A 109,299-nucleotide genomic window follows, 5' to 3' on the forward strand; every position below is an offset into this window, starting at 1 on the left:
CCCGAAGCGCAAGCAGTGGACAGCGTGACCGGCAGGCCGCGTGTACCGAACTTGTCGGCGAGCCGCTCGGAGATCGTGCCGAAAAGGACGGCCTGGTGCAGATCGGGGTCAGCGCGCTCGCGCAGCACGGCGTTGAAGCGCTCATAGGCGTTGCCTTCGGCCTCGATCGCGCGTGCCATGTCGGCATAACCGAATCGGGTCGACCATTCGGCTTCGATCGGTGGTGCCGCCAGGAAGAGCGGCCCGCCGAATTCGCCGGACAAGCCTGCTTCGGCGAGTGCTTCCTCGGTCGCTTCACGCGCCATGGCGAAGGAAATCTCGGTCGCGTTGATCAGCGGCACGTTGACGAATTCGACGGTTCCCGCGATTTTCGTCGACAATCCGTCGGTCGGGAAGCGCGAGATCGGGTGGATGCCCGACACGCCGCCTGAAAGCTTCTGCCAATTGTCGGCCTTGCCGCGTCCGAGCGAGGATACGATGCCAATGCCGGTGACGGCAACGATCGGCCGGCCCTTGTGATCGCGATAGGATGTCATGCCTTGCCTCCGACGCGGGAGAGACGAGCGACGCCTTCGCCGCGCACATAGCCGACCGTTGTGACGAGCGCGGTGTCGACCGGCTTGTCGAGCGCTTTGTCGTCGGCCTCGAACGGCGCGATCGCGACATCTGCCTTCAAAGCGAGCGCTGCAAGGCCGAGGCCAATTGGGAACTGGGCTTCCAGCGCGTGGCCAACGACGTTGGCGTATCGCCGCAGGATCGCATCGGGGAAGCTGTTGCGCCAGACCGACGCTTCGCGCTCGGTGATGCCGACGAGGCCGCTTGCGCCCGAAACGATGAGATCAGGTGTCGCCGCGCCGTCGATCATGCTTTGCAATCGGCGTTCGAGCCCCTCGTCGTCGCGCGAGCCACGGTCCCCTTCGACGGCCTCGATTTCCGCATAGATCGTTGCGCCGCGGGCAGTTGCCCGGTCCAGCGATTCCAGCACAAGGAAGCAGGCTGCCGAACCGAGCACGATACCGCCGCCGGCTTGATTAGAGCGCGCGACGAGCGGCTGCCAGTCGCCCTGCGCCAGCGCCTGGATGCCTTCGAACACGAAGTGCATGTCGGGACGTTCTGCTACATGTCCGCCGCCGACGAGCGCGTGGGTGGATTGGCCCGCCCGGATCCGCGCGAATGCCGTTTCGACGGCCGAAATACCGGCAGCCTCCTCGCCCATGAAGGTGCGGGACGAGCCCGTGACCTTGTGGACGATCGAGATATTTCCGGCCATCAGGTTCGACAGCTGCGCCAGAAACAGCGTCGGGCGCAGTTCCGTCATCAGCTTTTCGTTGAGAAGCCGTTCGCGATCGTTGTGGTTTGCCGCCTCGTCGATGATCAGCGTGTCGACGGTCAGATCACGCTCGCCGCCGCCGGCCGCGACGATCATGTCCATCGACGCAGTCGCTTCCGCGTCGTCCTTCAGCCCGGCATCTTCGAGCGCCAGGCCTGCAGTGAAGACGCCGAGGCGCTGCCAGTCGTCCATCTGGCGCTGGTCGCCGCGCTTCGGAATCTGCGCCGACCAGTCGATTTCAGGCAGCGGGTGCACGGAATAGGGCGCATAGCGCGCACTGTCGACGACCGGCTCCGGCGATGTGGTACCGGCGAGCAGTGCTTCATGCGCGGAGCGGCCGACACCAAGGCTTGTGACGATGCCGATGCCTGTGATCACGACCCGTTGCGGCGTAGTGTTCATGTGGCGTCTCCAGAGACTGTGCGTGCGGCACGATCCACGGTGATGGCGTCCATCAAGCCGATATCGAGCGCGCGCTTCTTCACCTCGGCAGCAAGCACTGTATTATCGGCGGGCAGGATGCGCAGCTTCAGCTCGCAATCGGCAATGCGCTTTCCCTCGCGTTCGATCGTGCCCTTCATCACGGCAAAGCCAGAGCCTTCGTGCACCAGCGTTGCTGCGACCGACAGCGGCGTGTTCGGCTCGACGAAGGTGCGGAGCTTCGCCTTGTCCACGGATACGAGGAACGGCATCGATTCAAAACTGGTCTTGGCCAGGATGAGATAGCCGGACGCCTGCGCCATCGTCTCGATCAGGAGCACGCCCGGCACGAGGGGCAGGCCTGGAAAATGGCCCTCGAAGACGGGGCTCCTTTCGGGCGTAGTGGAGCGGGCAGCGAGCTTGCCGCCTTCGAGATCGACCATTTCGACGCGATCGATCATCTGGAAATATTCAAGAAGCATCCCGGCTCCGCCCATTCGAGGCGCTAGAGCGTTTCCAGGCAAAGTGGATACCGGTTCACCGCCTGGAAGCGCGTCAAATCAAAAACTTGGAGTCATTGAGCGATTCGAAGAAAAGCGAAATCGCCCCAGGGTTCAGCTTGCGGCCTTGGCGGCGCGCAGCTCGTCGATCTTGGCGCAGAGGTTCTTCAGCACGAAGTATTCTTCGGTGGAAACCTGGCCGTCATTTACTTCCTGGGTCCACTTTTCAAGCGGGATCTTGATGCCGAATTCCTTGTCGATCGCAAAGACGATGTCGAGGAAGTCGAGGCTGTCGATGCCCAGATCGTCGATCGTGTGGCTTTCGGGCGTGATCTTGTCGCGGTCGATTTCGCTGGTTTCCGCGATGATGTCGGCGACTTTGTCGAAGGTGGCGGACACGAAGAATTCCTCATCTGATGCCGTTTTGCGGAGGAGCTATAGGCAAAAGCCGACGGATTGCCAATGGCCGCCGGGGCCTTTCGCGGACAGCGACAGGATCGCCGTGCTGCATGTTTACGTGCACATGCGAACTGGCGTATCGCTTGCTTCAAGCGACGATGAAGACGTGTCAGCCGGAAGGACAGCTCCCATGACGATCAAGACTTGGCCTGAAGCCGCCCGCCGCCTGATCGGCGTGGCCGCCGGTCGCGAACCTGCCGACACGGTGATCCGCAACGGCCGGTGGGTGAATGTCCATTCCGGCGAAATCATAGAGGCGACGGATATCGCGATCGCCGAGGGACGATTCGCCTATTGCGGTCCTGATGCCTCGGCGATGATCGGGCCCGACACGCGGGTGATCGATGCCAACGGGCGCTATCTCGTGCCGGGGCTTTGCGATGCGCACATGCACGTGGAATCGGGCATGCTGACGGTCGGTGAATTCGTGCGGGCCGTTCTGCCGCACGGCACGACCTCGATGTTCATCGATCCGCACGAGATCGCCAACGTTCTCGGTCTTGCCGGCGTGAAGCTGATGCATGACGAGGCGGTGCTCCAGCCGATCAACGTCTATGTCCAGATGCCGTCCTGCGCGCCGTCGGCGCCTGGGCTCGAAACCACGGGCTTCGAGATCACACCGGATGACGTGGCGCAAGCGATGGCCTGGCCGCAGATCATCGGGCTTGGCGAGATGATGAATTTTCCGGGCGTTGCCAATGCCGACCCGAAGATGCTGGGCGAGATCGCCGCAACGCAGAATGCCGGCAAGACGGTCGGCGGCCACTATGCCTCGCCCGATCTCGGTTCCGCCTTCCACGCTTATGTGGCCGGCGGCCCGGCCGACGATCACGAGGGGACGCGGGAAGAGGACGCGATCGCACGTGTTCGGCAGGGCATGCGCGCGATGCTTCGGCTCGGATCGGCCTGGTACGACGTGAAGAGCCAGATCACGGCCGTGACCGAAAAGGGCCTCGATGCCTCCAATTTCATCCTGTGCACCGACGACAGCCATTCCGGAACGCTGGTCAATGAAGGGCACATGAACCGGGTCGTTCGTCATGCCATCGAATGCGGTGCATCGCCGATGCTGGCGATCCAGATGGCGACGATCAACACCGCGCGCCATTTCGGTCTGGAGCGTGAACTCGGCTCGATCACGCCTGGCCGACGCGCCGACCTGATCCTCACCTCCGACCTTGAGACGCTGCCTGTGGAGCTGGTGCTGGCCCGCGGTGTCGTTGCGGCGGAACAAGGTGTCTGCACGGTCGAGCGCGTGGCGTTCGACTATCCGAAGACCGCACGCGATACGGTCAAGCTCGGCCGGGCGCTTGTGTCGGTCGATTTCGACATCCATGCGCCGAAGGGCGCGGATATCGTCACCGCCAATGTCATCGGCATGGTCGAGAACCAGGCGCCGACGCGGGCGCTTCAGGTGGAACTGCCGGTGCGCGATTGTCTCGTGCGCGGTGACCGCGACCGGGATGTCTGCCAGATCGCGCTTGTGGAGCGGCACCGGGCGACCGGCGGCGTCGTCAACGGCTTCGTTTCCGGTTTCGGCTACAAGGGCGCCTGCGCTGTCGCATCCACCGTCGCCCATGACAGCCACCACATGATCGTCGTCGGCACGTCGAAGGAGAACATGGCGGAAGCGGCCAACCGGCTGGCGGCAGTCGGCGGCGGCATCTGCGTCTTCAAGGACGGCAAGGAGATCGCGCTCGTCGAACTGCCGATCGCCGGCCTGATGTCGGACGAGCCGGCAGAGATCGTGGCCGAGAAAGCGCAGCGCATGGTCGATGCCATGGCCGAATGCGGCTGCACGCTGAACAATGCCTATATGCAGCATTCGCTGCTGGCGCTTGTCGTCATCCCCGAACTGCGCATTTCCGATCTGGGTCTGGTTGACGTGCGCAAGTTCGAGTTCGTGGAACTGTTCGCCTGAGCTTGTTCTTCATCACAGATGCATAAGCGGGGTTGCGATCCGCCGGTCTAAATCCATTTAGATGGTCGGATTTCAATGGATCGAAGACATGCCTGAAGCAGAAATCGGCCTCATCGGCCTTGGCGTGATGGGCAGCAATCTCGCGCTCAACATTGCTGAAAACGCCAGCACCATCGCAGTCGCCAACCGCACGACCGAAAAAGTCGATGCCTTCCATGCCGAAGCCGGAGCGCTCAAGGACCGGATCGTTCCTTGCCGCTCGCTGGAAGCTCTTGTCGGCGCAATCCGTGCGCCGCGGCCAATCATCATCATGACGAAGGCAGGGGCGGCGGTCGACGAGCAGATCGCGGCGCTGCGGCCTTTGCTTCAAGCCGGTGACATCATCATCGATGCCGGCAACGCCAACTTCCACGATACGGTGCGCCGGTCGAAGGAACTGGAAGATTCCGGCCTCACCTTCATCGGCATGGGCGTGTCCGGCGGTGAGGAGGGGGCCCGTCACGGTCCCTCGATCATGGTTGGTGGCACGGCAGAGGCCTATCAGCGCGTAGAGCCCATGCTGAAGGCGATCGCTGCCCGTTTCGAAGGCGAGCCTTGCGTCGCCCATCTCGGAGCCGACGGCGCCGGCCATTTCGTCAAGACGATCCACAATGGCATCGAATATGCCGACATGCAGATGATCGCCGAGATCTACGGCATCATGCGCGACGGTCTCGGCATGGCCCCGGCCGAGATGGCCGACATCTTCGCGCGATGGAACGAGGGACCGCTCAATTCCTACCTGATCGACGTGACGGCGAAGACACTCGCGGCCAAGGACGCGGAGACAGGCGGCGCGCTCGTCGATCAGATTCTCGACAGTGCGGGCCAGAAGGGCACGGGACGCTGGGCGGCGATCGAGGCGCAGATGATCGGCGTTGCCGCGACCACGATCGAATCAGCGGTGGCTGCGCGCATCCTGTCCGCCATGAAGGCGGAACGCGAAGCGGCCGAACAGGTCTTCGGTCCAATCGAGCTGCTCGATGCGTCGATCGACCGGGCGGGCATCATCGACCAGCTTGAGCAGGCTTTGCTTGCCGCGAAGATCGCGGCCTATGCGCAAGGCTTCGCGGTGATGGCTGGCGCATCCGCCGATCACGGCTGGGACCTGCCGCTCGCAACCATCGCTCGGATCTGGCGTGCGGGCTGCATCATCCGCTCGCAATTCCTCGACGAGATCGCAGCCACCTTCGAGGCCGAGAGCGGGACAGCCAACCTTCTCGTCACGCCGAGGTTCTCGGCGATGATGAGGGACTCTTCCGTCGGCCTGCGCAAGATCGTCGCTCTGTCGGCGACCTCCGGCATACCGACGCCGGCGCTTTCGGCAGCGCTCGCCTATTACGATACCTATCGGCAGGCGCGCGGCACCGCCAATCTCATCCAGGCGCAGCGCGATTTCTTCGGTGCGCATGGCTTCGAACGGCTCGACGGTTCTGGCCCGCACCACGGGCAATGGAACGCCTGACGGGCAGGCAGATCACACATACAGACTTCACTGAACGGAGCCTTTCAAGGGCTCCGTTTTCGTTTGCGGCAACACGGCGCGAAGAATTTTTTGATCGGATGATAAAAAAATTGACGCCTTAAATTTTTCCGCTCATTCTCACCGCAATAAGAAGACGCCGGATCGGCAGACCCACAAAAAATCGGCACGCATCGGGGTGGGACCGGGCGGATGACCGAGGGCGCGACCGGCTGAACCCGAGGTGGAACAATGACGATTTCCGTGCCAGCCGCACGGGACGTGAAGCCTGGCCGGCTCGCGCCCGAGGAGTACTCGACGAATTTCTCCGACCTGCATCCGCCGCTCGATCGCCACGAGGCGTTCGTAGAGGCCGATCGTTGCTATTTCTGCTACGATGCGCCGTGCATGAACGCGTGTCCGACCTCGATCGACATTCCGCTGTTCATCCGCCAGATCGCCGCCGACAATCCTACGGGCGCGGCCAAGACCATCCTCAAATCCAACATCATGGGTGGCATGTGCGCCCGCGTCTGTCCGACTGAGACGCTGTGCGAAGAGGTCTGCGTGCGCGAAGTGGCGGAAGGCAAGCCGGTCAAGATCGGTCAGTTGCAGCGCTACGCGACGGACCATCTGATGGAGACCGCATCAACGCATCCCTTCACGCGCGCCGAGCCGACCGGCAAGCGCGTTGCGGTCGTCGGCGCCGGTCCGGCCGGTCTGTCCTGCGCTCACCGTCTTGCCGCGCTCGGCCATGAAGTGACGGTTTTCGATGCCCGCGAAAAGGCCGGCGGCCTCAACGAATACGGGATCGCTGCCTATAAGTCGGTTGACGGCTTCGCTCAGGCGGAACTGGACTTTATCCTTGGCCTCGGCGGCATCGAGATCAAGGCTTCGACGGCGCTTGGCCGCGACATCGCTCTTTCGGATCTGACGGCCGATTTCGATGCCGTCTTCCTCGGAATGGGCTTGCCGGGCGTGAACGATCTGGGCCTCGAAGGCGAGGATGCCGAAGGCTGCATCGATGCGGTCGACTACATCGCAAAGCTCCGCCAAACCGACGATCTTGCCTCGCTGCCGGTCGGCCGCCGCGTCGTCGTCATCGGCGGCGGCATGACGGCGATCGACGTCGCGACGCAGGTCAAGCTGCTCGGCGCGGAAGACGTGACGATCTGCTACCGCCGCGGCCAGGAGGCAATGAATGCGTCCGAGTACGAGCAGGAAGTCGCCAAGACCGCCGGTGTTACGATCCGTCACTGGCTGAAGCCGAAGTCGCTCCTGCGCGGCGAGGGCGGCGCGATCGTCGGCATCGAACTGGAATACACCGCGCAGCCGAACGGTCAGCTCATCGGTACCGGCGAGACGATGATCCTGCCGGCCGACCAGGTCTTCAAAGCAATCGGCCAGACCTTCGATGCCGGTCCGCTCGCCGGCACCGACATCCGGCTCGAAAAGGGCCGCATCCTAACCGACGAGAAGCGGCGTACATCGCTTGCCAAGGTCTGGGCCGGTGGCGACTGCATCTTCGGCGGCGAGGACCTGACGGTCGTCTCCGTCGAAGACGGCAAGATCGCCGCCATGGACATCCACGCCGCCTTGATGGGCGGCAGCTGATGCCTGCCGGTCGCGACGGCCGGAGGCCAGGTTCAGCGGATCAGCGCTGTGAACGACTCCGGGCTCATCCCGCACTGACGAATGATGGCGGCGAGCGTGCCTCGCTTCAGCGACGTCGACCCATGGACCGGAACCGTCACAATTCGCACTGGCGGTCCTTCATGCCGCAGGATGTGGTGGCTGCCCGAAACGCGGATCACGACGAAGCCGGCGCGCTCAAGCGCTCTGACGACATCGCGCCCGCTCAACGCGGGGATGCGGTCGGCCATCATTCAGGCAGCGACAGTCAAGTGCTCAACTTCGGTTGGAACGTCTGCGGGGATGGGCCAGCCTTCCTCGCGGTACACGGCAAGCATGGCCTCGATGGCTTCACGGGCGTTGGCCAAAGCCTCTTCGCGCGTTTCGCCCTCCGTCACCACCTCGGGAAGCGCCGGCACAAGCACCGTGAAACCGCCTTCCGGCTGAGGGTTCAGATTGATCGTGAAACTCCGTCCCTGCTCGGTCACAGAAATCTCCTCGGCTCGCATGCGGTGCGACGCCAGCCTAGCAAAGAACATCGTCCTGCTCAAATGAGAGGGAGTGCCCATCATGGCTGATCTTTCCACCAATTTTCTCGGCATCAAGTCGCCCAATCCGTTCTGGCTGGCTTCGGCGCCGCCGACCGACAAGGCCTACAATGTCGAGCGCGCCTTCGAAGCCGGGTGGGGCGGGGTCGTCTGGAAGACGCTCGGCTCGGAAGGGCCTCCGGTCGTCAACGTCAACGGGCCGCGCTATGGCGCGATCTGGGGTCCGGACCGGCGCCTGCTCGGTCTGAACAATATCGAGCTCATCACCGACCGCGACCTTGAGACGAACCTGCGCGAGATCGCCGAGGTCAAGCGGCGCTGGCCGGACCGCGCGATGATCGCCTCGATCATGGTTCCCTGCGAGGAAGCCGAGTGGAAGGCGATCCTGCCGCGTGTCGAAGATACGGGCGCCGACGGGATCGAGCTCAATTTTGGTTGCCCGCACGGCATGAGCGAGCGCGGCATGGGTGCGGCCGTCGGCCAGGTGCCGGAATACATCCAGATGGTCGCCGAGTGGTGCAAGATGTATTCGCGCCTGCCGGTCATCGTGAAGCTGACGCCGAACATCACGGATATCCGCTATCCGGCCCGTGCGGCAAAGCGCGGTGGTGCGGATGCAGTCTCGCTGATCAACACGATCTCGTCGATCACGTCGGTCAATCTCGACACCTTCTCGCCGGAACCATCGATCGACGGCAAGGGATCGCATGGCGGCTATTGCGGCCCGGCGGTAAAGCCGATCGCGCTCAACATGGTGGCGGAAATCGCGCGGGATGGCGAAACGCGCGGGCTGCCCATCTCGGGCATCGGTGGCGTCACCACCTGGCGCGATGCGGCCGAATTCATCGCGCTCGGCTGCGGCACCGTGCAGGTCTGCACGGCGGCCATGACCTACGGCTTCAAGATCGTGCAGGAAATGATCGACGGGCTTTCCGACTGGATGGACGAGAAGGGCTACCGCACGATCTCGGACTTCCAGGGCATGGCAGTGCCGAACGTCACCGACTGGCAGTATCTCAACCTCAACTATGTGACCAAGGCGCGCATCGACCAGGATCTCTGCATCAAGTGTGGCCGCTGCCACATCGCCTGCGAGGACACGTCGCACCAGGCGATCACTTCGATGGTCGATGGCGTTCGCCATTTCGAGGTGATGGACGACGAGTGCGTCGGCTGCAATCTCTGCGTCAATGTCTGCCCGGTGGAAGACTGCATTACGATGGAGCAACTCGTTGCCGGCGCCGACCCGCGGACCGGTCGTCCGATCGACCCGAATTACGCCAACTGGACGCAGCACCCGAACAACCCGATGGCCGTCAAGGAAGCTGCCGAGTAAGCGGACGCGTCGTTCTCCTTCAAAAAGACTTTCGAGCCCCGGTGTGACCGCCGGGGCTCTTTTCATTTTGCCACACGCACAGCTGCTAACGATCTGGCATCGCTTCACGAAGCCGGGTAGGGATCAGCCATGCGCACAGATGTCCAGCAGGCCTCGATCTCCGACAGTCCGGTTCGGCCGGCCACCACCAGCTACGCCATTGGGCAGGAGAAGCTGTTTGGACATCTCGCAATGGTCGGCTTCGCGCTGATCGTCGCGATATCGTTCTCGCTCGGCTCGCGGGCGGCGCCGCACATCGGGCCGGTGGCTCTCAATGCCATCCGGTTCGCCATCGGCGTCGCCATCATGGCGGTGGCGGCGGCACTCCTTCTGCGGGGAACGCCGCACCGGCTCTTGTCCGTGCCGCGGGCGCCATGGCGCTACCTGGTGCTGGGCGCCCTGATGGCGATCTATTTCGTCACCATGTTCATCTCGCTCGGCCTGACGAGCCCCGTTTCGAGCGGCGCCGTCTTCACGCTCATCCCCTTCATGAGCGCCGGCTTCGGCTTCCTGCTGCTCGGCCAGAAGGCAAGTCCAGTCGTGCTCATCAGCCTGCTGGTCGCCGGCGCCGGTGCCGTCTGGGTCATCTTTGGCGGAAGCCTCGACGCGCTGCTCGGTTTCCAGATCGGCACGGGAGAGGCGATCTTCTTCATCGGCTGCGTCGCACACGCGATCTACGCGCCGCTCGTCAAGAAGTTCAATCGGGGCGAGCCCATCGTCTACTTCACGTTCTGGACGCTCTTTGGCACGGCGCTCTGCATTATCATCTACGGCGCCGGCGAGATCGCGCGCACCGACTGGGCGAATTTGCCGGGCATCGTGTGGCTGACGGTCGTCTATCTCGCGATCTTCGCGACGGGGGTGAGTTTCTTCCTTCTGCAATACGCGTCGATGCGTCTGCCCGTCTCGAAGGTGTTCGGCTATTCCTACCTGATTCCAAGCATCATCATCGTGCTGGAAGGCTTGTCCGGGGCAGGGTGGACGACTTTGAGCGTGCTTGCCGGCGCACTCGTGACCGTGCTTGGCCTCGTGGTGCTCGTTGTCGCGGCCGATTAGACTTTTTCGTCGTCGAAGAAGATGAGATCGACGCCTGCATCGGCAAAATTGGCCAGATCTGCAGCCGTTGCCTGTCCCTGCGGAGACTGCAGTCCCTCGTTGATCGCCGAGAGCGAATCGAACGACAGCATCGCGATCAGGTAGTAGGGCGCTTGCCCTTCGGGCGTCGCGATCGACGAGGTGCTGATCTCGTAATTCGTCAGCCCTGGAATGGTCTTCGCGAGCGGAATATGCGTGTCCCGATAATACGCATCGAATTTCTCGGTATTTGCAGGCTGCTTGTAGAGCGCGATGAGCTTGGCCATGGTCGGATCCTCCCTGGGGTGCGCACGCACTCTTGCAGCGGTCGGCAGCCAGAACAATGGCGACCTTGGTGCGGGTCCCGTCTTCAGGCTCTCGGGCGAATGCCGTTCAGGAGAATCGTCAGCACCGCCTGCGCGGTTTGCTCATGGTGGCCCGGCTGGTCGACCTGATGGCCGAGCACGGCGCGGATCTGGACGTCGAAGTCCGCGTAGTGTTGCGTCATTGCCCAGATGCTGAAAATCAGATGATAGGGATCCACGGGCGCAAGCCGACCTTCGCTGGTCCAGCGGGAAAGAACGGCGGCCTTTTCGCGCACCAGCTTCTTCAAATGGGTTTCAAGAAAATGCCCGATGCGCGGTGCGCCGTGCAGGATCTCGTTGGCGAAGAGCCGTGACGCCTCGGGCTTGCGGGCCGACATTTCGAGCTTCAGCGTTATGTAGCGGCGCAGTTCTTCGATCGGATCGCCATCGGGATCGATCGCCTCGAAGGGATCAAGCCACTCCTCGAGCGTCTTTTCCAGCACGGTGACGTAGATGTCGTCCTTGCGCGGAAAATAATAGAGGAGGTTCGGCTTCGACATGCCGGCCTTTTCCGCGATCTGGTCGATCGTCGATCCGCGAAAGCCGTAGGTGGAGAAAATGTCGAGCGCCGCATCGATGATCAGGCCGCGGTTGATCGCCTGGATGCGCGTGCGCTTTTCAGCCGGCTGCTGGTCTTCCGACAGCCGCGACTTGCGCGATTTCGGCTTCGCACGAACGTCCATTGCCACTCCCCCGAGCCGTCCGAAAGGCTGTCGACCAGCGCCGATCTCTGGCCGGATATCACGCCCCGGGCGCATGCCGAGACACGCGTCTGTGGCTCAAGCGGCGGCTTGCAGAAATCGGGCTTGACCGGCCTATGCTGCTCTTCTAGCGTACATTTTGACCAATCAGTCAAGTTTTTGAAGGTCTTCGCAAAGAAAGACCTCCGCTTGCGCGGGACGGGCGGATTGGCCAGGGGATCAACATTTCAAGGCATGGCGGCAGGCGCACAGCCGCGTCCATGCGGGAGGCATGCCGCTCATGGCCAGCGCACCTGTGAGAACCAACAATCTTGAAGCCTTCTGGATGCCGTTTACGGCGAATCGGCAGTTCAAGCAGGCGCCGCGCATGTTCGTGTCGGCCGACCGGATGCATTACACCACATCCGATGGCCGCCAGGTGCTCGATGGTACGGCTGGTCTCTGGTGCTGCAATGCCGGTCACAACCGCCCGAAGATCGTGGAGGCCATCCGCCAGCAGGCGGGTGAGCTCGATTATGCGCCCGCGTTTCAGATGGGCCACCCAAAGGCGTTCGAGCTTGCCTCGCGCCTGACTCAGATCACGCCGGAAGGCTTCGACCACGTCTTCTTCACCAATTCGGGCTCGGAGTCGGTCGATACCGCGCTGAAGATCGCGATTGCCTATCAACGCGCCAAGGGCCAAGGCTCACGCTTCCGCCTGATCGGGCGCGAGCGCGGCTATCACGGCGTCAATTTCGGCGGCATTTCCGTCGGCGGCATCGTTACCAATCGCAAGATGTTCGGAACGCTGCTCACGGGCGTCGATCACATGCGCCACACGCATGATCTCGACCGCAACGCTTATACGGTCGGCGAGCCGGAGCATGGCGCGGAACTGGCCGACGACCTGCTGCGGATCGCGACCCTGCATGATCCCTCGACCATCGCTGCCGTCATCGTCGAGCCGGTGGCCGGTTCCACCGGCGTGCTTGTCCCGCCGAAGGGATACCTGAAAAAGCTGCGAGAAATCTGCGACCAGCACGGCATTCTTCTGATCTTCGATGAAGTCATCACCGGGTACGGCCGGCTCGGCACACCGTTCGCCGCCGACTATTTCGGCGTGACGCCAGACATCATGGTGACGGCGAAGGGGCTGACCAACGGGGTCATTCCGATGGGCGCGGTGTTCGTGAAGAAGGACATCTACGATGCCTTCATGACCGGGCCGGAGCACCTGATCGAATTCTTCCACGGCTATACCTATTCGGGCAATCCGATCGCGTCTGCCGCGGCACTCGGCACGCTCGACACCTATCAGGAAGAGGGGCTGCTCACGCGGGCTGCCGAACTCGCACCCTATTGGGCCGATGCGCTCCATTCGCTGAAAGGCCTGCCGCATGTCATCGACCTACGCTCGATCGGCCTGATCGGGGCCATCGAGCTGGAGCCGATCGCCGGGCTGCCGACGAAGCGCGCCTTCTCGGCGTTCCTCAAGGCCTATGATGCGGGCCTGCTCATCCGCACGACCGGTGACATTATCGCGCTGTCACCGCCGCTCATCATCGAGAAGAGCCAGATCGACTTCATCTTCGACACGCTGAAGGACATTCTGACGTCGCTGGACTGACGGCGCCCGCCGATATCGATCCGCTTTATCTTGCATACTGAAAGGACTGGCCATGGCACTTGCTGGAAACATGCGCGTCGACGGCGATCGCCTGTGGGACAGCCTGATGGACATGGCCAAGATCGGCCCTGGCCTGCGCGGCGGCAACAACCGCCAGACCCTGACCGACGAGGATGGCGAGGGACGGCACCTCTTCAAGCGCTGGTGCGACGAGGCAGGCCTCACCATGGGCGTGGACGAGATGGGCAACATGTTCCATCGCCGCGAAGGCACCGATCCGGACGCGCTTCCGGTCTATGTGGGCAGCCACCTCGACACGCAGCCGACCGGCGGCAAATATGATGGCGTGCTGGGCGTTCTCGGCGGGCTCGAAGTCATCCGCACGCTCAACGACCTCGACATCAAGACCAGGCATCCGATCGTCGTCACCAACTGGACGAACGAGGAGGGCACGCGCTTCGCCCCCGCGATGCTCGCCTCCGGTGTCTTTGCCGGAATCCACGAGCTTGACTGGGCACTCTCGCGCACAGACGCCAAGGGCTTGAAATTCGGCGACGAACTGGAGCGCATCGGCTGGAAGGGTGAAGAGCCGATCGGTCAGCGCAAGATGAAGGCGTTCTTCGAACTGCACATCGAGCAGGGCCCGATCCTCGAAAAGGAAGGCAAGGACATCGGCGTCGTCACCCATGGCCAGGGCCTCTGGTGGCTGCAGATCACGCTGTCGGGGAAAGACGCTCATACCGGCTCTACGCCGATGCCGATGCGGCGGAATGCCGGCCTCGGCATGGCGCGCATCACGGAGCTCGTGCACACCATCGCCATGGATCACCAGCCGAACGCCGTCGGTGCGATCGGTCACTGCGAGGTGTTTCCGAATTCCCGCAACGTCATCCCTGGAAAGGTCGTCTTCACCGTCGATTTCCGCTCGCCGGATCAGGCGACGCTCGATGCGATGAAGGCACGACTGGAGGCAGAGGCGCCGAAAATTGCGGCAGAGCTTGGCCTTGGCATCGACATCGAAGCGGTCGGCCATTTCGATCCCGTCACCTTCGACGCCGGTTGCGTTTCTGCCATCCGCGGCGCTGCTGAACGTCTCGGCTACAGCCACCGCGACATCGTATCGGGCGCCGGTCACGACGCCTGCTGGATCAACCGCGTTGCGCCAACCGCGATGGTCATGTGCCCCTGCGTCGACGGCCTCAGCCACAACGAAGACGAAGAGATTACAAAAGAATGGGCGAAAGCCGGCGCCGACGTGCTTTTCCATGCGGTCGTGGAGACTGCGGAGATCGTGGAGTAACGCGATGCACGGCCCCTCACCCGACCTGCGCTACGCTTCGGCCACCCTCTCCACCGAGGGGAGAGGCGGGGCTTCGCTTCCTGGGCGCCGTGAGGGTGCGACGATAACGGCCAGGCGACTTCGCTCCGATGAGACCGAGGCGGAATATCGGCGTTGGGGTGAGTTACGGAACCGGCAGCTGAACGGCCACAAATTCGTGCGGCAAATGCCAATCGGCCCGTATTTTGCAGACTTCGTTTGTCGCGCAAAACGACTTGTCGTCGAACTGGACGGTTTTCAACACGCTGGCTCCGCACACGACGTTCTGCGCACGAACTGGCTCAATGCTCAAGGATATTCTGTTCTGCGGTTCTGGAACCATGAGGTCCTCCAAGAACGACGAGCTATTCTTGAGACCATATTATCGGTGTTGGAGCGGCAAATCGTGGTGGCAAGTTCGGAGCTTCGTTTTTCACCGGCGGCTCAGCGCGCTGCCTCCTCTCCCCTTGGGGAGAGGTCGACGCGCAGCGGCGGGTGAGGGGGCGGCGCCGCAGATACGAAGAGATGTGAAGGGGAATAATCATGTCCACCAAAGTCATCAAGAACGGCACGGTCGTCACGGCCGATCTCACCTATGAAGCCGATGTGCTGATCGAGAACGGGGTGATTACGAAGATCGGGGCCAACCTTTCGGGGGACGAGGTGCTGGACGCGACGGGGTGCTATGTCATGCCGGGCGGCATCGACCCACACACGCATCTCGAAATGCCCTTCATGGGCACCTATTCGTCCGATGATTTCGAGACCGGCACCCGGGCGGCTCTGTCGGGCGGCACGACGATGGTCGTCGATTTCTGCCTGCCGGCGCCGGGGCAGTCGCTGCTCGAGGCGCTGCAGGCCTGGGACAACAAATCGACCAAGGCGATGTGCGACTACTCGTTCCACATGGCGGTCACCTGGTGGGGCGAGCAGGTCTTCAACGAGATGGAGACGGTCGTTCGCGAGAAGGGCATCAACACCTTCAAGCATTTCATGGCCTACAAGGGCGCTCTCATGGTCAATGACGATGAGATGTACGCCTCGTTCCAGCGCTGCGCCGAGCTCGGCGCACTGCCGCTCGTTCATGCCGAGAACGGCGATGTCGTCGCTTCGCTTCAGCAGAAATTGCTGGCGGAAGGCAATAACGGGCCGGAAGCCCATGCCTATTCCCGCCCGCCGCAGGTGGAAGGCGAGGCAGCCAACCGGGCGATCATGATCGCCGACATGGCCGGCGTTCCGCTCTACATCGTGCACGTCTCCTGCGAAGAGGCGCATGAGGCGATCCGTCGTGCGCGCCAGCTCGGCAAGCGTGTCTATGGCGAGCCGCTCGTCCAGCATCTCGTCCTGGATGAGACCGAGTATCAGCACCCGGATTGGGATCATGCGGCGCGGCGCGTCATGTCGCCGCCGTTTCGGTCCAAACAGCATCAGGACAGCCTGTGGGCTGGTCTTGCCGCCGGGTCTCTGCAGGTGGTCGCGACGGACCATTGCGCGTTCACGACCGAGCAGAAGCGTTATGGGGTCGGCGATTTCACCAAGATCCCGAATGGCACGGGAGGGCTTGAAGACCGGTTGCCGGTGCTTTGGACCAAGGGTGTCGCGACAGGCCGGTTGACGATGAACGAATTCGTGGCCGTCACCTCCACCAACATCGCCAAGATCATGAACATGTACCCCAAGAAGGGCGCGATCCTCGTCGGTGCTGATGCCGATATCCTCGTGCTCGACCCCAAGGCGAAGAAGACGATCGCTGCCGACACCCAGGCCTCTGCGATCGACTACAACGTGTTCGAGGGTGTCGAAGTCACCGGCCTGCCACGCTTCGTGCTGACGCGCGGCCATGTCGCGGTGCGCGACGGCAATTTCGAAGGACGCATGGGTCACGGGCGGTTCGTGGCACGCAAGCCCGACCAACCGGTCAACCGCGCGCTTTCCACCTGGAAGGAACTGACCGCTCCACGCAAGGTCGAACGCACCGGCATTCCGGCGAGCGGGGTCTGATGAACGTGGCAATGCCCGGACAGACGACAGTGAAGAGCGATCCAGTGCCGGCGAACTTCGGCAAGCCGGTCATCGAAGCGCGCGACCTCGATCTCACCTTCCAAACCGGCGACGGGCCAGTCCATGCCCTGTCGAAGATCAACCTCACGGTCCGACAAGGTGAGTTCGTGTCCTTCATCGGGCCGTCCGGCTGTGGCAAAACCACGCTTCTGCGCGTCATCGCCGATCTGGAACAGCCGACCGGCGGCGCCATCTCGGTCAATGGTCTCAGCCCGGAAGCGGCACGCAAGGCGCGGGCCTACGGCTACGTCTTCCAGGCACCGGCACTCTACCCGTGGCGCACGATCGGCAAGAACATCGCGCTGCCGCTCGAGGTCATGGGCTTCAGTGCGGCCGAGCGGCAGACGCGCATCCGCGACAATCTCGCGCTGGTCGATCTCGCCGGCTTCGAAAACAAGTTTCCCTGGCAGCTGTCCGGCGGCATGCAGCAACGTGCGTCGATCGCGCGTGCGCTGTCCTTTGATCCAGACATGCTGCTGATGGACGAGCCGTTCGGCGCATTGGACGAGATCGTGCGCGATCATCTGAACGAACAACTGCTGAAGCTCTGGGCGAAGACGCAAAAGACCGTTGTCTTCGTCACGCACTCGATCCCCGAGGCCGTGTTCCTCTCGACGAAAATCGTGGTGATGAGCCCAAGGCCGGGCCGGATCCACGAAGTGATCGATTGCGACCTTGGTACCGATCGTCCGCTGGAGATCCGCGAAACGCCGGAGTTCCTCGCCATTGCTGCCCGCGTCCGCGATGGGCTGAGGGCAGGGCACAGCTATGATTGAGCGTTGCGTGCAATGACGGCTGCTACCGCCCCCCGCCGCCGATTGACCGAAGGCCGCGCTGTGCCGGTGGCGACGATGGTGCTTGCCATCCTCGTCATCTGGTATGCCTGCACCATCTGGCTCAATGCCCGGTGGCAGCTGCAGGTGTTCGACCGGGCAGGGCAGGCCGATTGGACGCTCTGGCAGTTCGTCGCCGGTACATTCGCGCAGGATCGGCCGGTCTTGCCGGCGCCGCACCAGGTTCTGGTCGAACTGTGGAATTCGGTGGCGATGCAGGATGTCACCTCGCGCCGCAGCCTCGTCTACCATGCCTGGATCACGTTGTCGGCGACGCTTCTCGGCTTCGTCATGGGGACATTGCTCGGGATCGCGCTGGCCGTTCTGATCGTGCACAACCGCGCAGTCGACCGATCATTGATGCCGTGGCTGATCGCATCGCAGACAATCCCGATCCTTGCGATCGCGCCGATGATCGTCGTCGTGCTCGCATCGATCGGTCTGACCGGTCTCGTGCCGAAATCGCTGATCTCTACCTATCTTTCGTTTTTCCCGGTCGTCGTCGGCATGGTGAAAGGCTTTCGCAGCCCCGATGCGCTGCAGCTCGATCTCATGCGCACATACCATTCCTCGCGTGGCCAGGTGTTCGGCAAGCTGCGCTGGCCAAGCGCCATGCCCTACCTCTTCACCTCGATGAAGGTTGGTGTCGCGGCAAGTCTCGTCGGCGCGATCGTTGGCGAATTGCCGACCGGTGCAGCCGGTGGTCTCGGATCGCGCCTGCTTGCCGGCAGCTACTATGGCCAGACCACGCAGATCTGGGCGGCACTCTTCATGGCAGCAGCACTTTCCGCGACGCTGATCTTCGTGATCGGCATCGTCGAGCGCATCGTGCTGAGGCGCATGGGAGTGCGGCCATGAACGCAGGCTGGATCATATTTGCGCTTGTCGTGTGGCTGGGCTGCTGGGCGGCCAACGAATATCTCGTGCGGGTCGAAACGCGACAGGCCGGGGCACGCCGCGCGATCAATCTCGTCGTGCCAATCCTCTTCGGGGTCTCGCTGCTTGCATTGTGGGAAGGCCTGGTACGGGGGTTCAACGTGCCGCCGGTTCTCCTGCCACCGCCAAGCGCGATCTGGGCGCAGATCACCAGCTCCGTGCCGACGCTGTGGGCTGATTTCCGCCAGACCTTCCTGAAATCGGTTCTCATCGGCTACGCCATCGGCTGCGCCGCAGGCCTGGTGGTTGCCATCGCGATCGATCGTTCACCCTTCCTGAAGCGCGGTTTGTTGCCGATCGGCAGCTTCGTCTCGGCGCTACCGCTCGTCGGCATCGCGCCGATCATGGTCATGTGGTTCGGCTTCGACTGGCAGTCGAAGGCAGCCGTCGTGGTGGTCATGACGTTCTTCCCGATGCTGGTGAACACCGTCGCCGGACTGGCCGCCGCGAACGCGATGGAACGCGACCTGATGCACACTTATGCGGCGAGCTACTGGCAGGGGCTTTTCAAGTTGCGTCTGCCGGCCGCCTGGCCGTTCATCTTCAACGCGCTGAAGATCAACTCGACGCTGGCGCTGATTGGCGCGATCGTGGCGGAATTCTTCGGCACGCCGATCGTCGGCATGGGCTTCCGCATATCGTCCGCCATCGGGCGCCTGCAGGTGGATATGGTTTGGGCCGAGATCGCGGTTGCCGCGCTTGCCGGCTCGCTTTTTTACGGGTTGATCGCGCTCATCGAGAGGCGCGTCACCTTCTGGCATCCGTCGGTCCGTGGTGGGCGGACGGGACAATAAGGGGAATGGCACAATGAAGAAACTTCTCGCCTCCACGCTACTCGCCGGCCTGATGATGACGGGCGCCCATGCCCAGGATCTCGAGCCGCTGACCTTCCAGCTGAAATGGGTCAATCAGGGCCAGTTCGCCGGCTATCTGGTTGCCAAGGATCTTGGCTATTACGAAGAGGAAGGCCTCGACGTGACGATCAACCCGGGTGGCCCGGATATCGCGCCCGAGCAGGTGATCGCCGGCGGTGGGGCCGACGTGATCACGACCTGGATGGCGGCTGCTCTCGCTGCGCGCGAGCGCGGCGTGGCACTGGTGAACATCGCCCAGCCATTCCAGGGCTCGGCACTGCAGCTGGTCTGCTCCGAGGAAAGTGGTGTCGAAACCACCGAAGACTTCCCGGGCAAGACGCTCGGTGTCTGGTTCTTCGGCAACGAGTATCCGTTCTATGCCTGGATGGCGAAGCTCGGCTATTCCACGGAAGGTGGCGACGAGGGCGTCGAAGTGCTGCGGCAGGCTTTCTCCGCAGACCCGCTGCTGCAGGGCCAGGCCGATTGCATCTCCACCATGCGCTACAACGAGTACAAGCAGATCCTCGATGCCGGCATTCCGGAAGACAGCCTGACCGTCTTCAACTTCCTCGATGAAGGCGTCGGCATGCTGGAAGACGGCATCTATGTGCTGGAGGAAGATCTCGCCGACGAAGCCTTCGTCGACAAGATGGTGCGCTTCGTCCGCGCTTCCATGCGCGGCTGGGAACATGCCAAGGAAAACCCGCAGGAGGCCGCCGAGATCGTTCTGGAGAACGACATGTCCGGCGCGCTCACGCTTGAAAGCCAGGTCTACCAGGTCGAAGAAGCGGCTGCGCTCGTGGGCGACAGTGCAGCACTGGACGAGGCTGCCTATGAGCAGACGGTTCAGACGCTGCTGAACGCGGTTTCGCCAGACAATCCGGCCATCACAGCAGAACCGGAAGGCGCGTTCTCGACCGTCGTCACCGACCAGCTCTAAAAGACGAGCGCCTGCATATGGGCGCTTGACATCGGTTTGATTTCTGTGCAGCCGGCGGAACCAAGTCCCACCGGCTGCATTTTTCCATCGAAACGATCCCATGAGAGGACGGACCGATGGAACATATTGCAGCGATTATGGTGCTTATCGGATGTGGTCACGGCGACATCGAATGCCGCGAACTTTCAGCGCCGACCGTCGGTTATGAAACCGTGCAGATGTGCGAACAGGATATGGAGCCGGTGCTGCGCAGTATCAGCAACGATCATCCCGTGGTCTACGGTCAGTGTGCAGTCGTCGATCCTGCCGATTTCGAACAGGACGCGATCGTAGCCTGGGACTTCAACACCAGCGGCGAGCTTCTGGTCGATGTGGTAGCAGGCGATTCGCTCTATGCGTCGAGTGACGTTGCACTGACGAAAACATCGCGTCAGTAAGCACGGAACCATTTGGCGACTTTCGCGTTTCGAGTGCGATGCTAGGCGACGGAGGGGAGTGTGGGCTCCCGGTCTTGCAATCGGTCAACCGCGGAAATCTCCGCTCCAGTTTCGGTTATTGGGAACATAAATCATGAAAAAAACACTCGCAGTCGCCCTTCTCGCCCTCCCGCTCGCAGCATGCACGCAGACGCAGCAGGGCGCTGTGGTGGGTGGCGTTGGCGGCGCAGCAATCGGTGCAGCAGTCGGTGGTACTGACGGCGCTCTGATCGGTGGTGCAGCTGGCGCAGTCGGCGGCGCATTGATCGGCCGCGCATCTGAAAACAACAACCAGTGCATCTACGAAGATCGCTACGGCCGCCGCTATACAGCTGCTTGCTGATATCGATTTCAGATCACGTTCAAGCGCGCCGCAGAAATGCGGCGCGTTTTTTTAATGCGCTCAGTTGAGGAAATAGGCGCAGCCCGGTGTCTCAGCGGGACAGTGCGCTTGCTACCAGCCGGCTCTCCTGGAAGTTCTCCAAAAAACGCTCGTCGAAATCCGCATATTCGATCGATCGCGCAGGATCGGGAAATCCTACGATACCGTTGTTCATAGACAACAGGCCTTCGCGCTGAAGCTTGCGCAGATTCTTGTTGGTGTGAACGAGCGACAAGCCCATCGTGTCGGAGATCTGCTCCTGCGTCATCATCAGCTTGAAACCGTCCTTGTCGGCCTCGCCGATGGCACGCAGGCGGCACCAGAGCTCCAGCATGAAATGCAAAATGCGCTGGCTGGCTGGTCGGGCACCAAGCGAGACATTGTGTTCGCTGAGAATGTTGAAGTTGCGGACCGACATCCAATCCAGACCTGAGGCGAGAACAGGGTATTTCTGATAGACTTCGAGCAGGCGGATCGGTTCGATCACGGCCGTTTCCAGTTCGGTCAGCGCAGCGACCGAATAGGACGCGCGCCTCTGGAAATTGATGTGGAGGCCGATGAAGTCTCCGGGCAGCGCAACACCGATAATCTGGCGGCGCCCTGCCTTGGTGATCTTGTACTTGATGGCCCAGCCGCGGCGTACCAGGAAGCAGACGCGGAAATCGTCTCCATCCACCACCAGATCCTCGCCGCGTTGATATGCCACGCGGTTGATCTGGAGCTGTTCGAAGAAGTCGACTTCCTCTTCGTTCAAGAGAACGGTGTTGGCAAGCCGATGGACAGCCGCGCTCATGGCGGCTGAAGTCGCACTCTTGATGGTCGTCGCCATTCTAAACCGCTATTGCCCAAACCCGGCGGCACACCCCGTGCCCCTACCAAGCACACTGATAGCATGTGCCTGGCTTTCGATCACACTTCTTTTGTCGCGGAAAGTCCCGAGCTTCGTGTTGCCGCTTCGCGCATGTGTGCAACTGCGAAATTCGTGTTCCTCAAGACCAGATGCCCAATTGCGCCGGCAATTGCTATGTCATAAGTAAAAGACCGGGGAAGGGGCGGCACGTTACATCGGTGACGATTTCCAGTTAATAGGTTCTTCATAAATGAATTTGCCCCCGGAAGGTGGCGGTCCCTTGTCCAATTTGTCTGCTCTCATACTGGAAGACGCGTTTCTCATCGCGTATGAGGCGGAGCAGGCATTGCTGGAATTGGGTGCCAACAGCGTCGTGATATTCCAAGATCTGGTCGAGGCGGTCGAAGCCATCAACCGGTCTGACCGTTTTGATCTGGCCGTTTTGGACCTGTCGTTGTCGGATGGAAATTCAATCGAATTCGCCAAGACGATCAAGGCGCGCGGCATTCCGTTCGTCTTCACCTCGGGCTACGCCAAGCCGGAAGAGGTCGCGACCGAGTTTCCGGACGTGCCTTATCTCGAGAAGCCCTATCATTTCGACAGGCTCAAGCAGGTCATCCAGGATCTTCTGAAAAATCGGTAGGGGAGTGGCAGCCGGACCGTCTGATCCGGCTGAACTTTTTACATGTTCGAACGGCTCGAACCGGTCATGATCTGACGCGTGACAGCGTCAGGACCGAATTCGTCTTCGGCTTCGACGCTCATCAACTCGGCAAGGCGCGTGCGTGCACGGCTAACGCGGCTCTTGATCGTGCCAATCGCGCAATTGCAGATTTCCGCCGCTTCTTCGTAGGAGAAGCCCGAACCACCCACGAGGATGATCGCTTCCTTCTGGTCGGCCGGCAGCAGCTCAAGTGCCTTGCGAAAGTCCTGCAGATCGAGGTGACCCATCTGCTCGGGATGCCCGGCCATGCGGGCGGCATGGATGCCGTCGGCGTCGGAAACTTCACGGCCTTTCTTGCGCATCTGCGTGTAGAACTCATTGCGCAGAATGGTGAAGAGCCAGGCCTTGAGATTGGTGCCGCGCTCGAAGCTCGATTGCTTTGCCCACGCCTTCATCAGCGTTTCCTGCACGAGGTCATCCGCTCTGTCGGCCGAGCCGATCAGCGACATTGCAAACGCGCGCAGGTTGGGGACAACGGCCAGAAGATCCTTTCGGAACGCCGACAGGTCGGCGGGATCAGGCTCACCCATTCGAGCGGTCCTTCTCTGCGCGCTCCAGGCTGGCGAGCAGGTCCATGAACTTATCGGGGACAGGTTCTTGCGCGACTTCGTCGTACATCGACTTCAGGCGCTTACCGATTTGTGATGACGAGAGATCATCCAGCGGCCGCTGCGACGCTGCGCCACCGGATCCCTCACTCTTCGTAGAATTCATATGCAATGGTATCCTTTCCGACCCCTACTCGCAGCCCTGCAACGCAGCTTGTTGAAAATTGTTCCGACCTATAGGGAACTTTTTTTGACATTCGATTGTTTATCACCCGGCGACGCACATTCGACTTTCCACAGCGCGCCCATTCGAGGGAGTTCCATATGTCTTTAGCTGCCGAGCTTGCTCCGCACCTTCCATTCCTGCGGCGCTTTGCACGCTCGCTTACCGGTTCCCAGAGCAGCGGCGACGCCTATGTCACTGCAGTGCTCGAGGCGCTTATTGCCGATGTCGATCTGTTTCCCCGCGGCAATGACGCCAAGATCGGCCTCTATAAAACTTTTGCGACCATCTGGAAGTCCATCGAGGTCAATGTCACCCCGCATTCCGGTCTCGGTGGCATGGAAAAGAGCGATCATAACCTTCAGATGATCGCGCCGCTGCCGCGCCAGGCATTTCTTCTCGTCGCGGTCGAAGGTTTCTCGAAGTCGGAAGGCGCCGAAATTCTCTCCATGTCCGAAGACGATTTTTCCGAGCTGCTCGTCCAGGCCTCGCGTGACATTGCACAGCAGGTTGCCACCGATGTCATGATCATCGAAGACGAGCCGCTGATCGCGATGGATATCGAAAACCTTGTCATCGACCTTGGCCATTCGGTCACTGGCATTGCGCGCACCCACGCGGAAGCCAATGCACTCTTCGCGAAGAAGAAGCCGGGCATCATTCTGTCGGATATCCAGCTGGCCGACGGCAGCTCCGGCATCGATGCCGTGAACGACATTCTCAAAGAAACCGACGTTCCGGTGATCTTCATCACGGCCTATCCCGAGCAGCTTCTGACGGGCAAGCGACCGGAGCCGGCATTCCTTGTCACCAAGCCGTTCCAGCCCGACATGGTTCGCGCACTTATCAGCCAGGCGCTGTTCTTCAATCGTCAGTCGGACAAAAAGTCCGCGGCCTGACACGTTTCGGACAGGTCCTGGATTGCCAAAGCCCGATGCGGTCGCCGATCGCATCGGGCTTTTTCTATTCCCGCATCAAGACCTGCAGCAAAACGAAAACGCCGCCCGTGATGACGGGCGGCGTTCACACTGGCCTGAGCCCAATGACTGCTAGTGGCGCGAGCGCCACTCATCGACCTGACGCTCAGCTTCGTCGCGTGCGACGCCGTAGCGCTGCTGAATGAGGCCTGCGAGTTCCGTGCGGCTGCCCTTGGCGCGATCAAGATCGTCGTCCGTGAGCTTGCCCCACTGCTGCTGGGCCTTGCCGCGAAACTCGTTCCACTTACCTTCGATGATGTCCCAGTTCATTAGGCATCTCCTTGTTTATTGGTCGGAAGCTCGTCGTCGGCTTCCTCATCTTGAAAACGTCTCAGACGAGAGGGTGTTCCGACAATCGGCCGCTCCGACCAAAGAAAAAGCCCGGTGGAAACCGGGCTTTCTGCTGAGCTGATCGTCGGTGAACCCGCGATCAATGTACCTGCGGGTTGGACGTCGTCGAAGCCGTCGTTGTCGGAGCGGACGACTGGTTCGTCGTCGATGCGGCGTTGTTGCCATTCCCGCTAGAAGCCGTCGACGTCGATGCCTTGTCGGCGGCCGGCGTCTTGCGGGCTCGGGTCTGGCGCGCCTTGCGTACCGTTTCCGAAGCGCCAGCGGCTGCCGTCTTCGATGACGCTGAGGCCGAACGCTTGCGCGTTGCCGGCTCATCCGACGCAGCTTTGCGCGTCGACTTGCGTGTGGTGCCAGCTGCGGAAGTTGTTGCAACTGGCGCGCTGCGCGGCGCGCGCTTTACAGGTGCACGACGTGCAGGGATCGGGGCATCATCATCGCTGTCGTCGGAAAGGGCAGCGAGAACCGGGTCCTGGTTGCGGCGAGCAGCAAACATGGAAGCTGCCGCAGCGCCGATCGCCAGCGCGAACAGGCCCGTTGCAGTCGGGTTACGCTTGACCCACTCGACACCTTCCTGCGTGGTGTCGGCAGAATAGCGGGCTGCACGACGTGCTGCGAGTTCTGCATCATGTGCCGAACGTGTTACGGCGCGGCTCGCGCTCTCGGCGGTCTCTCGGGCGTAGTGCACGGCGTCGTCAGCTGCTTCGACAGCGACATCGGCGGCATCGTGGATGTAGCCACGGGCCGTATCGGACGCCTTGGATGCATAGCCGCGGATCCGCTGCGTGCCCTTGTCCACGTCACGACGCGACAGAAGGCGCGTGCGCTCGCTGGACTGGGTTGCGAGGCCAAGCAGGCCGAGCGCCACCAAAGCTGTCGAAAGCGGATTGTTGCGTGCCTTCTGCACGGCCCAATCCAGCATCTCGGTGGCAGAAGGATCTTCCTGGCCCGTCACACGGGCAGCCAATGCCTTCGGCGAGAATTCGCGGGCAGTGGTGTCGATCCGGTCTTTCATACGCTCACGCAGGCCGTCGATTTCTTCTTCGATACGCTCACTTGATTTTGTCATTGAAGGTCTCCTTGAATTGGGTCGCATTCTCGCTCGTAGCGCGAATGGTTCTCACAGGTTTCAGATTTTGCGGCTTAAGCCGGGCGGCCCCGATCCATAGGGCGATGATACCAAACAGAAGGACCGCAGCACCGATTGCGAGTGCTGCGCCGGCCGGGCCGAAGTAAATCGCGAGCCACGCAACCAACGCCTGAGCCAGCAGGAAGGTTGCGACAGCACACAGCAGCAGTCCGCAAAAAATCATCGTCAGGCCACTTTGCGCCTGCGACAGCTTTTCCGAAAACTCCGCCTTTGCGAGTTCGATCTCTTTGCGGAAGAGATCAATCGTATCTTCGAACAGAGCCCTCAGGTTCTGGATCAGCGACGGCGGTTGGATCGGTCGTTGTGGATCGGTCATCGTTCTCTCAATGCTCGGCAATAAAGTTGCCGGGTACGCAACGCGTCATGTGCCTCAGGCGGTCGATTTCGTCGTGCGCCTGCGGGTGGGCGTGCCTGCGCGCTTTGCGCTGGCGGTCTGGCGTGGCGCGCGCGATTGCGACGGGCGTGGGCTCGCCGGACGCGGCGCCGCAATGTTGCGCTGCTGGCGGTGCTGCGCGGCGGACTGCAGGGTGTTGGCGACAAGGAAGCCTGCGATTGCCAGCGCGCCGTAAGCGACCAATGGCTTTTCGCGCACGAAGTCTTCGACGCGCTGCGTGGCGGAGCGCATGTCGAGATCGTCCACGTTGGTCGTCATCTCTTCGGCCTTGGTGGCGACATCGTCGACCATGCCGGCAACGGTTGCATAGCCTTCGTCGCGCAGCTCGTCGCCGCCGCGGCGAAGCGCGCGCACGATCGTCATGCAGAAATTCTTGAATGCATTGCGCTGTTCGTCGACGACGGCTTCAGCCTGTGCGCGTCCAGTCTCGTAAGCCTTGCCGGCAAAGCGGCCGACCTGATCTTCCACGGTCTCGAATACTTCGTTTGCCGTGCGCTCAATACTTGCTTTCGTGGGCATCGTCCGCCTCCGTTTCGTTGCCCCCTCAACGCGACGGAAGATGACTTGTTCCACATTTGCTTATGTAAGGTTGCGTCGCGGCAATATCAGGGCACCAGCACCGTCTTGCCACGCGCGCCGCGCTGCATGATCTCGCTCAAAACGGCGGCTGCATCGTTGAGCGAGCGCTTGTCGCCGATATGCGGTTTGACGCGGCCATCCGCATGCCAGGCGAAAAGCTCGCGCATGTTGTCCAGATGGAGCGCGCGTTCCCTGGCGATGAAGTTGCCCCAGAAAACGCCGACGACGGCGAATTCCTTCACCAGTGCGAGGTTGACGGGAAAGCTCGGAATGCGCCCCGCTGCGAAGCCGACGACAAGCAGTCGGCCGCGCCGCGCCATCAACCGCGTGGCCGTGTCGAAGGCATCGCCTCCAACGGGATCGAAGACGACATCGACACCTCGGCCGTCGGTCTCCTGCTTCACCGCGTCCTTCAGACCATCATAGCCGAGCACGACGTCGGCGCCGTTGGCTTCAGCCAGCGCACGCTTATCCTCGCTCGATGCGACCGCGATGACATGTGCGCCCATCGCCTTGCCAATCTGGATCGCGGCAATGCCGGTGGAGCCTGCAGCACCCAGCACCAGCAACGTTTCGCCCGATTGAAGTGACGCACGTTGCTTCAGCGCATGATGCGACGTGCCATAGGCGCAGAGCAGGGCACAGGCGTCATTGAACGACACGTGCTCGGGGAGCGCGATCAGATTGGCGGGATCGGTCACGATCTCGCTCGCATAGCCGCCGGTGGCGAGCAGTGCCGCGACGCGATCGCCGATCGCAAAGCCGTCGACATTGTCGCCCAAGGCCGTGATCGTGCCGGCGACTTCCATGCCGGGGGTGAACGGCGTTAGTGGCTTCATCTGGTAGAGGCCCTGCACCAGCAACCCGTCTGGGTAGTTCACGCCGATCGCTTCCGCTTTGACCTGCACTTCGTCCGCGGCCAACGCCTTCAGCTTAACTGTCTCCAGTCGCAACTGATCGAGCGGGCCGAAGGCGTGGCAGACGATGGCGCTGGTCATTTGGCGGATCCTTCGCGGTAAGGGGCGAGTTCGTTGCGCGCCACCTGGCGGCGGTGGACAGCATCTGGTCCATCGGCAAGACGCAGCGTGCGCAGATGCGTCCACATGCGCGCAAGTGGCGTGTCCTGCGACACGCCCTGACCGCCAAACATCTGCACCGCTTGATCGACGACCTTGAGCGCGACATTCGGCGCTACGACCTTGATCTGGCTGATCCAGGGCGCTGCAGCTTTTGCATCCTTCTGGTCCATGGCAAAGGCGGCGCGCAGGCAGAGAAGCCGCGCCATCTCGATCTCCATGCGGCATTCGGCGATGATGTCGTGGTTGGCGCCGAGATCGGACAGGCGTTTGCCGAAGGCTTCGCGCTCGACGGCGCGTCGGCACATGAGTTCGAGCGCACGCTCCGCCTGGCCGATGGCACGCATGCAATGGTGGATGCGGCCAGGCCCCAGCCGGCCTTGCGCGATCTCGAAGCCGCGTCCTTCGTCCACGAGTAGGTCCTCGACCGGTACGCGCACATCGCTGAAACGCAGATGCAGATGCCCGTGTGGTGCGTCGTCATCGCCATAGACTTCCATGGCCCGCAGCTTCTCTATGCCGGGCGTTTTCGCGTCGATCACCAGCATGGAATGGCGGCGGTGGCGCGGTGCGTCTTCGCCACCGGTCCGCACCATCACGATGTAAACGGCGCAGCGCGGATCGCCGGCGCCCGACGCCCACCATTTCTCGCCGTTCAGCACATAGTGGTCGCCATCGCGTTCGCAGCGCATGGCGATGTTGGTGGCGTCTGAGGACGCGACGTCCGGCTCCGTCATCAGATAGGCCGAGCGGATGTCACCGGCAAGCAGCGGCTTCAGCCAGCGCTCCTTGTGTATATCCGAGCCGTAGCGTTCGAGCACTTCCATGTTCCCGGTGTCAGGCGCAGCGCAGTTGAAGATCTCTGCCGCCAGGTGCGACTTGCCCATTTCCTCGGCCAGATAGGCATATTCGACCGTCGTCAGGCCGAAGCCGCGCTCGCTGTCGGTCAGCCAAAAATTCCAGAGGCCGCGCTCGCGCGCCTTCGCCTTCAATGAGGAGAGGATTTCGCTCTGGCGCAGCGTGTGCGTCCAGCGATCACCGTTGCCGACTTCCGCCAGAAATTCCTCGTCGAGCGGGGCGATCTCCTCTTCGATCATCTGCTTCACCGCAGCGTGGATCGGGATGAGCCGTTCCGTCATTCCAAGGTCCATGGCGCCCATCTCATCCTTCCTCCTCGGTTGTCCTTCGCTGTCTCCATCGACTAAGGATCGATGAGGACAAGGCGGAGGATGCATATGGCCTATCTGGAGGACCTCTTTACGGTCAAGGACAAGACGGCGCTCGTGACGGGTGGTGCAACCGGCATCGGACGCATGGTTGCGACGGCGCTCGTCCAGGGCGGCGCGCATGTCTACATCGCTTCGCGCAAGGGCGCGGACTGCGAAGCGGTCGCGGAAGAGCTCAATGGCCTCGGCGCGCCCGGACGGGCGGAAGGCTTTGCCGGCGATGTCGGCAGCGAGGAGGGCGTGAAGGCGCTTGCGGCGGAACTGGCGCAGCGCACCGACCGTCTGAATATCCTCGTCAACAATGCCGGTATTTCCTGGGGCGAGCCGCTCGAGACCTTTCCTCATGCCGCCTGGCAGAAAGTGATGAACGTCAATGTCGCGGGTCTTTTCACGCTGACGCGTGACCTCCTGCCGCTGCTCGACAAGGCTGCCAGCGATGCGGACCCGGCACGTGTCATCAATCTCGGCTCGGTCATGGGAACGGTGCCGCTCGCCGATGGCGCCTATTCCTATTCGGCGTCGAAGGCAGCGGTGCATCACCTCACGCGCATTCTCGCCAATGAATTCGCGGCACGTCGCATCACCGTCAACGCCTTCGCGCCTGGGCCTTTCCAGAGCAAGATGACGGCATTTGCCACCGGCACGGATGAGAAGGCCGACATCGTCGGTCGGGGCGTTCCGCTGGGGCGCATCGGTTCGCCGGACGATATCGCAGGCGCCACGCTCTATCTCTGCTCGAAGGCGGGCGCGTATATCTCGGGCGCAATCCTGCCGCTCGATGGCGGCATGTCCGCGCATGACAGCAACCGACTGTTCAAGGACTTCCAGTGATGGCGGCGGCGACGGATATCGTGGACATGCCGGACATCGATGCGCTGGAAGCGGTCCTCGCCGGCGAGATCGCGGGCTTCGACCGCATCAGCGAAATGCGCAAGTTCAACACTGGCCAGTCGAACCCGACCTATCTGATCGTCACCGCGGACCGCCGCTTCGTGCTGCGCGCCAAGCCGCCCGGGCAGCTCTTGAAATCCGCGCATCAGGTCGATCGCGAGTTCCGCGTCATGCGCGCGCTTGGCGGCACGGCTGTGCCGGTTCCAAGGGTCCACTACCTCTCGCCGGAGGACTCCGTCATCGGCCGGATGTTCTTCGTCATGGAGCATCTGGATGGCCGTATCCTGTGGGATCCGGCGCTGCCCGAACTATCCGCGCACGAACGTCAGGCAATCTATGACGCGATGGTCGAGGCGCTGGCCGCGCTGCACGATGTCGACATCGACGCTGCCGGTCTTTCCGATTTCGGGCGGCCCGGCAATTATTTCGAGCGCCAGCTGAAGCGCTGGAGCGAGCAGTACCGCGCAAGCGTCATCGATCCCATTACCAACATGGACGCGCTGATCGATTGGTTGTCCGAAAACCTGCCGAAGGATGATGGGCAGGTGTCGCTGGTGCATGGCGACTTCCGCATGGACAACATGATCTTTGCCAGGGACAGCGCGACGATCCTCGGCGTTCTCGACTGGGAGCTGTCGACACTCGGCCACCCCTACGCCGATCTCTCCTACCAGTGCATGCAGTTGCGGCTGCCGCATGACAGCACGTTCAAGGGGCTGGGTGGGCTGGATCGCGCCGCACTCGGCATCCCGAGCGAAGAGGAGTACGTTACGACCTATTGCCGGCTGCGCGGCATCGATCGCATCGACAATTGGCGCTTCTATCTGGCCTTCGCCTTCTTTCGCCTCGGCGCGATCCTGCAGGGCGTGCTGAGGCGCGCTGTCGACGGCAATGCGTCCAATCCGGAACGCGCGCGCGAAATGGGCCGCGCGATCCCGCTGATCGCTTCTGAGGCGATCGACGTGATCCGCAATGGGTGAGCGGTGCGGACCGTTCGCAGGCGCTGTCGTCCTCATCACCGGGGCGGCCGGCGGGTTCGGGCAGGCGATGGCGAAGCGCTTTGGCGATGCGGGAGCGCGTCTCGTTCTTGCCGATCGCGACGAGGCGCTGCTTGCCGAAAGCGCAGCCGGGCTGGATTGCGAAACGGTGCTGCTTAGCGGCGACATCATTCACGAAGAGACATCGGCATGTCTTGTCGCTGCGGCGCTCGACCGGTTCGGCGCCATCGATGTCGCCATCAACAATGCCGGGATCGCGACGGCCTTCAAGCCGCTGCATGAGGTGACGGCAGCGGAAGCAGAGCAGTTGATCGCCGTCAATCTTATGGGCGTCATCCATGGCATGCGGCATCAACTCCCGCCGATGCGCCTGCGCTTTGCCGAGACGGGCCGGCCCTCCGCCATCGTCAACATCGCTTCCATTGCCGGCGTCATCGGCGCCAATGGGCTCGCGGTCTACGCGGCGGCGAAGCACGGCGTCGTCGGACTGACGAAATCGGCGGCGCTCGAGAATGCCCGCCATGGCGTGCGGGTCAACGCGATCTGCCCGACATTTTCCCCAACCGCGATGGTGACCGAGACGATCACGAAAGGCGGCCCGGACGTGGATCTTCTGGCAAAAGGCATCCCGATGCGGCGGCTGGCGAGCGTCGAGGACGTGGTCGAAGCCGTGCTCTATGCGGCGTCACCTGCATCGAGCTTCATCACCGGCCAGACATTCAATGTCGACGGCGGCATCACCGCTGGCTAGGTTTTGTCGATGACCCATTCGAAGAGCGATCCGACCGTCAGGCTGCGCATCGTGCTCGGCCCCGACATCGCGTTCGGGCCCGGCAAGGCGGACCTGCTCGATGGGATCCGCGAGACTGGTTCGATCGCAGCGGCGGGCCGGCGCATGGGTATGAGCTACAAGCGCGCCTGGACGCTGATTGAAACGCTCAATCGAAACTTCTCCAAGCCACTGGTCGAAACATCCAAGGGCGGCTCAGAGCGCGGCGGCGCCGTGCTGACTGAAGCCGGGGAGGCGGCGCTTGCGCTCTACCGACAGATGGAGGCGCGGCTGGTCGCCGAGAGCGTCGCAGAGGTCAAGCAACTGAAGGCGATGCTCTCCGATATGTCCGAACGGAAATAACGGTTGCGCGGCCGCTTTATCTCTGGTTCCCTGCCGATATGTTCGTGAAAACCTATCGGGCAACTTTTCCCATGCTGACATCGCCTGCCATGCTCCGCCGTTTCACCGTCGGCGCGCTCGCGTATGCTGCGGTGATAGGCGCACAGTCCGCGCGCGCGGCGGAAGCGACACTTGCTGTTGCCGCGAATTTTGCCGAGGTGGCCGAGGTTCTCGTCGATGCGTTTGAAGCAGAAACCGATCACACGTTGAGGATCTCCGCAGGGTCGACCGGGCAGCTTTATGCGCAGATCATCAACGGTGCGCCGTTCGACGTGTTTCTTTCCGCAGACCAGCGCACCGTCGCGCAGCTGGAAGCCGAAGGGGGTGCGGCCGAGGGAACGCGTTTCACCTATGCGATCGGCAAGCTGACGCTGTGGAGCACTGACGGCGCGCTGATCGGAGATGACGGCGCGGCATTCCTTCAAGCCAACGCCTTCCGTGCACTCGCGATCGCAAATCCCGATGTCGCGCCCTATGGGCTGGCAGCGCGTCAGACGCTGGAAGCGCTCGGTCTTTGGGAGACGCTCGAGCCCAAGATCGTGCGCGGCGAAAACATCGGTCAGACCCACGCGATGGTTTCGACCGGTAATGCGGAAGCCGGCTTCGTCGCGCTGTCCTACGTGCTCAGCCCTTCCAATAAGCAGCCCGGCAGCCGCTGGGACGTGCCCCAGGAGTTTTATGAGCCGATCCGCCAGGATGCGGTCGTCACCGCGCGCGGCGCGGACAATGAGGCTGCGACTGCGTTTATCGCATATCTTGCCAGCGCGCCGGCAAAGGCCATTATCGAAGACTATGGCTACGCACAGAATAGGGCCTGATGCTGTCTTCAATCCCGCTTCCCGATCCCGGCCCGCTCATTCTCACGATGCAGCTTGCTGCCGTCACGACGCTCGTGCTGCTCGTGCTCGGCACACCGCTCGCGTGGTGGCTGGCGCATACACGCGCGCGCCTGAAGCCGGTGGTGGAGGCACTGACGGCACTGCCGCTGGTGCTGCCGCCCACCGTCATCGGATTCTATCTGCTGGTTCTAATGAGCCCGCGCGCGCCGCTCGGCGCGTTCTGGGTGAGCCTGACCGACACAACGTTGACCTTCTCTTTCATCGGTCTCGTGATCGCATCCGTTTTCTATTCGCTGCCCTTCATGGTGCAGCCGCTGCAGGCTGCATTCGAAGCGGTTGGAAAGGCGCCGCTCGAAGCGGCTGCAACCTTGCGGGCGGGGCCGCTCGACCGCTTCTTCTTCGTTGCCGCACCGCTGGCCGCGCGCGGGTTCCTCACGGCGATCGTGCTGACGTTCGCGCATACGGTCGGCGAGTTCGGCGTGGTGCTCATGGTCGGCGGCAACATTCCTGGCGAGACGCGCGTCATCTCGATTGCGATCTACGAGCATGTGGAAACGCTGCGCTATGCGGAGGCGCATGTCCTCTCGGCCATCATGCTGGTCTTTTCCTTCGTCGTGCTGATAACGGTCTATACGCTCAACCGCCGCTTTCCGCTGAAGACGGTCTGACGATGGCGATGCTCGACATTGGCATCGCGCGCCGCTTCGGCGCCTTCGATCTGAAGGTGGAAGAGGCGATCCCGCTTGCCGGCATCACGGCGCTTTTCGGCCATTCCGGCTGCGGCAAGAGCACGCTTCTGCGCATTCTCTCGGGTCTCGACCGCGAAGCGAATGGCCATGTGCGCTTCGACCGCGACATCTGGCAGGACAGCGCCACGGGGCAATTCGTGCCGACGGAGCGGCGTGGCGTCGGCTATGTGTTCCAGGATGCGCGGCTCTTCGATCATCTTTCGGTAAAGGGCAATCTGGCTTTCGCCGACCGCCGCTCGCGCAAGATCGGTGACAGGCCGACCTTCGATGACGTTGTCGATGCGCTCGATCTCGCACCGCTGCTCGACCGGTCGGTGACGGCGCTCTCCGGCGGCGAACGCCAGCGCGTCGCCATCGCCCGAACGCTGCTTTCGCGGCCGCGTCTGCTGCTGCTCGATGAGCCGCTCGCGGCGCTCGATGGCAGGCGAAAAGCCGAGATCCTGCCGCATATCGCCAGCCTGCCGCGCCGGTTCTCGATCCCGATCGTCTACGTCACCCATTCGGTGGAAGAGGTCGGGCAACTGGCCGACCGGATGATCGTGCTCTCAGCCGGTTGTGTCGCCGCTAGGGGGCCAGTCGAGGAGGTTCTTTCGCGCATTGATCTCGGGCCTCTCACGGGCCGCTTCGAGGCAGGTGTCACGTTGACGGCTCAGATTGTCGGCCATGATGCCGAGTGGGCGATGACCAAGCTCGATCATCGCGGCCAGCGGCTCCTCGTTCCGCGCATCGACGGCGCGATCGGCCAGATGGTGAAGGTCCGGCTGCGTGCCCGCGACGTGGCGCTCGCGACGGAGCGGCCGAGCGGGCTTTCGATCCGCAATGTTCTCTCAGGCACCGTGCGCCAAGTGGCAGCAGAGGCCGATACGGCCTATGCGGAAGTGCTGGTGGATGTGGCGGGTGTCGGCGTACGCGCCCGCGTCACGCGCATGGCCGTCGCCGGGCTCGGGCTCGCCGAAGGCAGGCCGGTTTTCGTGCTCGTCAAGTCGATCGCGATCGATCGCCCGGCTCAGACTTATCGCCAGGATGATGTCTGAGCCGAAGAGTGTGCTTTATTTCGGCGCCATGCGAAGCGCGCCGTCGAGGCGGATCGTCTCGCCGTTCAGCATTTCGTTGTCGAGAATGGCAAGCACGAGCTTGGCGTATTCGTCCGGCTTGCCGAGGCGCGAGGGGAAGGGCACCGAGGCACCGAGGCTTTTCTGCGCCGGCTCCGGCAGGCCGAGCAGCATCGGCGTTTCGAAAATGCCCGGCGCGATGCAGCAGACGCGGATGCCGATCTGCGCGAACTCGCGCGCGGCCGGCAGCGTCAGCGCCTTCACGCCACCCTTCGATGCGGCATAGGCCGTCTGGCCGATCTGGCCTTCATAGGCGGCGACGGACGCGGTGTTGATGATGACACCACGCTCGCCGCTTTCCGACACCGGATCGAGATTGGCCGCGCGCTCCGCCACGAGGCGCAGGAAGTTGAACGTGCCGATCAGATTGACCTCGATCGCCTTGCGGAACTCGTCGAGCGGCATGACGCCTGTTTTCGACAGAACCTTCTTGGCAGGCGCGATGCCGGCGCAGTTGACGAGGATGCGGGCCGGACCGTGGGCCTCTTCCGCCCGCTTGACGGCGTCTTCGGCCTGCTCGGCGCTCGAGACGTCGCAGCCGATGCCGATGCCAGCGATTTCGTCGGCGATCTGTTTCGCGCCCGCCTCATTGTGATCGATCAAAGCCACCTTGGCGCCTGCTTTCGCAAGTGCTCGCGCCGTCGCCGCACCCAGCCCGGACGCGCCGCCGGTGACGATTGCCGCTACTCCAGTGATGTCCATGATCCCGTCTCCTCGTAATTTCGTTGGACGGGTTCTATCGGCGTTACCGCGACGCTTGCAAGCTTCCGTTGCGCCAAAGAACGTGGCGTCAGTTGCGCACGACCAGGCAGAAGCCACCGGCGCGCCTGATGTCGGCGCACAGCGCCTGGCTTTCCTCGCGCGTATCGCGCCCAACGCGCACGGCCGTACGGCTGCGGCTGCCGAAGGAGCGGTTGCGCTCGGCCACGAAAATGGGCGTTTCGCCGGCGAGCGCCGGTGTTCGCGCTTGGACGCGGGTGAAGATGCGTTCGGCATTGGCACGGGAGAAGTCCGATCCCAACTGCACGCCCCACGGTTTCCAGTCCCCCGCAGCCATCCGCATCTCGCTCATGCGGCTGTTCTTGGCGAGCTCCAGGCAGGCTTGCGTGAATGGCACATCGGTGGCCAGTGCGAAGTCGAGATCGGCCGGAGGATCGTCGCGCCACTGCTCGACGCCGCGGCCGGTGATGATGTGAACATAGGCGCGCGTTTCGCCCGGCATGAAGGTGTCACCCGCCAAAAACCGGCGCGCGCGCTCCTCACCCGCATTGTAGCCGATCGCGGCAAGCCCCAGGCTGCCGAAGCGGTCCTTCATCTCTGCCAGGTAGTGCGCTGAACGTGCAAGAGCCTCCGCCGGGTTGAAGGGGTCCGAAAGTGCCCTGAGCCGCGCCGTCGAAGGAATGAATTGCGCAATACCCTGCGCGCCGGCGGGACTGACCGCATTCGGATCGAAACGACTTTCCTGCCAGATCAGCCGCGCGAAAAAGCCGGCTGGAAGATCGTGGCTCTCCGAAAGATGCTCGATGGTGCGGCAAATGTCCTCGGCGAAATGGTCGGAGCGGATACAGATATCAGCCGGCAGGCGGCCCGGCAGTGCCACCGCGTGGCGCCAGCCGCAGCGTGCCTCTTCGGCCACAGCATGGTGAGCGGACAGTTCGGCCGCCTTCGCGCCCGGTGCTGGCGCTACCACGACGAGAAGCGCCAGCATGAGGGCGCGCAGACAGAAAGGCATGAGGCTCATCGGGATCCGCCAGCTCGTTCGCGCAAGAATTCCTCGCTCCAGCTTTTCATGCAAGTATGAATAACGCCGCCTTAATCTTGTCGGCCTAACACTGCGACTTCACGTCGATCTGCCAGGCACCGCCGGTATATTCGACAGTTCTGATTTAATGCACGGGGCGTTCGCTTGCAGACCATCCTTCATTTCGCGCCGGTTCCGCTGCGCCGATTCCTCGCGCTCGTCTTGGCGGCAGTGCTTCTGGCCGGCTGTACCAGCACGACGCTAAAGGTGTCCACGCCGGTCGCCCCGCCGCCACTTTCGGAAAAATATGCCGCCATCGTCGTCGATGCGCATTCCGGCCAGGTGCTCTATCAATATGGCGCCGATACGCCGCGCCATCCGGCTTCGCTGACGAAGATGATGACGCTTTACCTGTTGTTCGAAGGTTTGCGCGATCGCCGCTTCGCTGAAACCACACCGATCCCGGTCTCGGCCTATGCGGCCGCGCGTCCGCCTACAAAGATCGGCTTCAGGGCAGGGGAGACGCTTTCGGTCGAGGAAGCCATCCTCTCGCTCGTCGTCAAGTCGGCCAACGACGTCGCCACCGCCGTTGCGGAATATCTGGGCGGTTCGGAGGAGGGCTTTGCGGGCGTCATGAATGCCAAGGCCCGCCAGCTCGGCATGGCCAGTACGATCTTCCGCAATCCGCATGGGCTGCCGGACAGTGCGCAGATCACCACGGCGCGCGACATGGCGGTGCTCTCGCTCGCCATGCGCCGCGACTTCGCACAATATTACCGTTATTTCGGCAACAAGGACTTCATCTATCGGGGCACGACGATCCGCGGTCACAATGAGCTGGTCGGTTCCATGCCCGGTGTCGACGGCTTAAAGACCGGTTACATCCGCGCATCCGGCTTCAATCTCGCAACGTCCGCCCAGGCCAATGGCCGCAGCGTGGTTGCCGTCGTGCTCGGCGGCAACACCGCCAAAGAGCGCAACGACCATATGCGCCAGCTGCTCGAGATCTACATGCCGCTTGCCTCGCGCGGGCGGTGAGGTTTCGCGAAACCCACGCGCTCGCCAATTCCCCATTGAAGCGGAGCGCGCCATCGTCTATCACCAATCCCGCGCGGATCACGCTTCGCGCCGGCACCCGTAGCTCAGCTGGATAGAGCGCTGCCCTCCGAAGGCAGAGGTCACAAGTTCGAATCTTGTCGGGTGCACCAGTTTTCTATCATTTTTACAACAGCTTAGCAATCAGCGGTTTGTCGGCGCACCTCGCTCTAATAGCTCACGGAAGCACCACGGAAGCAGTTGGAAGCAGGTTTCTGCCTAGGCAAGGTGTAATTTTCGCTAGCGCTTGATCATCCGGGCCCCATGCCATTGCTAAGCGCTGAGGCTTGCGAACTGCCATTGCTCTCTGGGCTATGAACCGATGGCTGGGGCTTGGATCTTTCAGGAAGCGGTGCTCGCGTCTGCGGACATCTCATCACGAGCCATGGTTCCAGGATGGCAAGCATCAGCGACAGCGGGGCAATGTTTCGCGGGCGCATAGGGCACCGGCTAAGACAGTGCCAATAACTTCGCGACTGCGGCCCGGATCGCTGCATGATGTGAGTACCGGCGGGTGTTGGGGCGTGTGGCACCTACGACCAGTCTAAAATGCTGATCGACGACGGCAAGCCATTTTGTTGCTGCGCGCCGAAACGACAGCCGCCGGATTTACATCGTTCTGTCCGACTCGTGTCGGGCCGCATCATGTTTTCACAAAAATGGGCGCATGCGGATGGTCGCCGCCTCGACGGCACGCCTTGACCGTCTTTGCGTGGCTATCGTGAGCTCGTGAACGCGACGGTGGGCTATGGGCATCTTCAATTCTCGCGGGACCCGCACGCAGGACGCTTGTTGATCCGGTCAAAACCAGATGAAAACTGCAGCTATCGAGACCGAAGGGACGGTACGATCTCGATAGCTGCAAAAGGCCCTTCTTAACGGGGCGTTGTTGGGTGTGAGCCAACAAGATCAAAGAGGCACATAAGTTCCGGTGAAATTAGGTTCTCGGCACATGCGTTTGCCGACCAGCGATGGGTTCACGACACTTTCGGCATCGTATGAGTGTGATCGAAGCGGTGGGAAGGAAGCTTCAGACGCTGTCAGCTTCGTGATGAGACCTCCTTCGGGACGGAGCCGTCATATCCGATGCATCAGTTTCGACGGGAACTCCTTATGGATTATTAGATGTGTCTCGGGGCACGGAGACTGCTACACAGTTGAACCGAGGCTTCACGCGATTTCGATACCTTCGCACTTGAAGTTGCCCAACTTCTCCTCTTCGGCGAGAACATTGCCTGAGATGTCTGCGGCACCTATCCAGCTTTCAGTCTTGCCGCCGATCTCGACGGACTTCATGTAGAGAAATTCGTCTGGATGCCCGGGGATCAACTTGATTGATGAGGGACCGCGCTCCGGAACGCGTGTACCAACTTGGCGAACCTCAATGGTCTGGAACTGCGCATCAGCCTCGATCAGAAGGTTATTGCCCTTCTCACGCTCGTCGGTCGGTTCGTGGAATGGCTCCGTCGATACTTTGCGTGGAAAAAAATACCACCGTTCGCGGTATGGGTGCCATTCTGCAGCTTCGTGAACGATGTACCCTGCGTCGCCGACTTTGCAAGCTTCGCGGATGCGCCGATAGACATGGCTCCAATCCTCGCTGGCGACTGCGTAGCCTTCTGGTCCGAGGCGCTTGATCCACTCCTCCTGCCGCACTTTGCCATGGGATCCGACGATGAGTTCGTCGCCAACGAGCGTAGCCCATTCGCACTTGAAGCCTTTCTGGGCTTCGTCCCCCGAGCCTGTCATCAGCATTTGGCGCGGAATAATCATATGGTTTTCGCCGCGCAACTCGCCGACGATTCCCGTGCGGTCATCAAAGACCAGCATGTGGCGCCCCCATTTGAGCATCTCCGAGAACTCACCGCCACGAAAAGTGTTGGTATCTACCTCTCCGAATTTGGAAAAGACGTGAACCTCGCCGCCCGCATCGTCGGGGATGTGTTCAAAACGATAGCGGACTTGTCCTTCTTCATCGACCTCGCGATGGGCCCGGTCGAACCGCAGACGAGCCATGAAATAGGTCTCGCCATCTTCCAACGTTATCTGCGACGCGCGGTCCTCATCTGTTATCTGCATAATCATGTAGCTGGACGTGGTGGCATCGTAGCGCTCCAGTCTTTCGCGGTCGCGGGGCATGGCGTGCTTTCTCTGTCTGATCAACTCAAATTGAATGCGCAGTCTTCCAACCAATGCCCTTATCACCCAGTCCCTCGCAGGGCGACGCCGGGTGCTGAAAGAGAGCGAAAGGAATAGAGCAACAACCGTCTGAACCGATTGCCGAGCTGGCTTCGTTTTCGGGGTAATGCGATGGATTAGGTGTGGGCAAAATTTTCCGTACGACGGGAGACGAAGTCGACATCGTGACGCAGCTCACTGAACTAGGCATCGCCGATATCTTGGTATTGCCGATCGGGTGGGATTGGGGGAAAAGCAAACGCCAATCGGCCCTGTTGCATCAGGCCGTCTGTGAGGGGAACGCCTCCGTGGCAGCTTGTGGTCTACCGGTGCTATCGCCGTTGCGATCGGCCTCGGCTCCTATGACATCTTCCACCGCCACCTTCTTTCTCTTCGCGTGTCGACGCCTGTTAAAGGCGACCGTGAGGCCGATGAAGAGGGCGCCGTGGTGCGGCTTGGTCATCCGTGGTCTTCGCGCGAGCAATTCTGGTGGAAGGGCGTTTCGGATCGCTCCTCCGAAAGCGCCGACCTTTAAAGTAGTTTCTTACGGCGATATATTCTCAAGACGATGAAGGAATGGCAGTCTCATCAGGATCATAGCATCACATTTGGCGACCATGCTTTAGCACTTCTGGATCTCGACCACTTCAAGGATGTCAACGACAGGTTCGGGCATGACGTCGGTGATGCGGTTCTTGTTCGATTTTGCCAAACTGTCGTGAAAAGCATCCGCCGCAATGATCTCTTCGGGCGCATGGGAGGGGAGGAGTTTCTGATTTTCTTTCCAAATTGCAATTTGGAAGATGCAAAGGCACGATTGATCCAAGTTCAGCAGGATCTTCATGAACTTCAATTCGCAGATGCGCCAGGTTATCGCTGCTCCTTTTCAGCCGGCGTTTGCGAGATGCAGCGCGGTGTGAGGCTCGATCACGCCATCACCCTCGCCGATGAATGTTTATACGCGGCAAAATCGACCGGCCGTAACTGCGTCGTCGACAGTGCAACGCGTCGAAAGAGCACCAGGCATAACCCGTTGTTAAAACACTTTTGAAACAATCCTCCCGACTTGGGGGAGACTGCACATGCAGATACTGACTGACGCAATCAACGCTGCCTGCGAAACGGGCGATGCAGAATCCGGCACGATTCAAAGAGCACTCCAGGCCGTGCGGACACATCTTGGAATGGAAGTGGCCTATCTGTCGGAGTTCGTCGGCAACGAGTCAATCTTCCGGGTCGTTGATGCTCCCGGTCTTGAGCAGCTTATTAAACCCGGTGATGCTCGCTCGCTGGACGACGTTTATTGTCAGCATATTCTTGCAGGACGTCTGCCACAGTTGATTCCGGACACGTCCAAGGAACCGATCTGTCAATCCATGCCAATTACTGCGGCTGTACCGATCGGCGCGCACGTTTCAATCCCGATCATACTGCCCAATGGCGAACCCTATGGGATGTTTTGCTGCCTAAGCCCCCAGGCGAACGCATCGTTAAATGCGCGAGATCTGAATGTCGTGCGGCTTTTCGCTGATGTTGCGGCGCATCAGATTGGACGGCAAGTCGCCGACCGCAATGAGGTTGCTGACAAAAAGGCACTTATCGCAGGGATCATCGCCGGACGTGAATTCAAACTGGTCTTCCAGCCGATCATCAACTTTCGCACAGGAGAAGTGCGGGGCTATGAAGCCCTCTGTCGGTTCGAGTCGCTGCCGTATCGATCACCAGACATCTGGATCAATGACGCGAAAGCTGCGGGTCTTGGGGTTGAGCTAGAACTGGCGATCATCGATCGTGCGTTCGAGGTTTGGGTGGACGGCCCACCCAACACGTACATCGCGTTCAATGCTTCCCCAACGGCTCTGTGCGATCCTCGTTTCCTGACGTTGGTCGACGGTCGAGATCTGTCATCGGTTGTGTTTGAGATAACCGAACATACGGCCGTGGAAGACTACGCGGCCCTGAATGCTCAGCTCAATCATCTGAGGGCTCAAGGTGCCAAGATCGCAATCGACGACGCGGGCGCGGGCTTTTCCAGTCTGCGACACATCGTTCAGCTGGCGCCTGATTTCATCAAGCTGGACATGGCGCTCACCCGCGATATAGACAGCGATCCCTCGCGCCGTGCATTTGCCTCGGCCTTCGTGTATTTCGCACACGAGACGGGAGCGGAAATCGTGGCGGAGGGCATCGAGACAGATGCCGAGCTGCAGACACTCTATGCGCTGGGCATCAATGTCGGCCAAGGATACTATCTCAGCAGGCCGCTGGAACGGGATGCTGTGACACCGGCCAGCCTAGGCTATGGATCCGCTGTTTCGGCAGCGCGTTTTTGATCGCCTAACGACATCGGCTTGCTCACGGTCGACTGGTTCTGGTCCGGTTTGCTTTCGTCGCGCACCCAGCGTCATTGACAGCATTTTTGGGTTCCCATCCGTGGTGTTGCGGCGGTGGCCAGTCACTGTCGGTAATCACGGGCGTTTCAGCCCAGTTCTGATAGCCGAACCCTGAAAATATTGAGGCGGTGAGGTGGCGTCTCACAATGGGCAGTTTCAAGAGGCGATCGCTGGCACCGCCACGGGGCATCGCCTGCGTCAAGCAATGCATCATGGCAGCGCAGCTGTGATCGCCCTGGCCGACATCAATTTTTGAGCTGTCGGGCTGAACAGTCTCAGACGCGATACCGGCGACATTCTGTGGGGCCGGTCGAAACGGCATGGAGAGAGGCGTCCCTGGCCGTCATCATGATCAAAATCGGTCCTCTGTCGGCTGGCTCGCCGAGGAAAACTCGGCGCTCTCTTTTTGTCTCGCATGCGGATAAACGCGCTAACGCGCCGGTAGGATCGGACGATGGTCCAGCTTCGGTCTGCCGCGGAGCGGCGCAGACAGGCGTCAGTACGACCCTTGGTCGTTAACAGAGGAAGCAGGCCGTCGGTGATTCAGTGTTCCGGATCTCTCTGGCAAGATGTGCCGGCCGGCAGATCTTGGCGCTGTGGAGTGGTCCTCCCGCGCTTGGTCCTATGCGCCCTCCAGCCGCGATCTGTGCGCAGGAAATCCTTCAGCATGTGCGGGATCAGGACGGCGGCCTCGACAGGCTCATGGAGACGGCTGTGCTCGGCAGCGTATTCGTCGAGTTCCTCGGCGAGCGGCTCGGGCAGGAGCACGGTCTTGCGAACGTAGCGGACCTTCGGCAGGGGTCCGAGCTTCAGGTCGGTCATCTTGCGGCTCCGTAAGGTTCGAGCACGAGGTCGCGGGTGACGATCACGCGCACCGGGAATCCGTGGCGGATCGTGAGCGTCGGCGCGACCTGCAACTGGCGCTGGATGATCTGCTGACCGGCGTCGTTGATGGTGTCGCCCGCACCGCTGCGGATCGCCTGGATGAGGCGGTCCTCGTCGCTCATGGTCAGCTCGGTGGCTGCGGCGAGCAGGGTCGAAAGTCCGGCCGCCTTCGCTAGGTCCCACCAGTGATAGTCGACGCCATCCTCGAGGCCGGCATGGCCGGCGGTGTCGGCGCCCGGCTGACGCTCGAGAACGATCGAGCGACCGTTTGGAAAGATCAGCCGGTTCCAGACGAGCAACACACGGCGCTGTCCGATGGTGACGCCCGCATCGTATTGGCCGATGAGGCGCGTCCCCTGCGGGACCAGGAGCAGACTGCCGGTTGGGCTGTCATAGATGTGCTGCGTCACCTGGGCGGTAATCTGGCCGGGAAGGTCGGAACGGATGCCGGTGATGAGCGCTGCCGGGATGACCGATCCCGCTTGAAGCACATAGGGCGAGGCCGGGGCTGCGACACGATCGGGCGCGATGGTGCGCCGGTCCACTTCGGCGTTGAGGAAGGCGAGATGCCGGTCCTGCGTGCCACCCAGGCCGGACAGTGATGCGGTGGGTGCCTGTTGGATAGACGGCAGTCCCGAACCCGTATCCGATCGGGTCTGGAAGAAGAGCTGGCTGGTGCGCGCCGCCTCCATCTCGGCGAGTCGGCGCTGCTCCTCGGGGTCCGCCTGCGGCATGGGCATGGTTTCGGCCGGAATGGGGCGACCCTCCTCACGGGCACGCACGATCGGGCCGCCGAGGTCGCCCGGCAGCGGCGGGCCCAGTTGCGGAACATCGGGCTGCGGGACGCCGGTATAGTCGCTGGGAAGGCCCTGCAAGCCATCGGCCGTCTGGCGGCGGTCGGTGGTGAACAACTCCTCCTGGTCGGCTGCCCGCTCTCTGGTCTGGAGCGCGTAGATGAGCGCGCCGCCGATCGCGAAGCCAGCGACGACGCCGAGGCTCGCCAGCACCTTGCGCGAGATGCGGGTGACGGTTGGTGCTTCGGCGCGCAGCCGCATGGTCGCCGCCGTCTCGGACATCGCCCCCACGCCTTCGCCCTTTTTGGTCTCGTTGACGCTCATGGCTCCTGCCCTCCGCTTTCGCTACGGGCGTTCGTTGTTTGCCGGGGACCGCTTCTCACCCCGTCCGTCCTGACGATTCGCACAATCTGCTGGCGGTCGCCGCTGCCGAGCCGAAGTTCGGCGGCGGCGAACAGGCGGTCGACGATCAGGATCGTGTCGTGGATCCGGCTGTTGACGATCTCGGGTTCACCTTCCGGCCCGACGACGAAGATGGGGGGCATCTCGCCCTGGACGATGCCTCTGGGGAACTCGACGTAGACCCGGCGGCCGTCGTCATAGACCGAGACCGGCCGCCATGGCGGCGTATCGCCGTTGAGGCCGTAGCGGTAGTTCCGCGCAGCGACGGCCGGGATGACCGGGGCGATCGGCTCTGTCTGGCGCTGCGCGACGGGCGGCGGAGGATAAGCCCAGGCAATCGACGGCATGTAGGGGCCATCGTCAGCCCGCAACTCAATCATATAGATGCGCCGGTCGGTGGTGATGACGAGGTTGGTGATGATGTCGGGGCGTGTCGGCTTGACCAACACGTGCACGCGGCGGGAAACGCCGGACCCGCTCTCCGTGTCGCCGATGATCCAGCGCGTCGTGTCGCCGGCGGCGATCGGGCCGGCGCCGGTCAGGCTCTCGCCGGGCTCCAGCGCGATGGTCGTGATCTGTCCCGGCGAAGCGTAGACCTGATAGAGCGCGCCCGCACTCCAGGGATAGACCTGGATGGCGTTGAAGTAACCGTCGCGCCTCGGCTCGACGCGCGCGGCGGCGTTGGCGTTCTCGATTCGCGCCGTTGGCGTGCCGGCCGCCGCCCCGCCGCGCGCCGGCGTCCAGCCCGGCGGCACATGGACCGGCCTCGGGGTCTCGTCGGTGACGACGGCGGCCACGACGGGAAGCGGCGGCACGTCGGCGTCATAGCTGATCTGCGGGGGCTTATGCGCGGTTGCGCAGCCGGCGAGCACGGTCGCGGCCAGAAGCGATGCCATCAGCGCGGTGGTTCGAAAGGCCGGTTGCGCGGCCGGCACGGCGGTCGATCGGTTCATTGCCCCAGCTCCCGAGACCAGTTGATAGCGTTGACATAGACGCCGAGCGGATTGCTTCTCAGACGCTCGGCGTCTCTTGGCGGTTGGATCGCCACCGTCAGGATGGCGGTCCATCGCTCAGTGCCAGCGAGCTGGCCGCTCTCGAAGTGGCGCTCGGTCCAGGCGACGCGGAAGGAATTCGGTGACGCCCGGATCACGGACGAGACCTCGACGCTGACCTGCTGCCGGCCGACGCGCGCGAACGGGTCACTGCCTCGCGCATAGTCGTTGAGGGCGACGGCACCTCGATCGGTCGTGAACTCGTAGGCGCGCAGCCAGTTCTGCCGCACGACGATCGGATCGACGGGGAGGCCCCTGACCTGCTCGATGAAGCGGGCGAGGTGGAAGGCGATCTGCGGATCGGTCGGACGATAGTCTGCGACGGCCGGCTCGACGGCGCGGGCCTCGCCGCGACCATCGACTTCAACCACCCAGGGCACGACGGTCCCGCGCGCCGATTGCCAAACGAGGGCCGAAGCGAGGCCGGCGGAAAGCATCAGGCAGCCAAAAGCCATGAACCGCCAGTTGCGGGCCTGGACGCGGGCGGAGCCGATGCGGTCGTCCCAAATCTGCTTGGCGCGGCGATACGGAGTCTCCGGTTCAGGCGTCTTGCCGTAGCGGGTTGTGGGTCGCTTGAAGATGTTCATGTGCGGTCACTCTCGGAAAGGCTGATGGAGGAGCCGCCGCCATGGCCGTCGCCGGAGCGCACGGCATGGGCGGCGGCGGTGACGCCGTGACTCATGGCTTGGCTGCGGCGCATCCGTTGCGCCCAGGCAGGCGGCCCGCCCGGCGTCTCGGAGGGGGACGATGCGGCCGCGCTGTCGATGGTTCCCATGGAGGACGAGCCGCCGGTGGTGGCAGCCGCCGCGCGGCCGCCGGCGGCATAGGAGGAGCGGATGCTTTCGGCGGCGCGGGACATCGCGCGCTTGGTGGGAGCGATGGCGGCGGAACCGCCCGCGCGCGCGATCCCGCCGAGACCGGAGGCGACGCCGGCAGCGCCAGTCTTTGCGACAGACGCCAAAGAATACGCGGAGGAGGCACCACCCGCGACGGAAGCTCCACCACGCACCGCAGCCGCGCCGCCGGAGAGCGCAGCGGCTCCCCCGCGCGCGGCGAGCATGGCGCCGCCGCCGGCAGCAACGCCTGCGCCGGCGACGGCAAGGCCGGTGCCTACGGCCGCACCCGCGCCGAGCTGCGGGCCGCCCGAGACGATGCCGTTTGCGATTCCGGGGCCGAAGATGCCGAGGCCGAGAAGGGAGAGTGCCGCGAGGACGATCGCCATCGCTTCGTCGATGGTCGGCTGCTCGCCGCCGAAGCCGCCGGTGAATTCTCCGAACAGTGTCGAGCCGATGCCGATAATGACGGCGAGAACCAAAACCTTGATGCCCGACGAAACGACGTTGCCGAGTACCCGCTCCGCCATGAAGGCTGTCTTGCCGAAGAGACCGAAGGGAATTAGGACGAATCCGGCGAGCACCGTCAGTTTGAACTCGATCAGGGTGACGAAAAGCTGCACGGCCAGAATGAAGAATGCGAGGATCACCAGCGCCCAGGCGAAGAACAGGCACGCGATCTGGATGAAGTTCTCGAAGAAGGCGACCCAGCCCATAAGATCGCTGATCGAGTCCAAAAGCGGCCTGCCGGCGTCGAGCCCGGTCTGCGCGACGCGACCGGGGCGCATCAGATCGTCGGCGGTAAAGCTTGTGCCGGACGCCATGAGGCCGAGGCCGGCAAAGCTTTCGAAAACGATCCCGGCGAGCATGGTCCAGTTCGAGATGAGGTAGGCGAATACGCCGATGAACAGGGTCTTCTTCACAAGCCGCGCGATGATGTCGTCATCGGCGACCCAGGCCCAGAACAGCGCCGCAAGCGTCACGTCGATGACAATGAGCGTCGTCGCGATGAACGCCACCTCGCCGCCGAGCAAGCCGAAGCCGGAATCGATATAGGAGGTGAAGACTTCGAGGAAGCGGTCGATGACGCCGGTGTCGCCCATGCTCAACGATCCCCGTCTTGACCAAGAAAGCGGCGACGGTTCTCATCCCAGGCGGCGAGACAGTCCGCGTCTTCACCGGAGGCGTCACCCATCTTCTGGCAGCGCTCCAGCGTTTGGCGAAGCGGATTGACGGGCGCAACCGGGTTGGTCGTCGAGATCGGACGGGGAGGTTGAGGCTCGTTCTTGCGCGCCATGTCAATCGCCGCCGCCGTGACGGCAAAGGCTATGAAAATGACTGCGAGCAGGCGGGCAAGCATCTTTCCATCCATAGACCTGTTCCTCCCGTCGCCTGTCAGTCGGTGCCGAACATCCGGGCATTGCCGGGTTGATAGCCGGCGCCTGGCGCGAGGAAGCGCTGGCGCTGAATGCGCCCTTGCTCAGTGGCGGCCGCGCGCTCGGCGTCGACCAGCGCCTCGGCCCGGCTATTGGCGGCGAGCATGGCTGTGAGGTCGGAGATCTGCTGCGACTGAAGCGCGAGGAGCTGGTTGCCGGCCTGCGTCGCCTGGAGCGCGCCGACCGCGTTCTGGCTCTGGCCGACGAGCGCGGTCATCTCGGTGCGCTGGCCGTCGATATTGCCGACAACGCCCGCCTGAACGCGCATGGCGTCCTGAAGTCCGCCCACGGTGTTTCCCCATCGTTCGCGGGCCTGGTCGACAAGCTGCCGGTCAGTCGCGGAGAGGTCGATGTTGGCGTATTGCTGCTGGAACATCTGGTCGACCTGCTGCACGTCGAAGGCGATGCGCTGCGCTTCGCCGAGAAGCTGCTGCGTGCGAGCGACGGACTGCTGGAGCTGCTGGAGCGAGGAATGAGGCAGGCTCGTCAGGTTCCGCGCCTGGTTAATGAGCATCTGCGCTTCGTTCTGGAGCGACTGGATTTGATTGTTGATCTGCTCCAGCGAGCGCGCAGCCGTCAGTACGTTCTCGGCGTAGTTGGAGGGATCGAAGACGATCCGGCCGAACCCGAACTGCGCAAGAGCGGACGTGGCCATCATGGGCGTGAGCGCCAGCGCGACGACAGTTGCGGCGGCAAGCCGGCGGCGGGGGTGGGGCTGCGTACGGGTCATTGATCATTTTCCTCTTCGGGCTGGATGGGCGACACGGCTTCACGCGGCGCGGTCGGCTCCTGACCCGTGTCCTGCGGCGCGACATTGGGAAGGTCGGGGATGAGGTCGGCTGCCCAGCCGATGCCACACGCCCTGAGCCAGCCTTCGAGAAAGTGCTCGCGGCCGGCGGCGGCGAGCACGCGCTCGATACGGGCGTGGTGCTCTTTCGAAGACGCCGCGCAGAGCGCCAGCGCCACTTCGCCGAGGCCCAGCTCGAAGAGGCGGTTGCCCCGCCGGGACTGGCAATAGTAGTCGCGCTTCGGTGTCGCGCGGGCGAGGATTTCGATCTGGCGGTCGTTGAGGCCGAAGCGGCGATAGATCGAGAGGATTTGCGGCTCGATGGCCCGATCGTTCGGAAGCAGAAGCCGCGTGTGGCAGCTATCGACAATCTCGGCCGTGATCGTGCTCTTTTCGAGCTGCGCGAGGGACTGCGTTGCGAAGACGACGCTGGCGTTTTTCTTTCGCAGCGTGACGAGCCATTCGGCGATCTGCCTTGAGAAAGCCGGGTCGCCCAGCGCCAGCCATCCTTCGTCCACGATGATGAGGGTGGGCCGGCCGTCGAGGCGTCCGGCGATGCGGTGGAAGAGATAGGCGAGCGTCGCCGGGGCCGCTCCGCTCTCGATCAACCCCTCCGTCTCGAAGGCGACGACCGACGCCGTGCCGAGATTCTCGCTCTCGGCGTCGAGCAGGCGGCCGTAGGGACCGCCGACGCAATAGGGCTGCAACGCCTGCTTGAGATCATTCGATTGCAGGAGCACGGACAGCCCGGTCAGCGTGCGCTCCTCGATCGGCGCCGACGCGAGCGAGGTGAGCGCCGACCAGAGATGCTCCTTGACGGCGGGCGTGATCTGGACGCTCTCGCGCGCCAGGACCGCGGCGAGCCACTCGGCCGCCCAGGCGCGCTCGCCGGAATCATGGATGCGGGCGAGCGGCTGGAGCGAGACGGAGGCGTCGGCGCCCTCGGTCATCCCGCCGCCGAGATCGTGCCAGTCGCCGCCCATGGCGAGCGCCGCGACGCGGATCGAACCGCCGAAGTCGAAGGCGAAGACCTGCGCGTTCTCGTAGCGGCGGAACTGGAGCGCCAGAAGCGCCAGCAGCACCGACTTGCCGGCGCCGGTCGGGCCGACGACGAGGGTGTGGCCGACGTCGCCGACATGAAGAGAAAGCCGGAACGGTGTCGAGCCTTCGGTCCGGCCGTAAAGCAGCGGGGGTGCATCGAAATGCTCGTCGCGTTCCGGCCCCGCCCATACGGCTGAGAGGGGGACCATATGGGCAAGGTTGAGGGTGGAGACCGGCGGCTGCCGGACATTGGCGTAGACGTGGCCGGGCAGGGAGCCGAACCACGCTTCGACCGCATTGACTGTCTCGAGGATCGCGGTGAAGTCGCGGGCCTGGACGATCTTCTCGACGAGGCGTAGCTTCTCGGCAGCCAGCGCCGGGTCGCGGTCCCAGACGGTGACGGTGGCGGTGACGAAGGCTTCGCCCACATCGTCGCTGCCGAGTTCCTGCAGGGCCATGTCGGCGTCGGCCGCCTTGTTGGCCGCGTCGCTGTCGAGCAGGGTCGACGCCTCGTTGGTCATCACCTCCTTGACGATGGCCGCGACCGACTTGCGCTTGGCGAACCATTGCCGCCTGATCCGGGTCAACACCCGCGTCGCGTCGGTCTTGTCGAGCAGGATCGCGCGGGTGGACCAGCGATAGGGAAAGGCGAGCCGGTTCAGCTCGTCGAGGATGCCGGGGAAGGTCGCAGTGGGGAATCCGGTGACGGTGAGCGTGCGAAGGTGGTGCTCGCCCAGACGAGGTTCGAGCCCGCCGGTCAGCGGCTCGTCGATCAGGATCGCGTCGAGATACATCGGCGTCTCGGGCACGCGCACGCGCTGGCGGCGCGTCGAGACCGTCGAATGGAGATAGGTCAGCGTCTCGCCGTCATCGAGCCAGCCGACTTCCGGCACTAAACCCTCGACGAGTTGGAGGATGCGGCTGGTGCGATCGACGAAACCGGCGAGCATTTCCCACGGATTGATGCCGCTCTGCGCCTTGCCCTCGTAGAGCCAGCTCTCGGCGCGGCTCGCTTCCTCGGCCGGCGGCATCCACAGGAAGGTCAGGAAGTAGCGACTCTCGAAATGCACGCCCTCGGCCTCGAACTGCTCGCGCCGTTCGATGTCGATCAGCGCGGAAGCCTCGTCGGGAAAGCGGCTGTCGGGATACTGCGTGGCCTGGACGCGCTGCGCCTCCACGAAGATGGCCCAGCCGGAGCCGAGCCGGCGCAGCGCTTTGTTGAGCCGCGCGGTGGCGCCGACCAGTTCGGCCGGCGTGGCGCTGTCGAGATCGGGACCACGGAAGCGCGCCGTGCGCTGAAACGAACCGTCCTTGTTCAGAACGACGCCCCGCGCGACGAGGGCGGCCCAGGGCAGGTAGTCGGCGAGGCGGACGGAGCCGTTGCGGTATTCGGCGAGGTTCAGCATGACGATCCCCTCACGCGCGGAAGAAGGACGGGTAGCGCAGGTGCCGGCGCGTCACGTCCATGAACAGCGCGTCGCGCCGCGCCGCCCAGACGGCGGCGAAATGCCCGATCGCCCAGATGACGAGGCCGGCGATCCAGAGCCGCAGGCCGAGCGCGATGGCAGCGGCGATGGTGCCGTTGGCGATGGCGACGGCGCGCGGCGCGCCGCCGAGCAGGATCGGCTCCGTCAGCGAGCGATGGACCGGCGCGAAGAAGCCGCGGACCTCTTCCATAAGCGGTTCTCCCATCATACGAGCGCCCCGCCGCCGAACGAGAAGAAGGAGAGAAAGAAGCTAGACGCGGCGAAGGCGATCGACAGGCCGAAGACGATCTGGATCAGGCGCCGAAAGCCGCCCGACGTGTCGCCGAAGGCGAGCGTCAGGCCGGTGATGATGATGACTGCGATGATCTTGGCCACCGGCCCTTCGATGGATTCGAGGATGGATTGCAGCGGCGCTTCCCATGGCATGGAGGAGCCGGCGGCATGGGTGGCGGACGTCATCGCGAGCGTCGCAAAGGCGACTGCGCCGACGGTCAGGACGTGGCGGTCGAAACGGATAGGTCGTGCGGGCATGGCTGGTCAGTCCTCGTTCCTGGTGGTTGCGAGCCTGAGGCGGTAGTCGCCGTCGGGGCCGAGGCCCTCGACGGCGGAAAGCTCGGTAAGGCGGCGCGCGGCACCCCGGCCGGAGAGCACGGCGATGAGGTCGATGGTTTCGGCGATCAGCGCGCGCGGGACGGTGACGACGGCCTCCTGGATGAGCTGCTCCATGCGCCGCAGCGCGCCGATGGCCGAGCCGGCATGGATGGTGCCGACGCCGCCGGGGTGGCCCGTGCCCCAGGCTTTGAGGAGGTCGAGGGCCTCGGCCCCGCGCACCTCGCCGATCGGGATGCGGTCGGGCCGCAGACGCAGCGAGGACCGCACGAGATCGGAGAGCGTCGCCACGCCGTCCTTGGTCCGCATGGCGACGAGGTTCGGCGCGCTGCACTGAAGTTCGCGGGTGTCTTCGATCATGACGACACGGTCGGCCGTCTTCGCCATCTCAGCGAGGAGCGCGTTTGTGAGCGTCGTCTTGCCGGTTGAGGTGCCGCCTGCCACGAGGATGTTGCGCCGAGTGGCGACGGCGAGGCGCAACGTTTCGGCCTGACCGGCGTCCATGACGCCTGCGGCGACATAATCGCCAAGGCTGAATATTGCCACGGCGGGCTTGCGGATAGCGAAGGTGGGCGAGGGCACAACAGGGGGCAGAAGGCCCTCGAAGCGCTCGCCGGTCTCGGGTAACTCGGCCGACACGCGCGGGCGAAGCGGATGCACTTCGGCACCAACATGATGCGCCACTAGACGAATAATGCGCTCGCCGTCGGTCGGCGACAGCCGCTCGCCGGTATCGGCCAGCCCCTCGGCGAGACAATCCACCCACAGGCGGCCGTCCGGATTGAGCATGATTTCGACAACGCGGCGGTCTGCGAGGAAGCCGGCGATGGCCGCTCCCATCGCGGTGCGCAACATTCGCGCTCCGCGTGACGTCGCCTCGCTGTCCCGTTTGAAGTTTGCCATCCTGTCCCCGTCGATAACAAGCTCGCGCCTGCCGTAAGCGCGGTGGGGACGATTAAGAGAACCGGAAAATGCCGCTTGGCAACAGTGAATCGATCGTAGAATGGCGGTGGCGTGGGCAAGCGAGTGAAAGACGTAATCGGGGATTGTGGTCCGTGTGGCGGACCGGTGACAACAGAGGCGGTTCGCAGATGTGGATCTCTCCAGGTATGTCGTCACGCGACAGCGCGCGGTGCGTCTCAACGGTTGCGTCGCGGTCAGATGGTGACACACAGTTTTTGAGTGAATCCCCGCTTGGCTAAGGTTTGCGGCAAAGCCATTGGGCTGTCTGGTCGCGCACCTTGATCTGGCTTCGAAGCAGCCGCGTCAATCGTCGGTGCTGACGCAGGACAGTCATGGGTGATGGAAAGGACCAGCAGCGAAAGTGGCGGTCACTCTAATTGTCATAGGCGATAGGTTGAATCCGCTCCGGAGCCATCGGTAAGCGGAGTGTTCGGCGTCAAAATGCTTTGGGCATGGTCGCTTGTAGCGCTAAAGAGAACGGCAGATAGCCTCTATCGACACTGCCACTGTCGTCCTCACCGTCTCTCAATTCCGCGTGAGATCAGCCGGCTGGTGTTTACCCGATCGCGCACCCGTGTTCCTTCCGATGTTGGATTGGAACGAAGGAACGTTGCGTGCAGAAACGGCGGGCCACCAAGCGGCTTTCGAAGACCTATCTGGTGACCGGTGCAAGTTCCGGTATCGGACTGGCCATCGTGAGATGCGTCACGGCGGAGGGCCATGACGTCATCGCGACGGGCCGCAGACCGCACGCGTCCTTGCCGGCCGACTATCCCGACATTGCCTATCACAAGCTCGATCTGACGGAGACTGCGTCGCTAAAGCGCTTCATCGACCAGCACGTCGACGGCGTCGATCGAGCGCTGCTCTGCGCCGGCGCAGGATTTTATCGCAGCCTTGCAGAAGAAAACGCGCGCGATGTCGAGCACATCGTATCCATCAACCTCACTGCACAGATCCGGCTTGCGCACGCGCTCTACGCAAAGCTTGCCGCACGCCAGGGGCGCCTGGGCCTGGTAGGCTCAGTCGCACACAAGGGTGCGGCGGCCATGCCGGTCTATGCGGCGACGAAGGCGGCACTCGATGGGTTCGGGCGGGCGCTTGCACTGGAATGGCAGGACCGTGTCGCCGTCCGCGTGTTGCACCCCGGTCCCACAAGCACGGGCATGGCCGAACGCGCCGGGCGTCCAGCAGACTGGCTATCGAAGCTGATGCTGCCACCGAACGCCGTTGCGGAGATGATTATCGACGGGCTTGAAGGTAACCGGGGGTATCGCCAGACGCTTTCCTACGGCCGGTATCTGCCGCGATTGCTTTTGCGAGCGGTACGATGATGCACGTCCTCATCACAGGCGGGGTGAAGGGCCTGGGTCATGCCTGCCTGCGCGCTGCGCTGAACGACGGAGCCCGAATTACCGTCCTGGATGTGGACGCCGACGGTCTGGCGCAATTGCCGGAGAGCGTCGCGGTCATTCGCGCCGATCTGGCTGAGGCAGCCGACCTCAAAGCGGCGGTCGACCGACTGGAAGCCTCAGACCCGTTTGATGTCGTCATCATCAACGCGGGTATCAATGCAACTGGGGCATTCGAAACGCTTTCGGTCGCACAGCAGGCAAGGGTCGTCGCCGTCAACCTCACCGCACCCATGCTGCTCACCACGGCCTTGATTAAGGCCGACAGGATCGCGCGCGGTGGCCGACTCGTTTTCGTCGGCTCGCTCTGCCATTTCGTCTCCTACCCCGGCGCCAGTACCTACGCCGGCACCAAGGACGGCCTCACCGTCTTTGCGCGCAGCCTGCGCCGGCCCTTGCGCCGGTCACTGGGCATCCGGGTTCAGGTGATCGCTCCCGGACCGATGGACACCGACCATGCGACGGAGCACTCGCCGGCGCTGGACAACCGCGGATCGAGGGTCTCTCCCGCCCTTGTCGCCGACGCCATCTGGCGAAGCCGGTCGCGCTTCATGATCGTGCCCGGAATGGCGGCCGGCAGCGCCTCGCTGTTGGGCCGGCTGCTGCCCGGATTGGCGGGCAACATCATGCGGCGGGTGATCTTCGAAAAGCTGCAAGCGCGCGCACTGGCGCCGAGCGATCCGTCGCTATGACGCAGTGCTTACGGCCGACGCAACTGTAACCATCGCGACATTCGATCAAGGAGCCATTGATGACTTCGAACCCGCTTCACATGACACGTCGAGCCTTTGGCCTTGGCGCCGTTGCAACCGCCGGAACATTGCTTTGCGGAATCGGCGCAGCCCATGCGGCCGAAGTGCCGTTTGACGGATCCTGGGAACATCTGACCTTCCGCCGTCTGGAGCCCAATCAGTTCACACCGGGCAACGGCGAACTGCGCGTCGTTGCCGACGGCAGTTCTTCGATCTTCTACCGCATGCTCGAGCCTTCGCTTCATGGAGCGCAAAGGGCAAGCTGGACATGGCAGGTCGACAGCTCGGTACCGCCATCGGACCTGTCCACGATAGGCGCGGACGATCGCAATCTCGGGATGTTCTTTGTCAGCCTCGACCCCGCTGGTGCCGAACGTGTCCGTCCAGGAACCAACATCCGCAGCCTCATGACCAACCGGTCGGCCCGGATTCTCATGTATACCTGGGGCGGAAACACGGCGCCCGGCACCGTCGTGCCGAGCCCTCATGCGCCCGGTCGTCTTCGCAACCTGATCACGCGCCCGGCAGGGACGGGCCGCTTTATGGAAGACATCGATCTTGCGGCAGACTTTCCCAGAGTCTTCGGTCAACCACTCGAACGTCTTGTCGCCGTGGCCATCTCCTCGAACAGCGAAAACACCCCGGCTCGCGTTGAAGCGTTGATTTCTGACTTGACGGTGAGCTAGCCGTCTGACGGCTTTGCGGCCGCTCAGTGACTTAAGCAGCCCGGACCGCGATCTGACGATCGTCAAACGGGCTTCAATCACCAAATTGGCAGCGTTCAATGCTGTGATCGCAGCCAAGAATAAAGGGAGAGAGGCGCTTGCTTTCATTGCGCCTTGGACATGCGTTGCGGTCTAACATTCGATCGGGCATGGAGTGGAATTAAGCCTCGGGGGGACTTGCTCTTCCCAGGGCGGTTCCCAATGAGCGCGATCGGCCAGAACGCTCGGCGTCTCCGGGTCGAACGCACCAACAAACCGTCTAAGCCAAGAGGGTCTTATCACAAGCTCGACGACATCGTTCTTCCGGCGGAACTGCGGCCGATCATAGACCAGCGGCCAACCTATGGATATCGCCGGGTGACGGCATTGCTGAACCGGCAGAGGCGACGGGATGGCCTGCCCACGGTCAACGCCAAGCGCGTGCTCAGTGTCATGCAGCAAAACGGGTTGACACTCCCAAAGCAGACGGCTCTGCGGCCTACCCGCGCCCACGACGGCGTCGTCCTTGCGCTGAGCTCCAACATCCGCTGGTGCTCAGATCATCTGGAGATCTGTTCCCGTAATGGCGAGGTGGTCCGCATTGCGTTCGACATCGATGCCTGCGACCGGGAGATCATCGCCTGGTCAGCCGTGGCCAATGCCGGCATCTCCGGTGAAATGGTCTGTGACTTGATGATCGCGGCGGTCGAACGCCGCTTCAAGACCCTTAAGGTCCCGCGCCGACTGGAATGGCTCTCGGACAATGGCAGCGCCTATATTGCCAGGCAGACCGCGCAGGTCGCCGCTGCCCTCGGCATCAATCTGCTCTTCACCCCGGTTCGAAGTCCGCAGAGTAACGGCATGTCCGAGGCCTTCGTCAAAACACTGAAAAGGGACTACGCCTCGACCGCCATCCTCCCAGACGCCGATACCATCATGGCCTTGCTGCCCGACTGGATCGAGGCCGCACGGGCGGCATGGCCGACGGCGTCATCACAACACCGTCTCATAATTCGCCGGCGGATGGCGGCATCAAGTATATCCCACCGCACGGTGGACCGGCGGGTGCAACGACGACCGGCGCGATCGAAGGCATCGCCAATGAATTCCGGAAGGCCGGCCTGGCGGGTGTCCGCCGCATTCCTTACGAGCGTGCTCTGAGCAAGTCCGCTAACAGACTTTCATGCCAAGGATCGAGATGCTGGACGAGCAAGCAGGCCGTGTCTGGCATTGGCGGAAGTGCATGAAGAAGACCTCGACATGCCTCCAGCCCGCCCGCCGACGCGCCAATTGCGACCACCCGAATGTTGGTTGGGCCCGATCCATTCATGGGGACCGACGCCTGGCTAGCCGCTTGTGACGGCGACGCAGCCTGGTCGGACATGCTCCTAGACATATTTCGGTTGTCCTTTGAGGCTGCCATCCAACGGATGCACAGCGCGACCATAGCACCTTGTCGACGCGGCGCAGTTGCCCCCGTGGCGACCCTCATTGTCATTCGGCGGCTTCTGGGCGCAGTCATCCGTTCGGCGAGATTGACACTGCGAAAGGCATCGGCGGCTGAAAGCCCTTAAGCCGAAGCGCGTTGCCGAGAACAAAAACGCTAGATAACGCCATTGCTCCAGCGGCGAAAACGGGCGATAGCAGCATACCATTAATCGGAAAGAGCGCGCCTGCCGCCACCGGGATCAGGGCGATGTTATAGGCGAAGGCCCAGAACAGGTTCTGCCGGATATTGCCGATCGTCGCCTTCGACAGCGCTATCGCGTTAGGCACGCCCTGGAGACTGCCGGACATCAGGACCACGTCGGCAGCCTCGATCGCAACGTCCGTACCGGTTCCGATCGCTAGGCCGACATCCGCTTCGGCGAGCGCCGGGGCGTCGTTGATCCCGTCGCCGACGAAGGCCAGCCTCCCGTGTTCCGTCTTCAGGCGACGTACTGCGTCGACCTTGCCGTGGGGGAGGACTTCGGCGATGACCTCGTCAATACCGAGGCGGCGGGCGATGGCCTCTGCCGTCCGGCGATTGTCTCCGGTGATCATTGCGACCTTGAGGCCGAGCCGGTGCAAAGCATCAATCGCCGCGGGAGTGCTGGATTTGACCGGGTCGGCGACCGCTAGAACGGCCGCGATCCGCCCGTCGATCGCCGCGTAGATGGGAGACTTACCTTCATCCGCCATTCCGCCGGCGTCCTGCCGAAACCGGTCGGTCGGGAGGCCGAGCTTAGCCATGTACCTGTCTGCACCGATGTCAACGCGCTTCCCTTCCACCATGGAGGTGACTCCGAGGCCCGTTACGGCCTCGAACTGCGAGACTTGCGGAAGAGAAAGCGAGGCCGTCTCGGCGGCGTCGACGATCGCCCTCGCGATGGGGTGTTCCGACTTGGCTTCGACGGCCGCAATGGTTGCCAGCACCACATCCCGGTCAAAACCATCAACGGTCGCGAAGTCAGTCAGAGAAGGCCTGCCCTCGGTCAGAGTGCCGGTCTTATCGAGCGCGACGACGCGTGCTTCCCGCAGGATCTGGAGCGCCTCGCCCCTCCGGAAAAGCACACCCAGCTCGGCCCCTCGGCCTGTGCCAACCATAATTGAAGTAGGCGTGGCGAGGCCCATGGCGCAAGGGCACGCGATGATCAGGACGGCGACCGCGTTGACGAGCGCGAAAGTCAGCGCAGGGTCCGGGCCGAAAATGTACCAGACACCGAACGTGGAGGCTGCGACAGCCATGACGGCCGGTACGAACCACAGCGTCACCTTGTCGACCATCGCCTGTATGGGAAGTTTGGAGCCTTGCGCTTCCTGGACCATCCGGATGATCTGGGCGAGCACTGTCCCGCCTCCAACGGCAGTCGCCTTAATCGACAGCGCGCCAATCTGGTTCACCGTGCCGCCGACGACTTCGCTGCCGGCGGATTTGGAAACCGGCATGGGTTCTCCGGTGATCATCGACTCATCCAAATAGCTTTGGCCGTCCGTAACTTTGCCATCGACGGGCACCCGCTCGCCCGGGCGGACTTCCACGATGTCGCCGGGCACTACTTCGGAGACGTCAAGCTCGAGCACGCGTTCGCCGCGGCGCACGCGCGCGGTCTTCGCCTGAAGGCCGACCAAGCGTTTGATCGCTTCCGACGTGCGGCCTTTCGCGCGCGCCTCGAGAAACCGTCCTAATAGTATGAGGGTTACGATGACCGCAGCGGCTTCGTAATAGACGTTCACAGTCCCCGCTGGCAGCAGACTGGGAGCGAAAGTTGCGACCAGTGAGTAGCCGTAGGCTGCTGCCGTGCCGACGGCGACGAGCGAATTCATATCCGGCGCGGCGCGGAATAGCGCTGGTAGACCCTTATTGTAGAACCGCAAGCCGGGTCCGAAAAGCACGAGCGACGTCAGCGCGAACTGCGCGTACCAAGCGCGGTCCATGCCGATGGTGCCCATGACATAATTGTGTATTGCCGGCACCAAGTGCGAACCCATTTCGAGCGCGAAGACGGGGAGCGTTAAGACAGCCGCGATGATCAAGTCCCGCTTGAGTGCGGTTAGTTCGGCATCTTTGCGGATCTGCGCGTCGCCGGCGACCGACAGCCCGTCGCCAACGACCTCTGCTTCGTAGCCGGCGTCCGACACGGCCGAGACGAGGGCCGCTGGGTCGGCGGTCCCGCGAACGACGGCGCGTTCGGTCGCGAGGTTGACCGCTGCGGACGTGACGCCCGGAACCGTAGCGAGCTTCCGTTCGACGCGGCCGACGCAGGATGCGCAGGTCATGCCTTGAATCGCCAGCTCGACAGAAGCGTTGGGCACCGAGTAGCCTACTTTTTCTAAGGCGCCGATAAGGGAGTGACGGTCGACCGGACGATCGAGACGTATCTCGGCTTTCTCCGTCGCCAGGTTCACCGCGGCCGCGGCGACGCCAGGCACGGCCAACAGTGCCTTTTCGACGCGCCCGACGCATGAAGCGCAACTCATGCCTTCAATCGACAAGGTGAGCGTTGCGACCGTCGGTTGGATGTCTCTTAGAGGAGCATTCATGGGAGGTCGTCCTTTTCATTCAAATTCTGTGGATGCGAAAGGTCGCCTTTCCAGTAACGGGAAGGTCAAGAACCCGCGTGGATTATTTTTCGCTTGACCTTCCTGTGGCTGGAAGCGGGACAACCGGGGCTTCGAATAACAAGAGAAAGGAAATTCGATCATGCAATTTCATATCGAGAACATGACCTGCGGCGGTTGTGCCAACAGCGTAACGAAGGCAATCCAGTCAGTGGACGGCCAGGCAAAGGTCGATGCAGACCCTGTACGGCGGACCGTTACGGTCGAGTCTTCGCAACCGCGCGATGCCTTGATCGCGGTACTCGAGGAAGCGGGGTATCCCGCCTCCAAATAGTCGCGAGCCACTGCCGCTGCGCCACCCGCGGTGGCAGTCCGCTTAACGAAAAATTCGGTCCGGAACTTCAATGGGTGTTCCAAGTTGTTGTGTCACCATGAAGCACGGACCGAAATTGTCGATCTCCTCGAAATTGTCGTTCTTCGTTCTGGTTTTCGCTGTGGCGTTGCTGGCGACATTGCTGCCGGACCGACCTCTTGGTTTCGCTTCTGAACACGGCGACTCGCAGGTGCATGCCGTCGACCATCTAAGCGGCGCGGAGCATTGGGGCGCGAACGATCGGAACTGCTGCCAAACGGCTCATTGCCTTGTTCTTTTCTTGGTGACTGTCTGTCAAGACGGCCCCGCGCCCTTCCAGGGGGTTCCCCCGATGTCGGCCTCGTTGCCGCTGATATCCATTGAAGCCTCCGGCATCGATCCGCCTCCGAAGGCCACGTAGACAGCCCGAATTTTAATCTAACCGATCCAGGAGAAATACCATGAAGATTATCAAGACATTCATTTGCTCTGCCGCCCTCTTCACCGCAACAGCAGGCCTTGCGGTGGCGCAGGACGGGGAGAGCGGATTCCAGCTCCCCGCGCAGTGCACGTCTAGCATGGCGATGGAAAACGGCAGCGATGCCGGCATGTCGGGGAGCGACGACTCGTCGGCCGGTGGTGAAACGCCGGGTATGGGTATGGGTATGGGTATGGAAATGGAATCCATGACCGAAGCCCAGCGCGCCAACATGGAGCGGATGATGGAAACTATGCCTGCTATGCATCAGGGCATGATGAATGAGGACCCGGATATCGCCTTTGCTTGCGGTATGATCGCTCACCATCGAGGAGCGATCGACATGGCCGAGGTGCAGTTGGAATTCGGCGAAGACGAAACGATGCAGGCACTCGCCGAGAAGATCATCAACGACCAGAAGCGGGAGATCGAAGAGATGACGCAATGGTTGGCCGACAACGCCGACTGACTTGAGCCAGGCCGCGCTGTCATCGGCGCGGCCCGGTAATCTCATAACCGGAGAACCAAAATTACCCATCTCATGAGCGCCGAAATGAAGGGCTGCATCAATGCTTGTCTGGACTGCTACAAGACTTGCCTCTCACGGAATCAAAGCACTTTCGGCAGATGGCTGCCTGCTCCGAAATTTGCAGGACATCTGCGCACTTCATGCTCATCAGCAGTGAGCACCATCGGCACGTCTGCCACGAATGCGCGGAGATCTGCACCGAATGCGCCGAAGGCTGCGAACGCATTGGTGGGATGGAGGATTGCGTGGCGACTTGCCGGCGGTGCGCGGAATCCTGTTTGAAGGTGGCGGCATAGCCGGTCCCCTTCAATTGAGTGCGAAAAGAGGAGCTGCCGTTGGCGGCTCCCTGCCTTAAAAGTCATGGTTAGCTCGCCCGGCTTATCCTTGGGCGATGACGGTCCATCAAACCGTATCTGAGACGAGCAATTCGATATCTCCGCCTCCTGCAATCGAACCGAACGCACGACTCTGTGCAAAGATATCGTGGGCACGCTGGTGGCCAATGGCTGCGACGCTGGTTGTCCTTGAAACCAGCAGCTACCTGTTCCTGGCCGACTGGCATGCTGTGGATCGGCTACTGCTCCGGGGGCTTGCCGACCCGTCTGGATCGCCTGCGTTCGAGGGGCGTTCGTGTCGGTGGCCTCAAGCTTCGCGGCGCTCGGTAGTCCTGAAACCGTATTTGTCTTCGCGGCTGCCATGACCCTGTTTTTCGCGTTGTCCGGCCGTTGGATCGACACTGTTCACACCGTCGCTTCGATCGCCGGCGGGCTGCCGTCGGCTACACCGCGACGGCCGTCACCGACTTGCTGCGGCCACACCATGCGCCAGACTCGTCCGAGCTTCTCTACACGAGCTTTCCGAGCGGCCATGCTCTGCTCGCCACACTTCGCTTCGGTGCGGCGACACTTCTGGCGGCGCGCCGATGCAAGCGCCTTCATCTTCGATCGTATCTCGTTGCCACGGCCTGCAGCATTTCGCTGGTCGTCGGCGTGAGCAGGGTCTATCTCGGAGCCCACTGGCCGAGCGACGTGCTCGCCGGCTGGTCGCTCGGGCTGATATGGATCCTCCTGGTCGATGCAGGTCGTGTCCGGCTACATTTTCCGTCGGAGTCCATGAAACGCTCGTCCAAGCCGACTACCGCCTTTCACAGAGGACTACATGTCCTCTTGGTATAGACGCTCGTCCTCCGGCCACCGGCTTTTGATGAACTCCAGTACTGCGTGGATGTCGCGATCGGAAAGGGTGGCTCCGAAGGCCGGCATGTCGCTCTCGTATCCGTTTCCGACAACGGCGGCGGTACCCTCCTTGACGATGAGGAACAGCAACTCGTCGGAATGGTGCCATGTGTGGCCGGAGGCATCGTGGGGCGGGGCGGGCAACCGGCCGTTCTCGCCAGGCGTCTGCCAGGTCGCCTGGCCCTCCAGGTCGGCTCCGTGGCACGCGGCGCAATCGGCGGCATAGACTTCCTGGCCGAGCGCCAGCGTTTCCGATTTGGAAGAGAAGCCGCCCGATAGAAGGTATAGGGCAGCTGCGACCAGGAACGCAACGCCCGCCATGAAAGCCAGCTTCACCGGCGCCCGCCGAAAATGTACTTGCCGAGGGCGACGGCCGCCAGAACCAGGATGACGATGACGAGAAGCCACAAGATGCCCATGCCCCACATCATCCCGCCCATGCCTTCCATCATTCCGTTTGATCCATCCATCATGAATTCAATCCTCTTCAGGCCACCCGGACCACTCCCATCATGCCTGCGGCCTGGTGCTCCAGGACATGGCAATGGAACATCCAGTCCCCCGGATTGTCCGCGACAAAGGCGATTTCGATCTTTTCGCGCGGGGCCATCAATACCGTGTCGCGCCACTCCGGGATCGGGGCTGCGACGCCATTCCGGGAAACCACCCGAAATGAATGGCCGTGCAGGTGCATCGGATGGTGGAATGCAGTGGCGTTCGTCATCTCGACGACGTGGGAGCGATTGCGCTCGAATATGAGCATCGGGTCCATGACATGGCCGGTCGAGGCCTTGCCGTTGATGAACCAGATGCCGCGGCCGCGCATCATCTCCATCATTCCCATCATGCCGCCCGCGGATTGTTCGCCCATACTGCCGCCCATCTCGGCCATGACCATCGCGCCCATCATGCCGCCGTTAAGGATCACCTCATGGCGGATGGCGGATGCCAAGTCGGGCTCGGGCACGGGATTGGCGGCAAGCTCCATCGGCCAGTCGGGTGAGTTCGTCCGCAACGGCGTATCGTCGTAGACGAAGCCCATCAGTTCATAGGCAAAGTCCGGGTAGAATCGATCCACGACGACAGCACGCGTGCCGCGCGCCCCGGTCATGTCGAGTACGACGTCGGCTCGCCCTGCCGGCCCGATGACAACGGTGTCGTCCGCCGGACGATGCGGCGCAGTCGGCTGCCCGTCGAGAGCGACGACCCACGGTTCATGCCCGCCGAACTCAAGGCCGAGGATGCGCGCGTTCGCGGCGTTGACGATGCGAACGCGCACCCGCTCCCCGGCGCGAACGGCGATATCCTCCGGAACGCGACCATTCACCGTGACGGTGTTACCCAGCCTTCCGGCGTGGCTCATGTCGTGGGGATTGTCGAAATCGGCGCTGATCGCCGCCGACCGGTCCAGGCGCCAATCGTCGATCACCCAAACCAATTCCCGATCGACGCGGATCGGCTCGGGCTCCTCTACGACCAGTGCGCCGGAAAGGCCGCGCTCCACCTGAACGTTGCTGCGCGTATGGGGATGATACCAGAACGTGCCGGCGTCCGGCACCTCGAACTCGTAGACGAAGCGCTCGCCGGGCCGGATCGGCGGCTGGTTCAGATGCGGAACGCCGTCCATGGCGTTGGGAATGCGCAGACCGTGCCAGTGGACGGTGGTCTCTTCGGGCAGCCCGTTGTCGACGACGATCCGCAGGCGATCGCCCTGGCCAACCCGGATCTCCGGGCCGGGTACCATGCCGTTATAGCTCCATGTCTCCGTCTCGCCGTAAGGCGCAGAAATTAGCCTACTGCGTCCCGGCGCGACCTTCAGCCGGAATGTCCTCGTTGCTCCGGCCGGGGCGCTTGTAGCAGGCCGCGGCAGCATAAGTCCCGCGGCCGCAGCGGATGCCCCGGACAGAAGCGACCGGCGCGTCAGCAGGTGTGGTCGCTTCTTCGGTCCGACTTGAGGCAAGTCGATCACTCCCCGACGCTCATGAAGATCGTCGGCTCGGCGTCCGCGTCGTCGGAGACGGCGTAAACGTCGTAGTCGGCATCCGGATGCTCGCCCATGCCGAGCGATCCGGCCGGCATTCCGGGAACGGCAAGGCCGGTAATGTCGGGCCGTTCGGTCAAAAGACGCTCGACCGCTTCGAGCGGAACGTGGCCTTCCAGGAAATAGCCCTCGATTGTCGCAGTGTGGCATCCTTCCATGGCTGCGGGCACGCCGGCGTCGGCCTTCACCTGCGACAGATCTTCGAGATCGCGGGTCTGCACCGTGTAGCCGGCTGCCGTCATTGCCTCGGCCCATTCGTGGCAGCAACCGCACCAGGGGTTCTTGAAGACGGTCATGCTGCCCTCGGCGGCGTGCGTCGGTGCAAGCACGAGGATGGATAGAGTGGCTGCCAAGAATGCTATACGGATCTTCATTTCGGTCTCCTTCGTCGGTTGTTTAAGCGGCAGAGCGTCTTTTCGACTGCTCCTGGACAAAGCCTTGTTGGGCGAGGTCTTCGATGATGGGGCATTCGGGCCGGTCGTCGCCGTGGCAGTGCCGCACCAATGTTTCCAGTGTCGCGCGGAGTTCGCCGAGCGTCCGGAGTTTTTCGTCGATTTCTCCCAACTTTGCCGAGACAATAGCTTTCACATCCGCACTTGCCCTGCTCTTGTCACCATAAAGTTCAAGCAACACCCGGCATTCCTCTATCGAAAAGCCAAGTGCACGAGCCCGTTGCACGAATCGCAGAACATGAACGTGATTATCGCTGTAGTCGCGGTATCCGTTGGGCTCGCGGTCTGGAATGACCAATCCGATTTCCTCGTAGTATCGGATCGTCTTGGGGGGCAGACCCGATTGATTGGATGCATGTCCAATATTCATATTATTCCTTCCCCTGGATTCGATCACCCGATCGTGATCATGGTTTCAGTGTCGAATTTGTATGGCGGGACCGTCAAGTTCAGAGGAGCAGGCCCGGCGCGGACCCGTCCCGAAGTGTCGTAATGGGATCCATGGCAGGGACAGAACCAGCCGCCCCAATCGCCGCGTGCGCTTCCGTCCGCTTGCCCGAGTGGGACGCATCCGAGATGGGTGCAGACCCCGATGACGACCAGCCATTGAGGGTCCAGCGTGCGGGCTTCATCACGTTCTGGATCCTTAAGGTCTTCCATCGGAACAGAACGCGCCTCCTGAATGGCCTCGGGCGTGCGATAGTCCACGAAGATCGGCCGGCCGCGCCACTGAAAGGTAACGCGCTGACCCGGCTCGATCCCAGCGAGATCAATGTCAACCGAACTGACGGCAAGCACATCGGCGGAGGGCCGCATCTGGTCGATGAACGGCCAGATCGTCACGGCCGTTCCAACGCCCCCGTCATGGCGGTGGCGAGGTAAAGAAAGTCCCGCCGCGTCGGTTCGATTGGAAGTGACATGGAAGTTGTCGTCATCTCAAGGCTCCCCTTAAAGCTTCACCGTCCTCAACCGCAGCGCGTTGGCGATGACGGAGACCGAAGACAAGCTCATTGCGGCGGCGGCAATCATTGGCGATAGGAGCACGCCGAAGACCGGGTAGAGAACGCCGGCCGCAACCGGTACGCCGAGCGCATTATACACGAACGCGAAGAACAGATTCTGCTTGATGTTACGGATCGTGGCGCGGGAGAGGTGTCGCGCCCGAACAATGCCTGTCAGATCGCCCTTGACCAGCGTGATGCCCGCGCTCTCGACGGCCACGTCGGCGCCCGTTCCCATCGCTATCCCGACATCGGCGGCAGCGAGCGCCGGCGCATCATTGACCCCGTCGCCGGCCATCGCGACTTGCGCGCCGTTGCGGCGGAGTTCGTCGACGAGATACTTCTTGCCTTCGGGGAGGATTCCGGCCCGCACGTCGTCGATGCCGAGTGTCGCCGCGACGGCTGCTGCGGTCCGCTCGTTGTCGCCCGTCGCCATGATGATCCTGAGGCCACTGTCGTGCAGCGCCCTGATCGCCGCAGCCGTCGTTTCCTTGACCGGATCGGCGACGGCGACGATGCCGGCAAGCCGGCCGTCAGCTGCGACGAACATCGGCGTCTTGCCCTCCGACGCAAGGCGGTCGGCGTCGGCGGCAAGCGGCGACCGATCGATCGACAGGTCGTCCATCATCGCGGCATTGCCGAGTGCGACCGTCCGGCCCTCGACTAGGCCCTTCACACCCTTCCCCGTCACCGCCTCGAAGTCGCTTGCGGCCGGGATCAGCACGCCGCGCTCCTTTGCTCCGGCAACGATCGCTTCAGCGAGCGGATGCTCCGAACCGCGTTCCAGGCCTGCGGCCAGCCGCAGCAGGTCGTCCTCAGAAATGCCTTGCGCGGTCACCAGGTCGGTCAGGTTCGGTCGGCCCTCGGTTAGGGTTCCGGTCTTGTCGACGATCAGCGTGTCCACCTTGGCGAACCGCTCCAACGCTTCTGCATCCTTGATCAGCACGCCCGCTTGCGCGCCGCGGCCTGTCGCCGTCATGATTGACATCGGCGTCGCAAGGCCAAGCGCGCAGGGACAGGCGATAATGAGGACCGAGACAGCTGAGACAAACGCGAAGATCATGCTCGGCGACGGGCCAGCAACCGCCCAAACGATGAAGGCGATGACTGCGATCACGACGACGGTGGGAACGAAGTAAAACGACACCCGGTCAGCGAGGCCCTGGATCGGCGCGCGCGAGCGCTGTGCCTTCGCCACCATCTCGACGATGCGCGACAACATGGTTTCGGAACCGACGCGTTCGGCATCCATCACCAACGTGCCGTTCTTGTTCAGCGTGCCGCCGGTCAGTGGGTCGCCTGCGACCTTCTCGACGGGCACCGGCTCGCCAGAGATCATCGACTCGTCGACTGAGGAGCGGCCTTCGACCACCTTGCCGTCGACGGGCACGCTGTCGCCCGGCCGGATCCGCAGCCTGTCGCCGCCGACGACGGCGTCGAGCGGCACCTCCTCCTCGTCGCCGTCGTCCCTGATCCGGAGCGCTGTCTTCGGCGCGAGGTCGAGCAACGCCCTGATCGCCGAGCCGGTGCGCTCACGGGCGCGCAATTCCAGCACCTGCCCGAGGAAGACCAAGGTGATGATGACCGCGGCTGCCTCGTAGTAGACTGGCACCTGGCCACCGTGCATGCGAAAGGACGCTGGGAAGGCGCCGGGGAAAAAAGTCGCAACCACGCTATACAGATAGGCGGCGCCGACGCCGAGACCGATCAGCGTCCACATATTCGGGCTGCGGTTGACGAAAGATTGCCGGGCCCGGGCGAAGAATGGCAGGGCGGCCCACAGCACAACGGGCGTGGCTAGGAAGAACTCGATCCAGATGGCCGTTTGGTGGCCCATCCAGTCGCGAAACGGCAGTCCAACCATCGGTCCCATGGTGATCGCAATTAGCGGGACCGAAAGGGCGGCGCTGACCCAGAACCGGCGCGTGAAGTCGACAAGTTCCGGATTGGGACCCTCGTCGCCGGTCGGCACGCCCATGGGTTCCAACGCCATGCCGCAGATGGGGCAGGAGCCTGGCGCGTCCCGGACGATCTCCGGGTGCATAGGGCAGGTGTACTGCGTACCTTCCGGCATCGGTGCGGCCTTCCCGCTTTGCAAGTAATGCGCCGGATTGGCTTGGAATTTGTCGTGACAGGTCTTTGAGCAGAAGAAGTGCTGCAAGCTGTCACGATTGACCACGTACGGCGATGCGGCGCGCTCAATGATCATGCCGCAGACCGGATCCTCGGCCGTGAGATACGCCTGCGGATCGTCGGAGAATTTCGTTTGGCAAAGGTCACTGCAGAAACAGTATGTGTGTTCGTCGTACAATACCGATCGCGCATCGGAAAATTTATCTGTACGCATTCCACAGACAGGGTCTCGGTGAACGAGAGGGACTTGTTCTGAAACCGGCTTTTCCATCGGCGTTCTCCTATCGGCCAACCCGTTCTGCAGGTTCCACCTGCAGGAATGTCAAGCCCCGAATTCGCTTACTCTGCAGCTCCTTCGGCCACTATCCGCTTTGATCTCATAATGCTGCTCTTGAAACGCATCGCCGGCCTCTCAACCAGGGTCCATGACAGTACGCCCGCAAGCGTCACGAGCGACAGAGAGGTTAAGACGAGCCAGGCCACCGCCATGTCTGGCCAGATAGCTGCCACAACCTGCTGAACCGCCCAACCGTAAATGTACACGCCATATGAAATGTCTGTCCTCTGGCTCCAGTGGGTGATCTGGCCGTATGTATAGAAGCCGACCCCGACCACCACCGACACGGAAATCGCTGTGGCAGCGATTATACCTCCTGGTTGGTCATTGATGAGTGCGCCGAACGCAATTGCGATGGGAAGAAACACCGGCGACCGCCAAATTTGGTCTCGAAGCCGATAGAGCAAAACACCTGAAAGAAAACAGGCAGCGAACCGAACAATATGTGGGGCGCTTGAATGGACGTAGTCGAAGAGACCAGCTTCGCCGACAAGCGATAGAACGCCCAACCCAATCAGAAGCGAACCAATCTGATGGACCCTGTTCAGGCTGCCCCAGACCGAAAGCACGGCAAAGGTCAGGTATGCAAGCAGTTCGTATTCGATGGTCCAAAATGGGACGTTGACAGTCCCCGCCATTGCAGCGCTCGAAAATACGCCAAGCGGCGGAGTCGCGTTATCAAAAAACAGGGGCACCGTGATTGGATAGAGGAGTGTGGCCGGATCTGAAAAATAATCAGTGACACCTGCGCTAGTGAAAAAAGGACCGATCAAAACGCTGAAGACGAATCCAAACCCGATAAGGGCAGGAAATATCCGCAAACCCCGCTTCATCAAAAATCTTAGGCCATTTGAATCAAGCTCCCAGCTTCGTGCGAGTGTCAGGCCTGAAATAACGAAGAAGACACCTACCGCCTGCTGTCCCAGATTAAATGCCAGCCATGTGTCCAACGGTTCAAGTGCATCATCGCCGGCCAGAATTGGGTAGCTGTGGGAGACGATGACGGCAAATGCAGCGATAAGCCTGACGAGATTGAGCGAGTTGCGTCCGGGTTGCAGATGGTCCTGGATCATTGTGCTTCGCCTTCGGATGGCGTCCGGCGCATCGACGCCGGACGCCGCTTCAGGTTTATTTCAGCTGGTTCGAATAGCCGATTGGTCCACGATTTCCGTTGAGCGTGGCGTCGTGGCTGCTTTCTGGTTGCTCCACGATCCCGGGCGTGCCGTGCACATCAACCTGATTACGAGGGGATCGGAACCCGTTGTAAAAATAAGTATTGAGCTCCCTGTTGCTGTCCGTGATGGAAATAGTCGTCATTCCAGACTGAAGTTCAGGGGCACTGACCGCTGCGCGTTCGTTAGCGATGGCTCCGGTGGCCATAACGGCCGCGAAGACTAATGATATAATTACACGCATTTTATTTGTCCTATTTGGATTCTTTTGTTTTTACTGAATATCGACGATCGTAAGCTTGCCGCGCACACGATCGGCTACAAAAAGGATCTCGGAACCTTCGCTCATTTGCTCCAGCATTGCCGGATCAGCGACGTTGAAGACCATGGTCATCGCCGGCATGTCGAGGTTCGCCAACTCTTCGTGGATAACAGTCACCTTTTCCTGGTCAGCTTTGATTTCCTTCACGGTGCCACGCGTGAATTCCTGTGCGTGTGCGGTGAAGCTTACGGCGGAGAAGATTGTCGCCGCAGTCAAAAGTGCCTTGATATTGGTCATGTTCTTTTTCCTTTTGGATCAATTGGCGGCATTGCCGTCGATGACTTCGACAGCGGCATGCATGCCGGATTCGTAGTGTCCAGGGATCAAACAAGCGAACTCGAACGTCCCTTCGTTTGTGAAGGTCCAGACGATTTCGCCGTTTGCGCCAGGAGCAAGGCGGGCTGAGTTGGGATCATCGTGCTCCATCTCTGGGAAACGCTGCATAACTTCCTTGTGCTCCTGGTTTTTCGCCGGATCGTCGAGGACGAATTCGTGATCGAGAGCTCCGTCGTTAGCCAGAGCGAAGCGGATGGTTTCGCCGCGACTGACTTCAAGGGAAGCTGGCTCGAATAGCATTTGGCCATCATCTGTTTCATGCATGCGGATCTCGACTGTGCGATCCACTTGAGCGGCGTTTCCCGGCTTGCCGACCGCCATTTCGTCATGGTCTCCGGAATGACCGGGGCCGGCATTGGCGGCGGTGGCTGCGAGCAGAACGAGGCCTGCGGCTGCGACTGTTTTGATGTTCAAGTTTAAGCTCCTTGCTTGGTTGAGTAGGTGTTGCCTCAAACGTCCCTGTCAGCCATGGTCCCCATGGCCGCTTGTTTTCGCAGGCATTGTCGGAACCTGCGTGTTTGCGTCCGTGGCCTTGGCTGTGTCGGGCAGCGCGCCCGTCCACTCATAGGCGACGGTTCCTTCCGGATGCGCGTAGTCGCCCGGATCGGAGTAATCGTCGGCCGCGATACCCTCGCGAACTTTCACGACCGAAAACATCCCGCCCATCTCGATCGGGCCGAACTGGCCCCATCCGGTCATCATCGGGATCGTATTGTCGGGAAGCGGCATGGACATTGTTCCCATGTCGGCCATACCGGCCGTCCCCATGGGCATGTATTCCGGCTGCAGCTGCCGGATTTTCGGGGTAACCCTCGACTTATCCACGCCGATAAAGGTCGGGATGTCATGACCCATAGCGTTCATTGTGTGGTGCGACTTATGGCAGTGGATCGCCCAGTCGCCTTCATACACGGCGTCGAACTCGTAGGCCCGCATCGCGCCCACGGGGATATCAATCGAAACCTCAGGCCACCGCGCTTCGGGTCTGGTCCAACCGCCGTCGGTGCACGTCACCTCGAAATCATAACCGTGCATGTGGATCGGATGGTTGGTCATCGTCAGATTGCCGACGCGCACCCGGACCCGGTCATTCTTTGAAACGACTAACGGGTCAATGTCAGGAAAAACGCGGCTGTTCCAACACCAGAGATTGAAGTCGGTCATCTCCATGACGCGCGGGACATAAGTTCCGGGATCGATATCGAATGCGTTGAGGAGGAAAACGAAATCCCGATCGACCCGCATGAACTCTGGGTCCTTTGGGTGAACGACGAAAAAACCCATCATGCCCATGGCCATCTGGACCATCTCGTCCCCGTGCGGGTGGTACATAAAGGTACCACTCTTCACGAGATCGAACTCGTAGACGAACGTTTTGCCAGCCGGGATACCGGGCTGGGTCAGCCCGGTCACACCGTCCATTCCGTTTGGCAAAATCATGCCATGCCAATGGATCGTGGTGTGTTCGGGCAGTTTGTTGGTCACGAAAATGCGGACGCGGTCGCCCTCGACGGCCTCGATTGTTGGACCAGGAGATTGACCATTGTAGCCCCAAAGATAGGCGGTCATCCCTTCGCCCATCTCGCGTTCCACCGGTTCGGCGACCAGGTGGAACTCCTTAACGCCGTTGTTCACCCTATGCGGCAGGGTCCAGCCATTGATTGTCACAACCGGCTGGTAGTCTGGCCCGCTCGTTGGGCGCACCGGCGCTTGCGTCGTCGCAGACTCCATGACGGGAGCCTCAGGCAGGGACATGGCCGATGTTTTCGACCATGCAGCTGATGAAACGAGAGCCGCACTGGCTCCAAGCATCTGTCTTCTATTAAACATTGGAGATCTCCATTAGTGTCCGCCGCCGCCCTCGGCCTCGGCGGCTTCACCGCCGCCAGCGCCGGCAGCCATCGCTGATCCACCGCCGTAGACGGTCGGAGCGAGATTAGCTTCCGCCAGCCAAAAAGCTCTTTTGGCATCGAGGGAAAGCATGATTGAGTTGATCTTGGCGCGCGTGTCCGCCAGCAATTCGAAAGTGCTCGTAATCATGCCGTTGTAGGTAAGAAGCGATTCCTCTTCGATTGTCGTACGCAACGGAAGAACGTTATTTCTGTAATGCCTAGCGATATCGTAGGATGATCGGTAGGCATCGTACGCCGCCCTTGCTTCGGAACGAACGTTCACCGCTTTTTCCGCTAGAAGGTTTGCCGCACGCATGTAATTGAGCTCGGCCTGACGTTTTCGCGCTTTGCCCGTGTCGAAGATCGGAATAACGAATTCGATTTCGGCTTGGCCGGACGTTGAGACCTCCTCTTCGCCATCCTCGATCTCGCGCTCCGTCTCGAACCCGGCCACGAGACCGAGATCCGTGACGTAGCGCGTCGCTTCCGTCAGACCGTATTGCTTTGCCATAGCCTCGAGTTCGATAGAGGCAACCTGCAAATCAGCGCGATGCCTCAGGGCATCAGCCTCGATTGTACTTTTCTCGGGCAGGGATCCAGGAAGATCTGGTAGGCGGTTTGGGACTTCGTATTCTAGATCATCACCCCAAAGACCCATCAGCCTGGAGAGACGTTCCTTGGCCTGCCTTGCCTCCATTCGTGCCTGCGCCGTTTGACCCGCGAGCTCGGCGTAAAAAACGTGCTCGCGTGCCTGTCCCGACTTTGACAAGGCGCCGCTGTCGCCAAGTCGGGCGGCGAGTTCTGACGCCGCGTCGGCCGCCGCTTTGGATTGATTGAGATAGCCAACCCGTTCCCAAGCGGCAGCAGCCTCGATCCACGCTCGCCTGGTCTCAGCCGCAAGGCTGAGTGTCGCGAGGGCGGCATTGAGCTGGGCTTCACGAAACTCCGTCTCGGCGAGATCAATGCGCCGTCCCCGCGTTATCAATGCGAAGATATTATTGACGATCATGCCTTCTACGGCGCGAAACGCTTCGAGTTCGGGGGTCCCTATTCCGAGGACGCCAATCGAGGCGACGGGATTCTCGAACATGGACTCTTGCCAGACCTCCGTCGCGGAGAGGCCGAGATCGGCATATGCGGCCTGTAGCCCCTTGTTGTTGAGAAGCGCGACCTGTACTGCCGTATCGGCGTTGATCGTCTTGTTATGGACCATGTCGCGCACTTGTCTTGCGACAGTTTCAGCTGTCTGTCTGTCTTGAATCCAAACAGATTGCTTTCCACTCGCGGCCTGTGTCGTGGCCTGCACGGACGAAAAGCCAGCAAAAGCGTTGCTATATACGCCTTCTTTTGCAGTTGCCGCACACCCCCCGAGAAAAACCGGCAAAATCAGAATTGCGACTTTATTGGTAACAGTCCGCGTCATGAGTTACCTCCAGGCGCTTGGGCATCATTGGAGTTGCGCCAAGGTCTGGGATCAGTCGCGACCCGATGTGTGTAGTCGCCAATGGCATTGTGATGATGCAGTGGCTGGACGGCGTACGCCGACGCTGGCGAGAGAGCCGCCGTGACCTCAGGCGGCGTCGTGGCAGCGCATCCGCTCACGACGAGCGGAAGCGCAGCCAGCGCTATGGTCAGTTTCATGAAGATTACCCCGATACAGAATTCGATTGCTCCTCAACAGCACAGGTTGGGGAGATAAAGCCTACGACAGGCTGAATTCAGATCAGGAGTTCGGGGGGCGGTGTGGATTGACCCATTCACCGGCAGCTATGCCAGAATTCATGACGGCATGCCGCACCGACAGAGGTTTCGCCATCACCAGATCTATCGATACCGTGATAAATCCAGACGACGTGCAAAAGAGATCGCAACACTCTGCAGCGGCCGAAGTGCCGTCGACTGTGTTTTGCTCAGAAGCAGACACGCGGGATTGATCGTGCATATCGGGTAACGGCTCACTTGCGTGATGATCACCGTGTGCACCATCGTTCTGGAGCTGAGCATGATGACCCACGCCATCACTCTGGGCCATCAGGGCGGCGCTAGCCGTCTGAACAAATGGGCTCGCGATAATAATCAGCGCAACCAGCAGTTTCACTGCCAGTCCTAACGCGCTGATTTTTGCAAACCTCGAATCACCCATGATCAGACTTATGCCGCCCGATTTGGAACGGGTCAAGCGATAGTTGGATGCTGCAATTGGGATGATTCCAGTGATGGGAGTGTTTATCCAAATCGATTTTCGCGTAAACAGTATCGCGAAATAGATAAACCATTTTCTCTGACCAAATGTGATGGATCTGCCGAACATCATTTATCAATTGTATCGTACCGATCCTTCGCTGCACTGCCTGTTTCAGCAACGATCAGTTTTCGTATCGATCCACATTGAGTGATACCATAAATTGTATTGAGTCTTTGTCGAGTTCGGTTATTTGAATAAATCTATACCTTAAGGGTTAAAAACGATTGGATTTGTAGCGTGGACAGTATCTGCATTCAGTTGGTCACTGGAGGATAAACCCCGTCCTTTGATAGTAGCATAAACCGCAGGAATGACGATCAGGGTCAGCAACGACGACGACACCATGCCGCCGATCATCGGCACTGCGATCCGTTGCATGATCTCCGATCCAGAACCCGTACTCCATAAAATGGGGATGAGACCTGCCATGATGGTGACGACTGTCATGATTTTGGGACGCACCCGCTCGACCGCTCCCACCATAACCGCCTGATGCAGGTCAGTGCGTTGAAAGGGACGTCCTTCCAATTCGCATCGTGTCTTGGCATCAGTAAGTGCGTGGTCGAGATAGATGAGCATGATCACGCCTGTCTCCGCGGCAACGCCTGCAAGCGCGATGAAACCGACGGCGACGGCCACCGACGTGTTGAACCCTAGCCACCACATCAGCCAAATGCCTCCGACGAGCGCGAATGGCAAAGACAGCATGACGATCAGGGTCTCGGTCAGACGGCGGAAGTTCAGGTAAAGCAGGAGGAAAATGAGAGCCAGAGTCAACGGCACGACGACCTTAAGGCGCTCCACAGCGCGTTCGAGATATTCGAACTGGCCGCTCCAACCGACGGAGTAGCCGTCTGGCAGGTCGACGGCTTGGGCGACAGCCGCCTGGGCCTCCGCTACGTAACCGCCCAAGTCGCGTCCTGCGATATCGACAAAGATATAGGCGGCTAGACGCCCGTTCTCCGTCCTGATCGAACTAGCACCACGGGCGAGTTCGACAGAGGCGACTTCGCCAAGCGGGATAGCGCCGCCGCCGGGTAGGGCGATTTCGATGTCGCGCGCGATCGAGTCCGGATCGCTTCGCAGCGCCCTGGGGTAGCGGATCGACACGCCGTAGCGTTCGCGCCCTTCAACCGTCGACGTTACGACTTGGGCACCCAGAGCCATGGAAATCACGTCTTGGACGTCTGTGACGGAGAGCCCGTAGCGGCCGAGAGCCGTACGATCGGGGGTGATGTCGAGAAAATAGCCGCCGATGACCCGCTCAGCATAGGCGCTCGACGTCCCTGGAACAGTTTGTAATACCGTTTCTACTTCGCGGGCTACGCCTTCGATGCCTTCCAGATTTGGTCCGTAGACTTTCACGCCAACTGGTGTCCGGATGCCCGTCGCAAGCATGTCGATCCGGGCCCGGATCGGCATCGTCCAAGCATTCGCAACACCTGGGAACTGGAGCGCTGCGTCCATTTCGGCCTTCAAACTTTCGACCGTCACGCCCTCCCGCCATTCGTCCTTGGGTTTCAGGTTGATGATGGTCTCGAACATTTCCATTGGAGCAGGATCTGTCGCCGTTCCAGCGCGGCCGGCCTTGCCGAACACTGAAGCGACTTCCGGAAAGGACTTGATAATCCGGTCCTGCGTTTGCATCAGCTCAGCAGCTTTGGTCACCGACAGACCCGGTAGGGTCGTCGGCATATACATCAGTGTGCCTTCGTCAAGATCGGGCATGAATTCGCTGCCGAGCTGCCGGGCTGGCCAGATGGTCACGGCAAGGATGAGCAACGCGATCAAGATCGTCGCGCTTTTTGCCTGAAGAACGGTCCGGATGACAGGTCTGTAGGCTCCGATCAGAACTTGGTTCACGGGGTTTCTGTGCTCCGGGACGATCCTGCCTCTGACGAAGATGACCATGAGAGCTGGTACCAGCGTGACGGACAATATCGCAGCAGCCGCCATGGCGAAGGTCTTGGTGAACGCAAGCGGCGCGAACAACCGGCCTTCCTGCGATTCCAGCGTGAAGATCGGCAGGAACGAGACTGTGATGATGAGGAGGCTGAAGAACAGTGCGGGTCCCACTTCGGATGCTGCATCGATCAGCACTTCGAGACGGGGTTTTTCCGGGGGCGCGCGTTCGAGGTGCTTGTGGGCGTTCTCGACCATGACGATTGCCGCGTCGATCATCGCCCCGATCGCGATCGCGATTCCGCCCAGGCTCATGATGTTGGCGCCAATGCCCAAGAGTTGCATCACCGCAAACGCCATGAGGATGCCGACGGGCAGCATGATGATAACGACCAGGGCGCTGCGGACGTGGAGTAGGAACACGATCGTCACCAACGCGACCACGATCGATTCTTCGATCAGCGTCGTCTTGAGCGTCGCAATGGCGGCCTCGATGAGTTCGGACCTGTCATAAACGGGCACGATGTCGGTCCCGGCCGGAAGGCTGTCTTTGATCGCCGAAAGGCTCCGCTTTACGTTGTCGATCACGTCGAGCGCATTGGCACCGAAGCGCTGCAGAACAATGCCGCTCGCGACCTCGCCTTCGCCGTCGAGTTCGGTGATACCACGGCGTTCATCGGCGACGACTTCCACACGCGCCACGTCGGCAAGTCGAAGAGGGACGCCGCCGTCTGCCATGAGAGCGATGTTTTCCAGGTCGCCCACGCCTTCAAGATATCCTTGCCCGCGAACCATGAACTCGAACTCGGAAAGTTCTACGGTACGCCCTCCAACGTCCATGTTGCTGTCGCGCACGGCATCAGCCACATCGCTAAGCGTCAAGCCGGCGGACCGCAAACGTGCAGGATCTATCACCACCGAATATTGCTTGACGAAACCGCCAACACTGGCAACCTCGGCGACGCCTTCGGCTTCGGAAGCAGCGAACCTCACCACCCAGTCCTGCAGGGAGCGCAGTTCGGCTAGCGTCAGTTCTTTCGCGACCACAGCGTATTGGTAGACCCAGCCCACGCCAGTGGCATCCGGGCCGAGCGTCGGCGTCACGCCGGCCGGCAGTCGGCTTGCTGCCGCGTTGAGGTATTCCAGAACCCGGCTCCGGGCCCAATACGGATCGGTGCTGTCTTCAAAGATGACGTAGACGAACGATACTCCGAAGAATGAGAAGCCGCGAACGACCCTCGACTGCGGCACCGTAAGCATGGCCGTGGTCAAGGGATATGTAACCTGGTCTTCGACCACCTGCGGAGCCTGCCCCGGATACTCCGTGAAAACGATGACTTGAACGTCCGAAAGATCGGGAATCGCGTCGAGAGGAAGCGTGCGCAGTGCGTAGATCCCCGCGGCCGAGGCAAACACAGCCGCGAAGACGACGAGGAACAGGTTTCTTGACGACCAAGCGATGATGCGCGCGATCATGGCTCGATAACCTCCGACTGAAAGGCACTGAAAGCGGCGTTGAGGTTGCTTTCGGCATCGATCAGGAAGTTGCCGGAAACGACTACGGCTTCGCCTTCGGCGATGCCTTCCAGGATTTCGGTCTGGCCGCCGCTGCGCATCCCCACCCGGACGTCGCGAGGCTCGAAGCGCCCTTCGCCGAGGTCGACAAATACGGATTGGCGTTTACCGGTGTCGATTACCGCTCCGTCGGGCACAGTAATTGTCTTGGCAGTCTGCTTTCCCTTGATTGCGACTTCGGCATACATATTCGCAAGAAGGATTCCGTCGGGATTGGGGAGTTCGATGCGGACCCTGGTTGTTCGGGTCTGCTCCCGAATTTCTGGGTAGATCTGATTGACCGTGCCTTCGAATTCCTTGCCGGGCAGGCTGCGGATACGCACGATCGCCTCCGCGTCAAGGCTCACATCCGAAACCAGGTATTCGGGGATCTCGGCCATGATCCATACCCGCGAGGTATCCGCGATGCGGAACAGGACGTCACCGGGCCCGGCCATCATGCCGGGCACGACTGACCTCTCGAGAACGACCCCGTTGCGGGAGGCGGATACGACGATGCTTTCGGGAACGGCCCGTGTCGTCTCCATGTCTTGGACGGCGGACTCGGGTACCCCGAGGTTCTTTAGACGAAGCCGGCTCCCTGACATCGCCTGCCCGGATAATCCGCTCTTAAGATCCGAGAGAAACTGGGCCCCCGCGGCCGCGATGTCGCGCGAATATACACGCATCAGTTCATCGCCGGCCTCGATCTGATCACCGGTCGTGACGTCTGCGACGGTTTCAACAAATGTTTCGACACGCGGCGACACGACGCTAACCAGACGTTCGTCGAGCGTCACGATACCGGGAACATCAACAGATCGTGCGATGACCCCAAGCATGGCATGTTCGGTCTTCACCCCGGTTCTCTGGATTTTTCCTGCCGAAACTACGACTGAAGAGTCACTTGGCTGCTCGCCCTCGTAAACCGGAATGTAGTCCATTCCCATCCAATCCTTTTTCGGGACCGGCGAGGTGTCCGCGAGGCCCATCGGATTGCGGTAGTAAAGGACTTTACCGCTTGCAGCCGGAACGAGGGCGATGTCTTGCGGAGTTATCGGGCCTTGTTCGCCCAGCGTGACGTCTTCGCTTGCCCGCACGGCCTCGAAAGGCTCTCCCTCCTCCGTCTCGGTGGCAGTTGCCGAATAGATGGCTTCCCCCGCCGGATGCCGATAGTAGAGAATGGCCCCCTGCTCCCCGGCCGTGTTCGGGGACGTCGGCGATGGGGCGACGGCGGGAACTAAAGATGCGGTGGTAAGTCCTCCGTCCTGCCCGACCCAATACCCTGCTGCCCCGCTCGCAAGTATGAGTACCAGGGTCGTCACTATTCCAGCGGGCCTCACGGAAGTACCTCCAAGGGCAGTTCCGCCGTGACCGTCTCGGTCTCTCCTTGAATTTTGGCGGCGATCTGAAGGCGCCAATTGCCTTCCATCATCAGGTCAGCACGAAAACGGTAAAGACCATCGTCAAGTTCTTCGACGGGTTGGAGGGGTGCGGTCATGGCAGCCATTCCATCGGGAGCCATGTCCAGTCTTAGGGCGTAGATTACGGCTCTCGGAACGCTGTTGCCTTCGGCATCGATGAGCCGCACCGTCAAAGCGTTGTCGCCGACGGTCGCTACTTCGTCGACGATCTCAAATCGGAAGCCTTCGTCCGCCGCCAGGACGGACGTCATCAACAACAGTAGCGATGCGGATGCCAGAAACGACGCGAGCATAGCAAGCCGGTCATTCATTGCGAATCCTTTCCGGCGCTAGGAGTGGGCGCCGGCTTCACACCGACGCAAAGTCCGAGTGCGCAAGCTGTTGCGCATGGCAGTGCTCCCAGCAGAAAGGGCGCGAGGCCGACCGCCGTCAGCCAGCCCCAGTTAAGCGCCGCCCCGATACCAACGGCCAAAGTGACGGCGAGCAGCGTCCAGCGAATACGCAGCCGCGGTCGTGCGGAGTGACAGACGTCAGCACGCACGGCTGCGGCATGTTCGATCATGTTCATCTTGTTTGCTTTCTCAAGGACGGCTGATCCTAGCGCGGCGGTCCGTTCCGCAAATACTTGATCAGTGCAGCAGCCACGAGCACCAGCACGATGAGAGCGAGGACCGAAAAAGCACTCATTCCCCACATCATCCAGCCCATGCATTCCATAGAACCCATATCATTCATCATGTTGAATTTTCTCTTCTTATGCGTACGCAATCAGCGCAGCACCTGCGTGCTGCTCTTCCGCAATCGCGCGAAATCGACTTCAGATTTTAGGTAGAGTCGGCCTATCGGCCGGGCCATGGAGGTCAATCGCGGGCGACATCACACCGCGACAACCTCAATTCCGCTGTTATGGGTCAGGCCGTTCGACGGGGAGGAAAGGGGTCAGGCGTACGGACGACGCCCAAAGAGAACATAGCGATGAAAATCTCATGCGACGTGCGATGCAAGAAATCGGCTTTTGCCGTAGAGTTTAAAATTGCAGGACAAGCCGTGATGCAGGCGGTCATGCAAGACATGCTGTTGGCTTCTTCATCGCAGTCCAGGCAGTCGATCATGTCCGCCATTTCGCCGGACTGGGCTTCCATCTCGATCACCATCGACGCGGCTAACCCCGTCTGCAATAGTGTTGCTGCGGCGACCGCGACAACAATAAGCACGAGTAGTGATCTGATCCACGTCCGCATGAAGCAATGTTAAACTAGCCAATATGTTCTGTCCATCTACGCGTCGTCGTTCTCCACGCGACTGCGCACCTCGCGCCGTCGACCTGAGCCAAGGCGTCAACAGGGGGACGCAATTCATTCGTTTCAAAATTGCTGCATCAGCGTAAAGACAAATAGTTTAAGCTCGCATAACTTTCCCGTGGTGCTGGAGCGGCTTCCACGAAGTTAAACCGCTGTAGATGAACTAAAGAAACTGACAGCCAGACCGTCATTGTTCATTGGAAATCTTGCGGCAGGCGAACTTGATCGAATGGCAATGCTTGATTGTGATCATTGCTCGCCACTGGATGGTTTCCGTTCGTCGGGACCTCAACAGAAATGGGCCGCGCGATCAGTGCAACGCGGCCCAATATTCAGCTGATACTCACTGTTGATTACATGCCGCCGACGGTGAAGGGCAGCGCGTAAGCCGTGTTGTCCGGACGCATGCCGGGCGTGTCGACATCGGTCATGCCTTCTGCGAAGTCGTAGGTGTCGTTGTCGTTCGTTTCGTAGTGGATCATGGCAACGTAGCTGGTGCGCTCCATGGCTCCGCCCTCGACCTCCACGGTGACATTTTCGCTGTCACCGGCAGGGACTGCCACATGACCGATAGAGGCGGGAAGCACAGGCTCGCCGTTCTCGACGGCATGAATGACGACATACCCATCCTGATCGATCTTGACCGATGGGAAGACGACCGAGCCATCTTCAATGGTTGCACCGTCAACGTTGATGTTGAGATGGTCCGCGTAGGCGATACCGCCCATGACGACCGATGCCGCAGCGGCCGCAAGTGCGGTCTTTGCAAATGTTCTCATAATGACACTCCCATGTTGAGCCTCCAGCGGTGCTGGGGTCCCTAAACTTTACGAGAGAGCGGCAGACTTAGTTTCAACCTCACCCGGCGCGGATCGAACAACAGAAGGAATGAAACAATGATGCATGTTGAAATGGGACGCAGCGGGTTGATGTTCGGCATGGCTTTTTGTGCATGCTGGTCGTCGTCGTCCTGCTGCTGGTTGCAGCCGCCGCGATGAGAGGGTGAAGCTCGCACGCCTCCCAAGTGAACAAACGGCGATCTTGGACGTTTCGCTAGCACACGCAAACAGTGGAGATTGACGACATGGATGCAAACGTTGTGCGTCAGGCCGAGCTTTATCGCATGGCAACGAACGAACACATCTGTCCTTTCGGTCTCAAGTCCAAAGACCTCCTTCGTCGCCAAGGCTATAAGATCGACGATCACCAGCTGACGACGCGTGCCAGGACTAATGCATTCAAACAGCAAGAAGGCGTTGAGACGACGCCGCAAACTTTTATCAATGGCACGCGCATCGGCGGATACGATGACCTTCTGGTGCATTTCGAAAAGAGCGGCCAGAATTCCCTGGCTGTGACCTATAAACCGGTGATCGCGGTCTTCGCCACTGCCGCACTGATGGCGCTCTCGTTCAACTGGGCTGCCTTCGGCGCGCTGCTAACCATCCAAGCAGTCCAATGGTTCATCGCCATTTCAATGTGCGTCCTTGCGATCCTCAAACTGCGGGATATCGAGAGCTTTTCAAACATGTTCTTGGGCTACGATCTGCTGGCCCAACGATATGTTCCCTATGCTTATGTATACCCCTTCGGCGAGGCTCTCGCAGGCATCCTGATGATCGCAGGTGCATTGCTGTGGGTCGCAATTCCGATCGCCCTCGTCATTGGCACCATCGGCGCGATCTCGGTTTTTAAGGCTGTTTATGTCGACAGACGAGAACTCCAATGTGCCTGCGTAGGCGGCGATAGCAATGTGCCCCTTGGCTTCGTCTCTCTCACCGAAAACTTGATGATGGTCTCAATGGCCATCTGGATGCTCGTCAAATAGGAGGACCGATTTATCATGACCTACGGCCGCTTCTTCGCGATGATCGCCACTTCGACGGTGGTTATGTTCGTCCTGATGTATCTCAACACTTATGCACTGGACCATGTCACCTACAGCCAGACCCGTACATGGATGGCGATCTATATGGGTGCCGTCATGGCGATCGTCATGATCGGATACATGTGGTCCATGTACGAGAATACTAGCGCTAACGTTGCCATTGCTGTGGGGAGCGCAGTGATATTCGCAACGAGCCTATGGCTTGTGCGCAGTCAGGAAACGGTGGGAGATATTTCTTACATGAAGGCGATGATCCCGCATCATTCCATCGCCATCATGACAAGTGAACGCGCCCAGATACGCGATCCGCGTGTCCGAGAACTTGCCGACGAAATTATCGAAGCTCAGGTGCGAGAGATTGATGAGATGAAGCAGCTGATCCGCGATCTCGAAAACAATGCAGTCCCGGATGATGCGCCAGTTTTGCCTGCAGGCAAAGACGATCAGAGCTGACAGATCGGCCGAGCGAGCTTTGCTGCGGCAGGTCGGCTGCTATTTGTAGTGATATCTAATGCTCGATGGATTATAAGTGAGGGTGCAGCATAGAGAAATTGGCGCGGGTGATAGCGCAATGGTCGACCAGAATGCAACACTTGATAGAGTAGCATTGCTCCTCGGAGATCATAGTGTGGCTGAAAACCTCACTTGGCTGGTCAACGGCCCCTATCGCACAGGGCTGTATGAGGTAGATGGCATCGATTTCGATTCTTCCTTCAACACTACAATGCTGCCGAAACGTGACGCTGCGTTGAGATTTCAATTTAAAGGCAAAGTCTTTGAGATCAACGCCCTGAACAGAGGCGGGGACCATAGCGGAAGCAGCTACACTTCGGAAATGTCGCTTTATGTTGATTCAGATCAGGTGTTGGTTGCCCGCCTTGAGAGCACCTATGGAGATTTCGGATGGAAACGCTCCGTCTCGATTGGTCCATTGACCCTGAAGCACGCGGCCCCTGGAGAGTGGATGGAGGACTTGCAAGCCATCGTGGAAGATTGCCGTACCTCGTGGAAGCCTAGGCAACAGCAACTCGAAGCTATGGGCATAGCAATGGACATCGACGAGCTTGGTTAAACAGACCATTAAGAGCACTAAGCTGAAGGTTAAATGAATTCCCCGGCAACCTGTTTCCACTTTTTGTGCTGTGGGAAAAGGGCGGGAGAACACCAGTACCCTTTTTCCAATGACGTATCCGGACGGCCACGTTCTCGGACAATCAGTCGAGGAAGGGCAGCCAGTCCCGGAACGATTCGAGCGCGACATATTTTGCATGATCGGCGGCCATGAAGGCAAGGATCAGCGAGGCGATCGTCACCACGATCGATAAGCCCGTCTCTTGTCCGCCGCGACGGCTGGGCGGCGGCTGGTAGATGAAATTGTTCCGATCCTCGTGCACGCTCATGCTCCCATCCGCTGCGGAAAATCAGCGGGCAGGTCGACGCCTCTAATGCCTTGTCGAGCGCGTCTTGCACGTCGCCTCAATCGTTCGGGGTTCTTGCCGTAGGCGTGGATGAGCAAGCGGCATTCCGCTGCTTCCATCGCGCAATCGGGTTGAGGATCCAGTCGGGCGCCGACCGAAAACATCCTTTTCGGCCAGTCGGCCAGTGAATAGATAGCCAGCCATGCGGGGCCGTGGCTATTGCGCGAACGCTGCAATTCGCCCTCGCTGCGGCCATCCCGCCAATCGGCGGCAAGGCGGTCTTTCAAGTTTTCGCCGTCGGCGAGCGCATAGCTGGTAACGGCTACATGCTGGTTAGGTGTGAGGGGTGAGGTCATTATCTTCCTAGATCCTGAAAAGGGGAGCCGGCCGCGCCGGGAGAACGGCGCGACCAAGGGCGGCTGATTGCTCGGCTGCTACAGGGAGGGTGTTGTTTGCCTGATCGTCATTTGCTGCGATCCGGATCGGGGCAGGGAGCCAGCCGGAGCCGTCAATCTGACGCTCCGCATGGGCGGCGGGATTTCCGGGCAGATGATCGCCCCAACGCTCATTCAGTTCCACGAACGCCAGAGCCGGGACGCTGTCCTGCGCGTTCTTCATGTAACGCTCGACGCCTTCATGAGAGGCTGAAATCTCCAACGCGGTTGCGCCGCGCCTTGAGGCGTCGATTTCGGCATGATCGCCGGTCGTGTCATAGCCGCGCCGTGTCTGCCACAGCTGCAAGAAAATGGCGCGGGCAGCGATTTGCGGCGCGGCGAAAGGGAGTGTTAAGGAAGGGGCTCTAGGGGCTTCCCTCATACCGGATGGTGGCTGCTCGATGCGGTCGCACGCTGGTCATCGCCGGCTGGCGCGCCTGATCTGTCGCGCTTTGAGCGCGTCGACCATGAGCCCCTGCACCTTGGTGGACGAACTGGAAAAACCGACCGATGCGGTTTCCGGGTTCGAATTAAAAATTTTGGGCGTGAATGTCTTCGTCTGCCTCGTCGGCCACGATCCAAAGCGCTATGTGGGCGTCCAATCCCGCGCGCCTTTTTTCCGATGTCGGGCACTTCAATGCTGTAGAGGCCATGCTGGGTACCACTGGTGATCGGCAGCATCAAAACGACAAGTTTATCGCTGCGATTGCGCACCAACAGCGAGATTACGACGGGGCGATCCTTACGGCCCTCTGTCTCGCCGCGCGGTGCTTCCCGGCTCCACAAATGAGGATACCGCCAGACATCGCCCAGGGCGGGCGCTGATTACTCAGTCATTGTCGATGCTGTGTTAAGGCCCGATATTAGGCTGTCGGCTTCGTCATTGCTAAGATCATCGACCTGAAAGGCGCGGCGCGTATCGTCATCATGGGTCAGATTTTCGTAACGCTCCATCGACATGATGACATAGCGCGGCTTTCGGTGCTTGGTGATGGCGACCGGGGAAACGGACGCGGCTTCTAGCAGATCTCCCGTCTTGCCGGTCAAATCAGCAGCTGCAAATTCTTTCATGGCGCAGACATCTCTATTTTTTGGGGGAAGTGCGCGAGGGAAGGGGCCGAGTTCCCGCGTAGCAGAGCGCTGCGGCTCGATGTCGCCGCGCTCTTCAATCTGGCTTTCGATCAGAAACCGCTTTGCGACGGTTCCTGATCGAGCGACTGTTGGGGACCTTTCAAAATGGGCATGGTGCGTTTGTTGGAGAGCTGCGCGCGCTTCCCTTCGAGACGAAATCCGTACCAATCGTGCCCCGGCACCCAGCCTCGCGGGCTGGCTCGGCCATACCAGACGGGCAATTTGCCACGATCACCGGGCAGATGATCGCTATGTCGACGTTGAACGATCCGCCCATGCCTGATGCGGTGTCGTAAACTTCGACCGATCGGAAGGCGCTCATGCGCCTGCCTCGGCCGAAAGTGCGGAAACCAAGCGCTTTGCAGCCCAGCGGCCCGCCTCGTTCGAATGGCGCTGCCGTGCGGTTTCGCGGGGAGCCCCGCGGAACCCATTCGATTTGAGCAGGCGCGGCTGTCGGCATCGGGTTTGCCTGGAAAGATCAGTTGCAGCCGCGCGATATCGGCATTTTACCTAACCTCGAACGCTTCCGCCCTCGGCTCCGAAGCGTAGGCCGCGCGCACGCATGGCTTTACGGGGCATTGGCTTCGTGGTCCCTGATTTCCTGCCGCCGTTTGTAGGCTGTCGCCTGCCGCTTTTCGTTGCGCGCTTTCGGGAAGTTTGCCAGGCCGGTGACCAATTCAGGCTACGGCTTCGGCCTCCCAAAAGGCATGGGTCCGCGACGATCCCGTACGGCCGTCTCGAGCGCATCACGCTCGAGCAGGGCGAGGAAGGACGGGGAGACCGGATTTTGTGCTTGTGGGGGATAGAGGGCAGGGCTCTTTCTCCCCGCCAATTGAACGAAGGGGCCGCGCACCGCGGCCCTCATACAAAAAGGGGAGTTGCCCGAAGGCAACTCCCCTGCACTACGCAATGGGAAGGGTTAGCAACCCGTCAGCGCATGACTGCCGTTTCCGGCTCTGCCCTATATGGAAATTGGGGCGCCGGTGTGAACGATAAGTCCAGTCGATGCGGACGTTGATTCGGCCGTCCAAAGGTGGCGGCTGGACGAGCGATCGTAACCCGGATGGGCGGAGACGGAACGAGCGGCTGGCTCCGTGCGCTTGCGCATAGAGCGCGGTCGCGATGCGACGTGCCCAAGTCAGCCTGCCCTCATTTCGGCTTCACACGCGCCGATCAAATGAAATCGGGCGATCTGTTCACCCAGCAGCACCTCGGTCGCCTGCGCCGGAACATTGTCTTTTCGCTTCGGGATCCCGCATGCCAAAGGGTTTCCGCCGGCCCTCGGATCGGACACCACTGCCGTTTTCAAATTGCATTTTCCCGTGTCGCGGCCATCTGGTAGCTGTCCATCACTGCCAAAAGCCGCATGCTTTCATGGTCGCGATCGATACTGTCGAGATAACCCCTTCGAACCGATACGGCGTCGAAGGCCCCTCATCATCGAGCTCCTGGCAATACGCCTTCAGCGCTCAAGGGCCACAATAAACGTGCATCGTATTCGCTCGCGCGCACAACTTATCGCAACGAATTTACTTTCATAGGCCCTCCAATGCATTGAACCAGCCTAGTTGCCGATCGAACATTTCACCGGCGATCGGGGTCATATCATCAAAATACAAAAACACCGACGGCTCGACCATCGATTGGAAGATTGCGTTGGATGAAATCATCGGGCCTTTCCTCCGGCTTTTGTCCCCGGCCAGCGTCATCCCCGGCAGTCGTAACCTGCCCGCGCTCTCGACCGCTCTACACATTGCGGCGATGCCGAAACGTGCGGGCAAGAGCGCAATAGACATCGCTGAACGAAAATGCCCGACCATCACGGTCTTAGATCTTCACCGCCGCTGCGGTCACGTACATAAAGATCATTCCGGAAAAGAAACCACTCAGTGACACGGGCGAAATCAGCACCGACGCCCCGGATAGGCTTGACCTAACAAGGTATAGAGACACTTCCAGTATGACTTGCAAGATCGCGCCGGCACCGATACCCAAAAACAGCGCGGCCCATTGGGGCGAGAAAGCCATGCTTCCGATCCAGATGCCCAGCACGGCGGGCCCGCCAGCAATGAGAGCCAGTGCCACGAAGGTACGCAGAGGCGGCCGGACCTTTAGGATCGGCGCAGCGATACCGATGCCTTCAGTTATATTGTGAACAGCAAAGCCAACGACGAGAAACGTGCCTAACCCCGCGAGCCCAGTGGCAAATGCCGCTCCAATCGCCAAGCCCTCACCAAAATTGTGCAGTCCGATCCCAAGGGCAATGTAGAAGGCGAGCGCTGCTCCTTGCGGTGTCCCCGATCTTCGACCGATTGCAGTCAAGCAGAGAAAGCCAGCGGCAGCGGCCGACAAGACTAGGACAGGTCCCTGGAACAAGGCTGCCGCAGCCCCTGCGAGTTCGAACGCAGCCTCAAGCGTGTCAACGAAAAGAAAAGCCAACAATCCGACTGTCAAAGCCAGCAGAAAGGTCATTCCCTGACGGCCAACATTGCGCAGCGCCGGATAGAACATCAAACCGACTGTGACGGGAAGGATGCCGACGACGGCCCCGATAAGCGTCTGAGACCTCAACTGGCCGGCAGTCGCCGTTGGAGTCGGAACAGCAGCAGCGATGACTGCTTCGAAAGTCGCTCCGGTGTTGGTCACGAATTTGACCGTATGGCTTTCGCCGAGCACCCATGGATAGGGAATTGATATCCACGCTGTCTGGCCCCTTTCGAGCGTCCCCATCGGGTCTTGCACAAACTGCCAATAGGCGGCGTCGACCTGCACCTGCGCGATGGCCATCGCCTCCGATCCACCGGCACGCACAAGGAAGCTCATCCTGCCGTCCTCAAGGACGGAACGCTCAATAGTGAGATTTTCGATCGGCGGCGCGCCCCGGGAAAGATTAGCAAACTGGTCGGTGGCAAACAGCCATCCCACGATGGCGGCAAGAAGCAGGAAAGGCGGCAGAAGCCAGAGCCACCGGCCTCCATTGCCTTGGCTGGAGGGGGGCGCTTTAGCAACATTTTCGGTTCCGTTCATGTGACGTCCTCCACAACGTCAAACATGCCCATCCACCCGAGTTCCGCGAGCTCGGATTGATGAGCGTGGAACATATAGAGGCCCGGTTCGTGGTCGCGAAAATGGAACTCCAGAATGCCGCGCTGGGCTTGGCACTGCATAATGAGGTCGACCGTCTTCAACGTCGGCGTCAGCGTCGTTCCCTGATCAAAATAGTCGAAGAAGTTCGCATGCAGGTGGAACGAGTTGATCGGGTCGAATTCCGTCACGTTGATGAGGTAGATGCGGACCGGCATGTTTCGCGATACGCGGATCGGCTTTTTTGCGTAGCAATGGGCAATGGTGTTGGCGGCATAGAACTCGTTCTCGCCGTCGAAATTGGTGTCGAAGCCGTTCATCACCATCATCATTTCCTGCCATTTCGCGTTCTCCGGCGTACCTAGCAGCCGCGAACGAGCCACCTCCTCGTGTTCCGGATGGAGAGCGGGATCAGGGTCGATGATGAAGGCTCCATACATGCCCTTGTGCATGTGCCGGGTGAGCGGGAAAGCGTGGCAGTGGTACAGGTGGCAGCCGAAAGGTTTGGCGTCGAACTCATAAACGAACTCGCCGCCTGGCTCGACCATGCCAGCTCCAGGGACACCATCCATCCGAGCCGCGTGGATGCCGTGGAAATGCATCGAGTGCTGATGAGAGCCGAAATTTCGGAAAATAATTCGAAGTCGTTCGCCCTCTTTGGCTCGCAGCGAAGGCCCTGGCACGCGGCCGTTATACGTCCAAGCGGGGAAGAAGACGCCTGGCGCGATCTCAATCTCCTTGTCTTCAACTTCGACTTCGAACGTTCGTAGCGTCATGCCATCTGGCAGGATCTCGACAATTCCGCCGTCCCAGTCGGTCAAAAGTGCATCCGGATCGAAGCCGTTTCGGGCGTTGTCCACTTCCCCGACGGTGATCATTCCACCATGAGCGATCTGGTGGTCACCCATGATCGCCGACGCGGCGTTGGTTGGCGGTGTTTCCTGTTGCGCGTGGTCGCCGTGCGATGTCTGACCGGATGCATTGCCCGCTGCCCATGCCGCGCCGCCCACCGCAGCGGCCACGAGGCTAAAGAACCGACGCCTTCCTGGATCGAACCTGAACCACGAGCGCAGCATGACATTCCTTTCATAGCATGAGCGTCACATATGAGCATAGGCGCACTGATATAGCAATTGCTATGTTATTAGCGAACTGGCCCTCGCTTCTGGGATGATTTATAGCTCAGGCTAAACCTATTCTCGGAGAGCGATATGGCGCGAAAGGCAAAATCTGCGGAACCGCTCGTGGAGCCGGAAGTCCACGTCGCGAGTTTTCGCCAGACGCGTAACAACCGTCGGACTGAGATCATCGAAGACTACGTCGAACTCGTCGCGGATCTAATCGCGGACGCAGGTGAGGCCCGGCAGATCGATATCGCCAGGCGGTTGGGCGTGGCTCAGCCGACAGTAGCCAAGATGCTGAAACGCCTCGCCGCGGATGGTCTGATCGTGCAGCGGCCCTATCGGGGTATTTTCCTGACTGAGGAAGGAAACGCCTTGGCCCTACGAGTGCGGGAGCGACACCAGGTCGTGGAGAGCTTCCTGCGGGCCCTGGGAATAGGCGAGGACATTGCAAGGATCGACGCCGAAGGCATCGAACACCACGTTTCGGATGAGACCCTGAGCGCGTTCAGAAAGTTCGTGGCAGCGCGGGATCAGTGATCAGCATTACACAACCCATGGTCTCCGAGCGAATGAAGCACATAGCAATCTCTGATGCAGTCGGCTTCGCAATGGTTTGCCATTCGGTCCAGCTCACGTTCGAGCTTAGAGAGGCGGGCGATCTTTTGTCGTACGGCATTCAGTTGCTCCGCGACGATGCGATCAGCATCTCTGCAGGGCTTCTCAGGATCACAGCTTAACTCAATGAGCTCGCGTATTGCCTCGATGTTGAAGCCCAAGTCTCTCGCATGACGGATGAAGGAAAGTCGCTCAAGACCTTCGCGGCCATAGCGCCGCTGGTTCCCCTCCGATCGGTCCGGAAGATCGAGCAAACCCATCTGCTCATAGTACCGGATGGTGGGAACCTTCACGCCTGTGCGCCGTGACAAATCGCCGATCGAAAACATGCGCAAACCTTTGCTCTATTGAAACATCGATAGTATGGGCCCCAAACCCAATACGAACAATTGATCGTGAAGTCGCAGACCTTGAACCTCTACCCGCTAGAGGTGCTACGGAGTGCAAAAACTTGGGATACTGTGATGTCAAAAAATCATCTGATCGGGACCAGACTGTGGATTTTTTTCACGATTGCCTGCATGGCACCGGTGTCGATTTCGGCACAAGAGAAAGCTGATCACATTACGGAAGGAACCGGCACCGTGTGGATCGAACACGCGGAAATTGTCCTTTCTCCTTCGCCCGCTGGAATGGCGGCTGGATATCTGACGGTGTTCAACGATACCGACGAAGAGGTTGCCATAACGTCCGTAGCGACCCCATCTTTCGGCGATGTGTCGCTGCACCGAACCGAAACGGAAGACGGTATCGTCCGGATGAGGCCGGTGGGCGATCCGGTCCGGATTCCGCAGAGCACGGAATTCGTCATGAAGCCCGGTGGGTTCCATTTGATGCTCATGCAACCGGTGAGCGAAGTGGTCCCCGGAAAGTATCTCAATCTTGAAGTCGGATTCGCCGACGGGTCGACGCTTGCCGTGAACGCAGAAGTTCTGGCCTTTGGGCAAAGACCGGCGGATCATCACCATGGCGAAGACGACGCGGCGATGCGATGACGCTGGCCGGTTTCCGTAAACTCATGTGGGGAATGGTCGTGTTTGCGACCGTGGTTCTGGTCGCCGGATATGCTGCCAACTGGGAGTTGGAGCGGCGCGCAGGCGACAGCTTAAACACTGCAGCAACGACATCCGGGATCGGAGGAGCGTTCACCATGACGGACTCTTCCGGCCGCGAGGTTACCGAGGAAACCTATGCCGGGAAGGTTTGGATGATGTTTATGGGCTTTATCAATTGTCCCGACATCTGCCCGACCACGCTTGCCGAGATGTCCGGATGGCTCAAGGAGCTTGGCGCTGACGAAGATGGCATACGCGGCTTCCTGGTGACTGTCGACCCGGATCGTGACACACCAGAAGTCGTCAGCCGTTACATCTCAAGCTTCGACGATCGCATCGTGGGGCTTGTGCCAACGGCAAACCAGCTTGAGTCGTTCGCCGAGAACTACAAGGTCCACTATGACAAGGTTCCGCTTAAAGAAGGTGGCTACACGATGGACCATACAGCAGGTGTCCTCCTTTTTGATCAGTCGGGTCGACTCAGTGGGACCATTGACCTCCATGAGGATCGTGAGACTGCGCTCGCCAAGCTTAGAAATCTCTTAAACGGTGAGGAAAGATCATGAAGCCTTCGGTCAGCTTGTCTGCGCTCTGCCTGCTTTTGACGGCTGTAACGGCCGAAGCTTCTGATGAAGTACGGAAGATCGAAGTGTTCAAGACGCAAACCTGCGCGTGTTGTGTTGCTTGGATCGCCCGACTGGAGAAGGCCGGCTTCAGTGTCGAAGCCCAAGACATGCAGGCCGCCGACCTCATTATCATGAAACAGGAATTGGGCATGCCAGCCGACCTTGTGAGCTGCCACACGGGACTGGTGGACGGCTACGTGATCGAGGGACACGTTCCGCCTGAGGACATCAGGCGGTTGCTGGTCAGCGGTGAGCGGGCAATTGGACTTGCCGTTGCTGGAATGCCCATCGGATCACCTGGAATGGAATACGGTAGTCGGCGTGACGCTTTCGACGTTGAACTCGTGCGCGAAGACGGTTCTACAGCGGTTTTTGCCTCCTACGACGAGAGACGTTGAAACGTTCTAGTGATGCGGCTGACCCGCCGCGTCTGATGTATCATTTTGGTTACCCGGTTGGACGGGAGCATGGTGATCCTGTTGCGCGACGGCTTCCGCGCGTGCCCTCGCTATATTGTCAGCCTGTCCATTCAAGTAGGTTATCAAGTCGGTAGCATCGTTCTCGGAAAGTCCGAGATTGGGCATTCGCACCCCGCCGTAACGCAGACCGAGTTCGATCGCCGCAAGATCATTGGATTGGCGGACGGCGGCGGGATCGCGAATGTAGCGCTTGATCCATTCTTCGTCTCGACGCTCAGATATGCCCAGAAGGTCCGGCCCCACGCGATCACCAACGCCAACCGTATGGCAACCCGAGCACAGCTTGCGGAATAGGACTTGCCCGGGATCGGCCGACACTTGGTACCTCCGAAGGTCGTCGAGGGTGAGGAATTGGTCTGGAGGAATAACAGTCTCCATCCGCCACTCGGGATCCATCTCCTGGATAATGGTCGCCAGACGCTCCGGCTCGTTGAACGGTGTATTGCGGGCCCACTCACCGGTCCGATCGTTGCCGAGAATGATCTCGTTGATGTGATCGGAGCGTTTCTCCTCCCGATTTCCCAATTGATAGCTGATCGTTTTCAGGTTTTCCGGTGAGCCGGTCACAAAGGTCCAACCAGGGCCATTATAGAATGCATCGGCAAACGCTCTCATCTTCTCGGGCGTGTCGTTCTCGGGATCCACCGATATCGATACGAAGAAGACGTTCTTTCCGAGCGCGTCGCCCAGGACATCCGCAACTTGAGTCATTCGCGCAGTATTGATGGGACACATATCGGTGCAACTCGTGAAGATGAAACTTACGACGACGACCTTGTCCTTGATCAGATCGTCGTAGAACCGCACCGTCTCTCCGTCTTGGGTCACGACCTCCAGGTTCGTGAAGTATTCAACCCCACGCTTCGGACTGGCGGCAGCGAGATACGGCACGCAGACCGCCGCGAAAGCCAGAAGCAATCGAACGACACACAGCGCCTTCATGACCGATTCTCCCGGACCCAAGTCCAAAGAGGTTAAGCTCTCGACCGCATTCCGAGAATTGACGAACGTCTAATATATAATCCCGACCTAGGTCGCGACGCTCATGTAGGTTGACGAATTCTTTCGCCGACAATTCGAATGCAAACGTCTGTTTTCGCGAGGGATTCAGTTGCCCTTGATAGCGTTCCGGAAAACAAAAACCGGGAGCCGTCAATGTTGAAATTATTCATTCTCGCCGCGTTCGCTCTGATTTCTCTTTCGAGCACCGCGCTCGCGGACGCCCTTCATCTCAACCCCTCGCAACTCGCAAGCGCCCGAAATATGCAGGAATTCGGTCCGACCTCGATGCCGATCGGCTATTATGAGTACTGCCAGAGATATCGGTCGCAGTGTGAGCGACCTGCAGGGAACGACATGATCGAGCTGACGGAGGAACGTTGGCAGGCGATGCTGAAGGCCAATTGGATCGCCAATAGCACAGTTACCCCGAAAACCGACGATGAGATTTTCGGGGTCGAGGAACGTTGGGAGTATCCGAAGACGGCCGGCGACTGCGAGGATTACGTTCTTATCAAGCGAAAGATTCTTGCGGACCAAGGCTTTCCGCTCGGCTCGTTGCGTATCACGGTTGGACTCGACGCGGACGGCGGCGGACACGCAGTACTGACCGTCGTCACGAACCTCGGCGATTTCGTGTTGGATAATGTTGAGCAGGAGATAAAGTCTTGGGACCAGGCCGAAATTCAGTACCTAAAATGGCAGTCTGGGAGTGATCCGAACGTGTGGATCAGCCTTGTCGACCCGGTGGTTGCCGCGAGCATGGAACCAAGTGACCGAAGCACAGCAAGGCCTCGATAGCAGTGTTTCTTACGGTTGCCCTCGGGTCAAAGTGCCGGGCGGACCCGTTTCCTCACCGACATGCGAAAAACTTGCGAAGTAGACGAAAACGACGAACGCGAGAAGCACGAGCAGGAGCAAGACATTTCGCCTGCGTCGAGGCGCTGCCAAAGAGGCAGCGCTTATCGCTTGCTCCCTGTTGTCATCCGATGAATTCTGCATATTAGGAACCGTTCACCTGTGTTTTGTTGCTAGGGCGTGAACCAAACATCCCCGATGCGGCGAAGACCATAACTCCTGCTACGACAGCAACATCGGCGAAATTAAAGGCTGGCCAATGCATACCCGCGATATGAATGTCGATAAAATCCACGACCGCGCCCCGATGTAGACGGTCTGCTGAGTTGCTTGCAGCACCACCTGCCAACATGGACAACGCCAAAGCGTCGATACGACGATGCGAGTAGAGTGCGAAGATCATGATTGTCAGTGCAACAATTGCCTGAACCGTCCCCAGCGCGACCGCATTGTCTCGAAGAAGTCCAGATAACATTCCAAAACTAATGCCCGGGTTAAAGCTCAAAACAAGATTGAAGAAGTCGGTGAGCTCAATTTTGCGCGGAGGCTGCATTATAAACTCAACGACAACCGCTTTTGCAGCCTGGTCGAAAACGAATACGCCTAGCGCGACAATTGCCAAAACGCATGCGCGGCGAAATTTCACGGATATGCTCATCCCGTTCTCCTATCAACGAGGAGTGGGTATGGCACCTCTAGCAGCTAGAGCTACAAGCGCCTCATCGTTAAATTTGCCTTAATGGGTCTCGATGGATAGTGCCTGCTTGGAAGTTGTTTCCTGACTCTCAACTGGTGTTGTTCATGGCGCTCCGAATTCTGGCCGTTCTGGCTTTTGGCTTTCTTCTCTCCGGCTGCGTCTCCGTCATGGAAGAGTTTGAGGACAGGGGAAACGCCCCCATTCCAATGAAGCTCGTAAACCAAATGTCGAGCAACGGCATGACGGTTTCAGACCCGGTGCTTGTTCGAATTTTCAAGGAAGAGAGCGAATTGGAGGTCTGGAAACGTGACCGAACGGGGCGTTTTGCGCTCTTGAAAACTTACCCAATGTGCAGGTGGTCCGGAAAACTCGGTCCGAAGACCACGTCGGGTGATCGTCAAGCGCCGGAAGGCTTTTATCATGTCACGGCAAGCATGCTCAATCCGCAGTCGCAATATCATCTGTCGTTCAACCTCGGCTATCCTAACCGGCTCGAAGCCGCCCTCGGTTATACGGGTGATTCGCTCATGGTTCACGGCGCCTGTTCCTCGTCAGGTTGCTTTGCCATGACGGACGAGGGGGTCGGAGAAATCTATGCGGTCGTCAGGGACGCAATCCGCGGCGGGCAGCAAAGTGTCCAGGTCCAATCTTTCCCGTTCCGAATGACCGCCCGAAATATGGCTCGGCATCGCGGAGACCCAAACACGTCATTCTGGCAAAATCTGAAAGAAGGCTACGACATCTTTGAAGCTACACGCAGGCAGCCGCAGGTTTCAGCATGTGGGCGACGCTATGTGTTCGACACGATGTTTCCAACCAGTGCACCGCTGGACCCGTTGGCGGCATGTCCCGCTGGAGAGCAGCGCGAAGATCCCCTTGTAGCGTCGCGGCAGGCCGCAGAAGAAAGTGCTTATCAAATGGCGATCAGCGGCGGGAATCTTACACCGATCCATGCCTATTCGGACGGCGGCATGCACGAGACGTTCCGTTCGCTGCTGGAGAAGCGAGGAGTCGACCGTCTTTCGAAATTGTCTTCGAGGACGGAAGTGCCGGTCAGTCGGCCGGAAGCGGCACTTGCCGATCCGCATCGCATTCGGGAACGACCCTGATGAAACCCCTGCCGGCTTCAGGAGAGATCGACTCCAACAGGCGTACAGCAGCCCCACTATGATGAATGCCGCGTCGGTCAATCGCAAAATATATCCGACATCCAGTGTCGAAGGGCCTAATTCGCTGCGCCCGAGCCTGTGATCTCTTCGGCGGCCTGGGACCCAAACGGGTCTCTCCAAATTGTGAAGCGTATTACGACACGGGGAGTATATCGTAGCCGAACCATCGACCAGAGCGTGGGCGCAAAATGACTCGAATGTTAGCGAAGTCTGTTGGTGTCGGTGTCGTTTCAAGCGCGGCATTAGCCGCAATTTTTTGGGGCTTTTGCTTGTTCGTGGATCACAACACGATGGAAAGCATATTCGGCCGGTGGCTTATTGTCACAGCTCCATTCCTTATATCGATATTTGTTTGGTGCGATGGTCGTTGCAACCGCTCGTAAAGAAGCAGTCAACAATCTGCTCCCCGCGATATCTGCTTGAATTTGCACGGACGTGGCCCGTTGCACGGCGGCAAACCTCACCAGAAGAGGTAACGCAAGCGCTGACAGTCAAATGTAATTGCGCGAAAACCTCGGGTCACAATTGCCCTTCCTCACACCAACCCGCACCCTTGTTGGGACGCCTTGCCGTCTAAAGGTATTTTAATCTCAGCATCTTTATGGTCCATTTTGATGATGCGGCCACCCGGAACCCCGCCGGGCGTCATCAGCTGAATCACTAGATTTAAAGTCTCGGACGATTCCACGAGGCGTAGATCAACTTCAAAAGGAAAGTTTGTTTTGAGCGTAAAAAACATCTTTGAATCGCGCCTAACGCGCCGGTCCGCAATTTCAAACACCGCATTGTCAATCGGTGCACTGATGCTGAGTGCTTGCACGAGTACTGCTCCCTCTCCCGCACCAAAGGTCCGCACTGAGACGCCTGTTCCGCCTCACATTAAGGACATGTACGGTTACCTTCCGAACGAGCGCTTTCCGGTGCCGGCCGTCGATATCTCGAAAATTCCTCCGCGGTTCTATCGGCAGGTCGTTGACAATCCGACTGGAGAACGTGCTGGCACCATCGTCGTCGACACCAATAGATACTACCTCTATCTCGTCCTGTCAGACAACAAAGCCATGCGTTACGGCGTGGGCCTGGGGCGTGCCGGATTTGGTTGGTCGGGGAAAGGGGTCATTCAGTGGAAACAGAAGTGGCCAACATGGACGCCCCCAGCTGAAATGATTGAGCGCCAACCTGAGCTCGCGAAATACAGTGCAGCCAATGGAGGCATGTCGCCAGGCCTCGACAATGCCCTTGGAGCACGAGCTTTGTACATTTTTCAAGATGGCCAAGACACACTCTACCGTCTCCACGGAACAATGGAGGAGTGGAGCATCGGAAAAGCCGTATCAAGCGGATGCGTTCGGCTTCTCAATCATGACGTGATCAACCTCTATGACCGCGTCACAAACGGCAGCCCAATAATCGTACGGTAGGGCAGACATTCGAGTAGGTTCAAACGGCGCTTAGCAAGGTCGACGTTGCACGAAGAATAATACACCAAGCGCTTGCCCTGCTGATCGGTAATTCAAATGAACTTTCGAATACCCGCGTTCTGGAACTGCACAGAAAGTGGTCGGACTTCTTTATTTGATCCGACCACGGAAACTGACCTAACCCCACCCCCCGTCTTAGGTCCGGTAAAAGATGTGCGAACCAATTTGTGTCATCTCTTCCATAGCGTCGGCCCAGTCAGGACGAACATAGGTGGCGAAATAATGGGTCGATGAGCCTATGTCTTGCAGGAAGATTTTTCCGCCAGTCACAGCCATAGCAATTTCGCGGGCTACATCATAAGCGCGTCGATCCACAATGCGCTCTGGCGCTCCATCGCAGGCGAATGAAAACTGACATCGGTTGTACAAAGTGGCATTCTGATAAACCACGCCGCATATTCCGTCGGGATACGCAGGATTGCGCACCCTATTCAAGATCACTTGGGCGACGGCAGCTTGCCCTTGAAGACTTTCTCCGCGAGCTTCGAAATAAATCGCGGTGGAAAGACATTTTTGTTCTTCCGATGAAAATGAGGTAGCCGGCAAAGGAAGCTTCAACCAATCATGATCTCCTGTCGCTAGCGGAGGGATAAAGCGGCCTGACTGGTCACCCATTAGCAAGGCATCAAATGGTGATGCGTCGGCATGAAAGGCGTCGGTTGGAGCGTAGGCAGTCGCTAGAATATCCGCACCATCATTAGTCACTAGACCGGTCAGCGCGGGCGGCACGCCAGCTAGTCGATCCACTTTGGAGCGGTGAAGGATTGGCAGCGATGCAGTGAATTGGTCCGCACCGGTGGCCGGGCGCAAACGCAGCCGCAAACTTCGCGTCAATTCGACTTCGGCTGCCGAATATTCTTCTTTAGCGGCCGCAGTGGCCCTTCCTTGCTTCTCCTCAAGGATTACGTTGAATCCGCCTGCTCTGTCATGCGGATCATTTGGCAAGCTCTCAAGAGAAAGCGCATCTGGAGCTGTCGGCCGCGACGGCGTCTTTGTGGTAGCCGTCGGTACGGCGATCACCATCACGATGGCAATTAGCACTGTAGCGAGAAGACCTCTGGCAGAAATGCTGCGCTTGAGGCCTCTCCCTCGGCCGGCTTGCCCCATACCTTTACCCTCACGAATCGACCCAACAAAGGTGCGCTGTTAACCTTAATGCCCGGTTAAATCAAAGCTCTGCTTGGTCTCAGTTTGGGCTTAGTAGTTTCACCATCTCGCGTTGACCGGCACAACTTGGTTGAACTTGTGCCACCGTCACGGTCGTGATTTGCCGCGAGAAGCAGAGTGCTCCCTACAGCCCGCCTTCAGGATAGCGGGTAGAGAACCGCAAGAAGCACGGGCTGATGAACAAGGTAGATCGCCAAACTACGGCGGCCCAACCAGCTCAGACTGACAACAACAAGGCTTCGGGGTAGAGTGCCCAACCTTCTCGCAAGCCACTCTCGATCGACCGCCTGTGCGGCAGCCATACCGAACAGGAACACACCGAACCAGGGAAACACTGGCACGAAGTCATTGGAAAGCGGCGTATTCTCTGAAAAGCCGATCCAAGCAAGCCAACGGGGATCAAAGAGAGCCGAACTGAAAAAACGGGGAATGGTTATGAAGGCAACGCCGGCCGCTGCGGTTAACGCGGCTGGTGCTTGTAGGAATGCGACACCCACCGCGCTGCCGAAGCCGATAGCATGCAGGATGCCGAAATAAACAAATGACTCAGGGAATGCGAGCCATGTCACGGCTGTGATGGCGAGCGCTGCTACAACGATTTTTAGCATCCGCTTGGAATATTGTTCCAGCGAAAGTCTCTTTCCGTTCGCCAGCACCAGACTCAACCCTGCGAGGAAAAGGAAGGACCCGGCCAGCGTCCTTCCAAATGCGATCCAGAGGGGATGTGAGGCCAGTCCTGGCCCCGTCAAACGAAGAAATGCGAGATCCCAGATGAAGTGGTAGACCACGACGCCTGCAATCGCCGTCCCCCGTGCCGCATCGACTGCAGCTAACCTGGGTAGGCGATCCGAACGTCTTCCGGCGTCTATTGTCTTTTCCATGCTTAAAGGTCCTGGTCTGGGTCGAACATAAACCCTCAAGCGACTAGAGAGACAAGAGTGGCTTAGGAATATGACCAGTCCGATGCGGGCTCAACAGTATCGCTCTGATGCGTCATCGGAAAACGATGAGCGACGAAGGGCGCGTTGCAAACTGCTTGAACCTCTAGCTGCTTTAGGTCGTAAGACTGCGCGACCGCAGTCCGATCGGAGGCTACATGTTACGCAGAAATTTCATCTTGGCTGGGCCGGCAATTTTCCTGGCCGGCTCTCTACCCGCCATCGCTCAGGACGTCGGCGAACAACTATTCGCCCCGGGACCGTTGCCAGAAAAGGCGTTTGGTGAGGAAGACGCACCCGTCACCATTATAGAATACGCGTCGTTGACGTGCGGCCATTGCCGCAATTTTCACCTGACGACTTGGCCTGAGTTGAGGAAGAAATACGTCGAGACAGGCAAGGTCCGGTTTATTGTACGAGAATTCCCGCTTGATCCGCGAGCCACAGCAGGGTTCATGCTGGCGCGCTGTGCTGGTGAAGACAAATGGTATCCAACTGTCGATCTTCTTTACCGTTCCGCGGAAAGTTGGACGCAGGTACCGGATGCTGCAACAGGCCTCAAGCAGGTCATGGGTATGGCCGGAATGACCGGCGAGGACGTGGAAGCCTGTCTTGCAGACCAGGAACTGTTGGACAACGTGAACGCGGTGGCCTTGAAAGGCTCGGCGATGGGCGTGACGTCCACGCCCACTTTTTTCGTCAATGGCGAAATGTACCCGGGGTCGATGTCCATCGAACAATTCAGCGAGATTATAGACCCACTTTTGGAAGAAGGCGCAAATGAAGGGGAAGACAATGCTCAGTAAAGCTCCCTTCGTACGACGGGTGATCGCCATCGCCCTGTTTTCTGTCGCCGTCTTTCACTCCGGTCTGGCATTGGCACAAGAAGGCGTGGTGGCAAGGGTCGGCGAGACTGAGATCACAGAAAGCGACCTCGCTGCCGCGGAAGCGCTTTTCGCGAGCCAAACGGCCGATATGTCTGACGAGGCTCGCCGGTCCTTGCTGGTTGATAACCTTATCGACCTCGAACTTATAATCCAGGCTGCTGAAGAAGATGGCCTGCGCGAGGATTCTGTGTTCAAGGAGCGCGCTGAGTTTCTTGCTAAACAGACACTTCGATCGCTGTATCTAGAGCGGCGTCTTGCGGAAACCCTTTCAGACGATGCGGTCCAGCGCGAGTACGACCGACTGATTGCACAGATGCCAGATGTGGCAGAAATCCGGCCGAGGCATATCTTAGTGGCGGACAAGGATGCAGCGGAAACTGTGATCGCACGGCTTGACGATGGCGAAAGTTTCGCCGAGGTGGCGCGCGATGTTTCGCTCGATGAGGCGACCAAGCAAGAAGGCGGCGATTTGGGTTTTGTGGCTCAGGATGCCATTCTCAAGGAAATCGGTGATGCGGCCACCTTGCTTGAGTCCGGAGAATACACCTCTGAGCCCGTTCAGAGCGCCTTTGGCTTCCACATCGTATTCCTGGAGGAACGTCGGGACCGACCAGCTCCAGATATGGCGGCCGTTGCCCCACAAATTCGGCAAGGCCTCCATGCCGCAGCCATGCAAGCGCTCACGGAAGAACTAGCAGCCAAAACATCGGTCGAGAAGCTCGTTCCTGATGTCGACGATGAATCCGCGGATGATGGACATCAACACTAGAATAGGCCCTGTTAACCCGTTCTCCAAAAAAATGCTTGGCTGTAAAGGCTGGCTGTAAAGGCTGGCGAAATTTTCGGCGGAGGGATCGAAAGGATTATCCTGCTAAGCAGGACGCTGTTGGTGATTGCCTTGGTTGCAGCTTCGTTGCAAGCGGTTCCGTCGCGTGCCCATACGGAGCTTCTCCAGGCAGTTCCGAAACCTGAAGCCGTCGTCGAGAAGTCCCCAGAAAAGATAAGCCTGATCTTCAGCGAGGAATTGGACCCCGCCTTTTCGGGCATGTCACTGATCGATGATAACGGCGATACCATCCAAGTAGATGGGCTCATCATCGCGGGCAAGAAGATGGACACGAGCATTTCCGAAACGCTTGGCGAAGGAATTTACCGGGTCAATTGGCATCTGCTTTCCATTGACTGACACAGGGTTGAGGGAAGCTTCACGTTTGAAGTCGCACCCTAGACATGGAGCCAGCGGCGAATCTTGTCTTGGTGCGGTTCTTGTACCTCGGCAGCGTCACGATCGTGTTCGGAGCCATACTCTTCCAGCTCTATGCATCTTCAGATCAGTCGACGGCGCGTCAGCTCGATATGCCGCGCTCTCGATGCGTCATGCTCGCCTTCGTGTCGTTGGCCCAGCTGTCATTTGGTTGTTGATCTTCGCCACATCGTTGGGCGGAACAGATAACCTGCCGGGCACGGTCTACGCGCTTCTCTTTTCCAGCCGGCTTGGACCCTTCTGGCTCGTGCGGCTGAGCCTAGCCACCTTGCTCCTATTTTTCGCAATCACCGGGCGACCGCAATTGGTCGCCAGCGCGGCGCTTATCATGCTTCTCGCTGAGGGTGGCAGCGGCCACGGCGCGGGAAATGGGCTCGTCGGGCCATCGTTGCATGCAGTCCATGCCGTCTCTGCGGCTGCATGGATTGGTGGTCTCGTCGCACTGATGCGTGTGTTGGCTGCAGGCTCAACGGGAAGGATTCCGCGACGGGTCGTAGCAGATCTCTTGGAGCAGTTCTCCCGGATGGGGATCCTCATCGTGCTTCTTCTCGCCGCGACCGGCGCCGCGATGACATGGCTTATCCTCGGCGACATCCCAAGCTCTCGTAACGATTATAGTCAAATCCTTCTGCTGAAGATCGCCTTGTTCGCCTTGATAGTCGGGCTGGCGCTGATCAACAGGTTCTTGCTATTGCCTAGGCTGAGTTCTTCCACAGGCGGCCCAGCGTTGCGGAAACTGTCAGCCGCAATCGTGTTGGAACAGATCGCAGGCGCCGGCGTCTTGTTGGCTGTCGCGGTGCTGGGACCCATGGATCCTAACGTCTAACCCAACGAGGACAAACGCCCCTCTGCCCAAGACTGTTGCATCGTTACAATTGACCCTTCGCCAACTGATCCGTTAACTTCTGATTAAGAGCTGCAGCAAACGGTGATGAGGACGGTATGGCGACGGGTAAGTGGGGACGGATCGCGGCGACCGTGATTTTGAAAGCCGCGTTCGTCTGCTCGATGAGCGGTATGGCGACTGCGGGCTCGACGTCGATGGCAACATTCGGGCGCACCTCCCAACCGATCGGCCACTTTAACTTCTGCAAGCGCTATCCGGAGGAGTGCACCGTCAAATCGCCCTTCACGCCGCCTGAAGCAATGACGGACGATCTCCTCGACCGGCTCTTGAAGGTCAATGCCGCGGTGAATGCCGCGGTGAAGCCGATGGAAGACATCGATATCTTTGGCGAAGAGGAAGTTTGGACCTATCCCGAAAGGGTCGGGGACTGCGAGGATTATGTTCTCGAAAAGCGTCGCATCCTAGCTCAGAGCGGCATTCCTTTGGCCAACCTCTTGATAACCGTCGTACGCCAGTCGAGCGGAGCTGGGCATGCGGTGCTCACCGTTCGCACCCGAATCGGCGACTACGTACTCGATAACCTAAGTCCGAATGTCCTGCCTTGGGACCATACCGGCTACCGCTACATCAAACGCCAATCGGCATGGGACACGGGAGAATGGGTCTCGATCCGCGACGGCGAAGCGCCCATGGTCGGGTCAGTCCACTGAAGGTCACGCTTGGTCGCGGGCTTGATGCTCGCCGTGACCGATCGTAGGCGCGTCTGTGCAGGCAGCATCGGCTGACTCAAACTGCAGGCTTGCATGGGCAACGTCGAAACGTTCCGACAGCTTCATCCTAATTTCATTCCGCACTTCTTCATCGGGGCGGCCAGTGGTCACGACATGTGCCTCCAGCGCGTTTGCCGCTTCCGTAACCGCCCAGACATGGACGTGGTGGATGTCTCTCACGCCTTCAACCGATTTCATCGCTGCCAATAGTTCGTCCAAGTCGAGGTTTTCAGGCGCTCCCATCATCAGCAGCCTTATTGAGCCGCCGATCTCCCTGAAAGACTGCCAAAGGATGTAGGCTGCGATCATCAGCGTCACGATGGGATCTATGATCCGCCAGTCAAAGAGAATGATCAACGTTCCGGCAATTATGACGCCGATCGATCCGAGCGCGTCCGCGACGTTGTGGAGGAAGGCAGCTCGAATGTTCATGCTGTTTTTCGACAGCGCGTAGGTGAGGAGCGCGGTAACGGTGTCAACGACGAGGGCGATTCCGGCGACGATGACTACGATCCATCCACCGACCGGTTGGGGCTCGATCAGTCGAAGTACACCCTCATAAACTAGGTAGATTCCGATTACGATCAGCGTCGTGTAGTTGATTAGGGCTGCGACCGCCTCAGCACGCCCGTATCCCCAAGTCATGGTCCGATCCGCTGGTCGTCGGGCGATCCGACGCGCACCGAACGCGATTACCAGTGCCATCGCATCGCTGAGATTGTGGATCGCATCGGCGATGAGTGACAGACTGCCAGAGACAATGCCGCCGACGATCTGGGCAATGGTCAGGACAAGATTGACGACAATAGCCCACAGGACCCGCCGATCTCCCGCTTCAACATCCCCATGGTTGTGATGATGTCCTGACATCCGTTTGTTCCTTCACTCAGTCCGATTGGTTGCAGAAGGGCGTTCTTGAGCGTCTCAGGCGCCGGCCAACACGCTGGAGGCGTTATAACCAGCGCCGCACCGCGACACGGTACCGATCGTACTCGCCGCCAAACACCACCGCGAGCAATCGTTCCTCATCGACCACCTGGAGCCGGCAGGCGATGGCGAACGCCGCAGCGGCGGCGATCATCGGCAACGAAGGCACCGCTAATGCAGAGCCGGCGGCCACAGCGATCATGCCGACGAAAACGGGATTACGGGAATACGCGAAGAGGCCTTGGGTGACGAGACCGTCGGGCGCTTCGCCGGATACACCGACCCTCCACCGACGCCCCATATCGGACCGGCCGAAGAGCGTCAGCGCCGCTCCCCCCAAAGCCAATGCCAGAGCGAAGTTTCGAACTGCCGGATTGATGTCGAACAGGGGAGCGGCGAATACCGTTGCTGAGTTTGCCGAATGAAGCGCGAGGCTGGCCAAAGCCGTCGCGATTGAAACCCTGAAGAGAACCTGGACGAAACGTTGGCGCAAATCACCTCCAAAACCGTAGGCACTTTGCCCAATTCGGGAGGATGTCTGGCGCGTAGCGACGTACAGCCACACGACGACGCCCAACAGCAATAGAAGCGCGGTTATCGCGGCAACCTGGCTGCTCATCGCGGCCTCCAACTGAGTAAACGCATTGCGTTCGCCGTCACCAGCACGGTTGCTCCAGTGTCCGCCAAAATGGCCGGCCACAGGCCGGTAACGCCGATCACCGTGGTGACTAGGAAGACGGCCTTCAACCCTAAGGCAACGACAATATTCTGGCGGATGTTGTTCATTGTCGACTTCGACAAGGCGATCATGTCGGGAATATCCGTTACCCGACCGTGCAACGCTGCGGCGTCACCGGTTTCCAAAGCCACATCGGTACCGCCACCCATAGCGATTCCGACGTCGGCGGCAGCGAGCGCGGGAGCATCGTTTATTCCGTCACCAACCTTGGCGACGATCAAGCCTTCACGTTGGAGTTCGCGCACCGCCGCCTGCTTGGCTTCCGGCATCATTTCCGACTTCGGCTCGATGCCCAGCCCCGCTGCCACCGCTTCCGCAGTTGCTCGGTTGTCACCTGTCAGCATGACCGTACGAATGTTATGTGATCGGAGGATATCAAGCGCTGCGGCGGCGTCAGGCCGCGGCTCGTCTCGAAGAGCTATAAAACCCGTCGCAACGCTATCCACGACGAGGATGGATACTGTCTTGCCCTCCCGGTTCAGACTGTCGATCTGTGCCGTCAGATCCGCTGGCAGTTTATATCTGCGTTCGGCCGCCCTCGGCGCGCCGAAGAAGATGTCGTTGCCGCCGACAACCCCGACGACGCCTTCGCCTGGAACGGCTCTCGCTGAGAACGCCGGCGGGATGGGGGCTTTAATTTCTTTGGCGTGGCCAAGCAATGCCAATGCGAGGGGATGGCTTGAGCCCTGTTCTAGCGAGGCTGCCATGGAAACCAGACGCTGCGTGCGGCCATCGACAGCGAAGACGTCTGTCACCCGTGGCCGTCCTTCCGTCAGCGTGCCAGTCTTGTCGAAGGCGACAGCTGTCACTTTGCCCAGCATTTCAAGAACGGCTCCTCCCTTGATCAATAGTCCGCGTCGTGCGCCCGCCGAGAGACCTGCGGCAATCGCCGCTGGAGTGGATATCACCAGCGCGCACGGGCAGCCGATCAGGAGCATCGCCAGGCCCTTGTAAATCCATTCCTGCCAAGGCTCGCCCATCGTAAGAGGCGGCACAATGGCGACCATCGCAGCCAACGCCACGACACCGGGCGTGTAATAGCGCGAGAATCTGTCGATGAATCGCTCGGTCGGAGCCTTGCTTTCCTGTGCCTCTTCGACGAGCCGCACGACACGGGCGATGGTGTTGTCCTCCGCGGCGGCCGTTACCTTGATCCGAAGCACGCCGTTCGCGTTGATCGTCCCGGCGAACACATCGTCGCCGGCAGATTTGACTTTCGCGACGCTCTCGCCTGTGACCGGGGCTTCGTCGACCTCGCCAGTGCCCTCCACGATCACGCCGTCGGCCGGCACGCGATCGCCGGGACGGACGATGACGATATTCCCGACTTCAAGGCTGGCGGCGTCGACCGTATGGGGATTGCCATCCGCTTCCAGGAGAGCCGTTTTTGGAACGAGATCGGTCAGGCCCTGGATACTTCGCCGGGCGCGCGAAGCGGCCAACCCTTCAAGCGCTTCGCCGACGAGAAAGAGGAACACGACCGCTGCAGCTTCCTCGGCCGCTCCGATGACGACCGCGCCTATGGCGGCGATTGTCATCAACATCTCGATCGAGAACGGCGTGCCGAACCTTGCGGCCGTCAGCGCGCGGTACGCGATGGGCACAAGGCCTACCGCCAAGGCTGCTAAGAAGAAGGCGTATTCCGCACGTGGAAATACTTGTCCGGCGGCGAAAGCCACCGCTAGCGCGCCGCCGCAGGCAAGGGTGAGGACGGCCTTGCGGTTGGACCACCAACGATCTGAACCGGCACAAGGCTTGTTTAAGGCTCGATCGCCTTCGTCGGCGATGCCGTAGCCCAGCCCTTTGACTTGGCGTTTGACCTGGGAGGCGGCGAAACCGTCGCCGTGGCTGACGATGAGCGTGCCGTTTGTGACGGACACGGCCACATCACCGACTCCGTTGACACGCCTAACAGCGGTTTCGATCTTGGCGGCACACGACGCGCAGTCCATTCCTGTTACCCTATATCGGGTCGAACTTACTTCCATTTGCATTGTCAAGCTCCTTGCACATCGTCATTCTTGTAGGACCTCTAGTGCCTAGAGATGCAAGGGAGAATTGCTGCTTTCACTCCGAAGACGGCGAGCTTCAGGAACCAGTGCGCATCCAGGCTTTCGGCCCGGCGGCGAACGTTGAAAGCTTCGATCTAGGCGTTGTCGGTCGGTTCCCTGGTCGGCTGAAGTCGAGCGTCACGCCAATCGCGTAGGCCCACAGGTCAAGGTCGTGAGACGAACTCGGAGCCCTGTTCGATCCCGCACGATGGCGGATCTCCGCCAGCGGGAATCCCATCTACTCCCCGCTTCAAAATGAACCGATTCTGCGCGTCTGAAAATTTCGATGCCTTCATCGTCTTCCGCTCCGCCTAGCCAAGGGAGACTACCGCAGATAACTCCAGTTCCGAACGATCCAGTTGTTCAGGGATCAGAAGATCTGAGAGATGGTAAGCAAAGATGGGGCAATTCTATAGGGGATAGGAGTCGTCGAAACCGGTCTTTCTTCCACATTGAACTTCACGACGGGAAGGAGTGTCGCGTCTTTGAGACAAGACCATGTCACTCCTCGTTCAGAGCCTGGTACACAGCCAGCGGGACATCTATTTGACCTTTGCCGACACCATCCGGGCATTCGCCTCCGGCGGCGGATGGCTGGACCTGGCAACGTTTCTGCCGATGGCGATCGTCTTCGGCGCCGTCCATGCGCCGACGCCGGGGCACAGGCTAGAAGCTAGCTCTACTCCTTTGATAGGAAAAGCCTAATAAGTTCGGAAAATCAATATGTTAGTTCTCTAATGTTTGTGATGCAATTAGTTGTACAGGAGCCACCTAGCATGCTTCACGCTTTCCGATGCGGGCCGGATTGGCGCTTCTTCAAGGGCGCGCTTGTGGCCACGCATCGTGAAGATCGTCGATCACGAAGGCATGGGCGTGGCGTCGGTTGCCGGCATGCCCTCCTTGCGTCCAGTGCGGATGACTGGCCGGCAGGTTCGCATGGTCGTGTTCGACGATCTCAGGGTCGCCGGCAGGCCAAAGCATGGCCGAACAGGTTACGCCTGCGACTGCGATTGTCGCCAAGATCGTGGCCGTGGCTGGCAGTCCAAGGCTGGCGCCGGCCCATCCGGCAAGCGGATAGGTGATGAGCCAGCACGCATGGGACAGGGCGAATTGCGCGGCGAACAAGGCCGGACGATCTTCCGGATGGGACGAGCGCCTGAGTAGACGGCCGGAAGGCGTCAGCGCGAGCGAAAAGCCAATGCCCATGAAGCTCCAAACCAGAAGCAGGAGGCCGTAGGAGTCGATGAACGCGGCCGCACCTGTGGCGATCGTGATCACCGACGCACCCGCAAGCATCACCGGACGATCGGCGAGACTGTCGAGCAGCCGGGGCAGCAACAACGCGACCGCCATGGATCCGCCGCCAAAAGCGGCGAGCGCGCCAGCCGTTTCGCTCTGCCCAAGCCCGAAGATCGCCTGGACGTAGACGACGGTGTTGACGATGACGAATGCGCTGCCGCCGGCAACGGCCATGTTGATGGCCAGCAATCCGCGCAGGCGGGGTGTGGCGAGATAGATGCGGATGCCGCGCGTGGTGCGATCGTAGATGCCACGAGGCTTGCTCGGCTTCGGGCTCGGAAGAAGGACCGTCAGCACGAGGGCTGCGGATGCGAGAAAGCCGACGACCGTGCCGGCAAAGAGATTGTGGAAGCTGATGACGGTTAGGAGAGCGGCGGCAATCATGGGGCTGACGAGGCTTTCCAGATCATAAGCCAGCCTGGAGAGGGAAAGCGCCCGCGTATAGTCCTTCTCGTCCGGCAGCACGTCGGGAATGGTTGCCTGAAAAGTCGGCGTGAATGCAGCAGACGCCGACTGAAGCGCGAAGATCAGCACATAGACCTGCCACACTTGCGAAACGAATGGCAGCAGCAAGGCAACTGCCGCCCGGACGAGATCGAGCGCGACCAGGGTTGTCCGGCGGGGCAACCGCTCGGCAAAGGCAGCAGCGATTGGCGCGACGCCGACATAGGCCACCATCTTCATGGCGAGCGCGGTCCCAAGCACGGCGCCCGCGTTATCGCCGGCCAGATCGAAGGCAAGCAGGCCGAGCGCCACCGTCGCAAGCCCGGTGCCAAGCAACGCGAGGATCTGGGCCAGGAAGAGATGCCGGTAGGTGCGGTTCTTGAGAACGGCAATCATGAGGAAGCGCCTTCAGAGATATTTTGCCAGTGCCTTGAGGTCGTCGATGAATTGGCGGTCCGGTCCCGCCTCGCGGTCGCTCGGCGTTCCCAGGCAATGATCGAGATGATCGTG

Annotated in this window: 122 protein-coding genes, 1 tRNA gene and 4 pseudogenes (2 of these 127 only partly in view); 54 read left to right on the forward strand and 73 right to left on the reverse strand. The window is 60.5% G+C overall.

The window, feature by feature from the left end; all coding sequences use genetic code 11:
• The 4 genes from D5400_RS09165 to D5400_RS09180 all read right to left on the reverse strand — a co-directional run.
• Positions 1–536, reverse strand: the beginning of a protein-coding gene (locus D5400_RS09165) for a beta-ketoacyl-ACP synthase (protein WP_126009736.1). Its footprint begins 745 nt before the window's first position; 536 of the gene's 1,281 nt are visible here — the first part of the coding sequence; the start codon lies at positions 534–536; its stop codon lies beyond the left edge, outside the window.
• The gene (locus D5400_RS09170; protein ID WP_126009737.1) at positions 533–1,732 is read right to left on the reverse strand and encodes a beta-ketoacyl-ACP synthase; all 1,200 of its coding nucleotides are present in this window, start codon (positions 1,730–1,732) and stop codon (positions 533–535) included. The genes D5400_RS09165 and D5400_RS09170 overlap by 4 nt, the downstream gene beginning before the upstream one ends.
• Entirely contained in the window at positions 1,729–2,232 is a 504-nt protein-coding gene (locus D5400_RS09175; protein WP_126009738.1) for a 3-hydroxyacyl-ACP dehydratase FabZ family protein, read from the reverse strand. The genes D5400_RS09170 and D5400_RS09175 overlap by 4 nt, the downstream gene beginning before the upstream one ends.
• 132 nt (positions 2,233–2,364) lie before the next feature.
• Entirely contained in the window at positions 2,365–2,649 is a 285-nt protein-coding gene (locus D5400_RS09180; protein ID WP_126009739.1) for an acyl carrier protein, read from the reverse strand.
• 190 nt (positions 2,650–2,839) lie between these two features.
• Between D5400_RS09180 and ade the strand changes: the two genes are divergently transcribed.
• From ade to D5400_RS09195, 3 genes are all read left to right on the forward strand, one after another.
• A complete protein-coding gene (ade, locus tag D5400_RS09185) occupies positions 2,840–4,630 on the forward strand; it encodes an adenine deaminase (RefSeq protein ID WP_126009740.1) in 1,791 nt (596 codons plus the stop codon).
• An 88-nt stretch (positions 4,631–4,718) separates the two neighbouring features.
• Positions 4,719–6,134, forward strand: coding sequence for an NADP-dependent phosphogluconate dehydrogenase (gndA, locus tag D5400_RS09190; RefSeq protein ID WP_126009741.1), 1,416 nt, complete (start codon positions 4,719–4,721; stop codon positions 6,132–6,134).
• A 249-nt stretch (positions 6,135–6,383) separates the two neighbouring features.
• A complete protein-coding gene (locus D5400_RS09195; protein WP_126009742.1) occupies positions 6,384–7,745 on the forward strand; it encodes an NAD(P)-dependent oxidoreductase in 1,362 nt (453 codons plus the stop codon).
• Positions 7,746–7,777: 32 nt separating this feature from the next.
• Here D5400_RS09195 and D5400_RS09200 read toward each other — a convergent pair whose 3' ends face one another.
• Both D5400_RS09200 and D5400_RS09205 read right to left on the reverse strand, forming a co-directional pair.
• Positions 7,778–8,017 (reverse strand): type II toxin-antitoxin system HicA family toxin, encoded by a 240-nt coding sequence (locus tag D5400_RS09200; protein WP_126009743.1) that lies wholly within the window; start codon positions 8,015–8,017, stop codon positions 7,778–7,780.
• Positions 8,018–8,251 (reverse strand): type II toxin-antitoxin system HicB family antitoxin, encoded by a 234-nt coding sequence (locus tag D5400_RS09205; RefSeq protein ID WP_245451493.1) that lies wholly within the window; start codon positions 8,249–8,251, stop codon positions 8,018–8,020.
• An 82-nt stretch (positions 8,252–8,333) separates the two neighbouring features.
• Here D5400_RS09205 and preA point away from each other — a divergent pair, with 82 nt between their 5' ends.
• Positions 8,334–9,647: an NAD-dependent dihydropyrimidine dehydrogenase subunit PreA gene (gene preA, locus D5400_RS09210; protein WP_126009744.1), complete on the forward strand. Its 1,314-nt coding sequence runs from the start codon at positions 8,334–8,336 to the stop codon at positions 9,645–9,647.
• A gap of 129 nt (positions 9,648–9,776) precedes the next feature.
• A complete protein-coding gene (locus D5400_RS09215; RefSeq protein WP_245451494.1) occupies positions 9,777–10,742 on the forward strand; it encodes a DMT family transporter in 966 nt (321 codons plus the stop codon).
• On the opposite strand, the gene D5400_RS09220 is transcribed toward D5400_RS09215, so the two are convergent.
• Together D5400_RS09220 and D5400_RS09225 are read right to left on the reverse strand one after the other, a co-directional pair.
• Complete coding sequence (locus D5400_RS09220; RefSeq protein ID WP_126009745.1) at positions 10,739–11,047, reverse strand: EthD family reductase; 309 nt, start codon at positions 11,045–11,047, stop codon at positions 10,739–10,741. The two genes, D5400_RS09215 and D5400_RS09220, sit on opposite strands and share 4 nt — an antisense overlap.
• A gap of 83 nt (positions 11,048–11,130) precedes the next feature.
• Positions 11,131–11,808 carry a TetR family transcriptional regulator C-terminal domain-containing protein gene (locus tag D5400_RS09225; RefSeq protein ID WP_126009746.1) on the reverse strand — a complete coding sequence of 226 codons (678 nt, stop codon included), beginning with the start codon at positions 11,806–11,808 and terminating at the stop codon, positions 11,131–11,133.
• A 298-nt stretch (positions 11,809–12,106) separates the two neighbouring features.
• On the opposite strand from D5400_RS09225, the gene aptA reads away from it, so the two are divergent.
• The 10 genes from aptA to D5400_RS09275 all read left to right on the forward strand — a co-directional run bounded on the left by aptA (position 12,107) and on the right by D5400_RS09275 (position 21,193).
• Positions 12,107–13,432 (forward strand): omega-aminotransferase AptA, encoded by a 1,326-nt coding sequence (gene aptA, locus D5400_RS09230; RefSeq protein WP_126009747.1) that lies wholly within the window; start codon positions 12,107–12,109, stop codon positions 13,430–13,432.
• Positions 13,433–13,484: 52 nt separating this feature from the next.
• Positions 13,485–14,732 (forward strand): Zn-dependent hydrolase, encoded by a 1,248-nt coding sequence (locus tag D5400_RS09235; RefSeq protein ID WP_126009748.1) that lies wholly within the window; start codon positions 13,485–13,487, stop codon positions 14,730–14,732.
• Between the two features lie 4 nt (positions 14,733–14,736).
• Complete coding sequence (locus D5400_RS09240; protein ID WP_245451495.1) at positions 14,737–15,249, forward strand: endonuclease domain-containing protein; 513 nt, start codon at positions 14,737–14,739, stop codon at positions 15,247–15,249.
• Between the two features lie 44 nt (positions 15,250–15,293).
• Positions 15,294–16,751, forward strand: a complete 1,458-nt coding sequence (hydA, locus tag D5400_RS09245) for a dihydropyrimidinase (RefSeq protein WP_126009750.1) — start codon at positions 15,294–15,296, stop codon at positions 16,749–16,751.
• Positions 16,752–16,762: 11 nt separating this feature from the next.
• Complete coding sequence (locus D5400_RS09250) at positions 16,763–17,587, forward strand: ABC transporter ATP-binding protein (RefSeq protein WP_126013019.1); 825 nt, start codon at positions 16,763–16,765, stop codon at positions 17,585–17,587.
• Between the two features lie 12 nt (positions 17,588–17,599).
• The gene (locus tag D5400_RS09255; RefSeq protein WP_126009751.1) at positions 17,600–18,502 is read left to right on the forward strand and encodes an ABC transporter permease; all 903 of its coding nucleotides are present in this window, start codon (positions 17,600–17,602) and stop codon (positions 18,500–18,502) included.
• Complete coding sequence (locus D5400_RS09260) at positions 18,499–19,374, forward strand: ABC transporter permease (RefSeq protein WP_126009752.1); 876 nt, start codon at positions 18,499–18,501, stop codon at positions 19,372–19,374. The genes D5400_RS09255 and D5400_RS09260 overlap by 4 nt, the downstream gene beginning before the upstream one ends.
• 13 nt (positions 19,375–19,387) lie before the next feature.
• On the forward strand, positions 19,388–20,374 hold the full coding sequence (locus D5400_RS09265; protein WP_126009753.1) for an ABC transporter substrate-binding protein: 987 nt from the start codon (positions 19,388–19,390) through the stop codon (positions 20,372–20,374).
• A gap of 116 nt (positions 20,375–20,490) precedes the next feature.
• Positions 20,491–20,811 carry a hypothetical protein gene (locus D5400_RS09270; protein WP_126009754.1) on the forward strand — a complete coding sequence of 107 codons (321 nt, stop codon included), beginning with the start codon at positions 20,491–20,493 and terminating at the stop codon, positions 20,809–20,811.
• Between the two features lie 133 nt (positions 20,812–20,944).
• Positions 20,945–21,193, forward strand: a complete 249-nt coding sequence (locus D5400_RS09275) for a glycine zipper domain-containing protein (protein WP_126009755.1) — start codon at positions 20,945–20,947, stop codon at positions 21,191–21,193.
• A 91-nt stretch (positions 21,194–21,284) separates the two neighbouring features.
• On the opposite strand, the gene D5400_RS09280 is transcribed toward D5400_RS09275, so the two are convergent.
• The gene (locus tag D5400_RS09280) at positions 21,285–22,061 is read right to left on the reverse strand and encodes a Crp/Fnr family transcriptional regulator (protein ID WP_126009756.1); all 777 of its coding nucleotides are present in this window, start codon (positions 22,059–22,061) and stop codon (positions 21,285–21,287) included.
• Between the two features lie 301 nt (positions 22,062–22,362).
• On the opposite strand from D5400_RS09280, the gene D5400_RS09285 reads away from it, so the two are divergent.
• On the forward strand, positions 22,363–22,725 hold the full coding sequence (locus D5400_RS09285) for a response regulator (RefSeq protein ID WP_164527836.1): 363 nt from the start codon (positions 22,363–22,365) through the stop codon (positions 22,723–22,725).
• Between the two features lie 38 nt (positions 22,726–22,763).
• On the opposite strand, the gene D5400_RS09290 is transcribed toward D5400_RS09285, so the two are convergent.
• A complete protein-coding gene (locus tag D5400_RS09290) occupies positions 22,764–23,336 on the reverse strand; it encodes a sigma-70 family RNA polymerase sigma factor (protein ID WP_126009758.1) in 573 nt (190 codons plus the stop codon).
• Positions 23,329–23,520: a NepR family anti-sigma factor gene (locus D5400_RS09295; RefSeq protein ID WP_126009759.1), complete on the reverse strand. Its 192-nt coding sequence runs from the start codon at positions 23,518–23,520 to the stop codon at positions 23,329–23,331. Before D5400_RS09295 ends, D5400_RS09290 begins: the two co-directional genes overlap by 8 nt.
• Before the next feature lie 158 nt (positions 23,521–23,678).
• Between D5400_RS09295 and D5400_RS09300 the strand changes: the two genes are divergently transcribed.
• Positions 23,679–24,476 carry a response regulator gene (locus D5400_RS09300; protein WP_126009760.1) on the forward strand — a complete coding sequence of 266 codons (798 nt, stop codon included), beginning with the start codon at positions 23,679–23,681 and terminating at the stop codon, positions 24,474–24,476.
• A gap of 150 nt (positions 24,477–24,626) precedes the next feature.
• Here the strand turns inward: D5400_RS09300 and D5400_RS09305 are convergent, their stop codons facing one another.
• The 6 genes from D5400_RS09305 to D5400_RS09330 all read right to left on the reverse strand — a co-directional run bounded on the left by D5400_RS09305 (position 24,627) and on the right by D5400_RS09330 (position 29,261).
• Positions 24,627–24,824: a CsbD family protein gene (locus D5400_RS09305; RefSeq protein WP_126009761.1), complete on the reverse strand. Its 198-nt coding sequence runs from the start codon at positions 24,822–24,824 to the stop codon at positions 24,627–24,629.
• Positions 24,825–24,984: 160 nt separating this feature from the next.
• The gene (locus D5400_RS09310) at positions 24,985–25,971 is read right to left on the reverse strand and encodes a hypothetical protein (RefSeq protein WP_126009762.1); all 987 of its coding nucleotides are present in this window, start codon (positions 25,969–25,971) and stop codon (positions 24,985–24,987) included.
• Positions 25,955–26,368: a phage holin family protein gene (locus D5400_RS09315; protein ID WP_126009763.1), complete on the reverse strand. Its 414-nt coding sequence runs from the start codon at positions 26,366–26,368 to the stop codon at positions 25,955–25,957. The genes D5400_RS09310 and D5400_RS09315 overlap by 17 nt, the downstream gene beginning before the upstream one ends.
• Positions 26,369–26,422: 54 nt before the next feature.
• On the reverse strand, positions 26,423–26,965 hold the full coding sequence (locus tag D5400_RS09320; protein WP_126009764.1) for a hypothetical protein: 543 nt from the start codon (positions 26,963–26,965) through the stop codon (positions 26,423–26,425).
• 86 nt (positions 26,966–27,051) lie between these two features.
• Complete coding sequence (locus tag D5400_RS09325; protein ID WP_126009765.1) at positions 27,052–28,023, reverse strand: NADPH:quinone oxidoreductase family protein; 972 nt, start codon at positions 28,021–28,023, stop codon at positions 27,052–27,054.
• Positions 28,020–29,261: an acyl-CoA dehydrogenase family protein gene (locus D5400_RS09330; RefSeq protein WP_126009766.1), complete on the reverse strand. Its 1,242-nt coding sequence runs from the start codon at positions 29,259–29,261 to the stop codon at positions 28,020–28,022. The genes D5400_RS09325 and D5400_RS09330 overlap by 4 nt, the downstream gene beginning before the upstream one ends.
• 75 nt (positions 29,262–29,336) lie before the next feature.
• Between D5400_RS09330 and D5400_RS09335 the strand changes: the two genes are divergently transcribed.
• The 7 genes from D5400_RS09335 (at position 29,337) to modC (ending at position 35,009) form a co-directional block, all read left to right on the forward strand.
• A complete protein-coding gene (locus D5400_RS09335; protein ID WP_126009767.1) occupies positions 29,337–30,158 on the forward strand; it encodes an SDR family oxidoreductase in 822 nt (273 codons plus the stop codon).
• Positions 30,158–31,198 carry a phosphotransferase gene (locus D5400_RS09340; protein WP_425364906.1) on the forward strand — a complete coding sequence of 347 codons (1,041 nt, stop codon included), beginning with the start codon at positions 30,158–30,160 and terminating at the stop codon, positions 31,196–31,198. The genes D5400_RS09335 and D5400_RS09340 overlap by 1 nt, the downstream gene beginning before the upstream one ends.
• Positions 31,191–31,967, forward strand: a complete 777-nt coding sequence (locus tag D5400_RS09345; RefSeq protein ID WP_126009768.1) for an SDR family NAD(P)-dependent oxidoreductase — start codon at positions 31,191–31,193, stop codon at positions 31,965–31,967. Before D5400_RS09340 ends, D5400_RS09345 begins: the two co-directional genes overlap by 8 nt.
• A gap of 9 nt (positions 31,968–31,976) precedes the next feature.
• Positions 31,977–32,348 carry a winged helix-turn-helix domain-containing protein gene (locus D5400_RS09350; RefSeq protein WP_126009769.1) on the forward strand — a complete coding sequence of 124 codons (372 nt, stop codon included), beginning with the start codon at positions 31,977–31,979 and terminating at the stop codon, positions 32,346–32,348.
• A 71-nt stretch (positions 32,349–32,419) separates the two neighbouring features.
• Complete coding sequence (modA, locus tag D5400_RS09355; RefSeq protein WP_205665547.1) at positions 32,420–33,205, forward strand: molybdate ABC transporter substrate-binding protein; 786 nt, start codon at positions 32,420–32,422, stop codon at positions 33,203–33,205.
• Complete coding sequence (gene modB, locus D5400_RS09360) at positions 33,205–33,894, forward strand: molybdate ABC transporter permease subunit (RefSeq protein ID WP_126009770.1); 690 nt, start codon at positions 33,205–33,207, stop codon at positions 33,892–33,894. The genes modA and modB overlap by 1 nt, the downstream gene beginning before the upstream one ends.
• A gap of 2 nt (positions 33,895–33,896) precedes the next feature.
• A complete protein-coding gene (gene modC, locus D5400_RS09365) occupies positions 33,897–35,009 on the forward strand; it encodes a molybdenum ABC transporter ATP-binding protein (RefSeq protein ID WP_126009771.1) in 1,113 nt (370 codons plus the stop codon).
• Between the two features lie 15 nt (positions 35,010–35,024).
• Here the strand turns inward: modC and D5400_RS09370 are convergent, their stop codons facing one another.
• Both D5400_RS09370 and D5400_RS09375 read right to left on the reverse strand, forming a co-directional pair.
• Positions 35,025–35,789 (reverse strand): SDR family NAD(P)-dependent oxidoreductase, encoded by a 765-nt coding sequence (locus tag D5400_RS09370; RefSeq protein ID WP_126009772.1) that lies wholly within the window; start codon positions 35,787–35,789, stop codon positions 35,025–35,027.
• 88 nt (positions 35,790–35,877) lie between these two features.
• Positions 35,878–36,828, reverse strand: a complete 951-nt coding sequence (locus D5400_RS09375) for a lytic transglycosylase domain-containing protein (protein ID WP_126009773.1) — start codon at positions 36,826–36,828, stop codon at positions 35,878–35,880.
• A gap of 165 nt (positions 36,829–36,993) precedes the next feature.
• Between D5400_RS09375 and D5400_RS09380 the strand changes: the two genes are divergently transcribed.
• The 3 genes from D5400_RS09380 to D5400_RS21100 all read left to right on the forward strand — a co-directional run bounded on the left by D5400_RS09380 (position 36,994) and on the right by D5400_RS21100 (position 38,625).
• Positions 36,994–37,866, forward strand: a complete 873-nt coding sequence (locus D5400_RS09380; RefSeq protein ID WP_342635464.1) for a D-alanyl-D-alanine carboxypeptidase family protein — start codon at positions 36,994–36,996, stop codon at positions 37,864–37,866.
• A gap of 93 nt (positions 37,867–37,959) precedes the next feature.
• Positions 37,960–38,036: transfer RNA gene (locus tag D5400_RS09385), tRNA-Arg, on the forward strand.
• Positions 38,037–38,472: 436 nt separating this feature from the next.
• Positions 38,473–38,625, forward strand: a complete 153-nt coding sequence (locus tag D5400_RS21100) for a hypothetical protein (RefSeq protein ID WP_164527837.1) — start codon at positions 38,473–38,475, stop codon at positions 38,623–38,625.
• Positions 38,626–39,093: 468 nt separating this feature from the next.
• Here the strand turns inward: D5400_RS21100 and D5400_RS09390 are convergent, their stop codons facing one another.
• Positions 39,094–40,062 (reverse strand): hypothetical protein, encoded by a 969-nt coding sequence (locus D5400_RS09390; protein WP_126009774.1) that lies wholly within the window; start codon positions 40,060–40,062, stop codon positions 39,094–39,096.
• Between the two features lie 607 nt (positions 40,063–40,669).
• On the opposite strand from D5400_RS09390, the gene D5400_RS09395 reads away from it, so the two are divergent.
• Positions 40,670–41,152 carry a GGDEF domain-containing protein gene (locus D5400_RS09395; RefSeq protein ID WP_126009775.1) on the forward strand — a complete coding sequence of 161 codons (483 nt, stop codon included), beginning with the start codon at positions 40,670–40,672 and terminating at the stop codon, positions 41,150–41,152.
• A 31-nt stretch (positions 41,153–41,183) separates the two neighbouring features.
• Complete coding sequence (locus D5400_RS09400; RefSeq protein WP_126009776.1) at positions 41,184–42,434, forward strand: sensor domain-containing phosphodiesterase; 1,251 nt, start codon at positions 41,184–41,186, stop codon at positions 42,432–42,434.
• A 603-nt stretch (positions 42,435–43,037) separates the two neighbouring features.
• Here D5400_RS09400 and D5400_RS09405 read toward each other — a convergent pair.
• From D5400_RS09405 to trbB, 11 genes are all read right to left on the reverse strand, one after another.
• Complete coding sequence (locus D5400_RS09405) at positions 43,038–43,316, reverse strand: DUF2274 domain-containing protein (RefSeq protein WP_126009777.1); 279 nt, start codon at positions 43,314–43,316, stop codon at positions 43,038–43,040.
• Positions 43,313–44,497, reverse strand: coding sequence for a TraB/TrbI/VirB10 family type IV secretion system protein (locus tag D5400_RS09410; RefSeq protein WP_126009778.1), 1,185 nt, complete (start codon positions 44,495–44,497; stop codon positions 43,313–43,315). The genes D5400_RS09405 and D5400_RS09410 overlap by 4 nt, the downstream gene beginning before the upstream one ends.
• Positions 44,494–45,528: a P-type conjugative transfer protein TrbG gene (trbG, locus tag D5400_RS09415; RefSeq protein ID WP_126009779.1), complete on the reverse strand. Its 1,035-nt coding sequence runs from the start codon at positions 45,526–45,528 to the stop codon at positions 44,494–44,496. The genes D5400_RS09410 and trbG overlap by 4 nt, the downstream gene beginning before the upstream one ends.
• On the reverse strand, positions 45,525–46,214 hold the full coding sequence (gene trbF / locus D5400_RS09420) for a conjugal transfer protein TrbF (RefSeq protein WP_126009780.1): 690 nt from the start codon (positions 46,212–46,214) through the stop codon (positions 45,525–45,527). The genes trbG and trbF overlap by 4 nt, the downstream gene beginning before the upstream one ends.
• Positions 46,211–47,563, reverse strand: coding sequence for a P-type conjugative transfer protein TrbL (gene trbL / locus D5400_RS09425; RefSeq protein ID WP_126009781.1), 1,353 nt, complete (start codon positions 47,561–47,563; stop codon positions 46,211–46,213). The genes trbF and trbL overlap by 4 nt, the downstream gene beginning before the upstream one ends.
• A 2-nt stretch (positions 47,564–47,565) precedes the next feature.
• Complete coding sequence (trbK-alt, locus tag D5400_RS09430) at positions 47,566–47,832, reverse strand: putative entry exclusion protein TrbK-alt (RefSeq protein ID WP_126009782.1); 267 nt, start codon at positions 47,830–47,832, stop codon at positions 47,566–47,568.
• A gap of 23 nt (positions 47,833–47,855) precedes the next feature.
• Complete coding sequence (gene trbJ / locus D5400_RS09435; protein ID WP_126009783.1) at positions 47,856–48,626, reverse strand: P-type conjugative transfer protein TrbJ; 771 nt, start codon at positions 48,624–48,626, stop codon at positions 47,856–47,858.
• The gene (gene trbE / locus D5400_RS09440) at positions 48,623–51,130 is read right to left on the reverse strand and encodes a conjugal transfer protein TrbE (protein WP_126009784.1); all 2,508 of its coding nucleotides are present in this window, start codon (positions 51,128–51,130) and stop codon (positions 48,623–48,625) included. Before trbE ends, trbJ begins: the two co-directional genes overlap by 4 nt.
• Before the next feature lie 10 nt (positions 51,131–51,140).
• Positions 51,141–51,401: a VirB3 family type IV secretion system protein gene (locus tag D5400_RS09445; protein ID WP_425364907.1), complete on the reverse strand. Its 261-nt coding sequence runs from the start codon at positions 51,399–51,401 to the stop codon at positions 51,141–51,143.
• 14 nt (positions 51,402–51,415) lie between these two features.
• Positions 51,416–51,670 (reverse strand): TrbC/VirB2 family type IV secretion system protein, encoded by a 255-nt coding sequence (locus tag D5400_RS09450; RefSeq protein WP_425364921.1) that lies wholly within the window; start codon positions 51,668–51,670, stop codon positions 51,416–51,418.
• Positions 51,671–51,748: 78 nt separating this feature from the next.
• A complete protein-coding gene (trbB, locus tag D5400_RS09455) occupies positions 51,749–52,723 on the reverse strand; it encodes a P-type conjugative transfer ATPase TrbB (RefSeq protein ID WP_126009787.1) in 975 nt (324 codons plus the stop codon).
• A 674-nt stretch (positions 52,724–53,397) separates the two neighbouring features.
• Here trbB and D5400_RS09460 point away from each other — a divergent pair.
• The 5 genes and pseudogenes from D5400_RS09460 (at position 53,398) to D5400_RS21525 (ending at position 56,898) form a co-directional block, all read left to right on the forward strand.
• Positions 53,398–54,117: an SDR family NAD(P)-dependent oxidoreductase gene (locus tag D5400_RS09460; protein ID WP_164527838.1), complete on the forward strand. Its 720-nt coding sequence runs from the start codon at positions 53,398–53,400 to the stop codon at positions 54,115–54,117.
• The gene (locus D5400_RS09465) at positions 54,114–54,887 is read left to right on the forward strand and encodes an SDR family NAD(P)-dependent oxidoreductase (protein ID WP_126009789.1); all 774 of its coding nucleotides are present in this window, start codon (positions 54,114–54,116) and stop codon (positions 54,885–54,887) included. Before D5400_RS09460 ends, D5400_RS09465 begins: the two co-directional genes overlap by 4 nt.
• 59 nt (positions 54,888–54,946) lie before the next feature.
• On the forward strand, positions 54,947–55,633 hold the full coding sequence (locus tag D5400_RS09470; RefSeq protein WP_126009790.1) for a DUF3047 domain-containing protein: 687 nt from the start codon (positions 54,947–54,949) through the stop codon (positions 55,631–55,633).
• 228 nt (positions 55,634–55,861) lie between these two features.
• Positions 55,862–56,635, forward strand: a pseudogene (locus D5400_RS09475) (DDE-type integrase/transposase/recombinase); the annotation flags it as partial.
• Complete coding sequence (locus tag D5400_RS21525; protein WP_126009792.1) at positions 56,629–56,898, forward strand: hypothetical protein; 270 nt, start codon at positions 56,629–56,631, stop codon at positions 56,896–56,898. The pseudogene D5400_RS09475 and the gene D5400_RS21525, both read left to right, overlap by 7 nt.
• On the opposite strand, the gene D5400_RS21785 is transcribed toward D5400_RS21525, so the two are convergent.
• Both D5400_RS21785 and D5400_RS09490 read right to left on the reverse strand, forming a co-directional pair.
• A complete protein-coding gene (locus D5400_RS21785; RefSeq protein WP_126009793.1) occupies positions 56,796–57,173 on the reverse strand; it encodes a chemotaxis protein CheB in 378 nt (125 codons plus the stop codon). The two genes, D5400_RS21525 and D5400_RS21785, sit on opposite strands and share 103 nt — an antisense overlap.
• Positions 57,170–59,674, reverse strand: coding sequence for a heavy metal translocating P-type ATPase (locus D5400_RS09490; RefSeq protein ID WP_126009794.1), 2,505 nt, complete (start codon positions 59,672–59,674; stop codon positions 57,170–57,172). Before D5400_RS09490 ends, D5400_RS21785 begins: the two co-directional genes overlap by 4 nt.
• Positions 59,675–59,834: 160 nt before the next feature.
• Here D5400_RS09490 and D5400_RS09495 point away from each other — a divergent pair, with 160 nt between their 5' ends.
• From D5400_RS09495 to D5400_RS21845, 4 genes and pseudogenes are all read left to right on the forward strand, one after another.
• Positions 59,835–60,026, forward strand: a complete 192-nt coding sequence (locus D5400_RS09495) for a heavy-metal-associated domain-containing protein (RefSeq protein WP_126009795.1) — start codon at positions 59,835–59,837, stop codon at positions 60,024–60,026.
• 479 nt (positions 60,027–60,505) lie between these two features.
• Positions 60,506–60,991, forward strand: coding sequence for a CopM family metallochaperone (gene copM, locus D5400_RS09500; protein ID WP_126009796.1), 486 nt, complete (start codon positions 60,506–60,508; stop codon positions 60,989–60,991).
• Positions 60,992–61,075: 84 nt separating this feature from the next.
• Positions 61,076–61,347 (forward strand): annotated as a pseudogene (locus D5400_RS21535) (four-helix bundle copper-binding protein).
• A 507-nt stretch (positions 61,348–61,854) separates the two neighbouring features.
• Positions 61,855–62,226, forward strand: coding sequence for a phosphatase PAP2 family protein (locus D5400_RS21845; RefSeq protein WP_164527840.1), 372 nt, complete (start codon positions 61,855–61,857; stop codon positions 62,224–62,226).
• On the opposite strand, the gene D5400_RS09515 is transcribed toward D5400_RS21845, so the two are convergent.
• The 20 genes and pseudogenes from D5400_RS09515 to D5400_RS09610 all read right to left on the reverse strand — a co-directional run bounded on the left by D5400_RS09515 (position 62,206) and on the right by D5400_RS09610 (position 81,177).
• Positions 62,206–62,622 carry a c-type cytochrome gene (locus tag D5400_RS09515; RefSeq protein WP_245451496.1) on the reverse strand — a complete coding sequence of 139 codons (417 nt, stop codon included), beginning with the start codon at positions 62,620–62,622 and terminating at the stop codon, positions 62,206–62,208. The two genes, D5400_RS21845 and D5400_RS09515, sit on opposite strands and share 21 nt — an antisense overlap.
• Entirely contained in the window at positions 62,619–62,759 is a 141-nt protein-coding gene (locus D5400_RS21105; RefSeq protein ID WP_164527841.1) for a hypothetical protein, read from the reverse strand. The genes D5400_RS09515 and D5400_RS21105 overlap by 4 nt, the downstream gene beginning before the upstream one ends.
• A 14-nt stretch (positions 62,760–62,773) precedes the next feature.
• Complete coding sequence (locus D5400_RS09520) at positions 62,774–64,030, reverse strand: multicopper oxidase family protein (RefSeq protein ID WP_245451497.1); 1,257 nt, start codon at positions 64,028–64,030, stop codon at positions 62,774–62,776.
• A 221-nt stretch (positions 64,031–64,251) separates the two neighbouring features.
• Entirely contained in the window at positions 64,252–64,701 is a 450-nt protein-coding gene (locus tag D5400_RS09525) for a DUF411 domain-containing protein (protein ID WP_126009797.1), read from the reverse strand.
• Between the two features lie 22 nt (positions 64,702–64,723).
• Positions 64,724–65,149 carry a Cu(I)-responsive transcriptional regulator gene (gene cueR, locus D5400_RS09530; protein ID WP_126009798.1) on the reverse strand — a complete coding sequence of 142 codons (426 nt, stop codon included), beginning with the start codon at positions 65,147–65,149 and terminating at the stop codon, positions 64,724–64,726.
• Positions 65,150–65,172: 23 nt separating this feature from the next.
• A pseudogene (gene petA / locus D5400_RS09535) lies at positions 65,173–65,714 on the reverse strand (ubiquinol-cytochrome c reductase iron-sulfur subunit).
• Between the two features lie 13 nt (positions 65,715–65,727).
• Positions 65,728–68,184: a heavy metal translocating P-type ATPase gene (locus D5400_RS09540; RefSeq protein ID WP_126009799.1), complete on the reverse strand. Its 2,457-nt coding sequence runs from the start codon at positions 68,182–68,184 to the stop codon at positions 65,728–65,730.
• A 68-nt stretch (positions 68,185–68,252) separates the two neighbouring features.
• Positions 68,253–69,323 (reverse strand): acyltransferase family protein, encoded by a 1,071-nt coding sequence (locus tag D5400_RS09545; RefSeq protein WP_126009800.1) that lies wholly within the window; start codon positions 69,321–69,323, stop codon positions 68,253–68,255.
• Positions 69,324–69,378: 55 nt separating this feature from the next.
• Positions 69,379–69,666 carry a hypothetical protein gene (locus D5400_RS09550; protein ID WP_126009801.1) on the reverse strand — a complete coding sequence of 96 codons (288 nt, stop codon included), beginning with the start codon at positions 69,664–69,666 and terminating at the stop codon, positions 69,379–69,381.
• 30 nt (positions 69,667–69,696) lie between these two features.
• Entirely contained in the window at positions 69,697–69,981 is a 285-nt protein-coding gene (locus D5400_RS09555; RefSeq protein WP_126009802.1) for a copper-binding protein, read from the reverse strand.
• Positions 69,982–69,999: 18 nt separating this feature from the next.
• Positions 70,000–70,488 carry a cupredoxin domain-containing protein gene (locus tag D5400_RS09560; protein ID WP_425364922.1) on the reverse strand — a complete coding sequence of 163 codons (489 nt, stop codon included), beginning with the start codon at positions 70,486–70,488 and terminating at the stop codon, positions 70,000–70,002.
• Between the two features lie 54 nt (positions 70,489–70,542).
• Positions 70,543–71,910, reverse strand: coding sequence for a multicopper oxidase family protein (locus D5400_RS09565; RefSeq protein WP_126009804.1), 1,368 nt, complete (start codon positions 71,908–71,910; stop codon positions 70,543–70,545).
• 12 nt (positions 71,911–71,922) lie between these two features.
• Complete coding sequence (locus D5400_RS09570; protein ID WP_126009805.1) at positions 71,923–73,395, reverse strand: TolC family protein; 1,473 nt, start codon at positions 73,393–73,395, stop codon at positions 71,923–71,925.
• Positions 73,396–73,695: 300 nt separating this feature from the next.
• Positions 73,696–74,286, reverse strand: coding sequence for a hypothetical protein (locus tag D5400_RS09580; RefSeq protein ID WP_126009807.1), 591 nt, complete (start codon positions 74,284–74,286; stop codon positions 73,696–73,698).
• Between the two features lie 138 nt (positions 74,287–74,424).
• Entirely contained in the window at positions 74,425–77,595 is a 3,171-nt protein-coding gene (locus D5400_RS09585; protein WP_126009808.1) for an efflux RND transporter permease subunit, read from the reverse strand.
• On the reverse strand, positions 77,592–78,998 hold the full coding sequence (locus D5400_RS09590) for an efflux RND transporter periplasmic adaptor subunit (protein ID WP_245451498.1): 1,407 nt from the start codon (positions 78,996–78,998) through the stop codon (positions 77,592–77,594). The genes D5400_RS09585 and D5400_RS09590 overlap by 4 nt, the downstream gene beginning before the upstream one ends.
• 14 nt (positions 78,999–79,012) lie before the next feature.
• Positions 79,013–79,408, reverse strand: coding sequence for a FixH family protein (locus D5400_RS09595; protein WP_126009810.1), 396 nt, complete (start codon positions 79,406–79,408; stop codon positions 79,013–79,015).
• Positions 79,405–79,665 carry a hypothetical protein gene (locus tag D5400_RS09600; RefSeq protein WP_205665548.1) on the reverse strand — a complete coding sequence of 87 codons (261 nt, stop codon included), beginning with the start codon at positions 79,663–79,665 and terminating at the stop codon, positions 79,405–79,407. Before D5400_RS09600 ends, D5400_RS09595 begins: the two co-directional genes overlap by 4 nt.
• 343 nt (positions 79,666–80,008) lie before the next feature.
• Positions 80,009–80,311 carry a hypothetical protein gene (locus tag D5400_RS09605; RefSeq protein ID WP_126009811.1) on the reverse strand — a complete coding sequence of 101 codons (303 nt, stop codon included), beginning with the start codon at positions 80,309–80,311 and terminating at the stop codon, positions 80,009–80,011.
• Between the two features lie 440 nt (positions 80,312–80,751).
• Positions 80,752–81,177, reverse strand: coding sequence for a DUF7282 domain-containing protein (locus D5400_RS09610; protein ID WP_126009812.1), 426 nt, complete (start codon positions 81,175–81,177; stop codon positions 80,752–80,754).
• A 305-nt stretch (positions 81,178–81,482) separates the two neighbouring features.
• Here D5400_RS09610 and D5400_RS09615 point away from each other — a divergent pair, with 305 nt between their 5' ends.
• The 3 genes from D5400_RS09615 to D5400_RS09625 all read left to right on the forward strand — a co-directional run bounded on the left by D5400_RS09615 (position 81,483) and on the right by D5400_RS09625 (position 83,358).
• Entirely contained in the window at positions 81,483–82,226 is a 744-nt protein-coding gene (locus D5400_RS09615) for a MauE/DoxX family redox-associated membrane protein (RefSeq protein ID WP_126009813.1), read from the forward strand.
• A gap of 15 nt (positions 82,227–82,241) precedes the next feature.
• Positions 82,242–82,739: a DUF305 domain-containing protein gene (locus tag D5400_RS09620; protein WP_126009814.1), complete on the forward strand. Its 498-nt coding sequence runs from the start codon at positions 82,242–82,244 to the stop codon at positions 82,737–82,739.
• Positions 82,740–82,857: 118 nt separating this feature from the next.
• Positions 82,858–83,358, forward strand: a complete 501-nt coding sequence (locus D5400_RS09625; RefSeq protein ID WP_126009815.1) for a hypothetical protein — start codon at positions 82,858–82,860, stop codon at positions 83,356–83,358.
• Between the two features lie 142 nt (positions 83,359–83,500).
• On the opposite strand, the gene D5400_RS09630 is transcribed toward D5400_RS09625, so the two are convergent.
• From D5400_RS09630 to D5400_RS09665, 8 genes are all read right to left on the reverse strand, one after another.
• Positions 83,501–83,686 carry a hypothetical protein gene (locus D5400_RS09630; RefSeq protein ID WP_126009816.1) on the reverse strand — a complete coding sequence of 62 codons (186 nt, stop codon included), beginning with the start codon at positions 83,684–83,686 and terminating at the stop codon, positions 83,501–83,503.
• The gene (locus D5400_RS09635; protein ID WP_126009817.1) at positions 83,683–84,060 is read right to left on the reverse strand and encodes a hypothetical protein; all 378 of its coding nucleotides are present in this window, start codon (positions 84,058–84,060) and stop codon (positions 83,683–83,685) included. Before D5400_RS09635 ends, D5400_RS09630 begins: the two co-directional genes overlap by 4 nt.
• 7 nt (positions 84,061–84,067) lie before the next feature.
• A complete protein-coding gene (locus tag D5400_RS09640; RefSeq protein WP_126009818.1) occupies positions 84,068–84,445 on the reverse strand; it encodes a hypothetical protein in 378 nt (125 codons plus the stop codon).
• Between the two features lie 518 nt (positions 84,446–84,963).
• A complete protein-coding gene (locus D5400_RS21360) occupies positions 84,964–85,437 on the reverse strand; it encodes a type II toxin-antitoxin system prevent-host-death family antitoxin (protein WP_205665549.1) in 474 nt (157 codons plus the stop codon).
• Positions 85,438–86,407: 970 nt separating this feature from the next.
• Entirely contained in the window at positions 86,408–86,578 is a 171-nt protein-coding gene (locus D5400_RS21120) for a hypothetical protein (RefSeq protein WP_164527843.1), read from the reverse strand.
• A 226-nt stretch (positions 86,579–86,804) separates the two neighbouring features.
• On the reverse strand, positions 86,805–87,092 hold the full coding sequence (locus D5400_RS09655; RefSeq protein WP_126009819.1) for a hypothetical protein: 288 nt from the start codon (positions 87,090–87,092) through the stop codon (positions 86,805–86,807).
• Positions 87,093–87,096: 4 nt separating this feature from the next.
• A complete protein-coding gene (locus tag D5400_RS09660) occupies positions 87,097–88,296 on the reverse strand; it encodes a ZIP family metal transporter (protein ID WP_126009820.1) in 1,200 nt (399 codons plus the stop codon).
• Positions 88,293–89,429, reverse strand: coding sequence for a multicopper oxidase domain-containing protein (locus D5400_RS09665; protein WP_164527844.1), 1,137 nt, complete (start codon positions 89,427–89,429; stop codon positions 88,293–88,295). The genes D5400_RS09660 and D5400_RS09665 overlap by 4 nt, the downstream gene beginning before the upstream one ends.
• 135 nt (positions 89,430–89,564) lie before the next feature.
• On the opposite strand from D5400_RS09665, the gene mntR reads away from it, so the two are divergent.
• Positions 89,565–90,014, forward strand: a complete 450-nt coding sequence (gene mntR / locus D5400_RS09670) for a manganese-binding transcriptional regulator MntR (protein WP_126009821.1) — start codon at positions 89,565–89,567, stop codon at positions 90,012–90,014.
• On the opposite strand, the gene D5400_RS09675 is transcribed toward mntR, so the two are convergent.
• Positions 90,008–90,421, reverse strand: a complete 414-nt coding sequence (locus D5400_RS09675; RefSeq protein ID WP_126009822.1) for a MerR family transcriptional regulator — start codon at positions 90,419–90,421, stop codon at positions 90,008–90,010. The genes mntR and D5400_RS09675 overlap by 7 nt on opposite strands.
• Before the next feature lie 135 nt (positions 90,422–90,556).
• On the opposite strand from D5400_RS09675, the gene D5400_RS09680 reads away from it, so the two are divergent.
• The 3 genes from D5400_RS09680 to D5400_RS09690 are packed head-to-tail and all read left to right on the forward strand — an operon-like array spanning position 90,557 to position 92,171.
• Entirely contained in the window at positions 90,557–91,087 is a 531-nt protein-coding gene (locus tag D5400_RS09680; protein WP_126009823.1) for a copper chaperone PCu(A)C, read from the forward strand.
• Complete coding sequence (locus D5400_RS09685) at positions 91,084–91,713, forward strand: SCO family protein (protein WP_126009824.1); 630 nt, start codon at positions 91,084–91,086, stop codon at positions 91,711–91,713. The genes D5400_RS09680 and D5400_RS09685 overlap by 4 nt, the downstream gene beginning before the upstream one ends.
• Entirely contained in the window at positions 91,710–92,171 is a 462-nt protein-coding gene (locus tag D5400_RS09690) for a DUF411 domain-containing protein (RefSeq protein WP_126009825.1), read from the forward strand. Before D5400_RS09685 ends, D5400_RS09690 begins: the two co-directional genes overlap by 4 nt.
• Positions 92,172–92,177: 6 nt before the next feature.
• Here D5400_RS09690 and D5400_RS09695 read toward each other — a convergent pair whose 3' ends face one another.
• The gene (locus D5400_RS09695) at positions 92,178–93,194 is read right to left on the reverse strand and encodes an SCO family protein (RefSeq protein WP_126009826.1); all 1,017 of its coding nucleotides are present in this window, start codon (positions 93,192–93,194) and stop codon (positions 92,178–92,180) included.
• Positions 93,195–93,407: 213 nt separating this feature from the next.
• On the opposite strand from D5400_RS09695, the gene D5400_RS09700 reads away from it, so the two are divergent.
• Positions 93,408–94,052, forward strand: a complete 645-nt coding sequence (locus D5400_RS09700; RefSeq protein ID WP_164527845.1) for a transglutaminase-like cysteine peptidase — start codon at positions 93,408–93,410, stop codon at positions 94,050–94,052.
• Between the two features lie 202 nt (positions 94,053–94,254).
• On the opposite strand, the gene lspA is transcribed toward D5400_RS09700, so the two are convergent.
• Positions 94,255–94,767 (reverse strand): signal peptidase II, encoded by a 513-nt coding sequence (lspA, locus tag D5400_RS09705; RefSeq protein ID WP_126009827.1) that lies wholly within the window; start codon positions 94,765–94,767, stop codon positions 94,255–94,257.
• A 143-nt stretch (positions 94,768–94,910) separates the two neighbouring features.
• Here lspA and D5400_RS09710 point away from each other — a divergent pair, with 143 nt between their 5' ends.
• Positions 94,911–95,915: a L,D-transpeptidase family protein gene (locus D5400_RS09710; protein WP_205665550.1), complete on the forward strand. Its 1,005-nt coding sequence runs from the start codon at positions 94,911–94,913 to the stop codon at positions 95,913–95,915.
• 595 nt (positions 95,916–96,510) lie between these two features.
• Here the strand turns inward: D5400_RS09710 and D5400_RS09715 are convergent.
• Entirely contained in the window at positions 96,511–96,795 is a 285-nt protein-coding gene (locus D5400_RS09715) for a hypothetical protein (protein ID WP_126009828.1), read from the reverse strand.
• Positions 96,796–96,862: 67 nt separating this feature from the next.
• Between D5400_RS09715 and D5400_RS09720 the strand changes: the two genes are divergently transcribed.
• The gene (locus tag D5400_RS09720; protein ID WP_126009829.1) at positions 96,863–97,396 is read left to right on the forward strand and encodes a L,D-transpeptidase; all 534 of its coding nucleotides are present in this window, start codon (positions 96,863–96,865) and stop codon (positions 97,394–97,396) included.
• A 195-nt stretch (positions 97,397–97,591) separates the two neighbouring features.
• Here the strand turns inward: D5400_RS09720 and D5400_RS09725 are convergent, their stop codons facing one another.
• Both D5400_RS09725 and D5400_RS09730 read right to left on the reverse strand, forming a co-directional pair.
• Positions 97,592–98,563 (reverse strand): cell wall hydrolase, encoded by a 972-nt coding sequence (locus D5400_RS09725; protein WP_126009830.1) that lies wholly within the window; start codon positions 98,561–98,563, stop codon positions 97,592–97,594.
• A gap of 197 nt (positions 98,564–98,760) precedes the next feature.
• On the reverse strand, positions 98,761–99,504 hold the full coding sequence (locus D5400_RS09730; protein ID WP_126009831.1) for a heparan-alpha-glucosaminide N-acetyltransferase: 744 nt from the start codon (positions 99,502–99,504) through the stop codon (positions 98,761–98,763).
• Between the two features lie 215 nt (positions 99,505–99,719).
• Here D5400_RS09730 and D5400_RS09735 point away from each other — a divergent pair, with 215 nt between their 5' ends.
• The 5 genes from D5400_RS09735 (at position 99,720) to D5400_RS09755 (ending at position 103,269) form a co-directional block, all read left to right on the forward strand.
• Positions 99,720–100,367 (forward strand): DsbA family protein, encoded by a 648-nt coding sequence (locus D5400_RS09735; RefSeq protein WP_126009832.1) that lies wholly within the window; start codon positions 99,720–99,722, stop codon positions 100,365–100,367.
• The gene (locus D5400_RS09740; RefSeq protein WP_126009833.1) at positions 100,342–101,217 is read left to right on the forward strand and encodes a peptidylprolyl isomerase; all 876 of its coding nucleotides are present in this window, start codon (positions 100,342–100,344) and stop codon (positions 101,215–101,217) included. Before D5400_RS09735 ends, D5400_RS09740 begins: the two co-directional genes overlap by 26 nt.
• Before the next feature lie 120 nt (positions 101,218–101,337).
• A complete protein-coding gene (locus D5400_RS09745; protein ID WP_164527846.1) occupies positions 101,338–101,634 on the forward strand; it encodes a copper resistance CopC family protein in 297 nt (98 codons plus the stop codon).
• A gap of 184 nt (positions 101,635–101,818) precedes the next feature.
• Positions 101,819–102,538, forward strand: coding sequence for a CopD family protein (locus tag D5400_RS09750; protein ID WP_164527847.1), 720 nt, complete (start codon positions 101,819–101,821; stop codon positions 102,536–102,538).
• A 116-nt stretch (positions 102,539–102,654) separates the two neighbouring features.
• Positions 102,655–103,269 carry a transglutaminase-like cysteine peptidase gene (locus D5400_RS09755; RefSeq protein WP_126009836.1) on the forward strand — a complete coding sequence of 205 codons (615 nt, stop codon included), beginning with the start codon at positions 102,655–102,657 and terminating at the stop codon, positions 103,267–103,269.
• A gap of 3 nt (positions 103,270–103,272) precedes the next feature.
• On the opposite strand, the gene D5400_RS09760 is transcribed toward D5400_RS09755, so the two are convergent.
• The 4 genes and pseudogenes from D5400_RS09760 to D5400_RS09775 all read right to left on the reverse strand — a co-directional run.
• The gene (locus D5400_RS09760) at positions 103,273–104,199 is read right to left on the reverse strand and encodes a cation diffusion facilitator family transporter (RefSeq protein WP_126009837.1); all 927 of its coding nucleotides are present in this window, start codon (positions 104,197–104,199) and stop codon (positions 103,273–103,275) included.
• A gap of 82 nt (positions 104,200–104,281) precedes the next feature.
• The gene (locus tag D5400_RS09765; protein WP_126009838.1) at positions 104,282–104,875 is read right to left on the reverse strand and encodes a methyltransferase family protein; all 594 of its coding nucleotides are present in this window, start codon (positions 104,873–104,875) and stop codon (positions 104,282–104,284) included.
• Positions 104,872–106,989: a heavy metal translocating P-type ATPase gene (locus D5400_RS09770; RefSeq protein WP_126009839.1), complete on the reverse strand. Its 2,118-nt coding sequence runs from the start codon at positions 106,987–106,989 to the stop codon at positions 104,872–104,874. Before D5400_RS09770 ends, D5400_RS09765 begins: the two co-directional genes overlap by 4 nt.
• 86 nt (positions 106,990–107,075) lie before the next feature.
• Positions 107,076–107,240, reverse strand: a pseudogene (locus tag D5400_RS09775) (integrase core domain-containing protein); the annotation flags it as partial.
• Positions 107,241–107,544: 304 nt separating this feature from the next.
• Between D5400_RS09775 and D5400_RS09780 the strand changes: the two are divergent.
• Entirely contained in the window at positions 107,545–107,751 is a 207-nt protein-coding gene (locus tag D5400_RS09780) for a hypothetical protein (RefSeq protein ID WP_126009840.1), read from the forward strand.
• Between the two features lie 111 nt (positions 107,752–107,862).
• Here D5400_RS09780 and D5400_RS09785 read toward each other — a convergent pair whose 3' ends face one another.
• A complete protein-coding gene (locus tag D5400_RS09785; protein WP_126009841.1) occupies positions 107,863–109,185 on the reverse strand; it encodes an MFS transporter in 1,323 nt (440 codons plus the stop codon).
• Positions 109,186–109,197: 12 nt separating this feature from the next.
• A protein-coding gene (locus tag D5400_RS09790; RefSeq protein ID WP_126009842.1) for a metal-sensing transcriptional repressor crosses the window boundary here: on the reverse strand, positions 109,198–109,299 show its final stretch. Its footprint extends 177 nt past the window's final position; 102 of the gene's 279 nt are visible here — the last part of the coding sequence; its start codon lies off the right edge, out of view; the stop codon is at positions 109,198–109,200.

It is taken from the genome of Georhizobium profundi, assembly GCF_003952725.1.
Classification (GTDB): domain Bacteria; phylum Pseudomonadota; class Alphaproteobacteria; order Rhizobiales; family Rhizobiaceae; genus Georhizobium; species Georhizobium profundi.

Coding starts and splice junctions, on each gene's coding strand:
- D5400_RS09170 (WP_126009737.1), bottom strand. CDS start 1,732: ATGAACACTACGCCGCAACGGGTCGTGATCACAGGCATCGGCATCGTC.
- D5400_RS09175 (WP_126009738.1), bottom strand. CDS start 2,232: ATGCTTCTTGAATATTTCCAGATGATCGATCGCGTCGAAATGGTCGAT.
- ade (WP_126009740.1), top strand. CDS start 2,840: ATGACGATCAAGACTTGGCCTGAAGCCGCCCGCCGCCTGATCGGCGTG.
- gndA (WP_126009741.1), top strand. CDS start 4,719: ATGCCTGAAGCAGAAATCGGCCTCATCGGCCTTGGCGTGATGGGCAGC.
- D5400_RS09195 (WP_126009742.1), top strand. CDS start 6,384: ATGACGATTTCCGTGCCAGCCGCACGGGACGTGAAGCCTGGCCGGCTC.
- D5400_RS09200 (WP_126009743.1), bottom strand. CDS start 8,017: ATGATGGCCGACCGCATCCCCGCGTTGAGCGGGCGCGATGTCGTCAGA.
- preA (WP_126009744.1), top strand. CDS start 8,334: ATGGCTGATCTTTCCACCAATTTTCTCGGCATCAAGTCGCCCAATCCG.
- D5400_RS09215 (WP_245451494.1), top strand. CDS start 9,777: ATGCGCACAGATGTCCAGCAGGCCTCGATCTCCGACAGTCCGGTTCGG.
- D5400_RS09220 (WP_126009745.1), bottom strand. CDS start 11,047: ATGGCCAAGCTCATCGCGCTCTACAAGCAGCCTGCAAATACCGAGAAA.
- D5400_RS09225 (WP_126009746.1), bottom strand. CDS start 11,808: ATGGACGTTCGTGCGAAGCCGAAATCGCGCAAGTCGCGGCTGTCGGAA.
- aptA (WP_126009747.1), top strand. CDS start 12,107: ATGGCCAGCGCACCTGTGAGAACCAACAATCTTGAAGCCTTCTGGATG.
- D5400_RS09235 (WP_126009748.1), top strand. CDS start 13,485: ATGGCACTTGCTGGAAACATGCGCGTCGACGGCGATCGCCTGTGGGAC.
- D5400_RS09240 (WP_245451495.1), top strand. CDS start 14,737: ATGCACGGCCCCTCACCCGACCTGCGCTACGCTTCGGCCACCCTCTCC.
- hydA (WP_126009750.1), top strand. CDS start 15,294: ATGTCCACCAAAGTCATCAAGAACGGCACGGTCGTCACGGCCGATCTC.
- D5400_RS09250 (WP_126013019.1), top strand. CDS start 16,763: ATGCCCGGACAGACGACAGTGAAGAGCGATCCAGTGCCGGCGAACTTC.
- D5400_RS09255 (WP_126009751.1), top strand. CDS start 17,600: ATGACGGCTGCTACCGCCCCCCGCCGCCGATTGACCGAAGGCCGCGCT.
- D5400_RS09260 (WP_126009752.1), top strand. CDS start 18,499: ATGAACGCAGGCTGGATCATATTTGCGCTTGTCGTGTGGCTGGGCTGC.
- D5400_RS09265 (WP_126009753.1), top strand. CDS start 19,388: ATGAAGAAACTTCTCGCCTCCACGCTACTCGCCGGCCTGATGATGACG.
- D5400_RS09270 (WP_126009754.1), top strand. CDS start 20,491: ATGGAACATATTGCAGCGATTATGGTGCTTATCGGATGTGGTCACGGC.
- D5400_RS09275 (WP_126009755.1), top strand. CDS start 20,945: ATGAAAAAAACACTCGCAGTCGCCCTTCTCGCCCTCCCGCTCGCAGCA.
- D5400_RS09280 (WP_126009756.1), bottom strand. CDS start 22,061: ATGGCGACGACCATCAAGAGTGCGACTTCAGCCGCCATGAGCGCGGCT.
- D5400_RS09290 (WP_126009758.1), bottom strand. CDS start 23,336: ATGGGTGAGCCTGATCCCGCCGACCTGTCGGCGTTCCGAAAGGATCTT.
- D5400_RS09295 (WP_126009759.1), bottom strand. CDS start 23,520: ATGAATTCTACGAAGAGTGAGGGATCCGGTGGCGCAGCGTCGCAGCGG.
- D5400_RS09300 (WP_126009760.1), top strand. CDS start 23,679: ATGTCTTTAGCTGCCGAGCTTGCTCCGCACCTTCCATTCCTGCGGCGC.
- D5400_RS09305 (WP_126009761.1), bottom strand. CDS start 24,824: ATGAACTGGGACATCATCGAAGGTAAGTGGAACGAGTTTCGCGGCAAG.
- D5400_RS09310 (WP_126009762.1), bottom strand. CDS start 25,971: ATGACAAAATCAAGTGAGCGTATCGAAGAAGAAATCGACGGCCTGCGT.
- D5400_RS09315 (WP_126009763.1), bottom strand. CDS start 26,368: ATGACCGATCCACAACGACCGATCCAACCGCCGTCGCTGATCCAGAAC.
- D5400_RS09320 (WP_126009764.1), bottom strand. CDS start 26,965: ATGCCCACGAAAGCAAGTATTGAGCGCACGGCAAACGAAGTATTCGAG.
- D5400_RS09325 (WP_126009765.1), bottom strand. CDS start 28,023: ATGACCAGCGCCATCGTCTGCCACGCCTTCGGCCCGCTCGATCAGTTG.
- D5400_RS09330 (WP_126009766.1), bottom strand. CDS start 29,261: ATGGGCGCCATGGACCTTGGAATGACGGAACGGCTCATCCCGATCCAC.
- D5400_RS09335 (WP_126009767.1), top strand. CDS start 29,337: ATGGCCTATCTGGAGGACCTCTTTACGGTCAAGGACAAGACGGCGCTC.
- D5400_RS09340 (WP_425364906.1), top strand. CDS start 30,158: ATGGCGGCGGCGACGGATATCGTGGACATGCCGGACATCGATGCGCTG.
- D5400_RS09345 (WP_126009768.1), top strand. CDS start 31,191: ATGGGTGAGCGGTGCGGACCGTTCGCAGGCGCTGTCGTCCTCATCACC.
- D5400_RS09350 (WP_126009769.1), top strand. CDS start 31,977: ATGACCCATTCGAAGAGCGATCCGACCGTCAGGCTGCGCATCGTGCTC.
- modA (WP_205665547.1), top strand. CDS start 32,420: ATGCTGACATCGCCTGCCATGCTCCGCCGTTTCACCGTCGGCGCGCTC.
- modB (WP_126009770.1), top strand. CDS start 33,205: ATGCTGTCTTCAATCCCGCTTCCCGATCCCGGCCCGCTCATTCTCACG.
- modC (WP_126009771.1), top strand. CDS start 33,897: ATGGCGATGCTCGACATTGGCATCGCGCGCCGCTTCGGCGCCTTCGAT.
- D5400_RS09370 (WP_126009772.1), bottom strand. CDS start 35,789: ATGGACATCACTGGAGTAGCGGCAATCGTCACCGGCGGCGCGTCCGGG.
- D5400_RS09375 (WP_126009773.1), bottom strand. CDS start 36,828: ATGAGCCTCATGCCTTTCTGTCTGCGCGCCCTCATGCTGGCGCTTCTC.
- D5400_RS21100 (WP_164527837.1), top strand. CDS start 38,473: ATGCTGATCGACGACGGCAAGCCATTTTGTTGCTGCGCGCCGAAACGA.
- D5400_RS09390 (WP_126009774.1), bottom strand. CDS start 40,062: ATGCCCCGCGACCGCGAAAGACTGGAGCGCTACGATGCCACCACGTCC.
- D5400_RS09395 (WP_126009775.1), top strand. CDS start 40,670: ATGAAGGAATGGCAGTCTCATCAGGATCATAGCATCACATTTGGCGAC.
- D5400_RS09400 (WP_126009776.1), top strand. CDS start 41,184: ATGCAGATACTGACTGACGCAATCAACGCTGCCTGCGAAACGGGCGAT.
- D5400_RS09405 (WP_126009777.1), bottom strand. CDS start 43,316: ATGACCGACCTGAAGCTCGGACCCCTGCCGAAGGTCCGCTACGTTCGC.
- D5400_RS09410 (WP_126009778.1), bottom strand. CDS start 44,497: ATGAGCGTCAACGAGACCAAAAAGGGCGAAGGCGTGGGGGCGATGTCC.
- trbG (WP_126009779.1), bottom strand. CDS start 45,528: ATGAACCGATCGACCGCCGTGCCGGCCGCGCAACCGGCCTTTCGAACC.
- trbF (WP_126009780.1), bottom strand. CDS start 46,214: ATGAACATCTTCAAGCGACCCACAACCCGCTACGGCAAGACGCCTGAA.
- trbL (WP_126009781.1), bottom strand. CDS start 47,563: ATGGGCGACACCGGCGTCATCGACCGCTTCCTCGAAGTCTTCACCTCC.
- trbK-alt (WP_126009782.1), bottom strand. CDS start 47,832: ATGGATGGAAAGATGCTTGCCCGCCTGCTCGCAGTCATTTTCATAGCC.
- trbJ (WP_126009783.1), bottom strand. CDS start 48,626: ATGACCCGTACGCAGCCCCACCCCCGCCGCCGGCTTGCCGCCGCAACT.
- trbE (WP_126009784.1), bottom strand. CDS start 51,130: ATGCTGAACCTCGCCGAATACCGCAACGGCTCCGTCCGCCTCGCCGAC.
- D5400_RS09445 (WP_425364907.1), bottom strand. CDS start 51,401: ATGGAAGAGGTCCGCGGCTTCTTCGCGCCGGTCCATCGCTCGCTGACG.
- D5400_RS09450 (WP_425364921.1), bottom strand. CDS start 51,670: ATGACGTCCGCCACCCATGCCGCCGGCTCCTCCATGCCATGGGAAGCG.
- trbB (WP_126009787.1), bottom strand. CDS start 52,723: ATGGCAAACTTCAAACGGGACAGCGAGGCGACGTCACGCGGAGCGCGA.
- D5400_RS09465 (WP_126009789.1), top strand. CDS start 54,114: ATGATGCACGTCCTCATCACAGGCGGGGTGAAGGGCCTGGGTCATGCC.
- D5400_RS09470 (WP_126009790.1), top strand. CDS start 54,947: ATGACTTCGAACCCGCTTCACATGACACGTCGAGCCTTTGGCCTTGGC.
- D5400_RS21525 (WP_126009792.1), top strand. CDS start 56,629: ATGGCCGACGGCGTCATCACAACACCGTCTCATAATTCGCCGGCGGAT.
- D5400_RS21785 (WP_126009793.1), bottom strand. CDS start 57,173: ATGACTGCGCCCAGAAGCCGCCGAATGACAATGAGGGTCGCCACGGGG.
- D5400_RS09490 (WP_126009794.1), bottom strand. CDS start 59,674: ATGAATGCTCCTCTAAGAGACATCCAACCGACGGTCGCAACGCTCACC.
- D5400_RS09495 (WP_126009795.1), top strand. CDS start 59,835: ATGCAATTTCATATCGAGAACATGACCTGCGGCGGTTGTGCCAACAGC.
- copM (WP_126009796.1), top strand. CDS start 60,506: ATGAAGATTATCAAGACATTCATTTGCTCTGCCGCCCTCTTCACCGCA.
- D5400_RS21105 (WP_164527841.1), bottom strand. CDS start 62,759: ATGATGGATGGATCAAACGGAATGATGGAAGGCATGGGCGGGATGATG.
- D5400_RS09520 (WP_245451497.1), bottom strand. CDS start 64,030: ATGGTACCCGGCCCGGAGATCCGGGTTGGCCAGGGCGATCGCCTGCGG.
- D5400_RS09525 (WP_126009797.1), bottom strand. CDS start 64,701: ATGAAGATCCGTATAGCATTCTTGGCAGCCACTCTATCCATCCTCGTG.
- cueR (WP_126009798.1), bottom strand. CDS start 65,149: ATGAATATTGGACATGCATCCAATCAATCGGGTCTGCCCCCCAAGACG.
- D5400_RS09540 (WP_126009799.1), bottom strand. CDS start 68,184: ATGGAAAAGCCGGTTTCAGAACAAGTCCCTCTCGTTCACCGAGACCCT.
- D5400_RS09545 (WP_126009800.1), bottom strand. CDS start 69,323: ATGATCCAGGACCATCTGCAACCCGGACGCAACTCGCTCAATCTCGTC.
- D5400_RS09550 (WP_126009801.1), bottom strand. CDS start 69,666: ATGCGTGTAATTATATCATTAGTCTTCGCGGCCGTTATGGCCACCGGA.
- D5400_RS09555 (WP_126009802.1), bottom strand. CDS start 69,981: ATGACCAATATCAAGGCACTTTTGACTGCGGCGACAATCTTCTCCGCC.
- D5400_RS09565 (WP_126009804.1), bottom strand. CDS start 71,910: ATGTTTAATAGAAGACAGATGCTTGGAGCCAGTGCGGCTCTCGTTTCA.
- D5400_RS09570 (WP_126009805.1), bottom strand. CDS start 73,395: ATGACGCGGACTGTTACCAATAAAGTCGCAATTCTGATTTTGCCGGTT.
- D5400_RS09580 (WP_126009807.1), bottom strand. CDS start 74,286: ATGATGTTCGGCAGATCCATCACATTTGGTCAGAGAAAATGGTTTATC.
- D5400_RS09585 (WP_126009808.1), bottom strand. CDS start 77,595: ATGATCGCGCGCATCATCGCTTGGTCGTCAAGAAACCTGTTCCTCGTC.
- D5400_RS09595 (WP_126009810.1), bottom strand. CDS start 79,408: ATGAATGACCGGCTTGCTATGCTCGCGTCGTTTCTGGCATCCGCATCG.
- D5400_RS09600 (WP_205665548.1), bottom strand. CDS start 79,665: ATGAACATGATCGAACATGCCGCAGCCGTGCGTGCTGACGTCTGTCAC.
- D5400_RS09610 (WP_126009812.1), bottom strand. CDS start 81,177: ATGAGAACATTTGCAAAGACCGCACTTGCGGCCGCTGCGGCATCGGTC.
- D5400_RS09615 (WP_126009813.1), top strand. CDS start 81,483: ATGGATGCAAACGTTGTGCGTCAGGCCGAGCTTTATCGCATGGCAACG.
- D5400_RS09620 (WP_126009814.1), top strand. CDS start 82,242: ATGACCTACGGCCGCTTCTTCGCGATGATCGCCACTTCGACGGTGGTT.
- D5400_RS09625 (WP_126009815.1), top strand. CDS start 82,858: ATGGTCGACCAGAATGCAACACTTGATAGAGTAGCATTGCTCCTCGGA.
- D5400_RS09630 (WP_126009816.1), bottom strand. CDS start 83,686: ATGAGCGTGCACGAGGATCGGAACAATTTCATCTACCAGCCGCCGCCC.
- D5400_RS09635 (WP_126009817.1), bottom strand. CDS start 84,060: ATGACCTCACCCCTCACACCTAACCAGCATGTAGCCGTTACCAGCTAT.
- D5400_RS09660 (WP_126009820.1), bottom strand. CDS start 88,296: ATGAACGGAACCGAAAATGTTGCTAAAGCGCCCCCCTCCAGCCAAGGC.
- D5400_RS09665 (WP_164527844.1), bottom strand. CDS start 89,429: ATGCTGCGCTCGTGGTTCAGGTTCGATCCAGGAAGGCGTCGGTTCTTT.
- mntR (WP_126009821.1), top strand. CDS start 89,565: ATGGCGCGAAAGGCAAAATCTGCGGAACCGCTCGTGGAGCCGGAAGTC.
- D5400_RS09675 (WP_126009822.1), bottom strand. CDS start 90,421: ATGTTTTCGATCGGCGATTTGTCACGGCGCACAGGCGTGAAGGTTCCC.
- D5400_RS09680 (WP_126009823.1), top strand. CDS start 90,557: ATGTCAAAAAATCATCTGATCGGGACCAGACTGTGGATTTTTTTCACG.
- D5400_RS09685 (WP_126009824.1), top strand. CDS start 91,084: ATGACGCTGGCCGGTTTCCGTAAACTCATGTGGGGAATGGTCGTGTTT.
- D5400_RS09690 (WP_126009825.1), top strand. CDS start 91,710: ATGAAGCCTTCGGTCAGCTTGTCTGCGCTCTGCCTGCTTTTGACGGCT.
- D5400_RS09695 (WP_126009826.1), bottom strand. CDS start 93,194: ATGAAGGCGCTGTGTGTCGTTCGATTGCTTCTGGCTTTCGCGGCGGTC.
- D5400_RS09700 (WP_164527845.1), top strand. CDS start 93,408: ATGTTGAAATTATTCATTCTCGCCGCGTTCGCTCTGATTTCTCTTTCG.
- lspA (WP_126009827.1), bottom strand. CDS start 94,767: ATGAGCATATCCGTGAAATTTCGCCGCGCATGCGTTTTGGCAATTGTC.
- D5400_RS09710 (WP_205665550.1), top strand. CDS start 94,911: ATGGCGCTCCGAATTCTGGCCGTTCTGGCTTTTGGCTTTCTTCTCTCC.
- D5400_RS09720 (WP_126009829.1), top strand. CDS start 96,863: ATGTACGGTTACCTTCCGAACGAGCGCTTTCCGGTGCCGGCCGTCGAT.
- D5400_RS09725 (WP_126009830.1), bottom strand. CDS start 98,563: ATGGGGCAAGCCGGCCGAGGGAGAGGCCTCAAGCGCAGCATTTCTGCC.
- D5400_RS09730 (WP_126009831.1), bottom strand. CDS start 99,504: ATGGAAAAGACAATAGACGCCGGAAGACGTTCGGATCGCCTACCCAGG.
- D5400_RS09735 (WP_126009832.1), top strand. CDS start 99,720: ATGTTACGCAGAAATTTCATCTTGGCTGGGCCGGCAATTTTCCTGGCC.
- D5400_RS09740 (WP_126009833.1), top strand. CDS start 100,342: ATGAAGGGGAAGACAATGCTCAGTAAAGCTCCCTTCGTACGACGGGTG.
- D5400_RS09750 (WP_164527847.1), top strand. CDS start 101,819: ATGCGTCATGCTCGCCTTCGTGTCGTTGGCCCAGCTGTCATTTGGTTG.
- D5400_RS09755 (WP_126009836.1), top strand. CDS start 102,655: ATGGCGACGGGTAAGTGGGGACGGATCGCGGCGACCGTGATTTTGAAA.
- D5400_RS09760 (WP_126009837.1), bottom strand. CDS start 104,199: ATGTCAGGACATCATCACAACCATGGGGATGTTGAAGCGGGAGATCGG.
- D5400_RS09765 (WP_126009838.1), bottom strand. CDS start 104,875: ATGAGCAGCCAGGTTGCCGCGATAACCGCGCTTCTATTGCTGTTGGGC.
- D5400_RS09770 (WP_126009839.1), bottom strand. CDS start 106,989: ATGCAAATGGAAGTAAGTTCGACCCGATATAGGGTAACAGGAATGGAC.
- D5400_RS09780 (WP_126009840.1), top strand. CDS start 107,545: ATGTCACTCCTCGTTCAGAGCCTGGTACACAGCCAGCGGGACATCTAT.
- D5400_RS09785 (WP_126009841.1), bottom strand. CDS start 109,185: ATGATTGCCGTTCTCAAGAACCGCACCTACCGGCATCTCTTCCTGGCC.